Origin of the sequence: Streptomyces sp. Root1304 (assembly GCF_001426405.1) — a bacterium.
GTDB lineage: Bacteria > Actinomycetota > Actinomycetes > Streptomycetales > Streptomycetaceae > Streptomyces.
Map to the genome: position 1 here is coordinate 287380 of NZ_LMEP01000026.1, position 115343 is coordinate 402722.

The following is a 115343-nucleotide window of genomic DNA, read 5'->3' on the forward strand; positions in this document are numbered from 1 at the left end:
CGGAGCCCTCGGCGCCCAGCTGCTCGTCGACACCCTGACCGGGATCGCCGCCACCGGCGAGGCCCACGTCGTGCACGGGACGGACCTGGTCTCCGACCCGGTCACCGTCGAGGGAACCCACCAGGCGGCCGCGACCGGCCGGCCGGGCTCCCTCCCCGAGGGCCCCTCCGTCCTCGCCGCCGCGCCCGCCGACCCCCGCCCCGAGCCGGACGAGGCGCGCGAGAGCGCCGCCCCGCTCGCCGCGCGCTGGACCGGACCGCTCGCCCTCACCGAGGGCGCCGACCTCCCCCAGATGCCGCTCGCCCTGCGCGCCGCCGAACTCCGTACCGGCGGCCGCCCCACGACCACGGTCCTCGCCTGGGCCGCTCACCAGGAGACCGCCACCGCGGCGGTCACCCTGGCGGCCCTGCGGTCCCTCATCCCCGGGGCTCCCACCCCGGCGGCCGGTCCGCACGCCCGCATCCCCGGGGCTCCCACCCCGGCGGCAGGGCTCACCAGGGAACACTGGCTCCTCGACGGCGCACTGCGCCTGCTCGCCGAGGAGACCGCCCCCCTGCCGGCGAAGACCGCCACCCCGCACGTGCCGCCCGCGGCCCTCCCGGCGGGCGCTCCCGCCGCGGCCGCGGGCGGCGGGGCGTGCGGGGCCCTCGACCCGGAGGGCCTGCGGATCCTCGCCGGTCTCCGGGCCCTCCTTCCGCGGGAGCCCGAGGTACGCCTGCACGGCGTGCCCGGACTCCACTGGCTCCTCGCCGAGGTGACCGCCGACGGCGTCTCCCTCGGCCGCGCCTGGGGCGCCGACGCGGCCGAGGCCGCCCGGAACGCCCTGTGCACCGCACTCGCCCGCACCCAGACCGCCGACGGGGCCGGAGCCGTCGACCCGCTCTCCACCGACGCCCTGCTCCTCGCCGACCGCGCCGCCCTGGACGCCCTCCGCGCCGGGCTGGCCGACCGCGCCGTCACCTACCGGGGCGAGGCCGTCCGCCACGACCCGGTGCTCGGCGAGCTCCCCTTCTGGTACGGCCCCGTGGAGGCCCACGATGCCCACTGACACCCTCGCCCCCACGCTCGCGCGGGGCCCCGGGCTCGACGCCCGCCCCGCCGACGAGGCCTGGGACTCCGCGTTCGACGGGCTCGCCGGCCTCCTCCCCGAGGGCTCCGTCGCCGTCGACCGCGGCTGGCACCTCGACTGGGAGCGGGACCGGCTCGCCGAGGCCGTCGCCGCCGGCCGCCCCCACCTCTCCGTACGCCTGCGCGGCGACGAGGTCCTCGTCGGACCCCTCTGGCGGCCCGGCACGGACGCGGGCTGCGCCGGCTGCGCCGAGGTCCGCGAGCGCACCGTCCCCGACCACCCGCTGGCCGGCGACCTCCGCCACGCGACCGCCGCCCCTGGACCCGGCGCGCCGCTCCTCCCCGAACTGCTCCGGGCGACCCTGGAGCACCTGGTGAGGCGGCCGCTCGGGCCCGGCGAACTCTTCTCGGTCTCGCCGCGCGGCCTGCGCCGCCACCGGATCGCCCGCAGCTTCCACTGCCCGCTCTGCGGACCGGCGTACGAGCGGCTCGACGGCACCGGGACCCCGGCGCCGCTCGCGCTGACCGACCGGCCCGCCTTCCCCGACGACCCGACCCGCACGGCCGCGAGCCGGCTCGTCGAGCGCGGGGTCCTCCAGGACCGCCTGGTCGACGGCCGGTTCGGACCGGTCCGTGCGCTGCTGCGCGAGTCGCGCGCCCCGTTCGCGATGAGCATGGCCGTCGTGCCGGACGCCCCCGCGATGGGCCACGGCCGCGCCCGCACCTTCGCCGAGACCGGACCCGTGGCGATCCTGGAGGCGTACGAGCGCCTCGCCGGCTTCCCGTACGACATCCCGGTCCTCACCGGCCGGTCCTACGCGGAGGTGGCCGACCGGGCCGTCGACCCGGCCGGGCTCGGGCAGTACACCGCCGAGCAGCTCGCCCACCCCACCAGCCGGGCCACGCCGTTCGACGCGGACACCCCGATGGACTGGGTCTGGGGCCACGACCTGGCCGACGGCCGCCCCCTGCTGGTCCCCGCCGACCACGCCTTCTACCAGTACGAGTACAACCACCGGCGGGACCGCAGGGCCGCCCGCGCCGCCGGGACGCCCGGCCGCAAGCACTACTTCTACGAGTCGTCCAGCGGCTGCGCCGTCGGCGCCAACCTCGAAGAGGCCGCCCTGCACTCGCTGTTCGAGCTGGCGGAACGGGACGCGTTCCTGCTCTCCTGGCACCGGGCGGCCCCCCTGCCGGTCATCCCGAACTCCTCGCTCACCGACCCCACCAGCCGGGCCATGATCGAGCTGATGGAGTCGCGCGGATTCGACGTGCACCTCCTCGTCGCCACCCAGGACATCGGCCTGCCCGTCGTCTGGGTCCTCGCGGTGAACCGGCTCGACCCCTTCCCCGCCACCTTCTCCTCGGCCGGCTCCGGCGCCGACCCGCAGTCCGCGATCCGCGGCGCCCTGCGCGAGGTCGCCCAGCTCGTCACCAACCCCGTCGACTGGACCCGCGAGGACGTCGAGCCGATGGTGGCGGACCCCTGGCTGGTCCAGGAGCTGGAGGACCACGTCCGCTTCTCCTCGCTGCCCGAGACCGCCGCCCGCGCCACCGCCGCGCTCGGCGGGCCCCGGGTCACCCTCGACGAGGCCTTCCCCGACTGGCCCGGCCGGATGGACCGGGGCTCCGGCGGCGACGTGCGCGGCGCCCTGGACTTCGTCCGCGGACTCTTCGCGGGGGCCGGACTCGACCGGATCGTCCTGGTCGACCAGACCAGCCGCGAACACGCCGACGCGGGCATCCACGTGGCCCGCGCGGTCGTCCCCGGCATCCTCCCGATGTGCTTCGGCCACGCCCAGCAGCGGCTGGCCGGGCTGCCCCGGCTCACCGCCGCGCTGCGCGGCACCGGGCAGGACCGCCGGGCGCTGCCCCTCGACCCCCACCCGTTCCCGTGACGGCGCCGACGGCCCCGCGCGCGGCGGACGCCACCGGGGTTCCGCCCCGGCGCGGCCCCGTCGACCTGCCGGGGCCCGAGGGCGACAACAGCATCGCCCGCGAACCCCTCTGGTACGCGTACGGGGCCGGGGACGACGCCCCGGAGGCGCCCCCGTGGACCTGGGTGCCGCAGCCCCCGCCCGACACGCACGTCCCGCCCCCGCCACCGCGCGGGGGCGGCCCGCGCGAACCCCTGCCGCTCGGCACCCACGACCGGCTCGCGGCGCTTCCGTTCCCCGCCCTGCCACCCCGAGGGGAGTCGGCCGAACCGGCCGGGGAGCGGCTCGGCCGCGCCCTGGTGACCGCCTTCGGCCCACAGCGCCGTGAGCCGGAGAACCCCTACAACGACCACCGGCCGTACGCCTCGCCGCGCTGCCTCTTCCCCGTCCACGCCTTCGTGGACGGGGGCGCGGGCCTGCCGTGGCGGCTCCTCGAACCGGACCGGCACGCCCTCACCGGCACCCCGGACGCGCCCGCCCGCAACGTCGTGCTCACCGGCCGGTACACCAGCGTGCCGCCCGCCTACCAGTGGTTCCGCGGCTCGCTCATCGCGATCGAACTCGGCTTCACGCTGCGGGCGTTGAGCCTCGGCCTGGAACTCCTCGACGTGCCCGCCAGGCTGCGTCTCCCCGGCCCGGACGCCCACGCCCTGCTGCCCGCCCTGGGCCTCGACGACGCCTGGGCCTGGTCCCTGCCGTTCGTCGTGGAGCTGGACGGGGAGGGTACGAGCCCCCCGGGCGGAACACCCGTACGGGCGGCCCCGCCCGGCGCCCCCGCCCCGGAGCCACCCGCCCGCCTCACCCGGGACGACCCCGCCCTCGCCGAACTGATCCGCGTCAACCGCGAGCAGACGTACGGCGGTCCGCCCACCCCGCTCACCACCGCCGTCCCGACGGGCCTCGGCCCCTCGGCGACCGTGCCCGACTGGGCCGAGCTGCTGTGGCGCCGCCACTCCGGACGCATGCCGCGCGCCCTGCACGGCATGACCGGCCGCCGCCGCACCGTGCCCGCCGAAGCCCTCGACAGCGCCGCCCGCTGGCTCTCCGTACCCCCGCCCGGCGCCGAAATCGCCGCCGCCTTCGACGCGTTGAAGGTCACCGCGGTCGTCCAGGGCGTCGAAGGGCGGACCGACGGCGTCCACCGGCTCCGGGCCGGGGACGCGCACCTGCTGCGCGCCGACCCGACCGCCCCCGAACGCCTGGAGGAGCGGTACGGCTACGGCGTCTCGCCCGTCAACGGCTGCGGCATCCGCGACGCCTCGCTCACCGTGTTCCTCACGGTGCGGACCCGGGAACTCTTCGAGCGCCTCGGGACCGCCGGCTGGGGAGCCGTCCAGCACGCCGCCGGCTGGGCCGCGCACGGGCTCTGCCTGTCCGCCGCCGCGTCCGGCCTCTTCGCCCGCCCCGTGCGGGCCTTCCAGGAGATCCCCACCCAGCGCGTCCTCGGCCTGGACCTCGACGAGATGATCCTCCTGTCCGTGGTCGTGGGAGTACCGCAGGACACCGGCGGCGCGCTGCTCGACCTCAGACTCTGAAGGAGCGTCCCCGTGACCCCGACCCCGACACCCGCACCGCGGCGGACCGCATGGACCGCCTGGCACCTCCACCTCGGGACGACGGCCCGGTCGGCACACGACCGGGTCGTCACCGATGTCATCGGCCCCACGGTCCGCGAACTCGCCCCCGGCACCCCGTGGTTCTTCATCCGCTACTGGCAGTCGGGACCGCATCTGCGGCTCCGCGTGGGCGACCTCGACGCCGGGGCACGCGCGCGCGTCGAAGCCGCCCTCACCGCCCGCCTCGCCGTCGCCGGCGCGCCCGCCCCGGGCGAGGAACCCCTCGACCCCGCCGCCTACCGCAGCGGGGCCGAACGGCTGGCCGCCGCCGGGGAGACCGGCGAGAACACCTCCGTGAAGGCCCTGCTGCCGCCCGGCGTCCACCCGGCCGTCTACGAACCGGAGACCGACCGCTACGGCGGCCCGGCCCTGATGCCCGCCGCCGAGTCCCTCTTCACCCTCTCCAGCGCCCTCGTCCTCGCCGCCCTGCCCGAGGTCACCGGCGAACGGCGGCGCGCCCTGCTCGCCCTGCGCGGCACCGTCGCGGTCGCCGCCGCCCTCGGCGACCCGGCGGAGCGCGCGTACTACTACGCCCACGGCCTCGGCGCCTGGCGCGCCTGGGCCGCCGAGGCAGGCCACCCGGCCGCACTCCTCGACACGATCACCCGGGTCGAGGGCGCGGTGACCCTCGACCCGGGCGCCCACGGCCCCTTCACCGGCTGGCACGGCCGGCTCACCGCCCACGCCGCCGAGATCCGCGCGCACTCCGCGGCCCACCCCGGCATGGTCCTCTTCTCGCACGCGCACATGCTCCACAACCGGCTCGGCCTGAGCCTCCTGGAGGAGCTGCGCACGTACGCGGTGCTGGCCCACGCCTTCCCCGTACCGCCGGGGACGCCCGTCCCGCCCGGCGCCCCCGTCCCGCAGCACGCCTGACCGCAGCCCCCCCCCACGGGGATCGCGAAAGGCCCGGCCGGTTTCCCGGTCGGGCCTTTTCGTGGTGCGCGCCCGCTACTCGGGGCGCGGGTCCCAGCGGAAGCTGCGGACCGCGATCAGGGCGCCGACGACGCCCCAGGCGGCGAGGACCGCGAGGTCGCGCCACTGGAAGCCGCCCTGGGTGAACAGCGCCAGCATCGCGTCGTTGAACGGCTTCACCGGCAGCAGACCCGCGATCGTGTTCAGCAGCTCCGCGTGGATCGGGAAGTAGCTGCCCGAGATGAAGACCAGCGGGAACTGGATGAACTGCACGACGGCCGGAGCCGCCTCGGAGTTCTTGATCAGCGAGGCCACGCCGACGCCGAGCGCGCAGAAGCTGGCCGCGCCCAGCACCAGGGTCAGCAGCACCGCGCCCCAGTTCGTCGGCAGGTCGACGCCGTAGAGCGCGCCGATGCCGAAGACCAGGGCGACGTCGACGATGCTGACGACGACGCAGTGCACGAGCAGGCCCGCGAAGTACACCCAGGCCGGCAGCGGTGTGGCGTGCAGCCGCTTCAGGATGCCGGTCTGCCGGCGCATCGCGAGCACGATCGCCAACTGGCCGTAGCAGGCGCCGAGTACGGACACGGCGGCGATCACCGGCGTGTAGTACTGCATGCCGGTGAGACCGAAGAAGAAGTCCTCGCCCTGGCTGCCGCTGAACACGGCGCCGAAGATGCCGATGATCACGATCGGCAGGACGAAGGTGAAGACCATCGACTGCGGGTTGCGCCAGAACGACAGCTGCTCGTAGCGGATCTGGTGGCCGAGCAGGGCCAAGGCGCTCCGCTCGCCCGGGGCGTCCGCGCGCGCGGACGGCACCTCGGGGGCGGTGTCCGTGGTCGGGGGGATCAGGGTGGTCATGAGCGGCTCCGTCCGGGTCGGCGGCCTCGCCCCGCGGGCGCCTTGCGCTCCCGCGCGGACGACGGCGAGGAGGCTTCCTGCTGTACGTACTCGCTGGTCAGGCTCAGATAGATGTCCTCCAGGGTGGGCTGCTCGACGGTCAGCCGGTCGAGCGGCGTGCCCCGGTCGAGCGCCCAGCCGGTCAGCCGGTGCAGCGCGGCCGTCGGCTCGGTCGTCTCGGCCGTCACCAGGCCGTCCTCCACATCGCTCACCTGGAGGGGTACGTCGGCGAGCGCGGCGCCGGTCGGCAGCGCGAAGCGGATCCGGGTCCGGGCGCTGTCGCGGCCCCCGAGCGTCTCCGGGGTGCCCGAGGCGACGATCCGGCCCTCGGCGATGACCACGACCGAGTCGGCCAGGGCCTGCGCCTCGTCCATGTAGTGGGTGGTCAGGACGATGGTCGTGCCGGCGTCGCGCAGATTGCGCACCACGTCCCAGGCGCCGCGGCGCGCGTTCGGGTCGAAGCCGGTGGTGGGCTCGTCCAGGAACAGCAGCTTCGGCCGGCCGACGACGCCGAGCGCCAGGTCGAGCCGGCGCTTCTGGCCGCCGGACAGGTCCTTGACCTTGGCGCCCTTTTTCTCGTCCAGGCCGACGAGGTCGAGGAGTTCGTCGACGTTCCGCGGGTCCGGGTAGTAGCCGGCGTTGCGCGCCACGGTCTCCCGCACCGACAGGTACGGCTCGACGGCGATGTCCTGGAGCACCAGACCGATCCGGCTCCGCAGCCACTGGCCGTCGGCCTTGACGCCCGGGTCGCGGCCGAGGACGTCGACGCGACCGCCGTCGCGGTCGCGGAAGCCCTCCAGGATCTCCAGGGTGGTGGTCTTGCCCGCGCCGTTCGGCCCGAGCAGGGCGAAGATCTCGCCCTCGGCGACGGTGAAGTCGACGCCGCGCACGGCCTCGTGGTCGCCGTACCGCTTCTGCAGGCCTTCCACGGCCACCGCGGCGGTCACCGCGGTCCCTCGGCTCGTGTCACTGTGTGCCTCCCGGCTGGTGGTGGGACGTCGTGGGGTCGTCGCCCGCGGACTCCCGGGCGGCGCCTCGACGTTAGGCGCGGGGGAGCCGCCGGGAACGGCCGCGGACCTGCGGCGGTGACGGACGTCATGGAAGCCGCGACAGTTGTCAGCGCGGGCCGTGACCCGCGTTGCCGGGGGCCGGTGGGCCCGCCCATGCTCGGGGTGCGGCGGACGGCCGGGCTGCGGGAGACCGCGGCCGGTGACGCCGGAGTGCCGACACAGCAGCGACGCGGAAGGCGGTCTCAAGGTGCGGTTCGGGGATCTGGACGAGTGGGGAGCGGGGGAGCGGCCGCACGTCTCGGTGGTCGGCGCCGGCATCGGCGGCCTGACGCTGGCCGGCGCGCTGTCCTCCAGGGGCGTCCCGTACACGGTGTACGAACAGACGCGGCGGCTCGCGGAGGTGGGGGCGGGGGTCCAGCTCTCGCCCAACGCGGTCCGGCCGCTGCTGCGGCTCGGCCTCGGCCCGGTCCTGCGCGAGCGGGCGGTGGCGATCGAGGCCATGGAGGTACGGGGCTGGAGCGGGCGGCCGATTGCCCGGACGCCGCTGGGCGCGGAGTGCGAGCGGATGTTCGGCGCCCCGTACTACGCGGTGCACCGGGCGCACCTCCACGACGCGCTGCTCACGCTGGTCGAGCCCGGCGCCCTCAAGCTGGGCGAGCGGCTGAGCGAAGCCCGCGAGACGACGGAAGGCCCCGAGGGCGTCCGGCTGGCCTTCGAGGACGGCACGGTCCGCGGCGCGGAGCTCGTGGTCGGCGCCGACGGCATCCACTCCACGGTCCGCGAGGCCTTCCGGCGCGACGAGCCCGAGTTCGCCGGGCTCGGCATCTACCGGGGCCTGGTGCCGATGGACCGGCTGCCGGACGCGGCCCGCGCGCCTCTGGTGCGCCTCTGGCTCGGTCCGGGCGGGCACTTCGTGTGCTATCCGGTCGCGGCGGGGGAGTACCTGAGCTTCGCGGCGACGGTGCCGATGGACCGCTCCCCGGGCGAGTCCTGGTCGGCGCCGGGCGACCCGGAGGCGCTGCGGCGGGTCTTCGGCGGCTGGACCGGGCTGGTCGCGGACGTCGTCGGGGCCGTGGAGACGACCCTCCAGTGGGCGCTGCACGACCGTCCGCCGCTCGACGTCTGGTCCTCCCGCCGGACGACGCTGCTCGGCGACGCGGCGCACCCGATGCTGCCGTTCATGGCGCAGGGCGCGAACCAGGCGGTCGAGGACGCGATGGACCTGGCGGCCTGTCTGGCCGATCCGGCGGCGGCGACGACCGGGGCCCGGCTCGACCGCTACCAGGCGCTGCGGATTCCCCGTACGGCGGAGATCCAGCGCGGCTCGCGCGGAAACGCGGGCATCCTGCACCTCCCCGACGGCCCGGCCCAGCGCCGCCGGGACGCCCGCATGGCGGTCCACGCCTCGCTGCGCGACCGGGCGATGCTGTACGCCCATGAGACGGGCCGCAGCGTGGTGCCGACGCCGGTGTGACGAGAAGGGCCCGGTCCCCGCGGCAGCCGCCGCCCGGACCGGGCCCTTCACATGAACAAACGGTTCAGCACTCGATGATGTTCACCGCGAGCCCGCCGCGCGCGGTCTCCTTGTACTTGACGCTCATGTCGGCGCCCGTCTCCTTCATGGTCTTGATGACCTTGTCGAGGGAGACCAGGTGGCTGCCGTCGCCGCGCATCGACATCTTCGCCGCCGTGACGGCCTTGACCGCCGCCATGCCGTTGCGCTCGATGCAGGGGATCTGGACCAGGCCGCCGACCGGGTCGCAGGTCAGGCCCAGGTTGTGCTCCATGCCGATCTCGGCCGCGTTCTCCACCTGCTCCGGGGAGCCGCCGAGGACCTCGGCGAGCGCGCCCGCCGCCATCGAGCAGGCCGAGCCGACCTCGCCCTGGCAGCCGACCTCGGCGCCGGAGATCGAGGCGTTCTCCTTGAAGAGCATGCCGACCGCGCCGGCCGCGAGCATGAAGCGGACGATGCCGTCCTCGTCCGCGCCGGGCACGAAGTTCATGTAGTAGTGCAGGACGGCGGGGATGATGCCGGCCGCGCCGTTCGTCGGGGCGGTGACCACCCGGCCGCCCGCCGCGTTCTCCTCGTTCACGGCCATCGCGTAGAGCGTGATCCACTCCATGGAGTGCGCCGCCGGGTCGCCCTCGGAGCGGAGCTTGCGCGCGGAGTTCGCGGCGCGCCTGCGGACCTTCAGACCGCCCGGCAGGATGCCCTCGCGGGACATGCCGCGGGAGACGCAGGCCTGCATGACCCGCCAGATCTCCAGGAGGCCGGCCCGGATCTCGTCCTCGGTGCGCCAGGCCTTCTCGTTCTCCAGCATCAGCGAGGAGATCGAGAGACCGGTCTCCTTGGCGAGCCGGAGCAGCTCGTCGCCGGTGCGGAAGGGGTACTTCAGGACGGTGTCGTCGGGGACGATCGGGTTCTCGCCCGCGACGGCGTCCTCGTCGACGACGAAGCCGCCGCCCACCGAGTAGTACGTCTTCTCCAGGACGAGGCCGCCCTCGGCGTCGTACGCGAAGATCGTCATCCCGTTGGCGTGGTACGGGAGCGCCTTGCGCCGGTGCAGGATCAGGTCGGCGTCGAAGTCGAAGGGGATCTCGTGCGCACCGAGCAGGTTGATCACACCGCTCGACTTGATCCGCTCGACCTCGTCGTCGGCGGTCTCGACGTTCACCGTGCGGGGCGAGCTGCCCTCCAGGCCGAGCAGGACCGCCTTGGGGGTGCCGTGGCCGTGGCCGGTCGCGCCGAGGGAGCCGTACAGCTCCGCCCGGACCTTCGCGGTGTGCGCGAGCAGGCCCTCGTTCTTCAGGCGCCGGGCGAACATCCGGGCCGCGCGCATCGGTCCCACCGTGTGGGAGCTCGACGGGCCGATGCCGATCGAGAACAGGTCGAAGACCGAGATGGCCACGGAGGACTCCTTGTGGGGGCTAGACGCCGTTGTCTGCCGGGGTGGAGCAGAAAAGCGTGGAGAAGAGCGTGAAGACATGGGGTGGGGCACCGCGCTCACTGTCCAGTGTGCGCGGTGCCCCGATGTTCCGTGCGAACGAACCCCGGAACAAAAGCGTACGAAATGACTACAGGCCGGGGTACAGCGGGTGCTTGTCGGCCAGCGCGGTCACCCGGGCCTTGAGGGACTCGGCCTTCGCCGCGTCGAAGCCGGGCTTCAGGGTCTCCGCGATGATGTCGGCGACCTCGGTGAAGTCCTCGGTGCCGAAGCCGCGGGTCGCGAGCGCCGGCGTACCGATGCGCAGACCCGAGGTGACCATCGGCGGGCGCGGGTCGTTCGGAACGGCGTTCCGGTTGACCGTGATGCCGACCTCGTGGAGACGGTCCTCGGCCTGCTGGCCGTCCAGCTCGGAGTTCCGCAGGTCCACCAGGACCAGGTGCACGTCCGTGCCGCCGGACAGGACGGAGACACCGTGCTCGGTGACGTCGTCCCGGACCAGGCGCTCGGCCAGCAGACGGGCGCCGTCCAGGGTGCGCTGCTGGCGCTCCTTGAACTCCTCCGAGGCCGCGACCTTGAAGGAGACGGCCTTGGCCGCGATCACGTGCTCCAGCGGGCCGCCCTGGAAACCGGGGAAGACCGAGGAGTTCAGCTTCTTGGCGAACTCCTTCTTCGCCAGGATGATGCCGCCGCGGGGGCCGCCGAGCGTCTTGTGCGTGGTGGAGGTCACCACGTCCGCGTACTCGACCGGGTTCGGGTGCAGACCGGCGGCGACCAGGCCCGCGAAGTGGGCCATGTCGACCCACAGGTAGGCCTCGACCTCGTCGGCGATCCGGCGGAACTCGGCGAAGTCCAGCTGACGCGGGTAGGCGGACCAGCCCGCGATGATCACCTTCGGGCGGTGCTCCTTGGCGAGGCGCTCGACCTCGGCCATGTCGACCAGGCCGGCCTCGTCCACGTGGTACGCGACCACGTCGAACTGCTTGCCCGAGAAGTTCAGGCGCATGCCGTGGGTGAGGTGGCCGCCGTGCGCCAGGTCCAGACCCAGGATCGTGTCGCCGGGCTGGGCGATGGCGAACAGCGCCGCCTGGTTCGCGGAGGCGCCGGAGTGGGGCTGGACGTTGGCGTACTCGGCGCCGAACAGGTCCTTGATCCGGTCGATCGCGATCTGCTCGGCCACGTCGACGTGCTCGCAGCCGCCGTAGTAGCGGCGGCCCGGGTAGCCCTCGGCGTACTTGTTGGTGAGGACGGAGCCCTGCGCCTCCATGACGGCGACCGGAGCGAAGTTCTCCGAGGCGATCATCTCGAGGGTGGACTGCTGACGGCGGAGCTCGGCGTCGACCGCGGCGGCGACGTCGGGGTCCAGCTCGTGGAGGGGAGTGTTCAGAAGCGACATGAATCGATCCCTAGGGGGTCTCGGGCCTGGTCTCAGCCGGCGGAGAACGCGGTGTACTCGTCGGCGGAGAGCAGCTCGTCCGGCTCGCCCGCGACACGTACCTTGAAGAGCCAGCCACCCTCGAACGGAGCCGTGTTCACCAGCGACGGGTCGTCCACCACGTCCTGGTTGGCCTCGACGACCTCACCGGTGACGGGGGAGTACAGGTCGCTCACGGACTTCGTCGACTCCAGCTCGCCACAGGTCTCGCCCGCGGTGACGGTGGAGCCGACCTCGGGGAGCTGGGCGTAGACGACGTCACCGAGCGCGTTGGCCGCGAACTCCGTGATGCCGACGGTCGCGACGCCCTCCGCGGCGTCCGACAGCCACTCGTGCTCCTTGGTGTAGCGCAGCTGCTGGGGGTTGCTCATGGCCTGATTCTCCTGGATCGGGGGAGTACTGATGAACGTGGGTCTTACGGGGTGAGACGCGAAGTGAGACGGATACGTCACTTCTGGCGCTTGTAGAACGGCAGCGCCACGACCTCGTAGGGCTCGTGGGTGCCGCGGATGTCCACACCGACACCGGTCGTCCCGGGCGTGGCGTGGGCCGCGTCCACGTACGCGATGGCGATCGGCTTGCCGAGCGTCGGGGACGGGGCGCCGGAGGTGACCTCGCCGATCACCACGCCGTCCTTGACCACGGAGAAACCGGCGCGCGGGACGCGGCGGCCCTCGGCGATCAGGCCGACGAGCTTGCGCGGCGGGGCGGTCTCGGCACGCTCGGCGGCCTTCTCCAGCGCCTCGCGGCCGACGAAGCGGCCCTCGTTCGTCGTCTTCTCGAACTTCACGACCCGGCCGAGGCCCGCGTCGAAGGGGGTGAGGGCGGTCGTCAGCTCGTGGCCGTACAGCGGCATGCCCGCCTCCAGGCGGAGCGTGTCACGGCAGGACAGACCGCAGGGGATCAGGCCGACCGGGGCGCCCGCCTCGGTCAGCGCCTTCCAGACGCCCTCGGCGTGCTCGGGCTTCAGGAACAGCTCGAAGCCGTCCTCGCCGGTGTAGCCGGTACGGGCGATCAGCGCGGGCACGCCCGCGACGGTGCCCGGCAGGCCGGCGTAGTACTTCAGGCCGTCCAGGTCGGCGTCGGTGAGCGACTTCAGGATGCCGGGGGACTCGGGGCCCTGGACGGCGATCAGGGCGTAGGCGTCGCGGTCGTCGCGGACCTCGGCCTCGAAGCCCGTCGAGCGGGCGACCAGCGCGTCCAGGACGATCTGGGCGTTGGAGGCGTTGGCGACGACCATGTACTCGGTCTCGCCCAGGCGGTAGACGATCAGGTCGTCGAGGATGCCGCCGTCCTCCTGGCAGATCATCGTGTAGCGGGCGCGGCCGACGCCCACCGTCGAGATGTTGCCGACCAGGGCGTGGTCGAGGAGCTCGACGGCCTGCGGCCCGGTGACGGTGATCTCACCCATGTGCGAGAGGTCGAAGAGGCCGGCCTTGGTGCGGACGGCGACGTGCTCGTCGCGCTCACTGGCGTACCGCAGCGGCATGTCCCAGCCCGCGAAGTCGGTCATGGTCGCGCCCAGCGAACGATGCAGGGCATCGAGGGCGGTCAGACGGGGGGCAGTGCTCATGGGTGGCTCCCGGGTCCCAAGGGCGTGATCGGTGACGAACACATGACGGCGAGGACGTCCTCCCCATCTGTCATGGAACCTGAGAGGTTCACCGAGAGCATCTCGTCACCGAGAGATCGGCTTGCACCTTGGGTGGGGACACTGCAGGGGTGTCCCGCTTTTCAGATCTGCCTCATCCGCGCGGTACGGGGCCTGAGAGATTCAAGGGAGGGTCTTGCTCCTTCGGCGCCCGGACGCGCTGTGCGGTCCGGAACTCTCCCGCGCGGATTCGAGCGGCCGGTATGCGATTGTGCGGCGACTGTGCGCGCCTGGCGCGCACATCATTGCACGCGGGCCCGGCGGGGCAAATCGCTTGTGTCTCATTACTGTTTCTTTACACTTCTTGGGCAAGGGTCTCCTGAGGCCCGGCAGGGGGGAGAAGCGATGAGGTTCCAGCAGACCGGCGCATACGCTCCGAGTGCGGGCATACCGTCCCAGCGGGCCCGCGCCAGGACCCGCGGCCGGGGCCGCCTCCTGCGGGACCTGCGCGAGCGCGGCGGCCGCGGTCCCCGCGCCCTCACCTTCGCCGCCGGCGACGTCGTCGTCGTCTCCGGCCTGCCCGGCAGCGGCAAGTCCACCCTGATGAAGCGCGCCGCCGACGGCGCCGGCATCGACTCCCAGGACGCCCGCGAGCGCTGGGAGGCCCGAATGCCCCGCCTCCTGCCGTACGCCCTCTACCGCCCCCTCGTCCGGCTCGCCCACTACGCCGGACTGCGCCGCGCCCTGCGCTCCGGCGCCGGGGTGATCGTCCACGACTGCGGCACCCAGTCCTGGGTGCGGGGCTGGCTCGCCCGCGAGGCCCGCCGCCGCGGCCGGGCCCTCCACCTGCTGCTCCTCGACGTCACCCCGGACACCGCCCGGGACGGCCAGCGCGCCCGCGGCCGGGGCGTCTCCGCCTACGCCATGGCACGGCACCGGCGGGCCGTCACCCGGCTCGTCCGGGACGCCGAGTCCGGCCGCCTGCCGCACGGCTGCGCCTCCGCCACCCTGCTCGACCGGGACGCGGCGGACGCCCTGCGGAGGATCGGCTTCCGGGAGGCCGCCTGACGGGCACCCCCGGGCCCCGGGGGAGGCCGCCCGACGGGCACCCCCGCCCTCCGCGCCCCCGCGTTCCGTACCCTTTGGGCCACACCGTCACCGGGGCGGCGTTAGGGTGCTGCCGGGCGGCCGGTGCGGCAGGCCGTGCGAGAAGGGGAAACGGGACCGTGGACGTGACGTGGCCGGGCAACGAGCTCGAAGAGGTTCTTGCCGCCTCACTCGGCAACCCGGCGGCCGGCGGCCGACTGGTCGAGGTGCTCGGCCGCAGCCCCGTCTGGGTGCCCCTGCCCAACGGCGGCAGCACCGACAGCGCCGACCTCGACCTCCCCACCCTGGAGATCGACGGCGCGGCCTACGTCCCCGTCTTCAGCTCCGAGCAGCAGTTCCTCGCCTGCGTCGGCGGCCACATGTCCTTCACCGTCGCCCCCGCCCGCGACTTCGCCCGCGGCCTGCCCCCGCAGCTCGGCATCGCCGTGAACCCCGGCGGCACCGTCGGCGTCCCGCTCCCCCCGCCCGCCGTCGTCGAACTCTGCCGCGCCGGACGCACCCCGCTCGACGGCCCCGCGAGCGGCGGCCGGGTCCGCCTCTTCGAGCCCGACTGGCAGGACGACCCCGTCGACTTCCTCGCCGCGGCCGCCGCCGAGTTCGAGGCCACCGGCGTCGTCGTCACCGCCCGCCGCGCCCTCGCCAGTGTCGAGGGCACCGAACCCGCCCTCTTCGTCGGCGTCCAGCTCTCCGCCTGGGACGGCATCGACCGCAACGCCCCCCTGGACGCCCTCGGCCGCGCCCTCGGCCGGGTCGAGGTGGCCTGGCCGGTCAACCTCATCCTGCTCGACATGGCGCAGGACCCGGTCGGCGACTGGATGCTGGAGCGGGTACGCCCCTTCTACCAGCGCGCCGCCGGGTGACCGGCCCCCTGCTTAAGCTGAACTGAACCGGTAGCTGGACAGACGTGGTGGACGAAAGAGGGGCGGGACCCAGGGTGAGCGCGTCAGGCACCGCTGCGACCGATCAGGTCGAGCACACGCTGCGCCAGGTGGCACCCGGACGCTACGACGCGTACGAGCAGTTGCTGCACGCCCTCGCGGACGGCGAACTCCGGATGCTGCTCTGGCACGGCTCGTCCGGCACAGCGGACGCCCAGTACGGGAACATGGAGGTCGACGGCTTCGGCTACGCGCCCTGCGTCACCTCCGACCGGGAGCTCGCGGCCTCCGGCTGGAACCGCGCCCACGAGCTGGTCACCGGCCGTGAGATCGCCCGCGCCCTCTACCCCGACCGCTGGGGCGTCTGGCTGAACCCGCACGCCCCCGGCGGCGGCGTCGGCATCCCGTGGCCCGACCTGCGCCGGATCGCCACCGGCCTCGACCGGATGCCCGCGGGCCCGCTGCGGGTCACCGACCCCACCCTGGAGCTCCCGCAGTTCTACGCCCTGCTCACGCAGAACGCGCACCGCACCCCGGCCGTCCGGGCCCTGCGCCGCGGCTGGGTGCAGCCCGCGCTCGGCTCCCCGTACCTCGTCATCGGTCTCGACCTGTACGACACCTCCACCGCCGCCGTCGACACGGTCCGCGCGATGATGCGCCAGTCGATCGGCGCCGTGCCCGACGGGCTGCCCGTCTCCACGGTCGCCCTCTCCGACGCGTACGACCCGGTGGCCCTCTGGATGCGGGCCAACGGACGCCCCTTCTACGACCGCGAGGCGCACGCCGGACGCGGCTCCGCGCCCGTCCCCGGATATGGCTACCCGCCACCTGCCCCGTCCGGATACTGAGACGCCCCTCGTCCGTCCTCCCGTCCCACCGGCCTCCGGAGTCCGCTCCGGAGGCTTTCCTTCGCCCCAATTCGGACCCCCGAACGCCCAGTTGAGCGACATGTCCGATTGGGGAGAAGAGCGACCGAGATGGTCCGCTCACGTGATCACGACGTCCGGATAACGGAAGTCGCAGCACCGCATCACGTTTGAGCAAACATTCCTCGTCAGGGCTGGCGGGTGATCGCAAGCGCATTGAAGACTCCCCGGAACACCGGGCGTTCAGCTCCTTTTCGAGCACATGCCCAGCAGGTTGTTCCACCGAGCCGCTACCCGCGGCGGGCAAGGGCCGGCTACCGGCGGCCGAGAGGGGTCCTCACCACGATGACGGCACCACTGCACGACACGAGTGCGGGCGAGCCGACCTCCGTCGTCGCCGCGCCCGACGCACCCGGCACGCCGGACGGATCCGGCACCACCGCCAAGGCGATCGAGGGCCGCTCGCCCTGGAAGATCGCCTGGACCCGCCTCAAGCGCGACAAGCTCGCCCTCGCGGGCGCCTTCGTCGTCCTCTTCCTCGTCCTGGTCGCGCTCTGCGCCCCGCTCATCGTCGGACTCCTCGGCCACCCGCCGGACGAGTTCCACGAGGACCAGATCGACCCGCTCTTCGGCACCCCGATCGGCTCCTGGGGCGGCGTCAGCTCCGACTTCCTCTTCGGCGTCGAGCCCGTCAACGGCCGCGACGTCTTCAGCCGCATCGTCTACGGCGCCCGGATCTCGCTGCTCGTCGCCTTCCTCGCGGCGGTCTTCGCCGTCGTCCTCGGCACGGTCCTCGGCATCATCGCGGGCTACTTCGGCGGCTGGATCGACGCGGCCCTCAGCCGCGTCATGGACGTGATGCTCGCCTTCCCGCAGCTGCTCTTCACGATCGCCCTGGTCTCCGTCCTGCCGAACCAGCTCCTCGGCCTCGACGGCTCGGGCGTCCGCATCGCCGCCCTGGTCCTGGTCATCGGCTTCTTCGGCTGGCCCTACGTCGGCCGCATCGTCCGCGGCCAGACCCTCTCGCTGCGCAACCGCGAGTACGTGGAGGCCGCCCAGAGCCTCGGCGCCGGCCGCCTCTACATCCTCCGCCGTGAGCTGCTCCCGAACCTGATCGCCCCGATCACGGTCTACGCGACGCTCATGATCCCCACCAACATCCTCACCGAAGCGGCGCTCAGCTTCCTCGGCGCGGGTGTGAAGCCCCCGACGGCCTCCTGGGGACAGATGCTGTCGACCGCCATCACCACCTACGAGTCGGACCCCCTGTTCATGGTGATCCCCGGCCTCGCGATCTTCATCACCGTCCTGGCGTTCAACCTCTTCGGCGACGGCGTGCGTGACGCGCTCGACCCGAAGGGCTCCCGCTGACCGTTCGCCCGACGACCCGCTAGACCCGCCCCTGCCGCTGGCGACAGGAGGCCCTTCCCAATCGGCGCGCCGTACCCGGCCGCCACTACCCGGAGGTTGCGAGACCCATGACTCTGATGAGCTCTCAGAGGCGCAGAATCGCCGCGGGCGCGCTGCTCGCGGCGGCCACGATGGTCGTCACCACCGCCTGCGGCGGCGACAGCGGCGGCGGCGACAAGGGCAAGGGCGGTGCGCCCGGCTTCAACGCCGGTGTGAACAAGGTCGCCAACGCCTCCGACAAGAAGGGCGGCGAGCTGAAGTTCATCGGCTCGCAGGAGGCCGACTCGTGGGACCCGCAGCGCGGCTACTACGGCTTCGTCTGGGACTTCCAGCGCTACTACACGCGCCAGCTGGTCACCTTCAAGTCGGAGCCGGGCGCCGCCTCCACCGAGCTCGTCCCGGACCTCGCCACCGATGCCGGCAAGGTCTCGCCCGACGGCCTCACCTACACCTTCACGCTGAAGGACGGGGTGACCTGGGAGGACGGCAAGCCGATCACCTCCAAGGACATCAAGTACGGCATCGAGCGCATCTGGGCCCAGGACGTCATCTCCGGCGGCCCGATCTACCTGCAGCAGGTCCTCGACCCCAAGAACGAGTACAAGGGTCCCTACAAGGACACCTCCGCGGACAAGCTCGGCCTCAAGGCGATCGAGACCCCGGACGACAAGACCATCGTCTTCAAGCTGCCGGTCGCCAACGGTGACTTCCTGCAGATGCTGGCCATGCCGGCCGCCTCCCCGGTCCGCCAGGACAAGGACACCAAGGCCAAGTACGGCCAGAACGTGTTCTCCTCGGGCCCGTACAAGTGGGAGTCGTACACCCCCAACAAGTCCATGAAGCTCGTCCGCAACGACAAGTGGGACGCCAAGACGGACACCATCCGCAAGGCGCTCCCGGACAAGATCAGCGTCACGTTCACCACGAACGCCGACGACATGGACAACCGTCTGATCGAGGGCGAGTACGACCTCGACATCAACGCGACGGGCGTCGGCGCCTCCGCCCGCCAGAAGGTGCTCCAGCAGCACAAGGGCAACGTCGACAACCCGCAGACGGGCTTCATCCGTTACGCGGTCTTCCCGCAGACGGTCATCCCCAACATCGAGTGCCGCAAGGCCATCATCTACGCGGCCGACTCGAAGTCCCTGCAGACCGCCCGCGGCGGCCCGCAGGCCGGTGGCGACATCGCCTCCAACATGCTGCCGCCGGCGATCAAGGGTGCCGACCCGAAGGCCGACCCGTACGGCAAGCTCACGGGCGCCCCGGACCTCGCCAAGGCGCGGGAGGCGCTCGCGAAGTGCGGCAAGCCGAAGGGCTTCAAGACCACGATCGCGGTCCGCAACAACAAGAAGATCGAGATCGCGACCGCCGAGTCCCTCCAGCAGTCGCTGAAGGCCGTCGGCATCGACGCCCAGATCGACCAGTTCGACGGCGCCCAGACCTCCGGCATCATCGGTTCGCCGAAGGTCGTCAAGGAGAAGGGCTACGGCATCATCATCATGGGCTGGGGCGCCGACTTCCCGACCGGCCAGGGCTTCCTCCAGCCGCTGGTCGACGGCCGCTTCATCCTGCAGAGCGGTAACAACAACTTCTCGGAGCTGAACGACAAGGCCGTCAACGGCCTGTTCGACCAGGCGCTGAAGGAGACCGACCCGGCCAAGGCCGGCGATCTCTACAAGCAGATCAACACGAAGGTCTCGGAGGCCGCGGTCTACCTGCCCTTCACCCACGAGAAGAACATCATCTGGCGCAGCTCCCGGCTGACCAACGTCTACACGGCCGACGCCTACAACGGCCGCTACGACTACGCGTCGCTCGGCGTCGTCAAGTAATCCGACCCGCTTCACCGGCGCACCACCCGCCGCCAGGTCCGAAGGGCAGGTGATGGCCGTTGGCGGCGGCCGGGGGACCCGATCGGGTCCCCCGGCCGCCGGCCGGCCGACCGCATGCTTGCATACATAGTCCGACGGCTCTTCGCAGTCGTCGTGATGCTGCTCGTCGTCACCCTGGTGACGCTCAGCATCTTCTTCCTCATCCCCAAGATGACCGGCAGCGACCCTGCCGCGATGTTCGTCGGCAAGCAGGCGGATCCGGCTTCCATCGAGGCCGTCCGGCAGAAGCTGGGCCTGGACGAGCCGATCCTGGTGCAGTTCTGGAACTTCGTCTCCGGCATCTTCGTCGGGCGCGACTACACCGGCGGCGGCGACACGATCCACTGTGCGGCGCCCTGCTTCGGCTACTCGTTCCGCACCGAGCAGGACGTCTCGGTGATGCTGGTCGACGCCTTCCCGGTCACCCTCTCGATGGTCATCGGCGCCGCGGCGCTGTGGCTCGTCCTGGGCGTGTCCACGGGTGTCGTCTCCGCGCTCAAGCGGGGCACGATCATCGACCGCGCGGCGATGATCACCGCGCTCGCCGGTGTCTCGCTGCCCATCTTCTTCACCGCCATGCTGGCGATGCTGGTCTTCCGTACCCAGCTGGGCTGGCTCAACGCCTCGTACGTACCGATCACCGAGTCCTTCGGCGGCTGGTTCGGCGGGCTGCTGCTGCCCTGGGTGACCCTCGCCTTCCTGTACGCGGCGATGTACGCGCGGCTCACCCGCGCCACCATGCTGGAGGTCCTCGGCGAGGACTACATCCGCACCGCACGGGCCAAGGGCCTCCCGGAGCCGGTCGTGCTCGGCAAGCACGCCATGCGCTCGACCATGACCCCCATCCTGACCATCTTCGGCATGGACCTCGGCGCCCTCGTCGGCGGCGCGATCCTGACCGAGACGGCGTTCAGCCTCCACGGCCTCGGCGGCCTCGCCATCAGGGGCGTGAGCGAGCGTGACCTGCCGCTGATCCTGGCGGTCACCCTCATCACCGCGGCCTGCGTCGTCATCGCCAACCTCGTCGTGGACCTGCTGTACGCCGTGATCGACCCCCGAGTGAGGCTCGCATGACGGACAAGCTGACGAAGACCGGCGCGGCGGTCGGGGAGCCCGTCGCCACCGGGTCCGCGCCCTCCGAAGCCTTCCTCGACGTACGCGACCTGAAGATCCACTTCCCGACCGACGACGGTCTGGTCAAGTCGGTCGACGGTCTCAGCTTCCAGCTGGAGAAGGGCAAGACCCTCGGCATCGTGGGCGAGTCCGGCTCCGGCAAGTCGGTGACCTCGCTCGGCATCATGGGCCTCCACACCGTCGGCCAGTACGGCCGGCAGAAGGCCCGCATCTCCGGCGAGATCTGGCTGAACGGGCGCGAGCTGCTCACGGCCGACCCCGACGAGGTCCGCCGGATGCGCGGCCGCGACATGGCCATGATCTTCCAGGACCCGCTGTCCGCGATGCACCCGTACTACACGGTCGGCCACCAGATCGTGGAGGCGTACCGCGTCCACCACCCCGTGGACAAGAAGACCGCGCGCAGGCGGGCCGTCGAACTCCTCGACCGGGTCGGCATCCCCGAGCCCGCCAAGCGGTTCGACAACTACCCGCACGAGTTCTCCGGCGGCATGCGCCAGCGCGCGATGATCGCCATGGCGCTCGTCAACAACCCCGCGCTGCTCATCGCCGACGAGCCGACCACGGCGCTCGACGTGACCGTGCAGGCCCAGATCCTCGACCTGATGCGGGACCTCCAGAAGGAGTTCGGCTCCGCGGTCGTCATCATCACCCACGACCTCGGCGTCGTCGCCGAGCTCGCCGACGACATCCTCGTGATGTACGGCGGGCGCTGCGTCGAGCGCGGACCGGCCGAATCCGTCTTCTACGAGCCGCAGCACCCCTACACCTGGGGCCTGCTCGGCTCGATGCCGAGGATCGACCGCGACCAGACCGAGCGGCTCATCCCGGTCAAGGGCAACCCGCCGAGCCTCATCAACATCCCGAGCGGCTGCGCCTTCAACCCCCGCTGCCCGTACGCGGACGTCCCCAAGGGCGGCGTCACGCGCACCGTGCGGCCGGAGCTGGAGCCGGCCGGGGACCGCCACTTCTCGGCGTGCCACATGCCGCAGGAGGAGCGGACCCGCATCTGGACCGAAGAGATTGCGCCGAAACTGTGAGCGACAACATGGAACCTCTGCTCAAGGTCACCGGCCTGAAGAAGCACTTCCCCATCAAGAAGGGGCTTCTCCAGCGCCAGACCGGCGCGGTCAAGGCGGTCGACGGGCTCGACTTCGAAGTCTTCCCCGGTGAGACCCTCGGCGTCGTCGGCGAGTCCGGCTGCGGCAAGTCCACGATGGGCCGGCTCATCACCCGGCTGCTCGAACCGACCGGCGGCACGGTCGAGTTCCAGGGCAAGGACATCTCCCACCTCGGCATCTCGGGAATGCGCCCGTTCCGCCGGGACATCCAGATGATCTTCCAGGACCCGTACGGCTCGCTGAACCCGCGCCACACGGTCGGCACGATCGTCTCCGCGCCCTTCAAGCTCCAGGGCGTCGAGCCCGAGGGCGGGGTGAAGAAGGAGGTCCAGCGCCTCCTGGGCCTGGTCGGCCTGAACCCGGAGCACTACAACCGCTACCCGCACGAGTTCTCCGGCGGCCAGCGCCAGCGCATCGGCATCGCCCGCGCGCTGGCCCTGAAGCCGAAGCTGGTCGTGGCGGACGAGCCGGTCTCGGCCCTGGACGTGTCGATCCAGGCGCAGGTGGTCAACCTGCTGGACGACCTCCAGCAGGAACTGGGCCTGACGTACGTGATCATCGCGCACGACCTGTCGGTCATCCGGCACGTCTCGGACCGCATCGCGGTGATGTACCTCGGCAAGATCGTGGAGCTCGCGGACCGCAAGTCCCTCTACGAGAACCCGATGCACCCGTACACCCGGGCCCTGATGTCCGCGGTCCCGATCCCGGACCCGCGCCGCCGGGGAGCGAAGAGCGACCGCATCCTCCTCACCGGCGACGTCCCGTCCCCGATCGCCCCGCCGCCGGGCTGCCGCTTCCACACCCGCTGCTGGAAGGCGACCGAGGTCTGCCGCACCCAGGAACCCCCGCTGGTGGAACTCCGCCCGGGCCAGCGCGTGGCATGCCACCACCCGGAGAACGCGGAGTCCCTGACGATCCCGGGGGCGCGGGAGTCGGTGGAGATCACGAAGACCCCGGAGCCGGAGGAGCCGACCGCGCCGAAGGCGGAGACGGAGCCGGCCGAGCCGACGGAGTCCGAGGAGCCGGCCGAGGCGGAGGCTTCGGTGTCCGAGGCCGAGGCGGAGACGCCGGAGCCCGCGACCGAGGACGACGCGCCGAAGGCGTGACGCAGGGAGGGCCCCTGGTGCCGCGAGGCGCCAGGGGCCTTCGCGCGCCCGGGGGTTCGGGGGCGGAGCCCCGTACCCGGGGAGCCCCCGCAACCCCCGCCGGAACAACCGGCACAATTGGGCGGTGCTCCACGACCTGTTCACCCCCTCCGTCCAACACGCCCTCGATCTCGTCGGCATCTTCGTCTTCGCCATCTCCGGCGCCCTCCTGGCCGTCCGGAAGAACTTCGACGTCTTCGGCATCGCCGTCCTCGCCGAGGTCACCGCGCTCGGCGGAGGTCTCTTCCGCGACCTGGTCATCGGCGCCGTACCCCCCGCCGCCTTCACGGACCTGGGCTACTTCCTGATGCCCCTGATCGCGGCGGTGCTCGTCTTCTTCCTGCACCCGGAGGTCGAGCGCACCCAGACCGCCGTCAACGTCTTCGACGCGGCCGGCCTGGGCCTCTTCTGCGTCACGGGCACGACGAAGGCGTACGACTACGGGCTCGGCCTGACGTCCTCCGCCGCGCTCGGTCTCGCGACGGCCGTCGGGGGCGGTGTCCTGCGGGACGTGCTCGCCAACGAGGTGCCGTCGCTGCTGCGCTGGGACCGTGACCTGTACGCCGTCCCGGCCATCGTGGGAGCCGCGATGGTCGTCCTGTGCATCCGGTTCGACGCGCTGAACGCCTTCACCAGCGGCGCCGCGGTCGTCACCGCGTTCGTGCTGCGGCTGCTGGCGCTGCGCTACCACTGGCGGGCGCCCCGCGCGTGGAACCGGCGTTCCTCGGCCCGCGAGGAGCCGGAAAAAGCTACCGCTCAGTAGCTCCCTGGGGTACCGTCGGAAACATGAGCACGAGCACCGAGACGAGCATCAGCGGCACGGCCGCGGCGACGAGCGAGTTCGACCGCGACACCGCCGTCACCCGCCGCGCACCCGGCGTCTACGACGCGGACCTCTCCGCCGGCTGGACGATCATCGCCGCCGTGAACGGCGGCTACCTCCTCGCTCTGCTCGGCCGCGCGCTCGGCGACCACCTCCCGCACCCGGACCCGTTCACGATCTCGGCGCACTACCTGACGCCGTCCGTGCCGGGCCCGGCCGTGATCAGGACGGAGACCGTCCGCACCGGCCGGACCCTGTCCACGGGACAGGCCTCGCTCTTCCAGTACGCGGAGGACGGCACGGAGGTCGAGCGGATCCGGGTGCTCGCCTCGTACGGCGACCTGGACGCGCTCCCGGACGACGTCCGCACCACGGCGACCCCGCCGGCGATGGCGGCGATCGAGAACTGCTTCGGCGCCTCGGACGGCCCGACGCCGCAGATCCCCGGCTCCTCGGCGATCACCGAACGGCTCGACATCCGGCTGGACCCCTCCTGTGTCGGCTGGGCGGTCGGCGCGCCGTCGGGCAAGGGCGAGATGCGGGCGTGGTTCGGCCTCGCGGACGGCCGGGAGCCGGACGCGCTGTCGCTGCTCCTGACGGTCGACGCGCTGCCGCCGACCTCCTTCGAGCTGGGCCTGAAGGGCTGGACGCCCACGGTCGAGCTCACCACCCACGTCCGCTGCCGCCCCGCCCCGGGCCCGCTGCGCGTCTCGATCACGACCCGCAACCTGGCCGGTGGCTTCCTGGAGGAGGACGCGGAGGTCTGGGACAGCGCGGACCGCCTGGTGGCCCAGTCCCGCCAGCTGGCCAGGGCGCCGCGCGGCTGACGCAGGGAGCGCACGCCACGGGGCAGGGCCGCTGTGGGGCCGGACCGTGACACGGCCCGGCACTGGTCCGATCCGGCCACCCGCCGGGGCCCGCGGCGCGGGCTCGTAGAATCGACCCACCATGGCTTACCTCGACCACGCCGCGACCACGCCGATGCTGCCCGAGGCGATCGAGGCGATGACCGCCCACCTCGCCGTCACGGGCAACGCCTCCTCCCTGCACGCCGCCGGACGGCTGGCCCGGCGGACCGTCGAGGAGGGGCGCGAGACCCTCGCCGCCGCGCTCGGCGCGCGGCCGAGCGAGGTCGTCTTCACCTCCGGCGGCACCGAGGCCGACAACCTCGCCGTGAAGGGCCTCTACTGGGCCCGCCGCGACGCCGACCCCCGCCGCACCCGCGTGCTGGCCAGCCCGGTCGAGCACCACGCCGTGCTCGACGCCGTCGACTGGCTCGCCGGCCACGAGGGCGCCGAGGTCGAGTACCTGCCGGTGGACCGGCACGGCCGCGTCCACCCCGAGGCCCTGCGCGAGGCCATCGCCCGGGACCCGGAGTCCGTCGCCCTCGCCACCGTCATGTGGGCGAACAACGAGATCGGCACCGTCATGCCGGTCCGCCGCCTCGCCGACGTCGCCGCCGAGTTCGGCGTCCCGCTGCACGCCGACGCCGTCCAGGCCGTCGGCCAGCTGGACGTCGACTTCGCCGCCTCCGGCCTCGCCGCGATGACCGTGTCCGGCCACAAGATCGGCGGCCCCTACGGCATCGGCGCCCTCCTCCTGGGCCGCGAGCACACCCCCGTCCCCGTGCTGCACGGCGGCGGCCAGGAGCGGCACGTGCGCTCCGGCACCCTCGACGTCCCGGCCGTCGCCGCCTTCGCCGTCGCAGCCCGGCTCGCCACCGAGGGCCGCGAGGCGTTCGCCCGCGAGGTCGGCGCACTCCGCGACGAGCTGGTCACCGCCGTCCGTACGGTCGTCCCCGACGCGATCCTCGGCGGCGACCCGGCCGACCGGCTCCCGGCCAACGCCCACTTCACCTTCCCCGGCTGCGAGGGCGACTCCCTGCTCCTGCTGCTCGACGCGGCCGGCATCGCCTGCTCCACCGGCTCCGCCTGCACCGCGGGCATCGCCCAGCCCAGCCACGTCCTGCTGGCCACCGGCACCGATCCGGACCTGGCCCGGGGCACCCTGCGCTTCTCGCTCGGCCACACCTCCACGAAGGAGGACGTGGCGGCGGTCGCGGACGCGATCGGCCCGGCCGTGGAACGCGCGAGGACCGCGGGCCTGACCTGAGACGAGGGACGCGCCACCCGCGCGAGGGGCGCGGGGGCCTCACGTACGGCCCCGGACCCCGCCCCCGCCCCTCACGCCGGAGTCTTCGACGCCCCGCGCACCAGCCTCAGATAGCGGTCCCAGTCCCAGTGCGGCCCCGGGTCGGTGTGATCCGTCCCCTCGACCTCCACATGGCCGATGATGTGCTCCCGGTCGACGGGTATCCCGTACCGCGCGCATATGTCGGCCGTCAGCCGCGCCGAGCCCGCGTACATCGCCGCCGTGAAGTCCTGCGGACGGTCGACGAAGCCCTCGTGCTCGATGCCGATGCTCCGCTCGTTCATGTCGCGGTTCCCGGCGTGGAACGCGACGTCGAGCTCCCTGATCATCTGCGCCACGTGTCCGTCCTTCCGGACGACGTAGTGCGCCGCCGCCCCGTGCCCGGGGTCCTTGAAGACCCGCAGCGCGCTCGCGTAGCTGCCCTGGACGACATGGATCACGACCCGGTCGATCGTGTAGTCGTCCGGCCGGTCGGCCCGCCGCCAGTTCGCCCGCGCCGCCGAGGTCCACTCGGCGCCCTTGTGGTCGAGCTCGCCCTCGACCCGCTTCTTCTCCATCCCCGGCAGCCGCCACCACGCGCGCGCCAGCTCCTCACGGGCCAGCGCGGCCGTGCCCAGCACGGCGACCCCGCCGCCGAGCAGCACCGCGCGCCGCCCCACCCGCCTGTCCCCACCGTTCCCCTTGCTCCCCATGCCACCGAGAACGCTTACTACCGCGACCGTGGTTCCCGCGGCCCCGTACCCTGGTAGGGCTATGACTCAGACTCCGCCCCCGCGCCCCCTCGCCCGCCCCCTCCGGGTACTTGCCGCCATGTCCGGCGGAGTGGACTCGGCCGTCGCCGCAGCCCGTGCCGCCGAAGCCGGCCACGACGTCACCGGCGTGCACCTCGCCCTCTCCGCCAACCCGCAGTCCTTCCGCACGGGCGCGCGTGGCTGCTGCACGATCGAGGACTCGCGCGACGCGCGCCGGGCGGCCGACGTCATCGGCATCCCGTTCTACGTGTGGGACCTCGCCGAGCGGTTCCGCGAGGACGTCGTCGACGACTTCGTCGCGGAGTACGAGGCCGGCCGTACGCCCAACCCGTGCCTGCGCTGCAACGAGAAGATCAAGTTCGCGGCGCTCCTCGACAAGGCCCTCGCCCTCGGCTTCGACGCGGTCTGCACCGGCCACTACGCCACGGTCGTCCTGAACGAGGACGGCACCCGCGAGCTGCACCGGGCCTCCGACATGGCCAAGGACCAGTCGTACGTGCTCGGCGTGCTCGACGAGAAGCAGCTCGCGCACGCGATGTTCCCGCTGGGCGACACGCTCACCACCAAGGACGAGATCCGGGCGGAGGCCGAGCGGCGCGGGCTCGCGGTCGCGAAGAAGCCCGACAGCCACGACATCTGCTTCATCGCCGACGGCGACACCCAGGGCTTCCTCGCCTCGCGCCTGGGCAGGGCGGAGGGCGACATCGTCGACGAGGCGGGCGCGAAGGTCGGCACCCACGAGGGCGCGTACGGCTTCACGATCGGCCAGCGCAAGGGCCTGCGGATCGGCCACCCGGCCGCGGACGGCAAGCCGCGCTACGTCCTGGACATCTCCCCGGTGAACAACACGGTGACGGTCGGCCCCGTCGAGGCCCTGGACGTCACGGCCCTGACGGCGATCAAGCCCCGCTGGTGCGGCACCGCCCCGGCGGGCGAGGGCCGCTACACGGCCCAGCTCCGCGCCCACGGCGGCGAGACCGAGGTGACGGCCACCCTGGCGGACGGCGCGCTCGCGGTCACCTTCGACGAGCCGGTCCGCGGCGTGGCCCCCGGCCAGGCGATCGTGCTGTACGACGGCACGCGCGTGGTGGGCTCGGCCACGATCGCGACGACGACCCGCCGCACGACGGCGGCGGAGGCGGAGACGGCGGAAGCGTCGGCGTGACCCGCCCCACCGGGCGACGGCCGTAGGGGGAAGGACGACGGGCGGGGGCCCGTCACTGCCCGACCCCCACCCCCACCGTCTCCCGGTCCTCGGTCAGGAACTCCTCCAGGACCGGGGCCAGCACATGGGGGGCCACCTCGTGCGTCTGGCCCGTCAGGGTGCGGTGCCGGGCCCGGGGGAGTGCCTCCGTCAGCGCCCGGGCCGCGGCGCGGGTCCCCGCCGGGCTCGCGCCCCCGTCGACCACCAGCACGCGCGCGTGGACCCGGCCGAGGCCCCGCTCCGCCGCCGTGCCGGCGCCGAGGACCGCGAGGTCGTACGCGAGGGTGTGCCCCAGCTCCGCGACACCGGGCCGCGGCTCCGCCGGCACCACCGGGTCCGCGAGGAACAGCTCGACCGCGGCCGCCCGCCGCCCTTCGGCCGGCAGCGCGGCCACCTGCCGCCACCGCGCCGCGGCCTCCGCCGAGCAGGACGGCTCGTAGACCGAGACAGGTCCCGTCGAAAGGCCGGCGGCGACAGCGGCCAACACGAGCGCACCGCCCGTGCCGGCCCCGTGCAGAGCCGTACCGGAACCGGTCCTCCCGACCACGGCGGCCAGGTCCTCGATCTCCCGCTCCACCGCGTACGGCCCGGTGTCGCCGCTCCCGCCGCGCCCCCTCCGGTCGTACGCCACGACCGAGAACCGCCGGGCCAGCAGCCCGGCGAGCGCCCGCTCGCCCGCGGCCGTGCCCAGCGCGCCGCTCACCAGGACGACCGCCGGCCCGTCCCCGTACCTCTCGTACGCGATCCTCGTCCCGTCGCGCGACGTGACCCGTCCCCGTAACCCGCTCGGCGTGGTGCTCACCTCATCCATGGCAGGTGAGACCGGAGCCGTCACCGGAACTCATCGCCACGGACCGGGATTTCCCGAAAAAACTTCGGACGTGAGGAAAGCCGCTGGTCAGGCCCTACGGTGGGGGCATGAACATCTGTGTCTTCCTCTCCGCGGCCGACCTCGACGAGCGCTACACGGCCCCCGCCCGCGAGTTCGCCCGCCTCCTCGGCAAGGCCGGTCACACCCTGGTCTGGGGCGGCTCCGACACCGGCCTGATGAAGGTCGTCGCCGACGGCGTCGAGGAGGCCGGCGGCCGGCTCGTCGGCGTCTCCGTCGACTTCCTCGCCCACAAGGCCCGCCCGAACGCCGACCAGATGGTCGTCGCCAAGGACCTCGCCGAGCGCAAGGCCCTCCTCCTCGCCAAGTCCGACGCGATCGTGGTCATGGTCGGCGGCACCGGCACCCTCGACGAGGCCACCGAGATCCTGGAGCTGAAGAAGCACGGCAAGCACACCAAGCCGGTGGTCCTGCTCAACACGGCGGGCTTCTACGACGGCCTGAAGGCCCAGTTCCGCCGCATGGATGAGGAGGGCTTCCTCCCGCTCCCCCTCGCCGACCTCGCCACCTTCACCGACGACGCCCCGACGGCCCTCGCGTACCTGGAGGCGAGCATCGCCTCCCGCTGATGCGAGCATGGTGACCATGGCTACACATGTGATCACCGGAGCCGGTTCCGGCATCGGCGCGGCCGTCGCGCGCCGCCTCCACGCGCGCGGGGACGAGCTCGTGCTGCACGCGCGCGACGCGGGCCGCGCCAAGGAGCTCGCCGGGCTGTTCCCCGGGTCCCGGACGCTCGTCGGGGACCTCGCCGATCCCGACCGGCTCTCCTGGGCGTTCTCGCACCAGAGCATGCCCGAGCGGGTCGACAGCCTGCTGCACATCGCGGGCGTCGTCGACCTCGGCCCGGTCGGCGACCTCACCCCGAAGACCTGGCACCACCAGCTCAACGTCAACCTCGTCGCACCCGCCGAGCTGACCCGCCACCTGCTGCCCCAACTGCGCGTCTCCCAGGGGCACGTCGTCTTCGTGAACTCCGGCGCCGGGCTCGGCGCGCACGCCGAGTGGGGCGCGTACGCCGCCTCCAAGCACGGCCTCAAGGCCCTCGCGGACGCCCTGCGCCACGAGGAGCACGCGAACGGCGTGCGGGTGACCTCGGTCTACCCGGGCCGCACCGCGAGCCCCATGCAGGCGAAGGTCCACCAGCAGGAGGGCAAGGAGTACGACGCGTCGCGGTGGATCGACCCCGAGTCGGTCGCCACCGCGATCCTCACCGCGATCGACCTCCCGCGCGACGCGGAGATCAACGACCTCACCGTTCGCCCGGGACACCGGCCGTGAGCGACACGAAGGCCGAGGACGACCGCGTGGCGTTCGGCCCCGCCACCGGCGTCGGATCCCTGCCCGGCGGCGACGCCCGCGAGGCCGCGAAGACCGTCACCGGGTCCTTCGAGGACTTCCCCTTCCTCGCCGAACTGCCCGCCCGCGGCCCCGGCGCCGACATGATCGGCCGGACCATCGGCCTGCTCGTCGACCTCTACGCGCACGTGGAGCCGAGCGGCTGGCGGATCAGCGACCGGCCGGGACGCGACACCAAGCGGGCCCGCTCCTGGATGGGCGAGGACCTGGACGCCCTGGAGGAGTTCACCCAGGGCTACGAAGGTCCCCTCAAGGTCCAGGCGGTGGGCCCCTGGACGCTCGCCGCCGCCCTGGAACTGCGCGGCGGCGAGGCGGCCCTCGGGGACGCCGGCGCCTGCCGCGACCTCGTCGGCTCGCTCGCCGAGGGGCTCCGCACCCACCTCGCGGAGCTGCGCAAGCGCATCCCCGGCGCGAGGCCCGTGCTCCAGCTCGACGAGCCCTCGCTCACCGCCGTGCTGCGCGGCCACGTCCGTACCGCCAGCGGCTACCGCACCCACCGGGCCGTGGACCGGCAGGTCGTGGAGAGCGCCCTGCGCGAGGTGATCGCGGTCCACGACGGGCCCGTGGTCGTCCACTCCTGCGCCCCCGACGTGCCCTTCGCGCTGCTGCGGCGGGCCGGAGCCGCCGGGGTCTCGTTCGACTTCGGCCTCCTCACCGAACGTGACGAGGAGTCGATCGGCGAGGCCGTGGAGGCCGGCACCCGGCTGTTCGCCGGTGTGGTGCCGTCCACCGACACGGCATTGTCCGACCCGGGCGGTAGCGTCATGGGTGTCAGGACGCTGTGGCGCAGGCTGGGGCTGAATCCGGGGACTCTCGCGGAGTCCGTGGTCGTCACCCCCGCGTGCGGACTGGCGGGCGCTTCGCCCGCCTACGCCCGCGCGGCGCTCGCCCACTGCGTCCGGGCGGCGAGATCGCTCGCGGACAACCCAGAGTGACCGGGTTTCGAGGCACGGGAGGACGGACGAAGGTGGCAGTCGAACAGGGGGCCCTGCCCGCCGAGGCACGGGAGAAGCACGCCGAGCTGGCCGAGCAGGTCGAGGAGCACCGCTTCCGGTACTACGGGAAGAACCAGCCGGTCATCAGCGACGGCGAGTTCGACCTCCTCATGCGCGCCCTGGAGGCGCTGGAGGAGGAGTACCCGGAGCTGCGCTCGCCGGACTCGCCGACGCAGAAGGTCGCGGGCGACTACGAGACCAGCCTGACCAAGGTCGACCACCGCGAGCGCATGTACTCGCTGGACAACGCCTTCGACGACGCCGAGCTGTCGGCCTGGGCCGAGCGCGTGGCCAAGGACGTCGGCACGTCCGACTACCACTTCCTGTGCGAGCTGAAGGTCGACGGCCTCGCGATCAACCTGACCTACGAGAAGGGGCGGCTCACCCGGGCCGCCACCCGGGGCACCGGGGTCACCGGCGAGGACATCACCCCCAACGCCCGGACCATCCACGGCATCCCGGACCGGCTGTCCGGCGACCGGGTGCCGGACCTCGTGGAGATCCGCGGCGAGGTCTACTTCCCGATGGAGGCCTTCGCCGACCTCAACGCCCGCCGCGTGGCGGCCGGCGAGCAGCCCTACGCCAACCCGCGGAACTCCGCCTCCGGTTCGCTGCGGCAGAAGGACCCCAAGGTCACGGCCACGCTCCCGCTCCGGATGGTCGTCCACGGCATCGGCGCCCGTGAGGGCTTCGACATCGACTGCCTCTCCCACGCCTACGAGCTGCTCCGCGAGTGGGGCCTGCCCACCGCCCGGCACAACCGGGTGGTCGACTCGCTCGACGGCGTACGGGAGTTCATCGCGTACTTCGGGGAGAACCGCCACTCCGTCGAGCACGAGATCGACGGCGTCGTCGTGAAGCTCGACGAGATCCCCCTCCAGGGCCGGCTGGGCTCCACCGCGCGCGCCCCGCGCTGGGCCATCGCCTGGAAGTACGCGCCGGAGGAGGTCAACACCAAGCTGATCGACATCAAGGTCGGTGTCGGCCGCACCGGGCGCGTCACGCCGTACGCGCAGGTGGAGCCGGTCACGGTCGCCGGTTCCGAGGTCGAGTTCGCCACCCTCCACAACCAGGAGGTGGTCAAGGCCAAGGGCGTGCTGATCGGCGACACGGTCGTGCTGCGCAAGGCCGGTGACGTGATCCCCGAGATCCTCGGGCCGGTCGCCGACCTGCGGGACGGCACCGAGCGGGAGTTCGTGATGCCCGCCGAGTGCCCGGAGTGCGGGACGCCGCTGAAGGCGATGAAGGAGGGCGACATCGACCTCCGCTGCCCGAACGCCCGGACCTGCCCGGCCCAGCTGCGCGAGCGGCTCTTCTTCCTGGCGGGCCGCCAGTGCCTGGACATCGAGAACTTCGGCGCGGTCGCCGCCGCCGCGCTGACCCGCCCGCTGGAGCCCGCCGTCCCGCCGCTGGTGGACGAGGGCGGCCTCTTCGACCTGACCATCGAGCAGCTGCTGCCGATCAAGGCGTACGTCCTCGACCCGGACAGCGGGCTGCCCCGCCGGGACCCGAAGACCGGCGAGGAGAAGATCGTCACGGTCTTCGCCAACCAGAAGGGCGAGCCGAAGAAGAACGCCCTGGCCATGCTGGAGAACATCGCGGCGGCGAAGACCCGCCCGCTGGCCCGCTTCATCAACGGGCTCTCCATCCGGCACGTCGGACCGGTCGCGGCCGAGGCGCTGGCCCGTGAGTTCCGCTCCCTGGACCGGATCGAGCAGGCGAGCGAGGAGGAGCTGGCGGCCGTCGACGGCGTCGGCGGGATCATCGCGGCCGCGGTGAAGCAGTGGTTCTCCGAGGAGTGGCACCGCGAGATCGTGCGCAAGTGGCGTGCGGCCGGGGTCGCCCTGGAGGACGAGGGCGCCGGGGAGGACGTCGGACCCCGTCCGCTGGAAGGGCTCACGGTCGTGGTGACCGGCACCCTGGAGCGGTTCACCAGGGATGGCGCAAAAGAGTCCCTCCAGAGCCTCGGAGCGAAGGTGACCGGTTCCGTTTCGAAGAAGACCGCCTTCGTGGTCGTCGGTGAGAACCCCGGTTCGAAGTACGACAAGGCGATGCAGCTGAAGGTTCCGGTTCTGAACGAGGACGGCTTCACGATCCTGCTCGAACAAGGGCCCGAGGCCGCTCGGGAGGCCGCGGTGCCCGTCGCCGAGTAGGGCTCGGCACCCCCGCCCCGACCGTCGCCACGGTCACCCGTTCGGCGCATACCAGATCGTTACGGGTGGCCGGGTCGCATTCGGGCAAGAGAGGGAGAGCGCTGCCCGTCGGGGCCCTCGGCGGCCTAGTGTGGTGACCGTGCGTCCCGCACGACCGCGTGAGGGCTCTGCTCCGCCGACGGACGGCCGGACGACGGACGGCCGCCTCGTCGCGGCCCATCGCACGCCGACGGCACCGCCGCCTGTGAGAGGGACGGGAATGGAACCGACCGAGAGCGCCGCCCGGGCGAGACGGCCGCAGGGCCGCGTGGTGCCCCTGGGCTTCACCTCCCGGCTGTCCGCAGCCGTGGTGGGCATCGCCGCCGTCGTGCTCGTCGCCGGGCTCCAGCGAGCCCTGACCACCGGCCACGGACTCTTCCCCGGCGGGGTCACCGGCTGGTCCCTCGCCGTCCTCACCGGACTCATCGTCGGACACCTGGTCGCGCTCGGCCGCGACCGCTGGTGGGGCGGCACCGGCTCCGGCGCCGCCCTCACCCTCGCCGTCCTCCTGCTCTACGGCTGGGTGCCCGCCGGACTCGTCTCGCTGACCGTCGTCAGCCTCGTCGGCGCCGCCCGCCGGCACCGCTGGCGCCAGGGCCTGCTGCACGCCGCCGCCGACGTCCTCGGGGTCGCCGCCGCGGCCGTCCTCCTCGCCCTCTTCGGCGACGTGCCCAGCGTCGAACGGCCCTGGCACCCCCTCGACTGGACGATCGGGGACCTCCCGGAAATCGTCCTCGCCGCCGGCGCCTATCTCGTGGTGACCCGGCTCCTCCTGTGGTACACGCTGGCCCCCCAGGGCCGCGGACTGCCCACCGTCGCCCGCACCGCCCTCCTCCGGCAGGGCCTCGTCGCCGTCGCCCTGCTCGGCATCGCCCCGCTGATCTGCGTCGTCGCCGCCACCCGGCCGGTCCTGCTGCCGCTCTTCGCGGTCCCCCTCATCGCCCTGGACTCCACCCTCTGGATCGCCCGCGCCCGCGCCGAGGAACAGCTGCGCGACCCGCTGACCGGGCTGCCCAACCGCCAGTGGCTCCTGGAGCGGGCCTGGACCGCCCTGGAGGAGGCCGAGGGCGAAGGCGCCCGCGCCGCCCTCGTCCTGATCGACCTCGACCGCTTCCGGTCGGTCAACGACACCCTCGGCCACCTCGCCGGCGACCGCCTCCTCCTCCAGATCGCCGACCGGCTCCGCCTCGCACTGCCCCGCGGCGCCGAGGCCGCCCGGCTCGGCGGCGACGAGTTCGCCGTCCTGCTGCCCACCGCCGACTCCACCACCAGCGCCCAGCGGGTCGCCCGCCACCTCGTCGCCGAACTCTCCTCCCCGCTCGACCTCGACGGACTCACCCTCGTCCTGGAGGCCAGCGCCGGCGTCGCCGTCTTCCCCGACCACGCCCTCGACGCCGAGGGCCTGCTGCGCCGCGCCGACGTCGCCATGTACCAGGCCAAGCGCGACCGCACCGGCGTAGAGGTCTACGAGTCCAAGCGCGACTCCAACACCCCCGACCGGCTCGGCCTCCTCGGCGACCTCCGCCGCGCCCTCGACGCGGGCGAGGTCGAACTCCACTACCAGCCCAAGGTCCGCTTCGACGGCCAGGTCGCCGGCCTCGAAGCGCTGGTGCGCTGGGTCCACCCCGAGCGCGGCAAGGTCCCGCCGGACGAGTTCATCGCCATCGCCGAGTCCTCCGGCCTGATGCCCCACCTCACCGAGTACGTCCTGGAGACCGCCCTCGCCCAGGTCGCCCGCTGGCGCGCCCAGGGGCTCGACGTCCCGGTCGCCGTCAACGTCTCGCCGCGCGACGTCCACACCCCCGGCTTCGCCGGCGCGGTCGCCGCCCGGCTCGCCCGCCACGGCGTCCCGGCCGGCGCGCTCCAGCTGGAGATAACGGAACACGTCCTCCTGGAGGACCCCCAGCGGGCCGCCGACACGCTCAACGGCCTCACCGGCCACGGCGTGAAGATGTCCCTGGACGACTTCGGCACCGGCTACTCCTCGCTCGTCCATCTGCGCCGGCTGCCCGTCAGCGAACTGAAGATCGACCGCTCCTTCGTCGCCCGGCTCGCCGTGGACACCGAGGACGCCGAGATCGTCCGCTGCACCGTCGACCTCGCCCACTCCCTCGGCCTGCTCGTCGTCGCCGAGGGCGTCGAGGACGACGAGACCTGGGAGCGCCTGCGCGACCTGGGCTGCGACGCCGTCCAGGGCTGGCTGGTCGCCGCCGCGATGCCGCCCGGCGAGGCCACCGCCTGGCTCCTCGCCCGCGGCGAGCACGGCTGGCGCCGCCCCGCCGACATCGCCGCTCAGATGGAGCTGGACCACCCCTCCGGCCAGGTCGTGCAGTGACCCCCGCCCCTCCTGGGGCAAACCGTTTCACGGGCAGCGGCACCGGCCCCATAGGATGGGCCCACACCATCAAGCTCACCCCGTGAGGATCCGCATGCCTGGCATCACGCGCGAGGAGGTCGCCCACCTCGCACGGCTGGCGCGTCTGGAGCTGCGAGGCGAAGAACTCGACCACTTCGCCGGTCAGCTCGACGACATCATCGGCGCGGTCGCCCGCGTCGCCGAGGTCGCCGACCAAGACGTACCGCCGACCTCCCACCCGCTGCCGCTGACCAATGTCATGCGCGCGGACGAGGTCCGTCCGTCGCTCACCCCCGAGCAGGCGCTCTCCGGCGCCCCGGCCCAGGAGCAGCAGCGTTTCAAGGTGCCGCAGATCCTGGGGGAGGACTAACAGTCATGACGGACAACATCATCAAGCTCACCGCGGCCGAGATCGCCGGGAAGATCGCCGCCGGCGAACTGACCGCCGTCGAGGTCACCGAGGCGCACCTCGCCCGGATCGAGGCCGTCGACGAGAAGGTGCACGCCTTCCTCCACGTCGACCGTGAGGGCGCGCTCGCCCAGGCCCGTGCCGTCGACGAGAAGCGCGCCCGCGGCGAGAAGCTCGGCCCGCTCGCCGGTGTGCCGCTCGCGCTCAAGGACATCTTCACCACCGCCGGCATGCCGACGACCGTGGGCTCGAAGATCCTCGAGGGCTGGATCCCGCCGTACGACGCGACCCTGGTCAAGAACCTGAAGGCCGCCGACGTCGTCATCCTCGGCAAGACCAACATGGACGAGTTCGCGATGGGCTCCTCCACGGAGAACAGCGCGTACGGCCCGACGGGCAACCCCTGGGACCTGACCCGGATCCCCGGCGGCTCCGGCGGTGGCTCGTCCGCCGCCCTCGCCGCGTACGAGGCGCCCCTCGCCATCGGCACGGACACCGGCGGTTCGATCCGCCAGCCCGCCGCCGTCACCGGCACCGTCGGCGTCAAGCCGACCTACGGCGGCGTCTCCCGCTACGGCATGGTGGCCTTCTCGTCCTCCCTCGACCAGGGCGGCCCCTGCGCCCGTACGGTCCTGGACGCGGCCCTCCTGCACGAGGCCATCGCCGGGCACGACCCGCTCGACTCGACCTCCATCGACGCCCCGGTCCCGCCGGTCGTCGAGGCCGCCCGCAACGGCTCGGTCGCCGGCATGCGTGTCGGCGTCGTCAAGCAGTTCCGCGGCGAGGGCTACCAGGCCGGTGTCGTGCAGCGCTTCGACGAGTCCGTCGAGCTGCTGAAGTCGCTGGGCGCCGAGATCGTCGAGCTGGACTGCCCGACCTTCGACCTCGCCCTTTCGGCGTACTACCTGATCGCGCCGTCCGAGTGCTCCTCGAACCTGGCCCGCTTCGACGCCATGCGCTACGGCCTGCGGGTCGGCGACGACGGCACGCGGTCCGCCGAGGACGTCACCGCCCTCACCCGTGAGGCCGGCTTCGGCGACGAGGTCAAGCGCCGCATCATCCTCGGTACGTACGCGCTCAGCTCCGGCTACTACGACGCGTACTACGGCTCGGCGCAGAAGGTCCGGACCCTCATCACCCGCGAGTTCGAGAAGGCCTTCGAGGAGGTGGACGTGATCGTCTCCCCGACGACGCCCACCACCGCCTTCGCGATCGGCGAGCGCGCCGACGACCCGATGGCGATGTACCTCGCGGACCTGTGCACCATCCCGACCAACCTGGCCGGCAACGCCGCCATGTCGCTGCCCTGCGGCCTGGCGCCCGAGGACGGTCTGCCGGTCGGTCTGCAGATCATCGCTCCCGCCATGAAGGACGACCGGCTGTACAAGGTCGGCGCCGCCGTCGAGGCCGCCTTCGTGGAAAAGTGGGGGCACCCGCTGCTCGAGGAGGCTCCGTCGCTGTGAGTACCAGTGCACTGCAGAAGGCCAAGGGCTTCAAGAAGTCCAAGACCGGCACGTACCTGTCCATCGGCACCACCGCGTTCGGCCTGCTGGGCGTCGTCAAGCGTGCCCGTTCGGCCCGCAGCGAGCACGACACGCTCAAGCTGGTCGACGCCGTCGTCTCCGCCGCCGCCATCGCCACCGGCGTCGCTCTCCTCGTGCGCGAGCTGAAGCGCATCGGTGACGACGACGTCCTGTTCGGCTGAGGCCGAAGGCATCAGAGGGAATTCTCGTGACTGTCACTGAACTGCTGTCGTACGAAGCGGCGCTCGCCGAGTACGACCCCGTCATGGGCCTTGAGGTCCATGTCGAGCTCGGCACCAAGACGAAGATGTTCTGCGGCTGCTCGACCGAGCTGGGCGCGGAGCCGAACTCGCAGACGTGCCCGACCTGTCTCGGCCTGCCCGGCTCGCTGCCCGTCGTCAACGCGATCGGCGTCGAGTCCGCCATCAAGATCGGTCTCGCGCTGCACTGCGAGATCGCCGAGTGGTGCCGCTTCGCCCGGAAGAACTACTTCTATCCGGACATGCCGAAGAACTTCCAGACCTCCCAGTACGACGAGCCGATCGCCTTCAACGGCTATCTGGACGTCCAGCTGGAGGACGGCGAGATCTTCCGCGTGGAGATCGAGCGCGCCCACATGGAGGAGGACACCGGCAAGTCGCTGCACGTCGGCGGCGCCACCGGCCGTATCCACGGCGCGTCCCACTCGCTGCTGGACTACAACCGGGCCGGCATCCCGCTCATCGAGATCGTCACCAAGCCGATCGAGGGCGCGGGCGAGCGGGCCCCCGAGGTCGCCAAGGCGTACGTCGCCGAGCTGCGCGAGCTGATCCGCGCGCTCGGTGTCTCCGACGCGCGCATGGACAAGGGCCAGATGCGCTGCGACGTGAACCTGTCGCTGCGCCCGCACGGCACCGAGAAGTTCGGCACCCGCTCGGAGACGAAGAACGTCAACTCGCTCCGTTCGGTGGAGCGCGCCGCCCGCTTCGAGATCCAGCGGCACGCCGCGGTGCTGTCCTCGGGCGGCACGATCGTGCAGGAGACCCGTCACTTCCACGAGGACGACGGCTCCACCACCTCCGGCCGCATCAAGGACAACGCCGAGGACTACCGGTACTTCCCGGAGCCCGACCTGGTCCCCGTCGCCCCGGCCCGTGCCTGGGTCGAGGAGCTGCGCGGCACGCTGCCCGAGCTGCCGCGGGTGCGGCGCAACCGGCTGCGCGAGGAGTGGGGCGTGTCCGAGCTGGACATGCAGTCCATCCTCAACGCGGGCGCGGTCGACGCGATCGTCGCCACGATCGAGGCGGGCGCGGACGCGGCCTCGGCCCGCAAGTGGTGGATGGGCGAGCTGGCCCGCAACGCCAACGAGCAGGGCGTCTCCCTGGAGGAGCTGGCGATCACGCCGGCGGACGTGGCCCGGGTCTCCGCCCTGGTCGCCTCCGGCGACCTGAACGACAAGCTGGCCCGTCAGGTCATCGAGGGCGTCCTCGCCGGCGAGGGCACCCCGGACGAGGTCGTCGAGAAGCGCGGTCTGAAGGTCGTCTCCGACGACGGCGCGCTCGGCACGGCCGTGGACGAGGCCATCGCGGGCAACGCGGCCATCGCCGACAAGATCCGCGGCGGCAAGGTCGCGGCGGTCGGCGCGCTGGTCGGCGCGGTCATGAAGGCCACCCGCGGCCAGGCGGACGCGGCGAAGGTCAAGGACCTGATCCTGGAGAAGCTGGGCGTCAGCGAGGGCTGATCCCGTTCTCGTACGGCTCAAGGGGGCGGCCCCGCACCGGAGTTCCGGTGCGGGGCCGCTTTCCTGTGGCCGGGCGGGTCAGCGCCGCAGGACGGGGGCCGCGATGACCCCGTTGCCCTCGTCGGTGCAGGTCTCCTCGACCTTGAGGCGCAGCCGCAGCGCCCCCGCGATCTTCAGCGTCTTCTTGATCGGCTTGCCCAGGTCGACGGTCTCGTTGAACAGGGCGGGTTGGTCGTCCACGGAGACGATGATCCGCGCCGACTCGATGTTGGAGCCGTCGTCGATCCCGGCGGTGAAGTCGAACCACGACCACTCGCGGTTGAGGTCGTACTCGACGTAGGCGCCCTGGTAGCAGTCGCCGATGAGCGCGGCGCCGTACTCCTTGGTGTCGATCTTCGCGGTGCCGACGGAGAAGTAGTCGGGCTCGCTGACGGAGGCGAGGGTCGTCAGATCGGCCGTGGGCGCGTCCGGCACGGTCCCGGGGTCGTCGGTCGGGCTCGCGGACTCCTGGGGGTCGGTGGTCGCCGTGTCGGTCGGCTCGTCGGTCGTCGGCTCCGCGGTCGGCTCCCCGGTGGTGGGGTCGGGCGTGGGCTCCGTGGTGACGGTGACGGAGGGCGTGGCTCCCTTGCCCTCGTCGTCCTTGTCCTTCTTGTCGCCGAGCAGCTGGACGCCGATCACCGCGAGGACGGCGACCACCAGGACCCCGGCCACGGCCCCGATGAGCGGGCCCTTGCGGCGGCGGCGCGGCTCGGACGCCGGGGGAGACGTGGTCGCGGCCCCGGAGGAGGCCGCGGGAGGCGCCGGCGGCCCGAAGCCGGGGGTGGCGACGGTGGGCGGCTCGGGGGCGGGCTGGGGTACGGCGGGCCGCTCGGCCGCCACGGGCCGCGGGGCCACCGGCTCCGGCGCCACCACCGGCGCGGCTTCGGGCCGCGGTGCGACGACCGGCGCGGCTTCGGGCTGCGGTGCCGCGACCGGCGCGGCCGAGGGCGGCGGTGCGACCACCGGCGCGGCCGAGGGCGGCGGGGGTGTCACCGGCAGCGGCGGCGCCGACGGCTTCCGCGGCGCGGCGCCCGGGACCGCGTCCTCGACCGTCGCCGGGCGTGAGGTCGTCGTCGTGGACACCACCCCGTGCCGTACGTCCTTCACCCAGGCCGACAGGGAGAGCGGCCGCCGGTCCGCGTCGGCCGCGGCGATGCTGAGCACCCGCTCCCGCTGCTCCTCCGGCATCCCCGCGATCTGGGGCAGCGCGCCGAGCGCGCCCACCAGCTGTTCGGGGGCGGTGGGCGGGGACTGGCCGCTGAGCAGGAAGTAGGCGATGGCGCCGAAGGCGTAGCGGTCGGTGCCCGGGGTGCGCTTGCCCCGGAAGATCTCGGGGGCCGCGTAGCCGGGGGTGAACCACACCTCGGCGGTCTCGTGGTCCGCCGTCAGTTTGCTCAGGCCGAAGTCGACGAGCGTGGCCTGGCCGTGCTCGTCGACCATGACGTTGCCCGGGGACAGGTCGCCGTGGACGACCACGCGCCCGGACGGGGTGGCCTTGCCGGAGTGCAGCCAGTCGAGGACGTCCGCGAGCTGTTCCAGGGTCCGCATCACCTCGCGCCGCTCGCCGGGTGTGGCGAGGGTGCGTTCGGCCCGCCAGTCGCGCAGGTCGAGTCCGTCGACGTGGTTCATGACGAGCACCAGGGCCCGGCCGGTGATCGTCCCGGACTCGCCGGGCCGGTGGATCGGCGGCCCCTGGAAGTGCTCGCGCACGCCGACGACACCGGGCCGGTGGACGAAGCGCAGCAGCTCGGCCTGCTCGTTCCACTTCCGGCTGATCCGCTCGAAGACCTCGGGCGTGATCGTCGTCTTCGAGTCGAGCACCTTGACGACGACCGGCTCGGTCCCGCCGGCGAGCTCGATCTCCGCGAGATAGAGCACGGCCTCGCCACCGCGCCCGATGGACCGCAGCAGCCGGTACCGGTCAGGCGTGGAGTCCGGCCCGATGTGGTGCGCTGCACCGCTCAAAGTTCCCCCCAGGCAGGCAAATTGATGAGTGGTCAGCTTGCCGCTCCTGGGGAGACGGGGTCAACCGAGACGATCACCGCGGATATGAGAGGCTCGGGTCCGCTTCATCGACCCCGGTGGAGCGGGGGAGGGGAGCGGGACATGTCGGTGGAACCCACGGATTACGTCGCTCGGCTGCGTGAGCGGGCGAGCGATCCGGGCATCGAGGAGGCGCTGCGGCGCGACCGGACGGTGCGGCGGCGCAAGATCGCCCTCGCGGCCGGCGCCGGGGTGCTGCTGCTCGGCGGCTTCGGGTTCTGGCTGACGGACGCGACGGGGGAGCGGCCGCCGTACGAGCCGTACGGGGCGCAGACGCTCGCCGAGGAGGCCTGGCCCCTGGAATGGCCGTACTCGGTCGACATGCCGTTCCGGAACTCGCCCGCGGTCGGCTGGGGGGAGGGGGCCGACGGGATCTACGTCCCCGAGCCCATGGCGGCCGGCGGGCTCACCGCGAAGGAGATCGCCGCCACGCTCGACGACGTGAAGACCCTGCTCGTCGAGAGCAACCTGTCGGAGGACGCCCTGGCCGGCGCCGAGCCCGCGGCGGCGCTCGCCCTGCTCGCTCCGCGCGGGGCCGACGAGGCCGTACGGGCGGACCTGGTCACCCGCTTCGACCCCGACGAGGTGTATCCGGACGAGAGCGGGATCCGGACGCGGGGCACGATGACCTACCGGGTCTCGCCGGCGGGCGAGTTGGCGGTGCACGTCGACTACACCTTCGTCTATCCGCTGGTGCGGGCCGAGGAAGGCCATGAGGTCGTCCCGAACGCCCCCGAGGTGGCGCGGATAGCGGTGAGGCGCCAGTTCACGGTCACGCCCAAGGGCGGGAAGCTCGTGATCGGTGCCTACGCGAGCGAGGTCGCGAACCACGACTGCTCGGCGCCGAAGGACGGCCGTCTCCACCCGCTCTTCGCCGAGGGGCGGTGGAAGGCGGGCCGGGCGGCCGAGGGGGTCCACATCTCCATGGCCGACCTGTACGACGAGAAGCGGGTCCTCCGGGCCGGGCCGGGCCACTGCGTCGTCCCGAGCGGGACCTGACCCACCGGCTGCGGCGTCCTGCCCGGCGGGACCCGGCCCACCGGCTGCGGCGTCGTGTCCACCGGAGCCTCACCCCCGCCCGGGTGTCCGGATCTTGGACGTTCACCACCGCGCCCCCGTCGGGTCTTCTCCCTGTCACCCCGTCTCACTACCGTCCCCGGCGTACCACCCAATGGCTCGAAGGCGAACCATGGGCCGTCGACTGGAGGTCGGTCTTGTCATCCGAGATGTCCCGCAGAAGGCTCCTCGCGCTGGGCGGAGGCGCCCTCGGCGTCGCCGCCGCCGGCTCCCTGCTGCCGCCGTCGCTGCAGGCCGCGATGGCCGCGGAGCCCCCGGCCGGAGGGATGTCGGCGGTCCGGCACGTGGTGATCCTGATGCAGGAGAACCGTTCCTTCGACCACTACTTCGGCACCCTCCGCGGCGTCCGCGGCTTCGGCGACCGCAATGCCGTCGAGCTGCCCTCCGGCAGGCCGGTGTTCGAGCAGCCCGCCGCGCTCGGCCGGACCGTGCTGCCCTTCCCGATCCGCGGCGCCGCCGAGACCCAGAAGAAGGACCTCCAGTACATCGGGGCCCTCGACCACTCCTGGAGCGGCGGCGCCAAGGCCTGGCACGACGGCTGGATGGACGGCTGGGTCTCGGCCAAGACCGCCGCCACCATGGCGTACTACGACCGCCGGGACATCCCCCTGCACTACGAGCTCGCCGACACCTTCACCGTCTGCGACGCCTACCACTCGTCCGTCCACACCTCGACGAGCCCCAACCGCAACCACCTCTGGTCCGGCTGGACCGGCTTCGAGGCCGACGGCAGCCGCGCCGTCACCAACGCGGCCTACGACGAGGGCACCCACCCCGGCTACGGCTGGTCCACCTACGCCGAGCGGCTCGAAGCCGCCGGGCGCAGCTGGAAGACGTACACCGAGTGGGAGAACTTCACCGACAACAACATCGAGTTCTTCACCAGCTTCAAGAAGATCGCCCGCAAGGCCCTCGCCGGCACCGGCGGCCACACCTTCATGGAGTCCTTCTACGCCGCCGTCCGCGACACCGAGGACCTCACGGAGCGGGCCAGGCTGCTCGGCCTCCTGGAGGAGGGCGTCGCCGGACTCACCGCCGCCGAGCGCTCCCTCTTCGAGCGCGGTCTGCGCCGCGTCGAGAGCGGCACCCTCGCCGACGCCTTCCGCGCCGACGTCGCCGCGGGCACCCTCCCCGAGGTCTCCTACCTGGTGCCCTCCGCGATCGACTCCGAGCACCCCGGCTCCTCCTCGCCGATCGCCTCCGCGACCCTCGTCTACAAGGTGCTCGACGCGCTCGGCGCCCATCCGGACGTCTGGCGCCACACCGTCGTCCTGATCAACTACGACGAGAACGACGGCTTCTTCGACCACGTGCCGCCGCCGGTGCCGCCCGCCGACAACACGGACGAGCGCTGGAAGGGTCAGCCGACCGGCCTCGGCATCCGCGTCCCGCTGCTCGTCGTCTCGCCCTGGTCGGTCGGCGGCTACGTCTGCTCCGAGACCTTCGACCACACCTCCGTGATCCGCTTCCTGGAGAAGCTGACCGGCGTCGACGAGCCCCACATCACCCCCTGGCGGCGGGCCGTCACCGGAGACCTCACCTCCGCCTTCGACTTCCACCGGACCCGCAGGCAGCCGCCCGTCGAGCAGCCCGGCCCGGTCCCGCCCTTCACCGGCCGCTGGCGGCCGCAGCCGCCGGCCGTGCAGCGGATGCCCGAGCAGGAGCCCGGCGTCCGCCCCGCCCGCCCGCTGCCGTACCAGCCGGACGCCCACGCCACCACCGGCGCCGGTGCCGTGACCGTCGCGCTCGGGAACAAGGGGAAGGCGAGCGCGCACTTCGCCCTCTACCCGTACGCGGGCGAGTTCGCCGTCCCGCAGCACCAGGACGTCAGGGGGACGGGGGAGTGGACCGTCCCCGTTCCGGGTGATCGTTACCGCTTCACGATCACCGGTCCCAACGGCTTCCGCCGCGAGTTCGAGGGCCCCGCGACCGGTGGCGCCGAGCTGGCCTCCCGTATCGACCACCACGACCGTGACCTGCACCTCACCGTGCGGAACACCGGCCGGACGCCGGTCACCTTCACCGTCGCGCCGCTCGGGTACGTCGACGAGGACGACCTCGCCGACTGGACCCGCGCCGTCACCGTGAAGCCCGGCAGGACCCGTACCGTCGTGCACTCGGCCGCCGACGCGCACGGCTGGTACGACATCGAGGTGACCGCGCCCGGTGGCTTCCGCCGCCGCCTCATGGGTCACATCGAGAACGGGCGACCCAGCGTCTCCGGATGATCGCGAGGCGGGTGCGGGGGCGAGCGGGACCTCGGTTCCTTAACCTCCGCACACGCCTGTGAGCATCGACACGAAAGGGACAAACGATCACGTTTGGCTGCCACAGTGGCCCCACGTAGGTCATGCGTTCTTTTCGGGCGTTCTCCCGTGAAAGATCCACGAACCACCCAGGGAGCACGTCCTTTGGCCGCCATCGCACGGTGGTGCATCAGGCACCGCCTCGTCGCCGTACTGCTCTGGCTCGTCGCCCTCGGCGGTGTCGGCACCGCCGCCGTCGTCGCGGGCAGCGCGTACTCCAACGACTACGAGGTCCCCGGCACCGAGTCCGGCCGTGCCACCGCCCTCCTCGACCAGGGCTTCCACGGCCTCGGCGGGGACAGCGACACCATCGTCTGGCACAGCGACCGGGGCAGCGTCCGCGCCGACGCCGTCGAGCAGCGGATGACCGCGATGCTTGACGAGGTCGCCGGCCTGCCCGGCATCGCCGCCGTCACCTCCCCCTACGGGGACACCCGGGGCCAGGTCAGCGAGGACGGGCACACCGCCTACGCCACCGTCACCTTCGACGAGCAGTCCGACGACATCCCGCACGAGCAGGCCCGCGCGCTGGTGGACACCGCGAAGGCGGCGGCCGACGAGGCCGACGGACTCTCCGTCGAGCTGGGCGGCAGCGCCGTCGCCCTCACCGAGGCCCCCGGCGGGCACATCGCGGAGGTCGTCGGCGTCGCCGTCGCGGCCGCCGTCCTCTTCCTCGCCTTCGGCTCCCTCGCCGCCTCCGCGCTCCCCATCGCGACCGCGCTCGTCAGCGTCGGCATCGCCTACTCGGGGATCGTGCTCCTCGGGCACCTGATGACCGTCGCCGACTTCGCCCCGATGCTCGGCATGCTGGTGGGCCTGGGCGTCGGCATCGACTACGCCCTCTTCATCGTCACCCGGCACCGCAGAGGCCTGAAACGCGGGCTCTCCGTCGCGGGGGCCGCCGAGACCGCCGTCGCCACCACCGGCCGCGCGGTGGTCTTCGCGGGGGCCACCGTCTGCATCGCCCTCCTCGGCATGCTGATCCTGCGGCTCAGCTTCCTCAACGGCGTCGCCATCGCCGCCTCCCTCACCGTGGTGCTCACGGTCGCCGCCTCCGTCACCCTCCTGCCGTCCCTGCTCTCCCTCATCGGCATGCGGGCGCTGTCCCGGCGCGAACGCCGGGCGCTCGCCGAGCACGGGCCGCAGCCCGAGCTGCCCACCGGCTTCGCCGCCCGCTGGTCGGCCTTCGTCGAGCGGCACCCCAAGCTCCTCGGCGCCGTCGCCGCCGTCGTCATGGGCGTCCTCGCGCTGCCGACGCTCTCGCTCCACCTCGGCACCTCCGACCAGGGCAACAACCCGGCCACCGCGACCACGCGGAAGGCGTACGACCTGCTCGCCGAGGGCTTCGGCCCCGGCGTCAACGGCCCGCTCACCCTGGTCGCCGGGCTCGACGGCGCCGACGACCGGCTCGCCCTGGAACGGCTGCCGGCCGCGCTCTCGGCCACCCACGGGGTCGCGTCCGTCTCCCCGGTCACCTACAACAGCTCGGGCGACACCGCCGTCCTCACCGTCGTCCCCGAGTCCGCGCCGCAGTCCAAGGCCACCAGCGAGCTCGTCGACCGGCTCCGCCAGGACGTCCTGCCGCAGGCCGAGGACGGCACCTCCCTGGAGGTGCACGTCGGCGGTGTCACCGCCTCGTACGACGACTTCGCCGAGATCATCATCGGCAAGCTGCCGCTCTTCGTCGGCGTCGTGATCGCCCTGGGCTGTCTGCTGCTCCTGCTGGCCTTCCGCTCGATCGGCATCCCGCTCAAGGCCGCCGCCATGAACGTCGCGGCCGTCGCCGCCGCCTTCGGCATCGTCGTGGCGATCTTCCAGTGGGGCTGGGGGAGCGAACTGCTCGGGCTCGGCAGCGCGGGACCGATCGAACCCTTCCTCCCGGTGATCATGGTCTCCGTCCTCTTCGGGCTCTCCATGGACTACCAGGTCTTCCTGGTCAGCCGGATGTACGAGGAGTGGCTGGAGACCGGGGACAACCGGCGGGCGGTACGGGTCGGCCTGGCCGAGACCAGCCGGGTGATCAACTCCGCGGCCGTGATCATGATCTCGGTCTTCCTCGCCTTCGTGCTCTCCGGCGACCGGGTGATCGCCATGTTCGGCATCGCGCTCGCCGCGGCCGTCGCCCTCGACGCCTTCGTCCTGCGGACCCTCCTCGTGCCAGCCCTGATGCATCTGCTCGGCGGGGCGAACTGGTGGCTGCCCCGGTGGCTGGACCGTCTGCTGCCCCGGATCAGCATCGAGCCGCCCGAGTGCCGGGAGGCGGCCGAGGCGCGTGGGAAAATACCGGCACAGCGTGTGACGGTGCAGGCCGTGGAGGAGAGGAACGAGGATGTTCGCGATATCGCTGGGTGACGACGGTGCCGAGCTGAGGCCCCTGGAGCCCTTCCACGCCGAGGAGTTCCTCGCGCACATGGACCGGGGCCGGGAGTTCGTCGGGCAGCACATCGGCCTGCCGGACGTCGTCGCGGACCTGGACTCCGCGGGCGCCTACCTCCGCTCGTACGCCGAGAAGGCCGCGAGCGACACCGGCCGCCTCTACGGCATCTGGACCGACGGCACCCTCGTCGGCGGCGTCCTCTTCCGCACCTTCGACGCGGCATACGGGACGGCCGAGGCGGGCTGCTGGCTGGAGCCCTCCGCCGCCGGGAAGGGGCTGATCACCCGGGCCTGCCGGGTCATCATCGACTGGGCGGTCGAGGAGCGCGGCATCCACCGCGTCGAGTGGTACGCCTCCACGAAGAACGAGGCCAGCGTCGCCGTCGCCCGCCGCCTCGGGATGACCAGGGAGGGCGTCCTGCGGGAGAACTACCCGTACCGGGGCGTTCGCTCCGACACGGAGATCTGGGCGGTCCTCGCCCCCGAGTGGCGCGCGGCGAAGGCCGCCCGGGCGTCTTAAGACGCCTCTCATGTGGGCCGCCTAGCGTGCGCCGCATGGACACGAAGACGACGACCGAGAAGAAGACCGGCGAGAGCGCGGACGGCGCGGAGGGCGTGGAGCGGGCGGAGACCGCGAAGACCGCCGCGATCGGCCCCGTCGAGGACACCACCCCGGACCTCCTCGACAAGGGCGACAAGGGTGATGAGGACGGCGACGGCGCCGCGGCCGAGGGCGGCGACGGGTTCGACGGGGACGACGAGCTCGACGAGGAGCTGTCCTCCGGGACCGCCACCGCCTCCACCGGAATCGGTGGCGCCGCCGCGGCCGTGGTCTCCGCCGCCCTCGGTGTCGTCGCCCTCACCGGCACCTGGACCGGCAAGGTCGTCTCCGAGCGCGAGACGCTCGTCGGCCAGATCAAGACCTCCGGCACCGGCACCCCGGCCCAGCAGATCTCCGAGATCTACGGCGACGCCTGGCACAGCACCGCCCTGGTGAACGGCGTCTTCGCCTTCGTCGCCCTCTTCGTCGCCGTCCTCGTGCTCATCCTCCCCGGGCGCCCCGCCTGGGTCCGCTCGGTCGCCGTCGCGGGCGCCGTCCTCGGCGGCCTCGGCCTGCTCCTCTCGGCCGGTACCTACTTCGACCTCTTCATGAGCCTGCCCACCGCCGGATCCTGAGACGCCTAAGGCCCCCCTGAGGTCCGTCTAAGGCCCCCCGTACCCCGAACATGCGGCACACGCCCGATGTGGCGGCACCCCCTGGGAAACGAGAGTAGAGGCATCGCAAGGAGCGATACCGAAACCGAGAGACCCAGGGGAGAACCCGATGTTCGAGTACGAGATCCAGCGCATGAACCACGCCGAGCTCATCCGCCGCGCCGCCGCCGAGCGGCTCGGCCACGAGGCCGCCGCGGCCGTCGGCGCCGGCCGGGGGCTGCGCCGCTTCGGCCGCCGCCATGGGGGCCATGACACGGAGGGGCGGGTGAGCGAGAGCGGCCGCGGCCGTTTCGTCCGGGCCGCGTGACCCCCGTATGCGCGACGGAACGGATGCCTGTGCGATGCTCGGCGCCGTGGAGACCAGGTCAGTCAGCCCCGTCTTCGTCGGCCGCGCCGGCGAACTCACCGCCCTCACCGAGGCGCTCTCCCGCGCGACCGCGGGAGAGCCCCAGGCCCTGCTCATCGGCGGCGAGGCGGGGGTCGGCAAGACCCGGCTGATCGAGGAGTTCCTCGACACCGCCTGTGACCGGGGCGCCGTCATCGGCCTCGGCGGCTGCGTCGAACTCGGCGCCGACGGGCTGCCGTTCGCCCCGTTCTCCACCGCGCTGCGCTCACTGCACCGCAGGCTCCCCGGCGAACTCGTCGCCGCCGCCGACGGCCAGCAGGGCGAACTCGCCCGTCTGCTGCCCGAGCTGGGCGACCCCGGAAGTCACGAGACCTCCGACGAGGACTCCACCGCCCGGCTCTTCGAACTGACCGTACGGCTCCTGGAGCGGCTCGCCGCCGACCGTACGGTCGTGCTCGTCCTGGAGGACCTGCACTGGGCCGACGCCTCCACCCGGCACCTCCTCACCTACCTCCTGCGCACCCTGCGCCGCGGCCGGATCGTGGTCGTCGCCAGCTACCGCGCCGACGACATCCACCGCCGCCACCCACTGCGCCCCCTCCTCGCCGAACTCGACCGGCTCCGCACCATCCGCCGCATCGAACTCGCCCGCTTCACCCGCACCGAGGTGCACCGCCAGCTCACCGGCATCCTCGCCGCCGAACCCGACCCCGGACTCGTCGAAGAGGTCTTCGAACGCTCCGACGGCAACGCCTTCTTCGTCGAGGAACTCGTCGTCTCCCACGAGGCCGGCTGCGCCCCCGGCCAGCTCAGCGACTCCCTGCGCGACCTCCTGCTCGTCCGGGTCGAGACGCTCCCCGAGGACGCCCAGCGGGTCGCCAGGATCGTCGCCGAGGGCGGCTCCACCGTCGAGTACGGGCTGCTCGCCGCCGTCGCCCGGCTCGCCGAGGACGAACTCATCGAGGCGCTCCGGGCCGCCGTCGGCGCCAACCTCCTGCTCGCCGTCCCCGACGGCGACGGCTACCGCTTCCGTCACTCCCTGGTCCGCGAGGCCGTCAGCGACGACCTGCTGCCCGGCGAACGCTCCCGCCTCAACCGGCGCTACGCCGAAGCCCTGGAGGCCGACCCCACGCTGGTCCGCGCCGAGGAACGCGCCACTCGGCTGGCCACGTACTGGTACCACGCGCACGACTCCTCCAAGGCCCTCCCCGCCGTCCTCGGCGCCGCCGTCGCCACCCGCAAGCGCCACGCCTACGCCGAGCAGCTCCGGCTCCTCGAACGCGCCATGGAACTCTGGGACGAGGCCCCCGAGGAGATCCGCCGGGCGCTCCGGCCCATGGACTACGCCGAGGCCTACCCGCCCTGCGGCTGCGACCCCGAGACCACCCCGCTCAGCTACCTCGACCTGCTCGCCGAGGCCGCCGTCGCCGCCCGCCTCAGCGGCGACCGCGAACGCGCGCTGAAGATCGGCAGGACGGCCCTGCGCCTCCTGGAGGGCGCCGAGGAGAACGACCCCCTGCGCGCCGCCTGGTTCTGGACCGAGAAGGCCCGCCTCCAGTCCAACCTCGGCCGGGGCGACGGCTGGGAGGAGATCGCCCGCGCCCAGGAACTCGTCAAGGGCCTCCCGCCGTCCGCCGTCCACGCCGTCGTCCTCGTCGGCGCCGCCGGCTGGGGCATGCTCCGCAACCCCGGCCCCGAGGCCCTCACCGCCGCCGAACGCGCCGTCGAGTACGCCCGGCACGTCAAGGCCGAGTCCATCGAACTCAACGCCCGCCTCACCCTCGGCACCCTCATGGTCTCCGCGGGGGACGTCGAGGCCGGGCTCGCCGAGATGCACGCGGTACGGGAACGGACCACGGCCCTCGGCCAGTTCACCGAGACCGCCCGCGCCCACATCAACATCTCCTCCGCCCTGGAGTCCCTCGGCCGCTCCCAGGAGGCCGTCGAACTCGCCGACACCGGCATCCGCGTCGCCCGCTCCTACGGCCTCGTCGACAGCATCGGCTGGATCGAGGCCAACCGGGCCGAGTCCCTCTTCTCCCTCGGCCGCTGGGAGGAGACCGGGGAGGTCGCCGGCCGGGTGCTCCGCTCGGCGACCAGCACCAAGCCGCGCGGTTCGGCCTCCCTCCGGCTCGCCCAGCTCGCCGCAGCCCGGGGCGAACTCGACGCGGCCCGCGGCCATCTCGCCGAGGCCAGGGCCGTCTACGGCACCCGTGACCCCATCCCGCAGTACACCCTGCCCATGGCGCAGATCGAGGTGGCCGTCGCGGCCGCCGAGGGGCGCGTCACGGACGTCCGGGCCCTGCTCGCCGCCGCCGAACAGGCCGGCTTCCCGCCCGGCACCCACCGGTACGGCTGGCCGCTCGTCCTGTCCGCCGTCACCGCCGAGGCCGACAGCCGGGGGCTGCCCGCCGCCGACGAGGGCCGTACGGAGGCGCTCGACGCGATACGGCGCTGCGTCCGGGGCCTCGCCACCCCGGCGCCCGTCTGGGCCGCCCACGCCCGGCAGGTCTCCGAGGAGCTGGCCCGCGCCGAGGGCCGTGAGTCCGCCGCCCGCCGGGCCGAGACCGTCGCCGCCTACGAGCCCCTCGGCCGCCCCGCCGAGCTGGCCCGCGCCCGCCACCGCCTCGCCGACGCCCTGCTCGTCGAGGGCGGCCACCGCGAGGAGGCCGCCGCACTGCTCCGCGAGGCCCACACCGCCGCCTCCCGGCTCGGCGCCCGTCCGCTCCGCGAGGACGTGGAACTCCTCGCGGCCCGCGCCCGGCTCTCGCTCACCCCGGAGAAGCAGCCGGCCGCCACCGCCGCCCCCGGCGAGGACGGCTTCGGTCTGACCCCCCGCGAGCAGGGCGTCCTGCGCCTGGTCGCGGCCGGCCGCACCAACCGGCAGATCGCCGAGGAACTGTTCATCTCACCGAAGACGGCCAGCGTCCACGTCTCCAACATCCTCGCCAAACTGGGCGTGGCCGGCCGGGGCGAAGCAGCCGCCCTGGCCCACCGCCTCCACCTCCTGGACGCGACACTCTGACGGGCGGGCGGCGGGCCCGCCGGACTCAGCGCCCGCCGTCCTCCGCCGGTGCGGAGGGCGACCCGTCCCCGGGCTCCTCGACGGGTCCGTCCGCCGCGGCCTCGTCGTCGGGTCCGTCCGCCGCGGCCTCCTCCGCCGTCGTCCCGTCCGCCGTCGTCCCGTCCGCCGGGACCGGGCGGGCGGTCCGTATCGTCACCCGGCCCGAGCGCAGGTCTATCGGCCCGCGGGACGGGTCGGCGTCCCCCGGGTCCTCCCTGGTCAGGGCCTGCCTGCGCAGTTCCTCCTCGGTGTGCCTGCGTCCCGGCGCGAAGAACTCGTCCAGTCCACCGAACACGGTCACCGCCTCCTTCAGCTCACCTCCAGCTTCAGGATCCGGTCGTCGGCCGGCCCCGGGGTCCCCCGGGTGTCGGTCTCGCTCGTCACCAGCCGGAGTTGCCCGCCGTCCCCCGCGAGGACCGTGCGCAGGCGCCCGTACTCCTGGGTGAGGAACGCTTCGGGGGGCCCCGAGCGTTCCGCGCCGGAGAGCGGGACCCGCCACAGCCGCTCGCCCCTGAGCGCGGCCAGCCAGATCGCACCCCGCGCGTACGCGATGCCGCTGGGCGAGGCCTCCGAGGTCGGCCACTCGGCCACCGGGTCCACGAACCCCGCGCGCCCGGCCCGTCCCTCGACCTCGGGCCAGCCGTAGTTCCTCCCGGGCAGCACCAGATTCAGCTCGTCCCAGGTGTTCTGGCCGAACTCGGACGCCCAGAGCCGCCCGTCCGGGTCCCAGGCGAGCCCCTGCACGTTCCGATGGCCGTACGAGTAGACCGTCGACCCGGGGAAGGGATTGCCCGGCGCCGGCCGGCCCTCGGGCGTCATCCGAAGGATCTTCCCGCCGAGCGAGCCGCGGTCCTGGGCCAGACCGGTCCGGCCGGTCTCGCCGGTCCCCGCGTACAGCATGCCGTCGGGCCCGAAGGCGATCCGCCCGCCGTTGTGGACGGTCCCCTTGGGGATGCCGGTCAGCACCGGCTCGGGAGCCCCGAGACGGTCCCCCTCCCCGCCCCCGTACCGCATGCGGACGATGCGGTTGTCGGACTCGGCCGTGAGGTACGCGTACACCCGACCGTCCCGTACGGCGATCCCGAGCAGTCCGCCCTCACCGCCCGGTACGACCCCGGGCACCTCGCCGAGCGAGGTCTTCGCCCCGGTCCGCCCGTCGACCCGGGTGATCGTCCGCTCGTCCCGCGAGGACACCAGCAGATCGCCGTCCGGGAGCTCCGCGAGCCCCCAGGGCGACTTCAGGCCCTCGGTGAGGGTCCCCGTCACCGTCACCCGGGCGCCCGGGGCCGCGGAGCCGCCGGACGGGGGAGCGGAGGTCCGCGCGGACGCCGGGGCCGACGACGGCGGAGCCGTACCGGACCGGTCCCCGGTGTCCCCGGAGGAGCAGCCCGCGACCAGCACGAGCACGGCGGCGCCCCAGAGGGCCTTCACCACAGCAGGACGGCCCATGGCACGGTCCCCTTCGACGAGTCGAGCGGTATCCCTTCCCTCCTGAATACACCGCCCGTGCCGATCGGGTTCCCGTCCGTGCGCGAACCGGGCGAAGCCCGTCAGTCCCAGGACCCCCGGGGCCCCGGAAGCGCCGCGATCTCCGTCAGGTCCTCCGGGGTCAGCCGGAGCTCCGCGGCCCCGGCGTTCTCCACCGCCCAGCGCTCCCGCTTCGCCCCCGGCACCGGGACCACGTGGCGGCCCCGGGCCAGTACCCACGCGAGGGCCACCTGGGCCGGGGTGACCCGGTCGCCGTGGCGGGCGGCCACCCGGCGCAGGCCCGCCACGAGCGGCTGGTTCGCCGCCATCATCTCGGCGGTGAACCGGGGGTGCCTGGCCCGCGGATCGTCCGGTTCGAAGCCGCCGCCCGGCGTCAGCGTCCCGGTGAGGAAACCGTTCCCCAGGGGCATCGCGGCCAGGAAGCCCACACCGCGCGCCACGCACCAGGGCAGCAACCGCACCAGCGCCTCCTGCGACCACACCGAAAGCTCCGCCTCCACCGCCGCGACGGGGAAGACCTGCTGGATCCGCTCCAGTTGGCGGATCGTTCCCTCGTACCCGTCACGGCTGACGCCCGTGGCGCCCCGGCGGGCCGATCGGGTGCCGACGGCGCACAGCCCGAGCGCCCGCACCTTGCCCGCCGAGACCAGGTCGGCCATCGCGCCCCAGGTCTCCTCGACCGGCACCTCGGGGTCGGCGCGGTGCAGCTGGTAGAGGTCGATCACATCGGTCTGGAGCCGGCGGAGGGAGGCGTCACAGGCCCGACGCACGTACCCCGGCCTGCCGGTGGCGACCACGTGCCGCCGCTCGCCACCGTCGCCGACGAGCAGTCCGCCCTTCGTCGAGACGAAGGCCTCCGCCCGCCGCTCCTTCAACACCCGCCCCACCAACAGCTCGTTGGTGAACGGTCCGTACATGTCGGCGGTGTCGAGCAGGCTCACCCCGGCGTCGAGCGCCGCGTGCACGGTCCGCAGCGAGCGGTCCCCCCGCTGTTCCGAACGGCTGTACGCCCAACTCATCGGCATGCACCCCAGGCCGATCGCACCCACGTCGAGCGCCGTCGCCCCGATAGTCCTGCGCTCCACCTGCCGGTACCCCTCCCTGTGCCGTCCCCCAAAGTAACCAATGGCGGCCGGGATTCTTCGCATAGCCTCCCGGTCATGAGATTCGAAGACACGACCGCTGACGTGTGGCTTCCGATTCCGGCGGCGGAGATCGAGGGACTTCCCGACCCGGGGGAGTCGGGCCTGAACTACCGCTTCTGGGACGGCGGGCCGGAGTTCCCGGCCGATCCGGCGCGCTGCGCCTTCTATGTCGTCCCGTACATGAAGGGCTCCGAGATCGCCGTCCGGCCGCTGGCCGCGATGACCTCCGTCCGGGCCGTGCAGACCCTTTCCGCCGGCATCGACCACGTCACCCCCGGCATCCCCGCGCTGCCGCCGGGCGTCGCCCTCTGCAACGCCAAGGGCGTCCACGAGGCCAGCACCGCCGAACTCACCCTCGCGCTGATCCTGGCCTCGCTGCGCGGCATCCCCGGCTTCGTCCGCGGCCAGGACGCCGAGGAGTGGCGGGCCGGCTTCTACCCGGCCCTCGCCGACAAGTCGGTCCTGATCGTCGGGTACGGATCGATCGGCGCCGCCATCGAGGACCGGCTCGCACCCTTCGAGTGCGCGCGGGTGGCGCGCGTCGCACGCTCCGCGCGCACCACAGCGCGCGGCCCGGTCCACCCCCTGGGTGAACTGCCCGCGCTGCTCCCCGAGGCGGACGTGGTCGTCCTCTCCACCCCGCTCACGCCCTCGACCAGGCATCTCGTCGATGCCGGCTTCCTGGCGCGGATGAAGGACGGCGCGCTCCTCGTGAACGTCGCCCGGGGCCCGGTCGTGGACACCGCCGCGCTGCTCAAGGAGGTGGAGAGCGGCCGGATCACGGCGGCCCTCGATGTCACCGACCCGGAACCGCTGCCGTCCGGGCACCCGTTGTGGCACGCTCCGGGTGTCCTGATCAGTCCCCATGTGGGAGGTTCCACCTCGGCCTTCATGCCGAGGGCGAAGCGGCTGATCGCGGGACAGCTGCGGCGGTTCGCGGCGGGCGAGGACCTGGCCAACGTCCTCCTCACCACCGGCTGAACCGCGCCCGCCGACGGGAGCGGGGCGGCCGGGGGTGCGGCCCCGGCCCGGCCGCGCGGGGCCGGTCGGGTGGTTCGCGCCCCCGACACGCGCCGCGTACGAGCTCCTGACCGTCACGGAGAGTACTGCGACCCTGTCCCTGAGTGACGGTCCTGGTGTATCGTCCCGGAGCGGGGGACTGCGTCGAGTACGGGCTGACGCTGGGGAGCGAAGTGACGGGTCATCAGATTCCGAGGGGGGCGACAGGTGAAGCACGGCCGGAGGACCGACGATCCGACGCGGCGACGCCGCCGTCGGCGAGCCTTCCGCGCGTCACCGAAGCCCTCTCACGGTCCGTGCCGGACCAGGCCGCGCCCCACCGCGCGCCCCGCACCGCCGGGCCACCGGCCACCACGACCGGCGGCGCGCCACCGCGCACCGGGCCCGGCACGGGCGACGGAGGCCGCGGCGCCGAACCGCCCGGCCGTCCCGACGGCACCGCGCCGCCCGTCCGGCACCCCGCCGCATCCCACCGCGCCTGCGAGGCGTGCGGGCCCGCCGCTCCGGGGACGGAGGTCCCGGCCGTACGGAACCTCGCAGGCCCCGACGGCTGCGACGGCCCCCACGACTGCGACGGCCACGCCCCCGGGAGCCCCGGCGAGCCCCCGGCGCGCCCGCACGACCGGGCCGGGTGCGGCGGTGCGACACCGGAGGAACCGGTGAGCGCCCCCGGGGCGGTCCTCACGCGTCCCTCCCTCGGCACCGGCGGGGGCGCGACGGGGGGCGGCACCGGCCACCCGGACCCCGGGGGTCCCGGCCTCGGCGGAGCCCTCGCCCAGATCGTCCTGGGACTGATCTGCGCCGGCTACACCACGGGGGCCTCGCTCGGCTGGGGCTCACCGGAACTCGCCCTGGTCATGGGTGATTTCGGGCTCAGCGCCGCCGCGCTCACCGCCGCGGTCTCCTGCTTCCTCTACGCCCGGGCCCACCGCGGCAGCGACCGCCCGGCCTGGCTGCTCTTCGCCTTCTCCTCGTTCATGGCCGCCGCGGGCAACGGCGTCTGGGGCTGGTACGAGGTCGTGCTGCGCACGGAGGTGCCGGACTCCTCCGTCGCCGACCTCTTCTTCTTACTCTTCGCCCCGCCCGCCATCGTCGGCCTGCTCGTCCTGGCCAAGAAGCCCGTCACCCGGGCCGGCTGGGTCTGCCTGGCGCTCGACGCCTGGCTCATCGGCGGCTCGCTCCTGACGATCTCCTGGAGCCTGGCGCTCGCCCGCACGGCCCGCTTCGAGAACGAACCGGTCGCGCAGGCCGCGCTGTCACTCGCCTACCCGCTGCTCGACATCGTCCTCGTGAGCATGGTGCTCGTCCTGCACTTCCGGCGCTCGCAGGTGAACCGCTCGGCGACGAACACCGCCATCGCCGCACTCGCCCTGACCGTCCTGTGCGACGCCCTGTTCACCTCGCCGCTGCTCCGCGAGCACTACGCCTCCGGCCAGCTGCTCGACGCCGGCTGGTTCGCGGGCTCCCTGCTGCTCGCGTACGCGCCCTGGGGCGTACGGCGACTCCCGGACACCGCGCACACCGCGCGCGGGCCCTGGCTGCACAGCCGCCCGGTCGCCGGTTCGCTCGCCGCCCTCACCCCGTACCTCGCCGCCGCCGTCTGCACCCTCGGCATCCTCTACAACGTGGTCGAGGGCCGCAGGGTCGACCGCTTCGTCGTCCTCACCGGCTGCACCGTCGCCCTCGCCCTCGTCGTACGGCAGGGCATCATGCTCCTCGACAACATCGCCCTCACCCACGAACTGGCCCAGAAGGAGAACCACTTCAGGTCGCTCGTGCAGGGCTCCAGCGACGTCATCATGATCGCCGCGCCCACCGGGATACTCCGCTACGTCAGCCCGGCCGCCGCCGGTGTGTACGGGCGCGAGGCCGACGAGCTGATCGGCTCCGAGCTGGCCTCGCTCATCCACCCCGAGGACCTCGGCGCCGTCGTCCACGAGGTGCGCCGCTTCCTGGCCGTCTCGCCCGCCGCGGAGCCCACCACCCGCATCGAGTGCCGCTTCCGCTCGGGCCGCGGGGACTGGCTCAACGTCGAGTCCACGGTCAACCGGCACCAGGGCGGCCTGATCTTCAACAGCCGGGACGTCACCGAACGCGTCCGGCTCCAGGCCCAGTTGCAGCACAACGCCGAGCACGACCCGCTCACCGACCTGCCCAACCGCGCCCTGTTCACCCGGCGGGTCCGGCAGGCGCTCGGCGGCCGCCGGGCCTCCGACCAGGGCACCGCCGTGCTCTTCATCGACCTCGACGGCTTCAAGGGCGTCAACGACCGTCTCGGCCACCAGGCGGGCGACGACCTGCTCGTCCAGGCCGCCCGCCGCCTCCACGACTCCGTGCGCGCCGGGGACACCGCCGCGCGGCTCGGCGGCGACGAGTTCGCCGCTCTCATCCTCGGCGACGGCGGCCGCGAGCGGGCCGCCCGCGAGAGCCAGGTCCAGGAGATCGCCGACCGGCTCCGGCTCACGCTCTCCCGGCCCTACCGCGTCGACGGCGGCACCGAGGTGCGGGTCGCCGCCTCCATCGGCGTCGCCTTCGCCGAGCCCGGCATGGAGGCCGGCGACCTCCTGCGCAACGCCGACCTCGCCATGTACCGGGCCAAGGCCGCGGGCAAGGACCGCGTCGAGCTCTACGCGCCCCAGATGCAGGCCGAGGTCGTCCGCCGGACGGAACTGGCCGCCCGGCTGCGCACCGCGCTCCACGACGGCGAGTTCGCCCTGCTCCACCAGCCCGTCGTCGACCTCACCACCGGCCGGATCTCCGCCGTCAGCGCCCAGGCGCGCTGGCGCTCCACCCAGGGCATCCTCTTCACCCCCGCCGAGTTCCTCCGGGTCACCGACGACGGCGAGCGCACCGCCGAGCTCGGGCGCTGGCTCCTCGAAGAGGCCGTGGAGCAGGCCGCCGAGCGGGCGGGGATCGGCCACCGGGCGCCCGTGTGCATCCGGCTCTCGGCCCGGCGGCTCCTGGACCGCTCGCTGCCGCTCGGCTCGGTCGAGTCCCTGCTCACCCGGCACGGGCTGCCGTCCGGCTCGCTGATCGTCGAGCTGGCCGACAACGACCCCCGGATCTCCCTGGACGACCTGGAACAGCGGCTGGTGGCCCTGCGCCGCCTCGGGGTCCGGATCTCGCTCGACGGATTCGGCAGCGGACACATGGCGATCAACGCCCTGCGGCGGCTCCCCGTCGACATACTGAAGCTGGACCGGGGACTCGTCGAGGGCGTGGTCGAGTCGACCCGGCTCCGCAAGATCACCCGCGGGGTGCTCCGTATCGCCGGGGAACTCGGCCTGCAGACCGTCGCCGAGGGCGTCGACGTACCGGAGCAGGTCGTCGCTTTGCGGGCGATGGGATGCAGCCATGCCCAGGGCATGGCCTTCTCGGGCCCGCTCGACGAGTACCGGCTGCGCAGGGCCCTGGTGCGGGACGAGTACCCGCTGCCCGGAGCGGTCCCGGTGCGGGCCGGAATCCGTCCCCCGTTCGGCTCACATACTGAGACGCCCGTCCCACCCACTTGACAGTGGTGAGGGCTGGGAGGGAGGGTCAGTGCCATGCGCACCCGAATTCTCGTACTTGGAAAGCGCGTCGGCTGAAGCAGGGCCACCGTAGGCCCGGCTTAGAACGCACCCGACGCGCTCCCCTCGCTTGCCTCCCGGCACGAGGGGTTTTTTGTTGCACCGGCTCACCCCGAAGTCGCAGCAAAACCCCGCAAAACACCTCTCAAAAACCCTCTGCTTCGAGAAGAGATGCTGATGACCGACCAGGCCACCGGGCACCATCCGCAGCCGCGGCCCCGTAGCGGCGCTCAGGCCGCCCCCGCCGTCGAGCACGTCACGGGCGCGCAGTCCCTCATCCGCTCTCTCGAAGAGGTGGGCGCGGACACCATCTTCGGTCTCCCCGGTGGCTGCATCCTCCCGGCGTACGACCCGCTGATGGACTCGAAGAAGGTGCGCCACATCCTGGTCCGGCACGAGCAGGGCGCGGGCCACGCGGCCACCGGCTACGCCCAGGCCACCGGCAAGGTCGGCGTCTGCATGGTGACCAGCGGTCCCGGTGCGACCAACCTCGTCACCCCGATCGCCGACGCGCACATGGACTCGGTCCCGCTCGTCGCGATCACCGGCCAGGTCGCCTCCAAGGCGATCGGCACGGACGCCTTCCAGGAGGCGGACATCTGCGGCATCACGATGCCGATCACCAAGCACAACTTCCTGGTCACCAAGGCCGACGACATCCCGCGGACGATCGCCGAGGCCTTCCACATCGCCTCCACCGGCCGTCCCGGCCCGGTCCTGGTCGACATCGCCAAGGACGCCCTCCAGGCGAAGACCACCTTCAGCTGGCCGCCGCAGACCGACCTGCCCGGCTACCGCCCGGTGACCAAGCCGCACGCCAAGCAGATCCGCGAGGCCGCCAAGCTGATCAGCGCGGCCAAGCGCCCGGTCCTGTACGTCGGCGGCGGTGTCATCAAGGCCGGCGCGACCGCCGAGCTGAAGATCCTTGCCGAGCTGACCGGCGCCCCGGTCACCACCACCCTGATGGCCCTGGGCTCCTTCCCCGACAGCCACCCGCTGCACGTGGGCATGCCCGGCATGCACGGTGCGGTCACCGCCGTCACCGCGCTGCAGAAGGCCGACCTGATCGTCGCCCTGGGCGCCCGCTTCGACGACCGCGTCACCGGCAAGCTCGACAGCTTCGCCCCCTACGCCAAGATCGTCCACGCGGACATCGACCCGGCCGAGATCGGCAAGAACCGCGCCGCCGACGTCCCGATCGTCGGTGACGCCCGCGAGGTCATCGCCGACCTGGTCCAGGCCGTCCAGGCCGAGCACAGCGAGGGCAACAAGGGCGACTACACCGCCTGGTGGAGCGACCTGAACCGCTGGCGCGAGACCTACCCGCTCGGCTACGACCTGCCGGAGGACGGCAGCCTCTCGCCGCAGCAGGTCATCCAGCGCATCGGACAGCTCGCCCCCGAGGGCACGATCTACGCCGCGGGCGTCGGCCAGCACCAGATGTGGGCCGCCCACTTCATCGACTACGAGCAGCCGGCCACCTGGCTGAACTCCGGCGGCGCCGGGACGATGGGCTACGCGGTCCCCGCCGCGATGGGCGCCAAGGCCGGTCTGCCCGACCGCCCGGTCTGGGCGATCGACGGCGACGGCTGCTTCCAGATGACCAACCAGGAGCTCACCACCTGCGCCCTGAACAACATCCCGATCAAGGTCGCCATCATCAACAACGGCGCCCTCGGGATGGTCCGCCAGTGGCAGACCCTCTTCTACAACCAGCGCTACTCGAACACCGTCCTGCACTCCGGCCCGGACGACATCCAGGCGAACAAGGGCACCCGCGTCCCCGACTTCGTCAAGCTCTCCGAGGCCATGGGCTGTGTCGCCCTGCGCTGTGAGGACCCGGCCGACCTGGACAAGGTCATCGCCGAGGCCAACGCGATCAACGACCGTCCGGTCGTGGTCGACTTCATCGTCCACGAGGACGCCCAGGTCTGGCCGATGGTCGCCGCCGGCACCTCGAACGACGAGGTCATGGCCGCCCGGGGCGTCCGCCCCGACTTCGGCGACGGCGAAGACGACTGAAGCGCGGAACGAAGCAGAGCGAAAAGGAAGAGACCCAGACCATGTCCACCAAGCACACGCTCTCCGTTCTCGTCGAGAACACGCCCGGCATCCTCGCCCGGATCGCCGCGCTGTTCTCCCGCCGCGGCTTCAACATCGACTCCCTCGCCGTCGGTGTCACCGAGCACCCCGACATCTCCCGCATCACCATCGTCGTGAGTGTCGAGGACCTGCCCCTGGAGCAGGTGACCAAGCAGCTCAACAAGCTGGTCAACGTCCTGAAGATCGTCGAACTCGAGCCCAGCGCCGCGATCCAGCGCGAGCTCGTCCTGGTGAAGGTCCGCGCCGACAACGAGACCCGCTCCCAGATCGTCGAGATCGTGCAGCTGTTCCGCGCCAAGACCGTGGACGTCTCGCCCGAGGCGGTCACCATCGAGGCCACCGGTTCGAGTGACAAGCTCGACGCCATGCTCAAGATGCTGGAGCAGTTCGGCGTCAAGGAGCTCGTGCAGTCCGGCACCATCGCCATAGGGCGCGGCTCCCGGTCCATCACGGACCGGTCCCTGCGGGCCCTCGACCGCAGCGCCTGAGAATCATCGCCCGGGAGTCGTCGACGGTCGACCGGCGGTCCATCCGCCGGTCCGACTGACGAGACCCGAAAACTTTCCTCCCGCTCCCCGCCGTACGGTGGGACGCAACACCAGCACCTCAAGGAGATACCCAGTGGCCGAGCTGTTCTACGACGACGACGCCGACCTGTCCATCATCCAGGGCCGCAAGGTCGCGGTGATCGGATACGGCAGCCAGGGCCACGCCCACGCCCTGTCCCTCCGCGACTCCGGTGTCGACGTCCGCGTCGGCCTGCAGGAGGGCTCGAAGTCCAAGGCCAAGGCCGAGGAGCAGGGCCTGCGCGTCGTCTCCGTGGCCGAGGCCGCGGCCGAGGCCGACCTCATCATGATCCTGACCCCGGACCCGATCCAGGCCCAGGTCTACGAGGAGTCCATCAAGGACAACCTGAAGGAGGGCGACGCGCTCTTCTTCGGTCACGGCCTGAACGTCCGCTACGGCTTCATCAAGGTGCCCGAGGGCATCGACGTCGCCCTGGTCGCCCCGAAGGGCCCGGGCCACCTGGTCCGCCGTCAGTACGAGGAGGGCCGCGGCGTCCCGTGCATCGCGGCCGTCGAGCAGGACGCGACGGGCAAGGCCTTCGCGCTGGCGCTCTCGTACGCCAAGGGCATCGGCGGCACCCGCGCCGGCGTCATCAAGACGACCTTCACCGAGGAGACCGAGACCGACCTGTTCGGTGAGCAGGCCGTCCTCTGCGGTGGCACCGCGGCTCTGGTCAAGGCGGGCTTCGAGACCCTGACCGAGGCCGGCTACCAGCCGGAGATCGCGTACTTCGAGTGCCTGCACGAGCTGAAGCTCATCGTCGACCTCATGTACGAGGGCGGCCTGGAGAAGATGCGCTGGTCGGTCTCCGAGACCGCCGAGTGGGGCGACTACGTCACGGGCCCGCGGATCATCACCGACGCCACCAAGGCCGAGATGAAGAAGGTCCTCGCGGAGATCCAGGACGGCACCTTCGCCAAGGAGTGGATGGCCGAGTACCACGGCGGTCTGAAGAAGTACAACGAGTACAAGACCCAGGACGAGAACCACCTCCTGGAGACCACCGGCAAGGAGCTGCGGAAGCTCATGAGCTGGGTGAACGACGAGGAGGCGTAAGCCTTCCGGGCGGGGGCCGGACACAGTGTCCGGCCCCCGTCCACATCGTTGGACACCTCGTCCAACCACGGACGGGTGATCCTTCCAACGAGGCGCATGAACTGCGCCTGAGCAGCACTACACTTCTCAACAACATTCGCGTTCAGGCCCACAGCGTCGTGCGCTTTCACGCGGCAAGCCCCCTCCACCGCCTGCGGCCGTCGGGACGGCCGTCCGCACTGGATCTGTGAGGACTCACGTGAGCTCGAAACCTGTCGTACTCATCGCTGAAGAGCTGTCGCCCGCCACCGTCGACGCGCTGGGCCCGGACTTCGAGATCCGGCACTGCAACGGCGCCGACCGCGCCGAGCTGATCCCCGCGATCGGCGACGTGGACGCGATCCTGGTCCGCTCCGCGACCAAGGTCGACGCCGAGGCCCTCGCCGCCGCCCGGAAGCTGCGGGTCGTCGCCCGCGCCGGTGTCGGCCTGGACAACGTGGACGTCTCCGCCGCCACCAAGGCCGGCGTGATGGTCGTCAACGCCCCCACGTCGAACATCGTCACCGCCGCCGAGCTGGCGTGCGGTCTGCTGGTCGCCACCGCGCGCAACATCCCGCAGGCCAACACCGCCCTGAAGAACGGCGAGTGGAAGCGCAACAAGTACACGGGCGTCGAGCTCAGCGAGAAGACCCTCGGTGTCGTCGGCCTCGGCCGCATCGGCGTCCTGGTCGCCCAGCGCATGTCGGCCTTCGGCATGAAGATCGTCGCGTACGACCCCTACGTGCAGCCCGCCCGCGCCGCCCAGATGGGGGTGAAGCTGCTGGCCCTGGACGAGCTCCTGGAGGTCGCCGACTTCATCACCGTCCACCTGCCGAAGACCCCCGAGACCATCGGTCTCATCGGCGACGAGGCGCTGCACAAGGTCAAGCCCTCGGTCCGCATCGTCAACGCCGCGCGCGGCGGGATCGTGGACGAGGAGGCGCTGTACTCGGCGCTCAAGGAGGGCCGGGTCGCCGGCGCGGGCCTCGACGTGTACGCGAAGGAGCCCTGCACGGACTCCCCGCTCTTCGAGCTCGACCAGGTCGTCTGCACCCCGCACCTCGGCGCGTCCACGGACGAGGCCCAGGAGAAGGCCGGCATCGCCGTCGCCCGCTCGGTGCGCCTGGCGCTCGCAGGTGAGCTGGTCCCGGACGCGGTCAACGTCCAGGGCGGTGTCATCGCGGAGGACGTGAAGCCGGGCCTGCCGCTCGCCGAGAAGCTCGGCCGGATCTTCACCGCGCTCGCGGGCGAGGTCGCGGCCCGTCTCGACGTCGAGGTGTACGGCGAGATCACCCAGCACGACGTGAAGGTGCTCGAACTCTCCGCGCTGAAGGGCGTGTTCGAGGACGTGGTCGACGAGACCGTGTCGTACGTCAACGCGCCGCTGTTCGCGCAGGAGCGCGGTGTCGAGGTCCGCCTCACGACCAGCTCCGAGTCGCCCGACCACCGCAACGTGGTCACCGTGCGCGGCACGCTCGCGAACGGCGAGGAGGTGGCGGTCTCCGGCACGCTGGCCGGCCCCAAGCACCTCCAGAAGATCGTCGCGGTCGGCGACTACGACGTGGACCTGGCGCTCGCCGACCACATGGTGGTGCTGCGCTACGAGGACCGTCCGGGTGTCGTCGGCACCGTCGGCCGGATCCTCGGCGAGGCCGGTCTGAACATCGCCGGCATGCAGGTCTCCCGCGCGGAGGAGGGCGGCGAGGCGCTCGTCGTGCTCACCGTGGACGACACGCTGCCCGCGCCGGTGCTCGCGGAGATCGCGGCGGAGATCGGTGCCACCTCGGCCCGTTCGGTCAACCTGATCTGACGTACGGCCCCGCGGGGTCCCGTACGACTCCGTACCCGGTCGTTAGACACTCGTCTTACACAAGCGTCTAACGGCCGGGTACAGTGCTGTCATGGGACACAAGGAAGACCTGCTCGAAGGCGCCAAGCGCTGCCTCCTGGAGAAGGGGTACGGGCGGACCACGGCCCGCGACATCGTCGCCGCGTCGGGCACCAACCTCGCCTCCATCGGCTACCACTACGGCTCCAAGGACGCCCTGCTCCAGCAGGCCTTCCTGGCCCTCACCGAGGAGTGGGGGGACCGGGTCACCCCGCCGGAGGTCGACGGCGACGAAGGCGGCGCCCCGGAGTCCTCGGCCGATCCGTACGAGCGCTTCCACGCGGTCTGGGCCCGGCTCATCGCCGCCGCCGAGGCCAGCCGCCCGGTCTGGAAGCTCCAGACCGAGGTCGTCACCCGTCTCGACGACGACGAGAAGCTGCGCGACGCCATCAAGGAGCCGCAGCGGGAGGGCCGGCTGGGCATCGCCGAGGGCATGCTCGGCATCGACCCGGCCGCCGAACCGGAGAAGGCGCGGGTGGCCGGCCTGCTCTGCCAGGCGCTCGCGACGGGCGTCATGATCCAGTGGATGGTCGACCCGGAGACCGCGCCGAGCGCCGACGACCTCACCGAGGGACTCAGGGTCCTGATGGAAGGTCAGTAGGGGGGATTCGGCCGGAGTTGTCGCTTCCGGCGGCGCCGGGCTGCATGAACAAGGCGGAACTCGTCGGCGCCTGAAACCGGCCGGTCCGCCCGCCCGGTCCGCGACGGCCGTTCAGAGCCGGGCCGACTTCAGGGACATGTGGAGCAGCAGCCGGTCCTCGCCGTCGTCCAGGTCCAGGCCCGTGAGCTGCTCGACCCGGGACAGCCGGTAGTAGAGCGTCTGGCGGTGGATGCCCAGGGCCGCCGCCGTACGGCCCGCCTGGCCCGCGTTGTCGAGGAACACCTCGGCGGTGCGGGCCAGTTCGGCATGGGCTGGGGCGAGCAGCGGGGCCACGGCCGGGTCGATCTCCGGGTGGTAGAGCGCCGCCAGCAGCCGGTACGGGCCGATGCCGGCCCACTCGGCGACCGGGCCGAGCGTCGGCTGTGCCGTGGCGGCGCGGGCCGCCGTGTTGGCCTCGCGCCAGGCCGCCGGGAGCTCCGTGAGGCCCCGGCGGGGGTTGGCGATACCTGCCGGGGCGGCGGCCCGCAGCCGGTCCGCGGCCGTGTGGGCGGGGGAGAGGTCCTCGGCCGTGCGCAGCCGTACGAGGACGGCGAGGGACTCGCCCTCGGGGAGCGTGGCGACCGCCGCCGCGCCGGGGACCGCCCGGATCGAGGGGGGCTCGCCCTGCCAGGGGGTCACACAGACCAGGGTGTGCAGTCCGTCGGCGCTGGGGCCCAGGGCCACCCTGAGGGCGGCGACGGCCATGTCGCTCTGCCAGCCGCGCCCGGCGGTCAGCACCGCGGCGAACTCGCGCGAGAGGTCGGCGTCCGCGCGCTCCTCGTCGGCGAGGAGTCCGCCGATCCGGGTGGCCACCTCCATCGCGGCCGTGAGCTGGGCGGGTGTGGGGCCGGGCTCGGCGTCCAGGAGCCACACGTACCCGAGGACGACACCCCGATGGCGTACGGGCAGACAGAGGCGGTCCCGGAACACCCCGGCGTCCGGGGCGGCCGGGATGCGCACCGGGCCGGTCGCCCGGGTGATGCCGAAGCCCTCGAACCAGGCGCGGACCGCCGGGGTCGACTTCCGGGTCAGGATCGACCGGGTCCTGACCGGGTCCATCGCCGTGTCGTCGTCGCTGTCGTGGGCGCCGAAGGCGATCAGACCGAAATCGCGGTTCTCCAGCGTCGCCGGTGCGCCGAGCAGCGCGGAGATCTCGTCCACCAGTTCTTGGTAATCGCCCTTCACAGCGCCATTCTCGCACCCCCTCAGACATATGTATGAGATGCCGCGCACGGATGCGTGACAGCTGTAGATGGCGGACGATCGGAGCGATCCATAGGTTTCACGGTGGTTCTTCGTGCTGTTCCCGGTTTCTTGTGAAAGAGCGGGTACGGCCCTTTCGTCACCATGCCCTTTCTGGAGGTGCCCCGTGCTGGGTCCCGTGATCCTCGCCGCGTCGCGCAGCGACAAGATGCGCCGTTTCGTGTCGGCCGCCCCCGGGACCAAGCAGGTCGTCGCCCGCTTCATCGCCGGTCAGTCGGTCGACGACGTCGTCCCGATCGTCCAGGAGCTGAGCGACCGCGGCCTGGAGGTCACCCTCGACGTCGTCGGTGAGGACATCACCACCGTCGAGCAGTCGTACGCCGCCCGGGACGCCTACCTGGAGCTGATCGGCCGCCTCAAGGAGCTGGGTCTCGGCGAGCGCGCCGAGATGTCCGTGAAGCTGTCGATGTTCGGCCAGTCCCTCAAGGTCGAGGGGGGCGAGTCCGAAGGGCTCTCGGTTGAGGGTGGCGGCGGGCGGCGGGAGGGCGGTCACGAGCTGGCGCTCGCGAACGTCCGTCCGGTCGTCGCGGCCGCCGCCGAGATCGGCACCACGGTCACCCTCGACGCTGAGGACCACACCACCCTCGACTCGATGTTCGCCATCCACGAGGAGCTGCGGAAGGACCACCCGCAGACCGGCTGTGTCATCCAGGCCTACCTCTTCCGCACCGAGGACGACGCCCGTCGCCTCGCCGCGAACGGCTCCCGCGTCCGGATCGTGAAGGGCGCCTACAAGGAGCCCGCCTCCGTCGCGATCCAGGAGAAGCCCGAGATCGACAAGGCGTACGTCCGGATCATGAAGATCCTGATGGACGGCGAGGGCTACCCGATGATCGGCTCGCACGACCCGCGGCTGATCTCCATCGGCCAGGAGCTGGCGCGCCGCGCCGGCCGCAAGCTGGACGAGTACGAGTTCCAGATGCTGTACGGCATCCGCAGCGAGGAGCAGAACCGCCTCGCCGCCGAGGGACACCGCATGCGCGTCTACACCGCGTACGGCACCGACTGGTACGGCTACTTCATGCGCCGCCTCGCGGAGAAGCCGGCCAACCTCCTCTTCTTCGTCCGCTCCATCCTCACCAAGGGCTGAGCCCACCTCTCACAAGGAGTCACGAGCCTCATGGACGCTGTCACCCAGGTCCCCGCTCCGGTCAACGAGCCGGTGCACAGCTACGCCCCCGGTTCCGCCGAGCGTGCCCGTCTGGAGACCAAGCTCAAGGAGCTGGCCGAGAACCCGCGCGAGCTGCCGATGACCATCGGCGGCGTGAAGCGCCTCGGCGGCGGCGAGGAGTTCAAGGTCGTCCAGCCGCACAACCACAAGGCCGTCATCGGCACCTTCCGCGGCGCCACCGAGCAGGACGCCCAGGACGCCATCGACGCGGCCCTGGCCGCGGCCCCGGCCTGGCGCGCGATGGCCTTCGACGACCGTGCGGCGATCATCCTGCGCGCCGCCGAGCTGCTGGCCGGCCCGTGGCGCGAGACGCTGGCCGCGTCGACGATGCTCGGCCAGTCGAAGACCGCCCAGCAGGCCGAGATCGACACCCCGTGCGAGCTCGTCGACTTCTGGCGCTTCAACGTGGCGTACGCCCGCCAGATCCTCGCCGAGCAGCCGCCGGCGAACTCCCCGGGTGTGTGGAACCGTCTGGACCACCGCCCGCTGGAGGGCTTCGTCTACGCGATCACGCCGTTCAACTTCACGGCCATCGCGGGCAACCTGCCCACCGCCCCCGCCCTCATGGGCAACGTGGTGGTCTGGAAGCCGTCCCCGACGCAGACCCACTCCGCCGTGCTCCTCATGGAGCTCCTGGAGGAGGCCGGCCTGCCGAAGGGCGTCATCAACCTGGTGACCGGTGACGGCATCGCCGTCTCCGAGGTGGCCCTGAACCACCGCGACCTGGCCGGCATCCACTTCACCGGCTCGACCAAGACCTTCCAGCACCTGTGGAAGACGGTCGGCAACAACATCGAGAAGTACCGCTCGTACCCGCGGATCGTCGGCGAGACCGGCGGCAAGGACTTCGTCGTCGCCCACCCGAGCGCCGACCGCGCGATCCTGAAGACCGCGCTGAACCGCGGCTCCTTCGAGTTCCAGGGCCAGAAGTGCTCCGCGTCCTCCCGCGCGTACATCCCGGCGTCCATCTGGAACGACGGGTTCAAGGAGGAGTTCGCGGCCGAGATCGACGGCATCACCATGGGTGACGTCACCGATCTGTCGAACTTCATCGGCGCCGTCATCGACGAGCGTTCGTTCGCCAAGAACAAGGCGGCGATCGACCGCGCGGCCGCCGACCCGACCTGCGAGATCATCGCCGGTGGCACGTACGACGACTCGGTGGGCTACTTCGTCCGTCCGACCGTCATCGCCTGCACCGACCCGGAGAACGAGGTCTTCAAGGCCGAGTACTTCGGTCCGATCCTCGCGATCCACGTGTACGAGGACGAGAACTACGACGCGATGCTGACCCAGATGGAGTCGGTCTCGGACTACGCCCTCACCGGTTCGGTCATCTCCGGCGACCGTGCCGCGGCCGCGTACACGATGGAGAAGCTCCGCTTCGCGGCGGGCAACTTCTACATCAACGACAAGTCGACCGGCGCCGTCGTCGGCCAGCAGCCCTTCGGCGGCGGCCGTGCCTCGGGCACGAACGACAAGGCCGGCGCCCCGCAGAACCTGATGCGCTGGACGCTGACCCGCGCCATCAAGGAGACGCTGGTTCCGCCGACCGAGTACGGCTACCCGCACATGGGCTGACGCCCACCCGCCGCGCGAGCGGCCCGGCCCTCCTGAGGGCCCCCCGAACACCGCCCCCCTCCTCGGCCCCCACCGAGGACGGGGGCGGTACTCATGTCCGGGCTCAGGCGCCCACCCGGCGCTTCAGGAAGTCGCCGATGAGCGCCGCGACCGCCGGCGCGTGGGTCTCCAGGGCGAAGTGACCGGTGGGGAGCAGGTGGATCTCGGCGTCCGGGAGGTCGCGGCGGAAGGCCTCGGCGCCGGCCGGGACGAAGACCTGGTCGCCCTCGCCCCAGACGGCGAGGAGGGGGATCCGGGAGGTGCGGAAGTACTCATGGAAGGCCGGGTAGAGGGCGAAGTTGGAGCCGTAGTCGGCGATCAGGTCCAGCTGGACGGCGTCCTGGCCCTCGCGGGCCATCAGGGCGGCGTCGTGGTGCCAGGCGTCGGGGCTGAGCAGGTCCCGGTACGCGGCGGGGACGCCCGTCTCGTACTGCCACCGGATGCCGTCCGGGGAACGGATGGCGCGCACCGGTTCCTCGGTCTCCGGGGTGCGGTCGGCGATCATCGCGAGGACCGGGGCCCAGGCCTCGGCGCCGAGGCCCTCCTCGTAGGCGTTGCCGTTCTGGGTGACGATCGCGGTGATCCGCTCGGGGTGGTCGAGGGCGAGGCGCAGGCCGATGGGGGCGCCGTAGTCCTGGATGTAGAGCGCGAACCGGTCCAGGCCGAGGGCCTCGGTGAACTCGGCGGTGAGCGCGGCCAGCGCGGCGAAGGTGTAGTCGAACGCGGCGGCGGAGGGGGCGGCGCTGCGGCCGAAGCCGAGGTGGTCGGGGGCGATCAGCCGGTGTTCGCCCGCGAGCAGGGGGATCAGGTCGCGGAACATGTGCGAGCTGGTGGGGAAGCCGTGCAGCAGGAGCAGGACGGGGGCGTCGGCCGGCCCGGCCTCGCGGTAGGCGATCTCGTGGCCCCGGACGGTGACGGTGCGGTGGCGGGTCGGCAGCACGGACATCGGTCTAACCCCTTATGTGTCGCTCACTGGTTATGGCTCGATTCAACCGAGCGCTTGTCTAACCTGTCAAGGCTCTTTAAAGGGTTAGGTGGATATGTGAGGTCCGGTGACCCCGGGTGGTCCGCCGTCTCAGATAGTAGGAAGTCCGAGTAATTGTGGAGACAGATGAGGAGGGCTGCCCTAGCTTTGTAGAAGCCGAACGTCTCGCTTCATCAGCGAATGGCGGCCGAGAGCGCGACGCCCCTGTGCAGGCAACCCCTGCGGCGGCGCTCCCCGCCCCTTCCGGCGCCTTCGATCACCACTGATCTCCGCACATCCGGATCACCACTGATCTCAAGGAGTCGATCCCTCATGGCCACTCAGACCGCCCGCCGCGTCCGCCACTCCGCCAACCGTCCCAGTGACGAGGCCCGCCAGAACGCCGCCGCCGCCCTCCAGCGCGCCCTCGACCGCCGTGACAACGGCGGCTCCACCGGCCACTGACGCACACCCGTCCCGGCTCGGCCGTTCGTCCACATGATGGACGTTACGTGTCAGACGATGGGACGAAGAGTAGGGTGCCGACATGTCTCACAGCATCAATCTCGCAGTCATTCCCGGCGACGGCATCGGCCAGGAGGTCGTGGCCGAGGGCCTCAAGGTCCTCGCGGCCGCCCTTCCCCAGGACGTGAAGCTGGAGACCGAGGAGTACGACTTCGGCGCCAAGCGCTACCACGCCACCGGTGAGACCCTCACCGACGCCGATCTCGCCTCCCTCAAGAAGCACGACGCCATCCTGCTGGGCGCCATCGGCGACCCGTCGGTGCCCTCCGGCGTCCTGGAGCGCGGCTTCCTGCTGAAGCTCCGCTTCGCCTTCGACCACCACGTGAACCTGCGTCCCTCGAAGCTGCTCCCCGGCGTCGCGACCCCGCTCGCCGGGCAGCCCGAGATCGACTTCGTCGTGGTCCGCGAGGGCACCGAGGGCCCGTACACCGGGAACGGCGGCACCATCCGCAAGGGCACCCCGCACGAGGTCGCCACCGAGGTCTCGGTCAACACCGCCTTCGGTGTCGAGCGAGTCGTCCGGGACGCCTTCGCCCGCGCCCAGGCCCGCCCGCGCAAGAAGCTCACGCTGGTCCACAAGAACAACGTGCTGACCTTCGCCGGCCACCTGTGGACGGACATCTTCCACAAGGTCGCGGCCGAGTTCCCCGAGGTCAGCACCGACTACCTGCACGTCGACGCCGCGACGATCTTCCTCGTCACCGACCCGGCCCGCTTCGACGTGATCGTCACCGACAACCTCTTCGGCGACATCATCACCGACCTCGCCGCGGCCGTCTCCGGCGGCATCGGCGTCGCCGCCTCGGGCAACATCAACCCGAGCGGCGAGTTCCCGTCCATGTTCGAGCCGGTCCACGGCTCCGCTCCGGACATCGCGGGCCAGGGCAAGGCCGACCCCACGGCCACCGTCCTCTCCGTCGCCCTCCTGCTGCGCCACCTCGGCCACGAGGCCGAGGCCGCCCGCGTCGAGGAGGCGGTCGCCGCCGACCTCACCGAGCGCGGCACCGCCGTCCGTACGACGGCCGAGATCGGCGACGCGCTCGCCGCGCGAGTAGCGAGCTGACCCGCGTCAGCTGACATTCGACAGCAGCCGCCGGGTCGCACCAGCACCCGGCGGCTGTACCTGTGCGGTCGGGGGGTGCCACCATCGAACCCTGGACCGCGTTCACCCGTTTCGTGCACCGGCCCCCGCGAGCGATAATCGGACGTGGGGCCGCGGCATGCGGGCATGCTCGGACGTCCACGCGGTCATCGGCATGCGCCGGTGACCCACACGTGAGCGCGGTCCTACACACACAACCGGTGAAGGACACGCACTCATGACGACGCCCACGATCGAGCTCAAGCCCTCCTCCAGCCCGCTGTCCGACGCGGAGCGCGAGGCGATCCTGGCCGACCCCGGATTCGGCCGCCACTTCACCGACCACATGGTCACCATCCGGTGGACCGAGGGCCGCGGCTGGCACGACGGCCAGCTGGTGCCGTACGGCCCGCTGCACCTGGACCCGGCGACGAACGTCCTGCACTACGCGCAGGAGATCTTCGAGGGCCTGAAGGCCTACCGCCGCCCCGACGGCTCGGTCGCCAGCTTCCGCCCCGACGCCAACGCGCGCCGCTTCCAGCGCTCCGCGCACCGGCTCGGCATGCCCGAGCTGCCGGTGGAGACCTTCATCGAGGCCTGTGACGTCCTCGTCCGGCAGGACGAGGCCTGGGTCCCGGAGCACGGCGGCGAGTCCTCGCTCTACCTGCGTCCGTTCATGATCGCCACCGAGGTCGGCCTGGGCGTCCGCCCGGCCAACGAGTACCTCTTCGTCGTCATCGCCTCCCCGGCCGGCGCCTACTTCCCCGGCGGCGTCAAGCCGGTCTCCATCTGGGCCTCCGAGGACCGCGTCCGCGCCGTCCCCGGCGGCGTCGGCGACGCCAAGACCGGCGGCAACTACGCGGCCTCCCTGCTCGCGCAGGCCGAGGCGGCGGCCAAGGGCTGCGACCAGGTCTGCTACCTCGACGCGGTCGAGCACAAGTGGGTCGAGGAACTCGGCGGCATGAACCTGTACTTCGTCTACGGGGCTGCGTCCAATGAGAAGCCGAAGATCGTCACCCCGACCCTCACCGGTTCGCTGCTCGCCGGCATCACCCGCGACTCGCTCCTCCAGGTCGCCAAGGACCTCGGCTACGAGTCCGAGGAGGCCCGCGTCTCCATCGACCAGTGGCAGGCCGACACCGAGAACGGCACCCTCACCGAGGTCTTCGCCTGCGGCACCGCCGCCGTCATCACCCCGGTCGGCACCGTCAAGTCCGCCCGGGGCGCGTGGCAGCAGTCGGGCGGCGAGCCCGGCGAGGTCACGATGAAGCTGCGCGAGGCGCTGCTCGCCATCCAGACCGGCACGTCCGAGGACGTCCACGGCTGGATGCACGAGCTCGGCAAGTAGGACCTACTCCGCCGCCGCCAGGGCTTCCGGGGCCGTCACGGTCCCGGGAGCCCTGTTCGGCGTCAGGGCGGCGTACAGCGCGCCGCCCACGATCCCCGAGAACACGAAGCTGCAGTCGATCCCGCCCGTGAGGGCGAGCAGCGGCCCCTCGTAGAGCGGCGTCGACACCGCGGCGAGGCCGACCGCCGCGCCGATCGCCCAGCAGGCGGTGGCGCGCGGGTGCCAGCCCACCGAGAACCAGTAGATCCCGCCGCGCGAGCGGTTGTTGAAGACCTGGAGCGCCTCCGGGTCGTACACACCGCCGCAGCGGGCGTGCCCGATCAGGGTGATCACCGCCCACGGGGTGCCGATCGCCGTGAGCAGCAGGACGAACGAGGTCATCGCGGTCTGCGCGTCCGAGGCGAAGTGGCCGAGGAAGACGAAGGCGGTCGCGACCGCCGCGACGACGAGGGTGGCACGCGCGCGCGTGGCCCTCGGCAGGATCGCGTCGAGGTCGAGCCCCATGGAGTAGAGCATCAGGCCGGCGTTGCCGACGGAGCCGGCGGCGGCCGCGACCAGCAGCGGGACCAGGTACCAGGCGGGGGACGCGGCGACCAGCGGGCCCGCGTAGTCGAGGCCGCCGCGCGCCGCGAGGGCGGTGAACGTGCCGAAGAGCTGCGGGACGAGCAGGCCCACGGTCAGGCCCAGGCAGGTCGCCCGCCACACGGTCCTCGCGCTGTACCGCTCGGGGGAGACGTACCGGGTGTAGTCGCCGAGCAGGGTGATGAAGGCGACCGGTCCGCTGAGGCCCGCCGCGACGGCGGAGAGCAGCCAGGTCGGCCAGAAGGAGCCGAGCAGGTACGGGGTGTCCGGGACCGCGGCCGTCGTGAAGTCCCCGGCGTAGGCGGCCAGGCCGACGGCGAGGAGCACCGTCATGCCGAGGGCGAGCGCCTTGCTCAGCTTGAGCAGCAGCCGGTAGCCGTACACCGCGCCGACCACCGTGCAGGCGGCGAGGAGGGCGTAGACGGCGGCGTGGGCGGCGCCGCCGGTCGGCAGGCCGGTCAGCCGGGCGAGGGTGCCCACCATCACGTCGCCGCCGATCCAGAGGGTCAGCGCCGTGTAGCCGAGGGAGAGCAGCAGTCCGACGACGGAACCGACGAGCCGGCCGCGGACGCCGAAGAAGGCGCCCGAGGAGGTGGAGAGGTTGGTCGCGGTGCGGAGGGACACGAGCGCGAGCGGGGCGGTGACGGCGACGCCGACGAGAGTGCCGGTGACGACGGAGGTCACCGAGGCCCAGAAGCCGAGGCCGAAGGAGACCGGCAGCCAGCCGAAGACGATCACCCCCAGACAGAGATTGGATCCGAGCAGGATCGAGACGAGGTCGCGGGGGCCACTGGTGCGTTCGGCCTCGGGGACGGTGTCGACTCCGCGCTGTTCTATCGGCAAGGGGACTCCTGGGGAGGGGAGTGGCGCCCGAGGAGGGGCGGCGGCGGGACAGTTTTAGAGTGGCGCTCAATGTGGCCTGTGCCTGTACCTCGCGTCAATGCTTGGAAGCGGGCGTCCCAGCATTTAGAGTGTCGCTCAAACGTGTCGTCACTGCAGGAGGTGTTTGGGGCGTGCGACTGACCCCCACGGAACGCGACCGGCTGCTGCTCTTCGGCGCCGCCGAGCTCGCCCGTGCCCGCCGGGCCAGGGGCCTGCGGCTCAATGTCCCCGAGGCGACCGCGCTCATCGCGGACACCGTCTGCGAGGCGGCCCGCGACGGCAGACGGCTCGCCGAGGCGATCGACGCCGCCCGCTCGGTCCTCGGCCCCGACGACGTCCTCCCCGGCGTCGCCGATGTGGTCACCGAGGTCCATGTCGAGGCCGTCTTCGACGACGGCTCGCGGCTCGCGGTCGTCTCCGACCCGATCGGCGGGGGCGGCCTGGGCGACGGGGCGCCGGGCGCGCTGCTGCCCGGCCCCGGACACCCCGAGACCGAGCCCGCGCTCACCCTCCCGGTACGGAACACGGCGACCGTCCCCGTGAGTGTCACGTCCCACTTCCACTTCTTCGAGGTCAACCCCCGCCTCGACTTCGACCGCGCCGCCGCCTACGGCATGCGCCTGGCCATCCCGGCCGGCGCCTCCTTCCGCTTCGACCCGGGCGGCGCGGCCGAGGTCGCGCTCGTACCGATCGGCGGAGCCCGCGTCGCCATCGGCTTCGCGGGCCTGGTCGACGGGCCGCTGGACGCGCCCGGCGCGAAGGACGAGGCCCTTCGCAGGGCTGCGGCCTGCGGATATCTCGGCGCCGACGCCCCGGAGGAGGACCACTGATGGACCCGTACGAGTACGCATCCGTGCACGGCCCCCGGGCCGGCGACCGCGTCGTCCTGGGCGACTCCGGGCTCGTCGTCCGCGTCGAGTCGGACTCCCAGAAGCCCGGCGACGAGTTCCTCGCCGGATTCGGCAAGACAGCCCGCGACGGACTGCACCTGAAGGCCGCCGCCGTCCGGGAGACCTGCGACGTCGTCATCAGCAACGTCCTGGTCATCGACGCCGTGCAGGGCATCCGCAAGGTGTCGATCGGCATCCGCGAGGGCCGCGTCCACGCGATCGGCCGGGCCGGAAACCCCGACACCCTCGACGGCGTCGACGTCGTCGTCGGCACCGGCACCACGATCGTCTCCGGCGAGGGCCTCATCGCCACCGCCGGCGCCGTCGACACCCATGTCCACCTGCTCTCGCCCCGGATCATGGAGGCCTCGCTCGCCAGCGGCGTCACCACGGTCATCGGCCAGGAGTTCGGCCCCGTCTGGGGCGTCGGCGTCAACTCGCCCTGGGCCCTCAGGCACGCCTTCAACGCCTTCGACGCCTGGCCGGTCAACATCGGCTTCCTGGCCCGGGGTTCGTCCTCGGACCCGGCGCCGCTGGTGGAGGCCCTCGCCGAGGGCGGCGCCTCCGGCTTCAAGGTGCACGAGGACATGGGCGCCCACACCCGTGCCCTGGACACCGCGCTGCGGGTCGCCGAGGAGCACGACGTCCAGGTCGCCCTGCACAGCGACGGCCTCAACGAGTGCCTGTCGGTGGAGGACACCCTGAGCGTCCTGGAAGGCCGTACGATCCACGCCTTCCACATCGAGGGCTGCGGCGGCGGGCACGTGCCCAACGTCCTCAAGATGGCCGGCGTGCCGAACGTCATCGGCTCCTCCACCAACCCCACCCTGCCCTTCGGCCGCGACGCGGTCGCCGAGCACTACGGGATGATCGTCTCCGTCCACGACCTGAAGACCGACCTCCCGGGCGACGCCGCCATGGCGCGCGACCGGATCCGGGCCGGGACGATGGGCGCGGAGGACGTCCTGCACGACCTCGGCGCGATCGGGATCACCTCCTCCGACGCGCAGGGGATGGGAAGGGCCGGCGAGACCGTACGCCGGACCTTCGCCATGGCCGGGAAGATGAAGGCCGAGCTGGGGCCCATGGAGGGCGACGGCGCGCACGACGACAACGCGCGCGTGCTGCGCTACCTGGCCAAGCTCACCATCAACCCGGCCATCGCCCACGGCCTCGCCCACGAGATCGGCTCGATCGAGGTCGGCAAGCTGGCCGACATCGTGCTGTGGAAGCCGCAGTTCTTCGGCGCCAAGCCACAGCTGGTGCTGAAGTCCGGCTTCCCCGCGTGGGGGGTCGTGGGCGATCCGAACGCCGCCACCGACACCTGTGAGCCGCTCGTCCTCGGCCCGCTCTTCGGCGCGCACGGCGCCACGGCCGCCGACCTCTCGGTCGCGTTCGTCGCCCGGGCCGCCGTCGACCTCGGCTCCGACGCGATGCCGACCCGCCGCCGCCGGGTCGCCGTGCGCGGCACCCGCGGCATCGGCCCCGCCGACCTGAGGTTCAACTCCCGGGTCGGCGACGTCCAGGTCGACGGCCGCACCGGCCTGGTCTCCCTGGACGGCGCGCCGATCCGCTCCGAGGCGGCCGAGTCCGTCTCCCTCAACCGCCTCTACTTCCTCTAGGACCCGACTCATGACCTTCCGCATGCCCGCCGAGTGGATGCCGCACGAGCGCACCTGGATGGCCTGGCCCAGCACCAACCCCACCTTCACCGACGAGCGGGAACTCGCCGAGGCCCGTACGGCCTGGGCTTCGGTGGCCCGCGCCGTGCGTCGCTTCGAGCCGGTGACGCTGGTCGTCGGCCCGGGCGACGCGGAGTCCGCGCGCGCCCTCGTCGGTGCGGACGTCGACCTGGTCGAGCGGGACCTCGACGACGCCTGGATGCGGGACATCGGCCCGACCTTCGTCACCGACGGCACCGAACTGGCCGCCGTGGACTGGGTGTTCAACGGCTGGGGCGGCCAGGACTGGGCCCGCTGGGAGCACGACTCCAAGATCGCCCGCCATGTCGCGGACCTCGCCGGCGTCCCCGTCCACTCCTCCCCGCTCGTCAACGAGGGCGGCGCGATCCACGTCGACGGCGAGGGCACGGTCCTGCTGACCGACACCGTCCAGCTCGGCTCCGGCCGCAACCCCGGCTGGACCCGCGAGCAGGTCGAGGCCGAGGTCCACGCGCGGCTCGGCACGACGAAGGCGATCTGGCTGCCGCACGGCCTCAGCGGCGACTACGGCCTGTACGGCACCCAGGGCCATGTCGACATCGTCGCCGCCTTCGCCCGCCCCGGCACCGTCCTCGTCCACAGCCAGCAGGACCCGGCGCACCCGGACCACGAGCGCTCGCGGACGTACGTGAACCTCCTGCGCGGCGAGACCGACGCCCAGGGCCGCCCCCTGGAGGTCATCGAGGTCCCGGCCCCCACCGTCCTCAAGGACGAGGAGGGCGACTGGGCCGACTACTCGTACATCAACCACTACCTGTGCAACGGCGGCGTGGTCCTCTGCGCCTTCGACGACCCCCACGACGAGCTCGCCGCCGGGATCTTCCGCCGCCTCTTCCCGGAACGCGAGGTCGTCCTGGTCGACGCGCGGACGATCTTCGCAGGTGGGGGCGGTATCCACTGCATCACCCAGCAGCAGCCGAAGGTCCGGGGCGGGCAGGGCATGAGGTAGAACGTACGGGTGACCCGTATGGACCCCTCCCACCCCGCCCCGGCGCACCGCCGGCGCAACCAGGCCGCCCCGCCCCGTGAGGACGTGCTCGCGGCCGCGATGGACACCATCGCGGAGCGCGGGCTCGACGGACTCACCATGGCCGGGCTCGGGCGGCAGGTCGGGATGAGCAGCGGGCATCTCCTCTACTACTTCCGGACCAAGGACGAGCTGCTGCTGCAGACCCTGGAGTGGAGCGAGGGGCGGCTCGGCGCCGAGCGGAGCGCGCTGCTGTCCCGGCCGGGGACGGCGCGCGACCGGCTCGACGGGTACGTCGAGGTGTACGTGCCCGACGGGCCGCGCGACCCGCACTGGACCCTCTGGCTGGAGGTCTGGAACCGCTCGCAGAACGCCGACGACGACGCCCGCGCCCGGCAGGCCGCCATCGAGGGGGCCTGGCACCGGGACCTGGTCGCGATCCTGGCCGAGGGCGTCTCGCGCGGCGAGTTCCGGGCCGTCGACCCGGACCGGTTCGCCACCCGGACGCGGGCCCTGCTCGACGGCTTCAGCGTGCACGTGGCCGTCGGCATCCCGGGCACCGGCCGTGAGCAAGTCCTCGCACATGTACGGGAGTTCATCTCCGAAACACTGATCTCGCGACCGTAAGGCACGTAAGTACTCCCGATCGTTGCGCGCTGCACCCTTGTTGGGTCCGCGCTCCCTCCGGCACGGTTCCTGCCCATGGGACGAGAGCACTGGAAGAAGATCTGGGTCGGGTCCGCGGGCAACATGGTCGAGTGGTTCGACTGGTTCGTCTACGCGAGCTTCGCCACCTACTTCGCGGGGGCGTTCTTCCCCGAGGGCAACGACACCGCCAAGCTCATGAACACCGCGGGCATCTTCGCCGTCGGCTTCTTCATGCGGCCCGTCGGCGGCTGGCTCCTCGGCCGGGTCGGCGACCGCAAGGGCCGCAAGGCCGCCCTCACCCTCACCGTCACCCTGATGTCCGCCTCCGCGCTGCTCATCGCGGTCGCCCCCACCTACTCCGTCGCCGGATACGGCGGCGCCGCCGTCCTGCTGCTCGCCCGCCTGCTCCAGGGACTCTCCGTCGGCGGCGAGTACGCCGCCAGCGCCACCTACCTCACCGAGGCCTCCGCCCCGGAGCACCGCGGCTTCGCCTCCAGCTTCCAGTACGTCTCGATGACCGCCGGCCAGATCCTCGGACTCGGCCTGCTCCTGGTCCTCCAGCACACCCTGTCCACCGAGGCCCTGCACAGCTGGGGCTGGCGCGTCCCCTTCGTCGTCGGCGCCCTCGGCGCGGCCGTCGTCTTCTACCTCCGCCGCACCATGCTGGAGACGGAGGTGTACGCGGAGACCGCCGACGACGCGGTCGCGGGCGACCAGAAGGGCACCCTCAAGGCCCTCTGGGCGCACAGGCGCGAGGCCTTCCTCGTCATCGCGCTCACCATGGGCGGCACCGTGGCGTACTACACGTACACCACCTACCTCACCAAGTACCTCTCCAACTCCGCCGGGCTGCCCAAGCAGACCGCCACCCTGGTCTCCTTCTGCGCCCTCATCGTCTTCGCCTGCCTCCAGCCGCTGGCCGGCCGCCTCTCCGACCGGATCGGCCGCCGCCCGCTGCTCATCACCTTCGCGGTCGGCTCCACGCTCCTCACCGTGCCGATCATGACGATGCTCCGGCACGCGGGCTCCTTCTGGCCGGCCCTCGGGCTCTCCCTCCTCGCGCTCGTCGTCGTCACCGGCTACACCTCCATCAACGCCTGCGTGAAGGCCGAGCTGTTCCCCACCGGCATCCGCGCGCTCGGCGTCGCCCTGCCGTACGCCATCGCCAACGCCCTCTTCGGAGGCACCGCCGAATACGTCGCCCTGTGGTTCAAGGACGCCGGGATCGAGTCGGGCTTCTTCTGGTACGTGGCCGGCTGCGCGGCCGTCTCGCTGGTCGTCTACCTCGCGATGCGGGAGACCCGGGACATCGACCTGGGCCGGGTGGGCACGGACGGCACCGCGCTGCCGGGCCGGAAACGAGATCAACTGCCCGTATCGTGAGACCCGCGGCCCGTCGATCCTCCACCTGTGTCAGACTTCCGGCGTGCTCGCTACCACCATGATTATCGGCAGCAGCGCGCCGGTCCGCAGTGACCGCTGACGCGTGGAACGATCCCCACGCAGGGCGGACACCGTGCCCCAGACCCGCGCGCAGACCTCTCGCACCCGCGAGGGGTTTTTTCGTTTTCCGGCCCCACCCACGCCGGAAACGGACGGCGCGTGAGAATGGGGGCAAGTGGATCCATACCTTCCGGAGCCACATCCGACAGGAGCCATCACAGCCATGACCACGGAGAACGCCGAGAGCTCGCGCCTCGACGACAGCTTCCATGTCTTCGACACGACGCTGCGCGACGGGGCGCAGCGTGAAGGCATCAACCTCACCGTCGCGGACAAGCTGACCATCGCGCGACACCTCGACGAGTTCGGCGTGGGCTTCATCGAGGGCGGCTGGCCCGGCGCCAACCCGCGCGACACGGAGTTCTTCGCCCGCGCCACCCAGGAGATCGCGTTCAGGAACGCGCAGCTCGTCGCCTTCGGGGCCACCCGCAGGGCCGGCGGCAAGGCCGCCGAGGACCCGCAGGTCAAGGCACTCCTCGACTCCGGCGCCCCGGTCGTCACCCTGGTCGCCAAGTCGCACGACCGGCACGTCGAGCTGGCCCTGCGCACCACCCTCGACGAGAACCTGGAGATGGTCCGCGACACCGTCGCCTTCCTGACCTCGCAGGGCCGCCGGGTCTTCGTCGACTGCGAGCACTTCTTCGACGGCTACAAGGCCAACCCCGACTACGCCAAGGCCGTCGTCCGCGCCGCGCACGAGGCCGGCGCCGACGTCGTCATCCTCTGCGACACCAACGGCGGCATGCTCCCCGCCCAGATCCAGGCCGTCGTCGCCACCGTCCTCGCCGACACCGGCGCCCGCCTCGGCATCCACGCCCAGGACGACACCGGCTGCGCCGTCGCCAACACCCTCGCCGCCGTCGACGCCGGCGCCACCCACGTCCAGTGCACCGCGAACGGCTACGGCGAGCGGGTCGGCAACGCCAACCTCTTCCCCGTCGTCGCGGCCCTGGAACTCAAGTACGGCAAGAAGGTGCTGCCCGACGGCGCCCTCGCCGAGATGACCCGGATCTCGCACGCCATCGCCGAGGTCGTCAACCTGACGCCCTCCACCCACCAACCGTACGTCGGCGTCTCCGCCTTCGCGCACAAGGCCGGCCTCCACGCCTCCGCGATCAAGGTCGACCCGGACCTCTACCAGCACATCGACCCCGAGCTGGTCGGCAACACCATGCGGATGCTGGTCTCCGACATGGCCGGCCGCGCCTCCATCGAGCTCAAGGGCAAGGAGCTGGGCGTCGACCTCGGCGACGACCGCGCCCTCGTCGGCCGGGTCGTCGAGCGGGTCAAGGAGCGCGAGCTCCAGGGCTACACGTACGAGGCCGCCGACGCCTCCTTCGAGCTGCTGCTCCGCGAGGAGGCGGAGGGCCGGGCCCGCCGCTACTTCCGTACGGAGTCCTGGCGCGCGATCGTCGAGGACCGCCCCGACGGCACCCACGCCAACGAGGCCACCGTGAAGCTCTGGGCGAAGGGCGAGCGGATCGTCGCCACCGCCGAGGGCAACGGCCCCGTCAACGCCCTGGACCGGGCGATCAGGGTCGGCCTGGAGCGGATCTACCCGCAGCTGGCCAAGTTCGAGCTGACCGACTACAAGGTCCGCATCCTGGAGGGCCGCCACGGCACCGAGTCCACGACCCGGGTCCTGGTGACCACCAGCGACGGCAACGGCGAGTGGTCCACGGTCGGCGTGGGCGAGAACGTCATCGCGGCCTCCTGGCAGGCCCTGGAGGACGCCTTCACGTACGGACTGCTGCGGGCGGGCATCGACCCGGCCGAATAGTCCCGCATGGTCCGACCGTGTTCTGTTTCGTCCGGTTCGGGTAGCGTCGAACCATGAGGAACAGGGCGATGTCCGTGTGGTCGGCCCTCGCCGGGCTGACGCTTCTCCTGCTGATGGCTCTGGCGCCCACCGCGGGCGCCAGGGCCACGGGCGTGTCCGACGCGGCCGCCGCCCTGAAACAGGGCCCGGTCTACGTCGACCCCGGCGCCGCCGACCAGCTCTCCAAGGCCGACGCGGACGCCCTCGCCCAGAAGATCAAGAACGCGGACAAGCCGCTGTTCGTGGCGGTCCTGCCCGCGACCGCGGAGTTCCCGCCGAAGGACCTGGTACTGAAGCTGCGGACGCAGACCGGGATCACCGGCCTGTACGCGGTCCGGCTCGGCAACGGGTTCAACGCGCAGGCCGACGCCTCGGTGATGTCCCCGGACGCGGTGCGCAACATCATCACCTCCGTGCGCGAGCCCGGCGTCGACGCGGTCACCGAGCTGAACAACTTCGTCGACCTCGCCCTGCCCACCATGCACGGCTCCGCCCCCGCCGGCTGGGGCTCCGTCGGCACCGACTCAGGGGTCCCGGTCGCCGGACTCGTCACCCTCGGCGCCGTGGTCGTCGCCGGCGGCGCGGGCGCCTACGCGGTCGTGCGCCGCAACCGGCTCCGCAAGGAGGCCGAGGAGCGCGCCGCCCTCGACAAGCTCCGGGTCGTCGTCGACGAGGACATCACCGCCTTCGGTGAGGAACTCGAACGGCTCGACTTCCACCCCGCCGAGGCCGGCGCCACCGACGCCATGCGCGGCGACTACGAACGCGCCCTCGACTCGTACGACACCGCCAAGTCCCTGATGGCCGCCGCGGGCCGCCCCCATGACGTCCGCGCGGTCACCCAGGCCCTGGAGGACGGCCGCTACTCCCTCGCGGTGCTCGCCGCCCGCCGTGAGTCCCGCCCGCTGCCCGAGCGCCGCGCCCCCTGCTTCTTCGACCCGCGCCACGGCCCCTCCACCGAGGACCGCACCTGGTCCCCGGCCGGCGGCGCCGCCCGCGAGGTCCCGGTCTGCGCCGCCGACGCGGCCCGCCTGGACGACGGGCTCGACCCGGTGGCCCGCACGGTCGACGCGGACGGCGTCCGCCGCCCCTACTGGGAGGCGGGCCCCGCCTACGGCCCCTGGGCCGGCGGCTACTTCGGCGGCGGCATGCTCCCGGGCCTCCTCATGGGCACCATGCTCGGCTCGATGCTCTCCACCCCGGCCTACGCCGCCGAGTACGGCGGCGGTGACTTCCAGGGCGGTGACTTCTCGGGAGCCGACTTCGACTCCGGCGACTTCGGGTCGAGCGACTTCGGCGGCGGTGACGGCGGCGGCTTCGGGGGCGGCGACTTCGGTGGTGGCGGCGGATTCGACGGCGGAGGCGGCTTCTAGCGTCCTGCCGGACCCCGACCCCGACCCCGACCCCGACCCGGGCCGCGACCCCGACCCGTACCCCGGCCCCGGTCTTGACCTCGACCCCGGTCGCCGACGTGCCTCAGACCAGCGGCTTCACCGACATCAGGAGGTGGCGGTGGGTGCCCGTCGGGCCGTCGGTGAGGAGTGCCCGCTGGCCCGGGCCCAGGAGGTGGAAGTGGATCTCCGGGGCGTCCAGCGTGGTGAGGGCGTCCAGCAGGTAGTTCGGGTTGAAGGCGACCGTCAGCGTGTCCGGGCCGGTGAGGGTGGCCGGCAGGTGCTGGGAGGCCACGTCGTCCTCGTAACCCGCCTGGAGGTGGATCGACGTGGGGGTGAAGGTCAGCTGGACCGGGCTGTCGCCCTCGGCGACGACCGCGACCCGCTTCACGGCCTCGGTCAGCGGCGCCCGCCCGGTGGTCGCGAGGGCGTGCTCGCCCAGGGCGAAGAGCTTGTCGTGGCGGGGGAGCCGCCCGTCGAGCAGCCGGGTGGTGGTGCGCAGCCCGGCGCTCTCGAAGCCGATCGAGCCGCCGTCCAGGGCGAGCCGGGCCGGGCCGGTGCCCGCGAGGGAGCGGGCGATCTCGGTGAGGCGGCGGGCCGGGACGACCACGTCGGCGGCCGAGGGGGTGCCGCTCCCGGGCGTGTCGGTCCCCGGCTGCCACTCCAGGGTGCGGACGGCGTAGCGATAGCGGTCGGTGGCGGCCAGGGTCATGACCGTGCCGTCGAGGGCGAGGCGTATCCCGGTGAGGACCGGCAGCGAGTCGTCCCGGCCCGCCGCCACCGCCACCTGGCCGACCGCCGCGGCGAAGGCGTCGCCGTCCACCAGGCCGCGGATCTCGGGCAGCTCGGGCGGCGCGGGGTGGTCGTCGAGCGGCAGCAGGGAGAGCCCGAAACGGGCGTCGCCGGAGGTCACCGTGAGCCGGGAGCCCTCCACCGCGAGCCGTGCCCGGCCGCGCGGGAGCACCTTGCAGATGTCGAGCAGCCGCCGGCCCAGGACCAGCGCCCGGCCCTCGATGTCGGTGTCCGCCTCGACCTCGATCCGGGCCGAGGCCTCGTGGTCGAGGCCGGAGACGCGCAGCCGTCCGTCCGCCGCGTCCAGGACCAGCCCCCCGAGGACGGGCAGGGGGGAGCGGGCCGGCAGGACGCGTGCGGCCCAGGACACGGCGTCGGTCAGCACGGAGCTGTCGATACGGAATTCCATGCCACCGACGCTAGCGACCCCCACTGACAACGGCGTTGACCAGCGGGTTCGGCCGTCCCGGCCGTCCGCGGGGGAGGGGGCCGGGGACGGATCCGGCCGTACGGGAAGGGAATCGCCCCCCTGATCGTTCCTCGCTGTGAGCGTGACAGCGATCAGCAGGGGGAGAGAACATGACTGACGTCCACGGCACGGTGGAGCCCGGATTCGAGTCCGTACGGGAGGAGTTCGCCACCGTCGTGGCGAACGAGGCGCGGGACGGCGGAGCCCAGCTCGCCGTCCACCACCGCGGCCGGCTCGTCGTCGACCTCTGGGGCGGCGACGGGGTCGACGGGGACTCGCTCCTCGGCCTCTACTCCTCCTCCAAGGGCGCCATGGCCCTCGTCACCGCCCTCCTCGTCCAGGACGGGATGCTCGACCTGGACCGCGAAGTGGCCTCCTGGTGGCCCGAGTTCGCCGCCGAGGGCAAGGGGAGGCTGACCCTGCGCCAGCTGCTCGCCCACCGGTCCGGCGTGATCGGCGCCGACGGCGGCTTCACCCTCGACGAGCTGGCCGACGACCGGGTGGTCGCCGCCCGCCTCGCCGGCCAGCGCCCCTTCTGGGAGCCCGGCACCGCCCACGGCTACCACGCCCTCGTCATCGGCGCCCTCGTCGGCGAGGTCGTCCTGCGGGCCACCGGCCGGACGATCCCGGAACTGTTCGAGGAGAGGGTCCGGGCCCCGTACGCCCTCGACTACTACCTGGGCCTGCCCGAGGAGCTCGAACCCCGCTTCCGTACGGCCCTGCCGATGCTGCCCACACCCGCCGAGCAGGCCCTCCTCGCGGCGAACCCGATCGCGCCGGACAGCCTCATGGGCATCGCGTTCAACTTCCACGCGGACCCGCCGTTCGACATCGTCGGCTACGCCAACTCCCGTACGGTGCGGGAGAAGGCCCCGCTCTCCGGCGGCGGCATCGGCTCCGCGCGCGGCCTCTCCCGGATGTACGCGACGATCGCCGGCGAGCTCGGCGGGCGGCCCCCGCTCCTGAAGCCGGACACCCTGGCCGAGGCCGCCCGGATCCACTCCGCGGGCACGGACAGGGTGACGGGCGAGGAGAACACCTTCGGCCTCGGATTCGTCGCGATGGCCGCCCGCTACCCGGCCCTCGGCCCGGGCGCCCTCGGACACAGCGGCGCCCCCGGCTCGCAGGCCTTCGCCGACCCGGCGACCGGCCTCGCGTACAGCTACACCCGCCGCCGCTTCGCCTTCGGCGGGGGCCCCGGCGCCGCCGAGAACGACCGGCTGATCCCTGCCGTGGTCGCGGCGGCCGCGAAGCGGAGCTAGTGCCGCACCCTTCCGACGGGAAACGCCCTGGTGGAAGGGCCGGAGAGGGCGCACCGTAATTCATTGGCGCGCCCTCTCCGGGTTTCGTAGGGTGGCGTCGCGACCGCGCCTCCGATGCGCTCGGCTGCGGCTACTTCTTCCGAAACCAAGTGACGCCGCCGCCACTTCCGATCTCGGCGGCGCGGGCGTCTTCGCCCCGCCACCCGCCACCGGGCAGTCCTCGCCCGGTCGGGCCGTCGCCCGCCGGGCCGTGTGGCCGGGCCTTCCCGTTCTCCGAATCCGGGGGGATTCCCTGCCTCGTCACACCCGACGCGTCTCCAAGATGTGGACCGAGATGCTCGTGGCCCCGCACGTCGCCGCCGCTGCGGCCGCCGCCGCAGCCGCCTACGTACCGCCCCCGCGGCTTCACCGCGGGCCCGCCGGCCAGTACTTCCACACCCACGAGGGCGCTCCTGCCTTCGTCCGGGAGCCCCGCGACGAGCTCTACCTCCTCGCCGTCGGCGCCTTCGCCTCCCAGCGGACCTTCTACGAGAGCGGCGAGGACCGCGACACGCGGTACGCCCGGCTCGTCGGTGAACTCGCGGTGGAGGACCCCGAGTGGACGGCCGGCCTGCTGCGCTGGCTCCGGAGCGAGGGCAACATGCGCACGGCGTCCCTGGTGGGCGCCGCCGCGTACGTCCGGGCCCGGCTGGCGGCCGGGGCGACCGGAGGCCCGTCCAACCGGTCCGTGATCGACTCGGTGCTCCGGCGCGCCGACGAGCCCGGCGAGCTGCTCGCCCACTGGATCGCCACGTACGGCCGCAAGGTGCCGCAGCCCGTGAAGCGGGGCGTCGCCGACGGCGTGCGCCGGCTCTACACCTCGCGCTCCCTGCTCAAGTACGACACCGCGTCGAAGGCCTTCCGCTTCGGCGACGTGCTCAACCTGGTGCACGCCTCGCCCGACCCCGACAAGCCCTGGCAGGGTGACCTCTTCCGGTACGCCCTGGACCGCCGCCACCACCCGGAGCAGGCGGTTCCGCCGGCCTCCGACCGGCTGCTGACCGCCCACCGGGCGCTGATGGAGACGGCCCCGGAGGAGCGGCGGGCGCTGGTGACCGGCCCGGGCGGCTCCGAGCGGCTGGCCGAGGCGGGCCTGACGTGGGAGGCCCTGGCCGGCTGGCTCCACGGGCCGATGGACGCCGCCGTCTGGGAGGCCGTGATCCCCGCGATGGGGTCGATGGCCCTCCTGCGGAACCTGCGGAACTTCGACGGGGCGGGGATCTCCGACGAAGCCGCGGCCGGGGTCGCCGCCCGGCTCGCGGACCCCGCCGAGGTCGCCAGGGCCCGGCAGTTCCCCTTCCGCTACCTGGCCGCCCACCGGCACGCGCCGTCGCCGCGCTGGGCGGCCGCGCTGGAGGAGGCGCTGGGGCACTCCCTGTCCCACGTCCCCGCCCTGCCCGGCCGGACCCTGATCCTGGTCGACCGCTCCGACTCCATGTTCTGGGACACCGTCTCCGAGCGGTCCCGGCTGACCCGCGCGGACGCGGCGGCCGTGTTCGGCACGGCGCTGGCCCAGCGCGCCGAGCGGGCGGACCTGGTGGAGTTCGGCTGGGGCAGCGCGGAGGTGCCGTTCGCCCCGGGCGAGCCGGTGCTCGCGGTGCTCGACCGGTTCCGCAGCCTCGGCGGCACCTACACCGCGAAGGCGATACGGAAGCACTACCGGGAGCACGACCGGGTCCTGATCGTCACCGACGAGCAGACCGCCGCGTACGGGCCCGGCGACCCGACCGAACCGGTCCCGGCCGACGTCCCGGTCTATACCTGGAACCTGGCGGGGTACCTGCCCGCCCACGCACCCACGGGCCCCCACCGGCACACCTTCGGAGGGCTCACGGACGCCGCCTTCCGGATGGTCGGCCTGGTGGAGGCGGGGCGCGCGGCGGCATGGCCATGGACGGCGACCGGTCGCTGAGCCGCGGCCCACGCGCGGGGGAACGCTCCCGCCGGGGAACGCCGGGGAACGCCGAGCGCCCGCCTTCCGCTGCTGCGGAGGGCGGGCGCGCTCGTGTGCCGGTCCGGAGGGGGCTCCGGGGTCAGGCGTTCCGGAGGAGGCTCCGGGGTCAGGCGGCGTTCTTGATCGCGGAGATGTCGAAGTTCAGCTTGACCTTGTCGGAGACCATCACGCCACCGGTCTCCAGGGCCGCGTTCCAGGTCAGGCCCCATGCGGAGCGCAGGATCTCGGCGGAGCCCTCGAAGCCGACGCGCTCGTTGCCGTAGACGTCGGTCGCGGTGCCGTTGAACTCCAGGTCGATGGAGAGCGGCTTGGTGACGTCCCTGATGGTCAGGTCGCCGGTGACCCGGTACTTGTCGCCGCCCAGCTGCTCGGCGGTGGTGGAGCGGAAGCTCATCAGGGGGAACTGCTCGGCGTCGAAGAAGTCACCGCTGCGGAGGTGGCCGTCGCGGTCGCCGATGCCGGTGTCGATGGAGGCGATCTTGACGTCGATCGAGGCGGAGGAAGCGCCCGGGTTCGCACCGTCGAGCTTCAGCGCGCCCTCGTGCTCGGCGAAGGTGCCGCGGACGTTGGTGACCATCGCGTGGCGGACGGTGAAGCCGATGCTGCTGTGAGCCGGGTCGATGGTGTAGTCGCCGGTGAGGGCGGCCAGGGCCGGGTCGACCGGCAGGGTGGCGGTGGCGACGGCGGACTCGGTGTTCTTGCGGCCGAAGAGACCCATGACATGCTCCTTGTCGGTGTTTGTTGAACCTTCAACGAGAACGACTGTAACTCCATTCCGTTTAACTTTCAACATCTAGGGAAGTTGTTCATCCGGACGGCGTCACGGCGACACCGACGCCCTCTGGCGGACGCGCGTAGAACTACGGCACCATCTCCCTGGCGCCACCGGATGCACCGGCACCACGCGCCACCGGCACCACCGGCACCACGCGCCACCGCTCGCACCCGCACCACGCGCCACCGCTCGCACCCGCACCACGCGCCACCGGCACCACCTGCACCGCCGTCCCCACCCGTCACGGTCATCAGCAGGAGGCACTCCCGATGAAGCTCCGCTCCGTCCTCACGGCCCTCGGCCTCGTCCTCGGCGCACTCTTCGCGCCCGGCGTCGGCGTCCTCACCGCCGCCGGCGAGGCCCACGCCGTCACCAAGATCAGCCACGCCACCGCGACCTCGATGTTCCGGAACTCCGGCATCACCTGGTCCTCCTCCGGCGGCTGCTCGGACCGGTACAACTCCACCTGTACGTCCTTCGAGCAGCTCAACCTCCCCACCGCCCAGGGCGCCCAGACCCTCAAGAGCGCCAGCGGCTGCGCCCTCAACATCACCGGCGGCACCGAGACCGGCCACGCGAGCGGCACGTACTCGCACTGGAACGGCTACAAGCTCGACTTCGCCAAGGGCACCTGCGTCACCAACTACGTCAAGAACACGTTCACGTACATCGGCCTCCGCGGTGACGGGGCCCCGCAGTGGAAGTCCGGCGCCGGCAACGTCTACGCCGACGAGGGCAACCACTGGGACGTGACGTTCTACAACTGCGGCGGCTGCTGACCCCCGTACCGTCCGAAAGGGCCCTCTTCGGTGGTCACTTGGACTAACCGAAGGGGGTTCTTGGACTGGCGGCCTCCGCATGGCGTGATCTCGTTGACGGTGCCGCCGGGGCCGGGCCAACTAGTGCGCATGCCCCTCCCGAACTCGCGAAGAATCCGTGCGGCCTGCGCACTCGCCACCGCCTCGTCCGCCGTGTTCGCCCTGGCCGGGCCCGCCCTCGCGGAGGGCCCGGCGACCCCGGCCCCGCTCGCCGGGACCGTCACGGCCGCCACCCCCGTCATCGGCTCGCCCCTGCTCTCCGTCGCCGTCGCCGAGGACTTCCCGCGCGTCCTCTCGTACACCGACCGCGCGACCGGCGCCCGCCTCCTCGGCAGTACGGCCCCGGTCACCCAGGTCGTGCTCAACGGCACCGCCCGTACGGTCGCGGTCCGGGCCGCCCCCGTCCTGACGGCCTCCTCCGCCGCGTACACCCTCGCCTTCCCCGAGCTGCCCGGCGTGGAGATCGACGCCCGGCTGAGCGTCGAGGGGCGGACCACCACCTTCCGGGTGACCGCCGTCCGCGACACCGAGGCCTTCCGGGTCGGCACCCTCGACATACCAGGCCACGACCTGGTCTCCGTCGGCTCCGCGGACCCCGGCGCCGCCACCGCCTTCACCCGGCTCGACCCGGACTCCACCCGTACCGCCGACGTCTTCGCCCGGGTCACCGACGCGACCGCCGCCGACGCGAACCCGGTCGGCGCGAGCTACGCCCTCGTCAACACCGGGCAGCTGGCCGCCGCCGTCGAGTCCAACTCCAGCTACGACAAGCCCGCCGGCGCCTCCGCCCGCGACGGCGCCCGCTTCTGGCACCAGGCCCGCAAGCAGACCACCGCCACCGGCACCGAGACCCGCGTCGGCGTCTGGTCCGGCCAGTGGACCTACCGCGGCGAGGGCGCCCCGCAGCCCGCGAGCGGCGCGGCACTGCCCTGGGCGAAGGTCGTCGTCACCCCCGACGCCAACGCCGACGGCACCACCGACTGGCAGGACGGCGCCGTCGCCTTCCGCACCATCGGGATCAAGGCCCCCGGCAGCGAGGAGACCCCCGACCGGGTCGTCGCCCACATCCCGTTCAACTTCGCCTCCCAGGCCACCCACCCCTTCCTGCGCACCCTCGACGACGTCAAGCGGATCTCGCTCTCCACCGACGGACTCGGCCAGTTCGCCCTGCTCAAGGGCTACGGCTCCGAGGGCCACGACTCCGCCCACCCCGACTACGGCGGCAACTACAACAAGCGGGCCGGCGGCCTCGCCGACCTCAACGTCCTCCTCAAGGAGGGCCGGAAGTGGGGCGCGGACTTCGGCGTCCACGTCAACGCCACCGAGTCGTACCCCGAGGCGAAGAACTTCAGCGAGACCCTCGTCGACAGGGCCAAGCCCGGCTGGAACTGGCTCAACCAGAGCTACTACATCGACCAGCGCCGCGACATCAACAGCGGCGACCTCGCCCGGCGCTTCCAGCAGCTGCGCGACGAGACCGACCCCAACCTCTCCACCCTCTACATCGACGTCTACTACACCCACGGGTGGATCGCCGACGAGACGATGCGGGCCGTCCAGGCCCAGGGGTGGAACGTCGCCACCGAGTGGTCCGAGAAGTTCGAACGGGCCTCCCTCTGGTCCCACTGGGCCAACGACCTCGACTACGGCGGCGCCACCAACAAGGGCCTCAACTCCCGGATCGTCCGCTTCATCCGCAACGGCGAGAAGGACGTCTGGAACAACCACCCGGTCCTCGGCCAGACCGCCCTCGTCGACTTCGAGGGCTGGACCGGCGAGACCGACTGGACCGCCTTCACCGCCAACATCTGGCAGCGGAACCTGCCCGCCAAGTACCTCCAGCAGCAGAAGATCACCCGCTGGAACGGCAACGACCTCACCTTCACCGGCGAGGTCCGCGGCACCGTCGAGGACGGCCGCCGCACCTTCTACGACCACGGCCGCAAGGTCCTCGACGGCGAGGCCTATCTGCTCCCCTGGGACGACGGGAAGAAGCTCTACCACTACAACAGGTCCGGTGGCACGACGAGTTGGGCCGTCCCGCCCGGCGCCGGCTCGTACTCGGTGTACAAGCTCACCGACAACGGACGCGTGAAGACCGAGACCGTACGGCCCGTCGACGGGAAGGTCACCCTCGACGCCGTCGCCGGACAGCCCTACGTCCTCTACCCCGACCGCGCCCCCGACCAGGCCGCCCCCCGGTGGGGGCAGGGCACCCCGGTGAAGGACCCCGGCTTCAACGACGCCCGGCTCGACGCCTGGACCACGGCCGGCACCGTCGTCCGCGACACCGACGACCGGGGCCGCAACAGCGCGAAGCTCAGCGGCGCCGCCACCGCCTCGGTCCGCCAGCAGATCACCCGCCTCACCCCCGGCAGGCGGTACACCGCCTCCGTGCTCATCGAGGTCGAGCCCGGCGCCACCCGGCCCACCACACTCTCCGCCGGCGGCCGGTCCGTCACCGTCGAACGCTCCGCCCTCCAGGACCGGGTCGCCGCCTCCGACTGGAACGGCACCCGCTTCCAGCGTGCCAAGGTCACCTTCACCGCACCGGCCGGCGGCACCACCCCGCTCAAGATCGAGGCCGCGGCCGGCAGCACCGCCACCGTCCGCGTCGACGACGTCCGCATCGTCGCCAACGCCCCCGCCACCAGGGCCGGAACCCTCGTGTACGAGGACTTCGAGGCCGTCGACCAGGGCTGGGGCCCCTTCCTCAAGGGCGACTCCGGCGGTACGACCGACCCGCGCACCCACATCGCCCAGCTGCACGCGCCCTTCACCCAGGCCGGCTGGAACGGCAAGCTCATCGACGACGTCATCGGCGGCGCCGAGAGCCTCAAGTCCCACGACGAGAACAGCGGACTCGTCTACCGGACCGCGCCCTGGACGGTCCCGATGAAGGACGGCCGCAGCTACCGGATCGAGTACGACTACCGCTCCAGCCACGCGGGCGCGTACGAGTGGGTCACCGGCTACGACCGCACCGACGGCACCTCCGTGGAGACCCGCCGCACCCCGATCGGACAGCGGAAGGCCGACGGCCACTTCTCGGAGACCGTCACCGCCGGCTGCGGCGACACCTGGACCGGTCTGCGCAAGCGGGGCGACGCCCCGGACGGCGCCGACTTCGTCCTCGACGCCTTCACCGTCACCGACCTCGGACCGGCCGCCGAACGCGCCGCCTGCGGCACGCTCTCCCTCGCCGCCCCCGAGACCCTGGAGCCCGGCCGCCCGAACCGGGTCACCGCGACCTTCGGCAACGACGAGGCGGGCGAGGTCACCGGCGCCCGGGCCGTCCTGACGCTCCCCGAGGGCTGGACCGCCGAACCTGCCGCCCCCGTCGTCCTCGGCACCGTCGCCCCCGGCGGAAAGGCGACCGCCACCTGGCAGGTCACCCCGCCGGTGGACGCGGCCTACCGGCCGTACCCGCTGACCGCCTCCCTGGCGTACGGCCTCGGGGGCGAGGAGCGGAAGCTCACCGCCGCCACCACCGTCCGCACCCTGCCCCCGCCGCCCACCGCCGACAGCTGGGCCAGCGACCTGGACTGGACCTCGGCCACCAACGGCTGGGGCCCCGTCGAGCGCGACCTCTCCAACGGCGAGACCGGCACCGGCGACGGCTCCCCGCTGCGGATCGGGGGAGTGACCTACGCCAAGGGCCTGGGCAGCCACGCCCCCGCCACCGTCCGCTACTACCTGGGCGGCCGCTGCACCTCCCTCACCGCCGAGGTCGGCGTGGACGACGTGCAGACCGTCCGGGGCACCGTCCGGTTCAGCGTGCGCGCGGACGGCACCGAGAAGGTGACGTCCCCGGTCCTCAGGGCCACGGACCCCGCCTGGTCCCTCACCGCCGACGTCACCGGCGCCTCCTACGTCGACCTGGTGGCCGACGACGGCGGCGACGGCAACGGCAACGACCACGCGGACTGGGGCAACGCCCGCTTCCACTGCGGAAGCTGACACGAGCGGGGCGGCAGGACGGGGCATCAGGGCAGCAAGCGCTTGCCCCGCCTGCTGCCGTGCTCATTGATTGCGTCGGAAACAGGGTGTTACACCGGGCGCCGACCGGTCTCCACCACTTCCCCCGGGAGGCTCCCGTGTCCCTGCCCCTCTGGTCCCGCCGCACCTTCCTGAGCACCACGACAGCGGCGGCCCTCACACTCGCCCTCGCCCCGCAGGCCCACGCGGCGGACGAGTTCGAGACGCTCCGGCTCCGCTGGCTCGACCTCCAGCTCGGCTCCGGCTTCGACGCCGGGGCCGAGCCCTACGCCTCCCGCCTCGCGGAGACGGGCACCCTCGCCCGTACCTTCCGCGCCGCGATGGCCCCCGCCACGGCCTCCCTCTGGCCCGACGCCCCCTTCGACCCGCCGGCCGGCATCTCCCAGAGCTACAGCCGCCTCTGGACGATGACGCAGGCGTACGCCCAGCCCGGCACCGGCCTCACCGGCGACACGGGCCTGCTCGCCGACGTGCTGCGCGGCCTCGACCACCTCTCCGCCACCGTCTACCGGGCGGGCGCGCCCCGCTACGGCAACTGGTGGGAGTGGCAGATCGGCGCCCCCCGCCTCCTCATGGACATCGTGGCCGCCCTCCACCCCCACCTCGGCGCCGAGCGGATCGCCGCCGCCTGCGCCGCCGTCGACCACTTCGTCCCCGACACGGTGCTCAGGGACTACACCGGCACCTCGACCGGCGCCAACCGCGTCGACCTCTGCCGCTCCGTCGCCCTGCGCGGGGTCGTCGGCGCGAACCCCGCCAAGCTCGCCCTGGCACGCGACGCCCTCTCGCCCGTCTTCCCGTACGTCACCCAGGGCGACGGCCTCTACGCCGACGGCTCCTTCGTCCAGCACACCTGGGTCGCCTACTCCGGCACCTACGGGCAGGTCATGCTGGACGGCCTCGGCCGGCTCTTCACCCTGCTCGCCGGCTCCACCTGGGCCGTCACCGACCCGAACCGGCAGATCGTCCTCGACAGCGTCGAGCAGGCCTACGCGCCCCTCATCTACGACGGACTGATGATGGACAGCGTCAACGGACGCGCCATCAGCCGCGGCTACCTCAAGAACGACGACCGCCGGGTCATGCGCTCCGACCACTTCCACGGCCAGGGCGTCATCGCGGCCATGGCCCTCCTCGCGGGCGGGGCCTCCGCCGCCGAGCGGGACCGCTGGCACGCGCGCCTGAAGGGGTGGATCGAGCGCGACACCGTCTCCCCGGTCCTCGCCGCCCGTCAGTTCGGCGTCGCCGACCTCGCCCGGCTGCACGCCGTCGCCGCCTCGCCCGTCCCGGCCGCCCCCGAACCCACCGGCCACCGGCTCTTCGCCGCCATGGACCGGGCCGTCCACCGCCGCCCCGGCTGGGCCGCCAACATCGCGATGGCCTCGAACCGCATCACGTACTACGAGTGCGGCAACGGCGAGAACCCGCGCGGCTGGCACACCGGCGCCGGAATGCTCTCCTGGTGGACCCCGTCCCTCGGCGACCAGTACACCGACTGGTTCTGGCCCACCGTCGACCCGTACCGCCTGCCCGGCACCACCGTCTCCACCAAGCGGCTGGCCGACCGGGCGGGCGGCGAGTGGGGCGCGCCCCGGCCCGCCGTCCGCTGGGTCGGCGGCGCCACCGACGGCGAGTACGCGGCCGTCGGCCAGCACCTCAAGGGCCTCGGCTCCACCCTGGAGGCCCGCAAGTCCTGGTTCTGCGCGGCGGACGCCGTGATCTGCCTGGGCGCCGGGATCACCGCCACCGACGGCGTGCCCGTGGAGACGGTCGTCGACAACCGGCTGCTGGGAGAGGGCGGCACCCGGGCCCTCACCACCGGCGACGGCTGGGCCCATCTGGAAGGCCACGGCGGCTGGGTCCTCCCCGCGGGCTCCGGGGACCTCCGCACCCTCCGCGAGGACCGCACCGGGGCCTGGAGCGACATCAACACCACCAGTTCCACCGAGCGCGTGACCCGCCGCTACCAGACCCTCTGGCTCGACCACGGCACGGACCCGGTCGCGGCCTCGTACGTCTATCTGCTGATGCCGGGCGCCTCCCCGCGCACCCTCGCCGCCCGCGCCGCCGACCCCGACTGGCTGAGCGTTCTCGACAACAGCGCCGAACGGCAGGCGATAGCCGTCCCGTCCCTCGGACTCACCGCCGCGAACTTCTGGGCGGCCGGTACGGTGGGCCCCCTCACGGTCACCGCGCCCGCGAGCGCCCTCGTCCGCCGCCGCCGCTCGGTCCTCGACCTCAGGGTCTCCGAACCGCTCCGCACGGGGCAGCCCCTCGAACTCCTCTGGGCGGGCCCGGTCCGCCGGGTGCTCTCGCACGACCCCTCGGTGGAGGTGCTCGCCACCGGCCGCTCACTGCGGCTGCGGATCACCCCGGGCACCCGGGGCGCCACCCACCGTTGCGAGGTGCTCCTCTAGTCCCGCCGGGGTCCATGTCGGAACCCTACAAACACGAGGGGTGCCTGACTGTTGACTCGGGCTGGGCGGGTCCAGGTTCTGTCCAGCCCCACCAGGAATCGACACGGGAGACTGTACGGAGTCGACGGCGGGGTTTTCTTGTCCGGCTTCGTAGGGTCGACACATGACCGTTGTGGACCAGATCCCGAGCGAGCCCGCTGACGCCCGTGGCCGAGTGGCCGAGCTGCACGTCCTGCGCGAGCAGGCACTCCGCGGCCCGAGCGAGCGGGCGACCGAGGCCCAGCACGCGAAGGGCAAGCTGACGGCGCGCGAGCGCATCGAGCTGCTGCTCGACCCTGGTTCCTTCAACGAGGTCGAGCAGCTGCGCCGGCACCGCGCCCAGGGCTTCGGCCTGGAGGCGAAGAAGCCCTACACCGACGGTGTCATCACCGGCTGGGGCACGGTCGAGGGCCGCACGGTCTTCGTCTACGCCCACGACTTCCGGATCTTCGGCGGCGCCCTCGGCGAGGCCCACGCCACCAAGATCCACAAGATCATGGACATGGCCATCGCGGCCGGTGCCCCGCTGGTCTCCCTGAACGACGGCGCCGGCGCCCGCATCCAGGAGGGCGTCTCGGCGCTCGCCGGCTACGGCGGCATCTTCCAGCGCAACACCCGCGCCTCGGGCGTCATCCCGCAGATCTCGGTCATGCTCGGCCCCTGCGCGGGCGGCGCCGCCTACAGCCCGGCGCTCACCGACTTCGTCTTCATGGTCCGCGAGACCTCGCAGATGTTCATCACGGGACCGGACGTCGTCAAGGCGGTCACCGGCGAGGAGATCACCCAGAACGGACTCGGCGGCGCCGACGTCCACGCGGGCGTCTCCGGCGTCTCCCACTTCGCCTACGACGACGAGGAGACCTGCATCGCGGAGGTCCGCTACCTCCTGTCGATGCTCCCGCAGAACAACCGCGAGAACCCGCCGACGGTCGCCTCCGAGGACCCGGCGGACCGCCGCTCCGAGGTCCTGCTCGACCTGGTGCCCGCCGACGGCAACCGCCCGTACGACATGCACAAGGTCATCGAGGAGCTCGTCGACGACGGCGACTACCTGGAGATCCACGAGCGCTGGGCCCGCAACATCATCTGCGCCCTCGCCCGCCTCGACGGCCAGGTCGTCGGCATCGTCGCCAACCAGCCCCAGACGCTGGCCGGGGTCCTCGACATCGAGGCCTCCGAGAAGGCCGCCCGCTTCGTCCAGATGTGCGACGCCTTCAACATCCCGATCATCACCCTTCTGGACGTCCCCGGCTTCCTGCCGGGCGTCGACCAGGAGCACGGTGGAATCATCAGGCACGGCGCCAAGCTGCTCTACGCGTACTGCAACGCGACCGTGCCCCGGATCAGCCTGATCCTGCGCAAGGCCTACGGCGGCGCCTACATCGTCATGGACTCCCAGTCCATCGGCGCCGACCTGACGTACGCCTGGCCCACCAACGAAATCGCGGTCATGGGCGCCGAGGGCGCCGCCAACGTGATCTTCCGCAAGCAGATCGCCGAGGCCGAGGACCCCGAGGCCATGCGGGCCCGCATGGTCAAGGAGTACAAGGCCGAGCTGATGCACCCGTACTACGCGGCGGAGCGCGGCCTGGTCGACGACGTCATCGACCCCGCCGACACCCGCCAGGTGCTCATCCGGTCCCTCGCGATGCTCCGCACCAAGCACGCCGACCTGCCGTCCCGCAAGCACGGCAACCCGCCTCAGTAAGAGGAGTCATCCACGTGAGCACCCCTGCCCATCTTCTCCGCGTCGAGAAGGGCCACGCCGACCCCGAGGAACTCGCCGCCATCACCGCGGTGCTGCTCGCTCGCGCGGCCGCCAAGGCCGACACCGACACCGCGGACGACCACCGCGGCCGCACCACGGCCGGCTGGCGCCGCCTGGAGCGCGAGCACGGCTTCCGCGCCCCGCACAGCTGGCGCTGACCGTACGAGGGAGGGCCGGAACCCGGTGGACACCGGGCTCCGGCCCTCCCTCGCGTCCGCACGCCCGCGGACGGCCGGGGCGGGTGGCGAGTACTCGCCACCCGCCCTACGGCCAGATCGTCTGCACCAGCGCGTAGACACCCCAGATCAGGGCCGCCACGATGCCGCCCAGGATCAGCAGCGCCGCGCAGCCCAGCGCGATCTCCCCCTTGGTGAGTGGCTTCGTCTCGGGGACGGCGGCCGGCTCGACGCCCTGGGGCACGGGGCCGGGCGGGTTCGACCCCGTCTGGGGAGTGGCGGTCCGGGGCGGCGGAACCGACGCCTTGGAGCCACCGCCGGGGGGAGCCGTCCCCCCAGGGGGAGCCGAGGTGGACGGACCGGCCGAGGGCCCGGAGGTACGGGAGGTGCCGGAGGTGCGCGGCGTGCCGGACGCCCCGGGCCGGGCGGAGGCCCCGGAGGGCGTACCCGGACCGGCGGGCGCACCCGACCCGGAAGGCGCGGCCGGGCGCGGCACCGAGCCGAGCGGGACGAACACCGAGTCCTTCGTCCCCGCCGAAGCCCCCGCCGGCGCCCCCGCGCCCGTGCTCCGCCCCGGACCCGCCACGAACGGGTCCGGCTGCCCCGCCGACCGCCGCCCGCACCACGGGCACGCCGTCAGATGACCGGCGTAGTGGTGGTCCGCCGCGTCCGCGCACTGCACGACCGACTCCCGCGCGTCGTCCAGCGCGTCCAGCCAGACCGCCGAGGACGGCCGCCGCCGGGGATCGCGGATCCCCGGCCCGAACGTCCGCCGGGCCAGTTCCACCAGCCGGGGCGGCAGCACCTCGGGCGGGAGCAGCTGCGCCGGCACCCGCACCCGGTCCGGCTCGACCAGGAACGACGTCCCGCTCATGATGTTGTCCTTGCGGGTCGCCTCCGCGGCGCCGTACAGCGGAGCCCCGTCGAAGGGGTGGTTCCCGCCGGTGATCAGCTGGTAGACGAGGACGGCGAGCGCGAAGTCGTCCGCGTGCCGGGTCGGCGGCTCCCCCCGCTGCCGCTCGGGGCTCGCGTAGTCGTCGGTGAACACCTCGCAGCCGAAGGACTCACCGGTCAGCGCGTCCGTGAAGGCGAACGAGTCGCAGTCCAGGAACGTGACGAACCCGTTCCGGTCGACGACCGCGTTGGCGCTCGACAGATCGCCCACCACGAAGCCCTGCTGATGCAGCTCGGCCGTCATGTACGCCAGGTTCGACGCCACCGCCAGCAGGAACTTCCAGTGCGCCCGGCCCTCGAACCGGCGCAGCCGCACCGGCTTCTGGAGCAGCCCGCTCAGCTGGGTGTGCGCCGCCGGATCGAGGTACGGCATGCCGTAGCCGATCGGGCTCCCGCCCGCCTCGATCGTGTCCACCGGCCACACCAGCATCGGCGGCTGACCGGGCGCGAGCCGCTCCCCGGCGAGCGGATCGGCCCGCAGCATCGCGGTGAGCCGGCGCAGCTGGGCGCCGTCGGGGGTGCGGTTGTAGATCTTGGCGGCGAGGTCGGCGCGCTCGTTCAGCCGCCACACACTGCCCTGCCCGCCCGTCCCCAGCGGTTTCGCCACCCGGGTCACCCGGGTGCCGTCCCCGAGGGCCAGGCTGAGGCCGTCGAGGGAGAGGTGGTCGTCGCGGTGTCCGCGGTTCTCGTCAGCGGTAGTCATGTCCGTATCGCCCACAGGAGAGTCTTGTCGTCCCCGGTCACCCGGGTGATCTGGTCCGATCCGAGAAACTCGGAGAGCCGCCGCTCCTCCTCGTCGTGGTCGTAGTCGGGCCGGGCGAGCCGGTCGAAGAGATGCCCGAGGAACGCGTCGTGCGGCATCGGGGGCCGCCCGGCCGGCGCCCGCCGCAGCAGGGCCTGGGTCAGTCCGTCCGTGGAGAGCAGCACCCCGTCGATCCCGTCGTCCCGGACGCAGTCCACCCGGAGCTGCCGGAGCGCGGTGGGCGAGCCCACGAACACCGTCTCGTTCGCGTACTCGCTGCCCGTGTGCGCCCGCGGCAGCAGGTCGTACGCGGGCCGCTCGGGATCGCCCACGTCGGACCGGACGACCACGAGACCGTCACCGACCGACAGCTGCCCCAGCCAGCCCGGGGCGAGGACCACCACCGTCAGCGTGGTCGCGTACGGGGCGGGGGAGTCGCCGCACCACCGCAGGAAGGCGGCCCGCACGTCACGGAAGGCCTCGGTCAGCGCCTCCTTGCGCGCGTGCGCGTCCGGCAGCCGCTCCCAGGGCGTCACCAGCGGCTCGAACGCCCGGGTCGCCAGCCGTACGGCCTGCCGGGCGCCCTCCTCGGAGCGCGGTGCGCTGCCCGCGCCGTCCGCCACCGCGAGGACCAGCCCCGACGGGGTCCTGCGGACCCGCCACGCGTCCTGACAGGGCATCCGCTCCCGCAGGTGCCGGTAGCCGATCGCGCTGGTGCCGTGCACCCGCCAGTCCGGGGGCGCCCCGTCGGCCGGCCTCACGCCGGGACCTGCCCGCCGCCGCGCCGCCGCTTCAGCCGGGCGAAGATCTCCTGGAACTCGGCCTCCGCGGCGCCGCCCTGGGTGGCCTTGGCGCTGTGCGACATCGCCGTGAGCAGCTCCGCGAACGGGAAGCCGTCCAGCCACGCGTGGTAGTGCGGCGCCAGCTCCTGGAGCACCTCCTCGGCGCCCGCGTGGCGCTCGCCGACGCCCACCGCGAACAGCCGGAAGCGGCGCTCCTCCTCCGCCCTGCGCAGCTCGGGCAGGAGTTCGCGGTACGCGTGCGAGAACCGGCCCTCCTCGTCGCTCGGGTAGCCGTCCGTGACGACACAGATCTGCGGGCGGTAGTACGTGAGCCCCTCCGCCCGCAGCCCCGCCTTGTAGTCGGCGACCACCTCCATCGCCAGGCGCAGCGCCCGGTCGAGGAGCGTCACGCCGTGAGCGCGCAGCACCGGCGGCCGGAACTCGTGGGCCGGTACGAAGGGACTGTGCGGCCACACCGGGGCGGTGGCGCCGAGCGGGGTGGCCCCCTGCCAGACGGTGATGCCGTCGCCGCCGCCGAAGGTGATCACGGCGACGTCGACGGCGGCGCTCAGCGCCATGTCCTCGGCGAGGCTCTCCGCCCAGGAACCGAGGGCGGTGTTCAGCGAGGAGATGGCGTCGTTCCGGGTCAGGGACGTCGAGGTGTCCAGGCAGAGCAGCAGCGGCAGCCGCTGGGCGCTGTCGAACTCGAAGCCCATGTACGGCACGGGGAGCGGGGCTTCGTCGGGCTGGGGCGTGGGAGTCACGGCTACTCCGTGGAGCGATGGGTGGTCAGGGAAGGACGAGCGGGTACGGGGTGGGGCGGTCGTGCGGCGGAGGTGCGGAAGTTCAGCGGAGCGGCCCGGCCTGGAACACCGGGGGTTCCGACTCCGGGACGAGGGTCACGCGGACCCGTTCACCGGGGTACGGGTACGCCGAAGGGGAGCCCAGCCAGTGGGCCCGGCACAGCGCGCCGTCCCACTCCACGTAGCCGTGCGGGCGCAGCCAGGTCGCGACGGTCGCGACGTCCCGGCGTCCGCCGGCCAGCGCCAGCGTGTCGCGGTCGCGGCCGTCACCGCCGGGGCCCGCGGGCCGGGGGACGTCGGCTGCCGGATACGCCTCGGATGGGCGCGTCGCGTCGGCGGGGGCGTCGGGGAGCGGGGCGGGCCGGGGAGGCTCGGTACGGGGGAAGGCGGGCGGACCGGCCTGGGGACGCGTGGGCGGCAGGGCCCGCTGGGAGCCGGGCGCGGGGGCCTGGGGGTAGGGGGACGGAGCGGACCGCGCGGGTGCGGCGCTCTGCGGGTGCACGGGCGGGGCACCCTGCGGGTGGCCGGACGGCGCGCTCCGGGCCGGCGGGTCGCTCTGCGGCGACGCGGCGGGCTGCTGCGGCTGTGCCTGCGGGTGCGGGTGCGTCTGAGGGTGCGGTTCGCCGGGCGTGGCCGAGGCCGGGGGCACGCGGTCGTCGGTGCCGGGCCGTTCCTGGACGAAACCCGCACCGTCCAGAAGGGCGCGCCCGGCCTCCAGCAGCCGGTCGACATGGCCCCAGATCCCGAGGGGGGACGGCGCCGAGGGGCGCTCGGGCGCGGGCATCCCGCCCGGCCGCCCCGGGCCCTCGGGCCGGCCGTCGGCCTCGGGCCGCGCACCGGGCGCGGGCGTCCCTTCGGGCTCGGTCCGGCCGTCGGGGCCCCGGACCTCCTCCGGCGGCCGAGCGCCCTCCGGCGTCCGCCGCGGCTCCGGCGTCCGCCCGGACTCGGGGGGCCGTGGCGTGCCGGCGTTCCGCGGGTCCTCCGGGTGCCGGGCGGGCTCGGGCCCGCGGGGGACCTCCCGCCGTCGGCCGTCCTCCCCGCGGGGGACGTCCCGCCGCCGGCCGTCGTCCCCGCGTGATCCCGAGCGCCACGAACCCGTACTGGCCCACATGATGGCGAGTGCCGCCCCCAGCGGTACCACCGTGATCGTCAGCAGGACGGCGGCCCATTCCATCCGGTCACTCCCGGGTCGCGAGGTCATCGGTGCTCCGCAGGACGAATCCGAGGTCGTGGCACTCGCGCAGCAGCCGCACCGCCGCTTCGAGCAGGGTGTCGAGCGTCGACGCGAAGCCCGTGGCGGTCAGGTGCGAGGCGAGCGGCAGGGCGAGGACGGCGGAGAGCAGCGGCGCCTCGCTGCGGACGTCGCCGAGGATCGCGCTCGGGGTCACCTCGCGGGAGTTCCACGCGGTCGCCGCCGCCGCCGTGGGCGCGAGCCGGTCGGGGGAGATCAGGGTCCCGTCGGTGACGGCCACCACGAGGGAGCCGGCGGCGCGGCTGACGTCCACGGTGAGCCGGGGCCCGGCCGGGCCGCCGACCCTGGCCTCCAGGTAGAGGGCGCCCTCCTCGCTCGCCACGGGTTCGCCGATGCGGCGGGCCCATTCCCGTACCAGGGACTCCCAGCCGTCGCGCAGTTCGACGGCGTGTTCAGCGGGCATGATGCAGAACCGCCTTCTGGACGAGGGACCGGGAGAACCCCGCGGCGAGCAGCCGGGAGGCGATCGGGCGCAGCGCGCACGGGTCGCCCGCGCCGTCCCGCGCGGGTACGTGGCAGCGGTGCGGGGGGTCGGGCACGGGCTCGGTGGGCTCCCGGCCGCCCGCGGCGCCGCCGGGTTCGCTGTCGGAACCGGTCCCGAGGAGGCCGGAGAGCGCGGTCATCAGCAGGTCGGGCAGCGGGCGGTCGGCCGCGGCGGTGGCCAGACAGGCGGTGATCAGCCCGGCGAGCGGCGCGGACACCCCGGTCAGGTAGGGGGCCGTGCCTTCGAGGATCCGGATGCTCGCCGGCAGTCCGGTGCCGAAGGCCGGGCGGCCGGTGGCCGCGTAGGCGAGGACGGCGCCGAGGGCGAAGATGTCGACGGCGGGGGTGGGTTCGCGCCCCAGGACCTGCTCGGGCGCCATGTAGCCGTGGGTGCCGAGAACGGTCCCCGGCAGGGTCAGTCCCGTCGTCGTCGCCGTCGTGCGGGCGATGCCGAAGTCGATGAGGCGGGGTTCGCCGCTCTCCAGGATGATGTTGCTCGGCTTGACGTCGCGGTGGATCACCCCGCGCGCGTGCACCTCGGAGAGCGCCTCCGCGAGCATGCAGCCCAGCGCCGCCACCTGCTGCTCGGGCAGCGGCCCGTCGCCGGTGACCCTGGCCTCCAGGGTGGGCCCCGCGACGTAGCGGGTGGCGAGCCAGAGCGGCGGCCGGACGGTCTCGGCGGCGTAGACGGGCACGGTGTACGGGCTGTGCACGTCGAGCAGGGCGTCCACCTCGCGGGCGAAGCGCTGTCTGATCTCGTACAGGTCGGCCAGCTCCCGGCGGATCACCTTGACCGCGAGCCGCTGCCCGGCCGGGGTCCGGCAGAGGTACACCTTGCCCATGCCGCCGTTGCCGAGCGTGCGGACGACCGTGAAGTTCCCGATCCGGTCCGTACCGTCGTACGTGCTCATCCCGCCTCCCCCGAGGTCCCCCCGACAACGTAGTGGACGCGGCGGGGCACGGTGGCGGTTTCACGCCGAAGGCCGCGTTCCCGGGAGGGGAACGCGGCCTTCGGCGGACAACGCGGGGGACGGCTACCGGAGTCGGGCCATGAGGGCGTGCTCGACGAGCGTGATGAGGGCGCTCTTGGCGTCCGCGCGGTGGCGGGCGTCGGTGGTGATGATGGGGGTGTCGGGGCCGATCTGCAGGGCCTCGCGNCGGGCCATGAGGGCGTGCTCGACGAGCGTGATGAGGGCGCTCTTGGCGTCCGCGCGGTGGCGGGCGTCGGTGGTGATGATGGGGGTGTCGGGGCCGATCTGCAGGGCCTCGCGSACTTCCTCGGGCTGGTASGGCTGGKYGCCGTCGAAGCCGTTGAGGGCGATGACGAACGGCAGACCGCTGTTCTCGAAGTAGTCGACGGCGGGGAAGCAGTCGGCGAGCCGGCGGGTGTCGACGAGGACGACGGCGCCGATGGCGCCGCGGACCAGGTCGTCCCACATGAACCAGAAGCGGTCCTGTCCGGGGGTGCCGAACAGGTACAGGATCAGGTCCTGGTCCAGGGTGATGCGGCCGAAGTCCATCGGCGCCGCGGACCAGGTCGTCCCACATGAACCAGAAGCGGTCCTGTCCGGGGGTGCCGAACAGGTACAGGATCAGGTCCTGGTCCAGGGTGATGCGGCCGAAGTCCATGGCGACGGTCGTCGTCGTCTTGTCGCCGGTGTGCGTGAGGTCGTCGATCCCCGCGGACGCGGAGGTCATGACGGCTTCGGTACGCAGCGGGTTGATCTCCGAGACGGCGCCYACGAACGTGGTCTTGCCCACGCCGAAGCCACCCGCCACCACGATCTTCGCGCTGGTGGTTGAACGGGCCGCGCCGCCGCTAGAGCTTGCGAAGTCCACTGAGCACCCTTTCGAGCAGTGTCACGTCTGGCTGACCGCCGGCGGCCTCGTCGCCGCCCGGCTGGTGGATGGCGACGAGCCCGGCCTCCGCCAGGTCGGCGACGAGGATTCGGGCGACGCCGAGGGGGATGGAGAGAAGGGCCGAGATCTCGGCGACCGACTTGATCTCGAAGCACAGCCGGCAGATCCGCTGGTGCTCGGGCAACTGCCCCTGCAGCCTGGACGGATCGGCGGTCGTGCTGACCAGCGCCTCGATGGCGAGCTGGTAACGCGGCCGGGTCCGGCCGCCGGTCATCGCGTACGGACGCACCAGCGGGTTGTGCCCGCCCGAACCGCCCGAACTGCTGGAACCGGCGGCGGACGGAGCGCGCGAGGCGCGGTGGCCGCCCGTGGACGGGGCCTGAGGCTGCTGGTAGGGCTGCGGTACGCCCTGTCTGCTCGGGGTGGAGGGAAAGTTGAACCGGTTGTTCTGCGCGGCGCCGCCCTGCGGCGCCTGCGCGTCATAACCGTTGTAAGGGTTTGAGCCCGGTGGTGTTACCACGTCTCCTCCTCCGACTGCCTCGCGGTCCATGTCCCTTGGAGCCGCGCCACCGCACCCTACGGGGCGGTGGCGCGAAACGCACTGTCTGTCTGTTAGTTGAGAAGACTTCCCTGAAGCTCCGCCCGGAGGTCGGGGGTCAGGACCGTGCCCGCGCGGTCCACGAGCAGCGCCATCTCGTAGCCCACGAGGCCGATGTCGGCCTCCGGGTGCGCGAGCGCGGCCAGCGAGGAGCCGTCCGAGATCGACATCAGGAAGAGGAAGCCGCGCTCCATCTCCACCACGGTCTGGTTGACCGCACCACCCTCGAAGATCCGGGACGCGCCCGCGGTCAGCGAGGTCAGTCCGGACGCGACCGCGGCCAGCTGGTCGGCGAGTCCGTCGGCGGAGACCACCACCGTGTGCGACACCCCGGGGGTGTTGTCCACGAAGTTGGTGATCAACCAGTTCAGATTCTGCGCCGCCTGGCTCATGCTCACACTAACGCTCCTGGTTGTAGGTATTACCCGGGCCGAGGCCCGATCCGTTCGTGTCCGTTCCCGCGCTGCGTCCCTGCTGGACACCCCGGCGCAGGTTGCTCAACCTGCCCCGGACGTCCTCGGGAGCGCGGGAGACCTGGGGGCCGCCCTGCGGGGTCTGCTCGGCCGTGCCCTCGACCAGGTTGGCCTTCGGGACCCGGCGGGGGAGGCCGGACGAGGTGACCCCGCCCGCCTTCGGCTCCTTGAGCTTTCCGGCCCGCTGCCAGCGCTCGTCGTTGGTCGAGCGCCATTCGTCGGTACCGTCGGCTTCGTCCTGCTGCTGCTCCTGAGCCGGCTGCGCGGGCTCGGCCGGCTGCGGTGCCTGCTGCTGCGGCGCCTGCTGGGTCGGCGAGGCGACGCTGCCGCGGCGCGGCAGTCCGGCGTCGGTCAGCGCGTGACCGGCGTCCGGGACGGCACTCGGGGCCGGACCCGGACGGTCGAAGCCTACGCGCTCGGGGGCCTGTTCGGGAGCGCCCGGAGCAGATTCCGATTCCGTCCCGTACTCCTGCGGCCAGCTGCCCTGATACGCGCTCTGATCCTGCCACTCTGCCTGGTGGGACTGGGGATCGAACGTGTTGCCGTACTGCTGGTGTTCGGATTCCGGAGCCTCGTACGAAGCTTCCGCATAGCCCTGCTGGGGGTACGCCTCGTAGCCCTGCTGCGGGGCCGCGTAGCCCGCGCCGTAGCCGTCCTGCTGCGGGTAGCCCGCCGCGTACTCCTGGCCGTAACCCTGAGCCTGCTGCGCCTGCCCGTAGTCCTGCGCCGGGGCGTACTGCTCCGCCGGGTACTCCTGGGCCTGCTGCTGCGGGACGCCGTACTCCTGCGCCGGGGCCTGCTGCGCGTACTCCCCGCCCTGCTCCGCCTCGTCGCGGAAGAGCGGACGTTCGCCGCCCTGCGCGGTCTGGGCCTCCAGGGCGGCACGCCGCCCCTCGCGCTTCAGTGAGCGGTCGACCGGGTCGACCGGGCGCTCCTCCTCGGCCGGCTGCTCGTAACGCGAGTCGTCGAAGCCGAGGTCGGCGGCGGTCAGCATCGGCTGCGGCTGCTGCGGGGCGCTCTCGAAGGCGCTCTGCTGCTGCTGCGGCATGATCTGGGAGACCGTGAAGTCGTCCTGGAGCGGCTGCTCGCCGCCACCGCCGTGGGTGATCGCGTCCGGCAGCATGACCAGGGAGGTCGTGCCGGCCTGCTCGCCCGAGGGGCGGAGCTGGACCCGGATGCCGTGGCGGTCGGCGAGCCGGCCGACCACGAAGAGGCCCATGCGCTGCGACACGGCGGCGTCGACGGTCGGCGGGTTGGCCAGCTTGTGGTTGATGTCCGCGAAGTCCTCGGCGGTGAGGCCGATGCCCTTGTCGTGGATCTCGACCATCACACGGCCGTCGGGGAGACGGGTCGCGGTGACGCGGACCTTGGTCTGCGGGGAGGAGAACGTGGTGGCGTTCTCCAGGAGCTCGGCGAGCAGGTGCACGAGGTCGGTCACGGCCTGGCCGTGGATCTCGGCCTCCGGCACACCGGCCAGCTCGATGCGCTCGTACTGCTCCACCTCGGAGGAGGCGGCGCGCATGACGTCGACCAGCGGGACCGGCTGGTCCCAGCGGCGGCCGGGCTCCTCGCCGGCGAGGACCAGGAGGTTCTCGCCGTTGCGGCGCATACGGGTCGCCAGGTGGTCCAGCTTGAAGAGGTTCTCCAGCTGGTCCGGGTCGGCCTCGTTGTTCTCCAGGTCGGTGATGAGGGTCAGCTGGCCCTCGATCAGCGACTGGTTGCGGCGCGAGAGGTTGGTGAAGATCGCGTTGACGTTGCCCCGGAGCATGGCCTGCTCGGCGGCGAGCCGGACGGCCTCGCGGTGGACCTGGTCGAAGGCGCGGGCGACCTCGCCGATCTCGTCCTGCGAGTCGATCGGGATGGGCTGCACGCGGGTGTCGACGCGGCCGGGCTCGGTACGGGAGAGCTGGTCGACCAGCATCGGCAGGCGCTGCTCGGCGATGCCGAAGGCCGCGGTGCGCAGCTCGCGCATCGAGCGGCTCATCTGGCGGGCCATCATCCCGGCGAGGACGAAGGCGGCGAGCAGGGCGATGACGACGATGCCGCCGTTGAGCCAGGCGTCCGTCTTGGCCTCGTCGGAGACGCGCGCGGCCTCGGCCACGGCCTTGTCGACGAGGGCCTTCTCGACCTCCGAGTAGCCCTCGAACTTCGCGGTGGCGACGGCCGACCAGGTCTCGGCGGTGATCCCCTTGGACTTCAGCGCCGCGAGGGCGTCGGGGTCCTTGGCGGAGCCGATCGCGGCGGCGACGCCGGAGTAGACGGAGCCGTCCTTGCCCTTGGGCAGCTCGACGTCGGCGGCCTGCATCTGCTTGGCGCCCTCGGCGGCCTTGCCGGCCATGACCTTCTTGAGCAGCTCGACGTCCTCGGGCAGACCACCGGAGGAGAACTCGCCGAGGGCGATCTGCTCCAGGTAGTTGTACGAGTTGAACGCCACGGACTGCTGGGCGAAGACGGCCTCGTCACGGCTGGGCCGGACCAGGAGCTGGGTGCCGATGGAGCGCTGGAGGGACTCCGCGCCCTTCGAGAGCTGGATCGCGTAGACGCTGCGGCCGTAGGTGGTGACGTTGCCCGTGCCCAGGCCGAGCTCGTTGGAGAACTCGGCGAGGTAGTGCTGGACGCCGGTGTACCCGAGCTGGGTGTTCACCGGGTCGAGCGAGCGGGTGTACGCGGCCTTGCGGAGCGCTTCGAGCTTCGGCTCCTCGTCCTTGAAGAGGCGCAGACGCCGCTCCAGGCCCTGGCCCGAGGGCAGGTCCTTCGCGGCCTCGTCGAACTTGAGCCGGGCGGCGTCGGTCGCGGCGTACGCCTGCTGGACCTCGTCGCTCTTGCGGTCCTCGGCGGTCTTCGCGGTCAGCAGCGGGCCGGCGGTGAGGTCCCGCTCGTTGAGGAGGGCGGTGCTGTACTCCGAGGCGGCCCGCACGATGAGCGCGGTCTTCTCGGCGTCCTGCGCCTCCTGCCAGGTGTTGATGGCGGTCTTGACCTGGAAGCCGCCCATGACGAGGCCGACGAGCACGGGTATGCAGAGGATCGCGTTCAGACGGGTTGGCACCCGCCAGTTGCGGGGCGACAGCTTGCTGGAGCTTCCCTTGCCCGCCGGGGCGGGCGGCGGCGTCACGGGCACGTCCGCGGGCGACACGGCCGTTCGCGACGGCGGCGTGAAGTTGCCCCGCGTCTCCTGCTCCGCGGAGCTTTCCTTGCTTCGCCTCACTCGACCAACAACCTCTCGGCGTCGGCACCTACGTTGTGCCGGTGTTTCGTTCAGGGCCGTACTACTCGGGAGTTCATGAATTGCAGCACGTGAAGGGGTTCCGTTCCAAACAGTGGGAAGCGGCGGCTTTCAGTGGTCCAGGCCTGACATAAAACGGGCATAAAGAGCGAGCCCCGCCAAATGGCGGGGCTCAGGTGAGCGCAGCGACACCGACCGGATGCGTCGGGTGTCCGAGGCGCCCCAATTCTCTGTCGAAACGTTATGAACAGGTCGGGCGGTCGTGTCGAAGGACACAGACCGCCCCTGGCGGAGGCATATGACAACCGCCCCTGACCGCCCGGCTACTTCAGCCGGGCCATGAGGGCGTGCTCGACGAGCGTGATGAGGGCGCTCTTGGCGTCCGCGCGGTGGCGGGCGTCGGTGGTGATGATGGGGGTGTCGGGGCCGATCTGCAGGGCCTCGCGCGGCGCCGCGGACCAGGTCGTCCCACATGAACCAGAAGCGGTCCTGTCCGGGGGTGCCGAACAGGTACAGGATCAGGTCCTGGTCCAGGGTGATGCGGCCGAAGTCCATCGCCACCGTGGTGGTCGTCTTGCCACCCGTGTGCGTGAGGTCGTCGATCCCCGCGGACGCGGAGGTCATCACGGCTTCGGTACGCAGCGGGTTGATCTCCGAGACGGCGCCCACGAACGTGGTCTTGCCCACGCCGAAGCCACCCGCCACCACGATCTTCGCGCTGGTGGTAGACCGGGCCGCGCCGCCGCTAGAGCTTGCGAAGTCCACTGAGCACCCTTTCGAGCAGAGTCACGTCCGGCGTGCCGCCGGTCTCTCCGTTGCCCGGCTGGTGGATGGCCACCATGCCGGCCTCCGCCAGGTCGGCGACGAGGATTCGTGCGACGCCGAGCGGCATCGACAGGAGCGCCGACACCTCGGCCACCGACTTGACCTCACGGCACAGGTGGCAGATCCGCTGGTGCTCCGGAAGCAGCGTGGCGAGGTGCGCCGGGTCGGCCGTGGTGCTGACCAGCGCCTCGATGGCGAGCTGGTAACGCGGCCGGGTCCGGCCGCCGGTCATCGCGTACGGACGCACCAGCGGCTGGTCGCCCTCATGTCCGTACTCGTCGACTGAATTGCCGTACGGATCGTGAGAGGCGGGGGGCGGGGTCATGAATCCTCCGGGCGTGACAGCAAGCTCTCTGCCGTCTGATGGGGCCGGTGGGGGGCCGGATTGGGGCGGCCGGACGGTGAACGGTGCCCAGGGCGGTACGGAGGGGCGTACCGCCCTGTCGGTCGGTGGTGCGGTGGGGCTGTCCGGAATGCGGGACCGGCTAGTGGAGCAGGCTGCCCTGGAGCTCCGCGCGCAGATCCGGGGTGAGCACGCTGCCGGCCCGGTCGACCAGCAGCGCCATCTCGTAGCCCACGAGGCCGATGTCGCACTCGGGGTGCGCGAGCACGGCCAGCGAGGAACCGTCGGAGACCGACATGAGGAAGAGGAAGCCGCGCTCCATCTCCACCACGGTCTGCGCGACGGGGCCCCCCTCGAAGATCCGGGACGCACCCGCGGTCAGCGAGGTCAGTCCGGACGCGACCGCCGCCAGCTGGTCGGCACGGTCGCGGGGGAATCCTTCGGACATGGCCAGCAGGAGTCCGTCGGCGGAGACCACCACCGTGTGCGACACCCCGGGGGTGTTGTCCACGAAGTTGGTGATCAACCAGTTCAGATTCTGCGCCGCGACCGAGGTGGTGGTTACCCGTGGTCGAGTTTCCGGCCTGTCGGCCCTGCTGGATGCCGCGGCGCAGATTGGTCAGCCGGCCGCGGACGTCGTCGGGTGCACGCGAGACCTGGGGGCCGGCGCTGTGCGCCTGCTCCTGAGCGGTCCCGGGTACGAGGTTGGCCTTCGGCACGCGCCGGGGGAGGCCGGAGGTGGTGACGCCGCCGGCCGCGGGCTTGCGGACCCGCTCGGCCTGGCGCACCAGCTCGTCGTTGGGCGAGGTCCGCCAGGCGGCCCCGCCGTTCTGCCGACCGCCGTCGGCGGGCACCGGAGCGGACGGCTGGGCGACGACCGGGGTCTGCGTCGTCTGCGCCGGGTCCTGCTGCGGGGCCTGCGGGCCCTGCTGCCGGCCCTGGGCCTGAGCCTGCTGAGCCTGCTGGGCCTGCTCCTGGTGGAACCAGTTGGTCTCGAGCGTGTCGTACAGCGGGGTACGGCCGTCGCCCGCACCGCTCGCCGGCGGCAGGGCCTCCGGACGGCGCGGCTGCTGGAGCTGCGGCTGCTGCGGCTGCTGCCGGACCGGCTCGGCCGGACGCGGGGCACCGAAGTCCTCGCCACCGGTCCGCTGACGCGGCGCCGGGGGCTGGGCCTGCGGGGCCTGCTGGGCCTGCGGCACGAAGGGCTGCCGGCCGAACTGCTGCTGGCCGCCCTGGTACGCCTGCTGCTGCGGGGCCTGCGGCTGCGGGGCCTGCGGCTGCTGCTGCGGGGCGCCGAAGTCCGGCCGGGCGAACTGACCGGTGGAGCCCGGGCCCTGCGGGGCGCCGAAGTCCGGCCGCGGGAACTGACCGGTGGAGCCGGGACCCTGCGGGGCGCCGAAGTCCGGGCGCGGGAACTGCGCCGTCGACGCCGGGTCCTGCACACCGCCCTGGTACACCTGCGGGGCCGGCTGCTGCGGAGCCTGCTGCGGGCGGCCCTGCTGGGGCTGCTGCTGCGGGGCGCCGAAGTCGGGGCGCGGGAACTGACCGGTGGAACCGGGGCCCTGCGGCGCCGGGGCGCCGAACAGGCCGGTCGTCTCCGGCTCCTCGTGGCCGCGCGGGGCGTCCAGCGGGGACATCTCCTGCTGCGGGCGCCGGACCGGCTGCTGGGCCGGGTCGTTGCCCCAGCTCGCGGCCTGCGGGCGCTGCGGCTGGGGGTTGCCCCCCGGCAGCTCGGCGCGCGGGAAGTCGTACCCACCGGGCTGGTTGCCCTGCGGGGCCTGGCCCTGCGGCTGCTGCTGCGGCGCGCCGGGTCCGGCCTGCGGGACGCCCTGGCCGGGCTGGCTGCCCCACACGTCGGTACGCGAGGGGATGGCGCTCGCGGCGCCGCCGATGAGACCGCCGCCGGGGCCCGGGCGCATCGCGTCCTGGCCGGGCGCCTGCGGCGCCTGGGGGATCTGCGGCAGCTGACCGGTCTGGTCGAACTGGGCGTTCTGCGGCTGGGGCTGCTGCGGGGTACGGGGCTGGGGGCCGCCGGTGAGCGGGGCACCCTCCCGGGCGGGCAGCGCGGCCCGCGGACCGCTCGTACCGACCTGACCGCGTGCCGCACCGGCACCGGCGCCGAGGAGTCCGGCCGCCGGCGTACCGCCCTGGCCGGGACGCCCGCCGCCGGGACCGCCGGCCGCACCGGGACCCGCGGGGAGCCGTCCGCCCGGGGCGGAGGCGCCGGGCGGCATCGCGCCCTGGCCACCGGCACCCGGCTTGGGCATCGGCTTCTTGTTGCCCTGGGCCACGTCGACGGGAAGCATGACGAGCGCGGTGGTGCCGCCCGAGTCGGACGGACGCAGCTGGATGCGGATGCCGTGTCGCAGGGACAGGCGGCCGACCACGAACAGACCCATGCGGCGGGAGACCGAGACGTCCACGGTGGGCGGCGAGGCGAGCCGCTCGTTGATCGCGGCGAGGTCCTCCGGGGAGAGACCGATGCCGGTGTCGTGGATCTCGACGAGCACCCGTCCGTCCGGCAGCGCGTGACCGGTGACCCGGACCTTGGTCTGCGGGGAGGAGAACGAGGTCGCGTTCTCGAGCAGCTCGGCGAGGAGGTGCACGAGGTCGTTGACGACCCGGCCGGCGACCTCGGTCGCGGGGACCGAGGCCAGTTCGATGCGCTCGTACTGCTCCACCTCGGAGGCGGCGGCGCGGAGCACGTCGACCAGCGGGACCGGGCGGGTCCAGCGGCGGCCCGGCTCCTCACCGGCGAGGACGAGGAGGTTCTCACCGTTACGGCGCATGCGCGTCGCGAGGTGGTCGAGCTTGAAGAGCGAGGAGAGCTGGTCCGGGTCGGCCTCGCGGGACTCCAGCTCGGAGATGAGCGAGAGCTGACGCTGGATGAGGCCCTGGGAACGGCGCGAGAGGTTGGTGAACATCGCGTTGACGTTGCCCCGGAGGAGGGCCTGCTCGGCGGCGAGGCGGACGGCCTCGCGGTGCACGTCGTCGAAGGCCGCGGCCACCTGGCCGATCTCGTCCCGGGAGTGCACACCGACGGACTCGACGGAGGTGTCGACGTCCTGCGGGTCGGACTCGGAGAGCTGCTTGACGAGCTCGGGCAGACGGTCCTGGGCGACCTTGGTGGCGGTGTCCTGGAGCCGGCGCAGCGAGCGGATCATGGACCGGGCCACGACGAAGGCGCCGATGAGCGAGACGCCGAGGACGAGGAGGATCAGCGCACCGTTGACGATGGCCTCGCGCTGCGAGTCCTGCCGCAGCTCACGGGCCATGCTCTCCATGTCGCCGAGCAGACCGCGCTCGATGCGGTTCATGGCGGCGATCTTGGTGCCGTACTCGTCGGTGAAGTTCAGGTGACCGCGCTTGGCGCCGCCGGGCATCGCGTCGTCGGACTTCAGCACGCGCTCGGCGTACTTCTCGGCCGCGAGGATCGAGGGGTTGCCGCTGTTCAGCGAGGCGGTCAGCTCGTTGGCGTCGCCACCGGTCGACTCGTAGATCGCCTGGAAGGTCTTGAGCTCGACGCTCTCGGAGTTCAGCGCGGCCTCGCCGTAGAGGCGGTCACCCTGCTGGATCCGTCCGGCGGTCTTGTCGCCCTGGGGAAGGGCGCCCGCGATGATCGCCTGCTGGATGGAGGCGTACTCCTTGGCGGACGAGAACGCGGCGAGCGCGCGGGTCCGCTTGATCATCTCGGGGTTGCTGGTCGCCTGCGCCATGTCCTGGGACAGGCTCAGCAGCGAGCGGACGAGGCGGCTGTAGGCCTCGACCGTCACCGAGTGGGAGACGCCCTTCTCGTAGGCGTTGCCGCGGATCGTGTTCAGCTGGATGACCTGCGAGGCGATCTGGCTGACGTTCTGGCGGATGCTGCGCAGCGCCTCGTCGCCCTCGGTGGACGGGATGTCCTCCGTGGCTTCGAGGAAGGCCTTGTACTCGCGGTCCGTCTTCCGGCGGTTGTTCGCGACCTGGTAGTCGCTGACCGGGCGGCCGTTGGCCAGCGGGCCCGCGGAGAGGTCGCGCTCGGCCTGCAGGGCCTGCGCGAGGTCGGTCGCCTCACGGGTCAGCTTGGTCAGCAGCTGCATGTGGTCGAGCTGCTCCATGTCCTGGAGCGACTCGCTGATGCGGATGCCGCCCAGGGTGGTCGCGGCGACCACGGGGAGGGTCAGCAGCGCGACCAGGCGCGTGGAGATGCGCCAGTTGCGCAGGGCTATTCGCGGGCCGACCTCGTTCTCGGCGCGGGGCTTGACGGAGGCCTCGGCCGGCTCGGCGGGAGCGGCCGCCGCGTTCGCACGCCTGCCGCCGTCACCGCCGTCGGACGGGCCCTGACCCTGGTTCGGGGTGCGCGAGGCCGAGGGACCGCGGTCGGTCCCGGCACGCGGTTCCTGCTCCGCCGGAGCATCCGCTCGGCCCTGGCGGGCCTGGGGAGACCCCGAGCCATCCCTCTTGAAACGTCCCTGCACTAGCGTCGCAACCTCTGGACCAGGCGTCCTTCCGGGTGAACGGAGAGGACGGTGTCGGCGTCAATCGGGGCGTGGAGCGCCCCAGGTGGTCGTCGGTGACCGGCGCAGTTCCCCCTTCCCCGCCACATGGCCGGCGCTGCGTTGCGCCCCCTGCGCGCCGGCTTGAAACCCGCGGCGGTGCGTGGAATTCCAGCACAGTGCCGGATCTCCAACAAGGGCCGCGTGTCGCGCGGGGAGGGGAATGACAACCCGTGCCCGGGGGGTCACCCCATGTAGAAGATGATCACGGAGGATTCGGACTTTTCCCCTCCAATGGCTGCGCGTACCCGTGTGTCCCAGTCGCCATGATCAGGAGCGGAATAGATCGTTCAGTG

87 protein-coding genes, 3 pseudogenes and 1 riboswitch (1 of these 91 running past the window's edge) are annotated in these 115343 nt (G+C 72.6%); of the genes and pseudogenes, 59 read left to right on the forward strand and 31 right to left on the reverse strand.

The window, feature by feature from the left end:
- The 4 genes in view from ASD33_RS30500 to ASD33_RS30515 are tightly spaced (at most 12 nt apart) and all read left to right on the forward strand, a layout consistent with a single transcriptional unit that may run on beyond the window.
- On the forward strand, positions 1-1048 hold the 3' portion of the coding sequence (locus ASD33_RS30500; RefSeq protein ID WP_056567794.1) for a hypothetical protein. Its footprint begins 725 nt before the window's first position; 1048 of the gene's 1773 nt are visible here — the last part of the coding sequence; the start codon falls outside the window, past its left edge; the stop codon is at positions 1046-1048.
- Positions 1038-2966, forward strand: coding sequence for a TOMM precursor leader peptide-binding protein (locus tag ASD33_RS36865; protein ID WP_056567797.1), 1929 nt, complete (start codon positions 1038-1040; stop codon positions 2964-2966). The genes ASD33_RS30500 and ASD33_RS36865 overlap by 11 nt, the downstream gene beginning before the upstream one ends.
- The gene (locus ASD33_RS30510; RefSeq protein WP_056567800.1) at positions 2963-4540 is read left to right on the forward strand and encodes a hypothetical protein; all 1578 of its coding nucleotides are present in this window, start codon (positions 2963-2965) and stop codon (positions 4538-4540) included. The genes ASD33_RS36865 and ASD33_RS30510 overlap by 4 nt, the downstream gene beginning before the upstream one ends.
- Positions 4541-4552: 12 nt before the next feature.
- Entirely contained in the window at positions 4553-5497 is a 945-nt protein-coding gene (locus ASD33_RS30515) for a thiopeptide-type bacteriocin biosynthesis protein (RefSeq protein ID WP_056567803.1), read from the forward strand.
- Positions 5498-5572: 75 nt separating this feature from the next.
- Here the strand turns inward: ASD33_RS30515 and ASD33_RS30520 are convergent, their stop codons facing one another.
- The gene (locus ASD33_RS30520; protein ID WP_056567805.1) at positions 5573-6400 is read right to left on the reverse strand and encodes an ABC transporter permease; all 828 of its coding nucleotides are present in this window, start codon (positions 6398-6400) and stop codon (positions 5573-5575) included.
- Positions 6397-7386: an ABC transporter ATP-binding protein gene (locus ASD33_RS30525; protein ID WP_056567808.1), complete on the reverse strand. Its 990-nt coding sequence runs from the start codon at positions 7384-7386 to the stop codon at positions 6397-6399. The genes ASD33_RS30520 and ASD33_RS30525 overlap by 4 nt, the downstream gene beginning before the upstream one ends.
- A 310-nt stretch (positions 7387-7696) precedes the next feature.
- Here ASD33_RS30525 and ASD33_RS30530 point away from each other — a divergent pair, with 310 nt between their 5' ends.
- Positions 7697-8923, forward strand: coding sequence for an FAD-dependent monooxygenase (locus ASD33_RS30530; protein ID WP_056568185.1), 1227 nt, complete (start codon positions 7697-7699; stop codon positions 8921-8923).
- Between the two features lie 64 nt (positions 8924-8987).
- Here ASD33_RS30530 and ASD33_RS30535 read toward each other — a convergent pair whose 3' ends face one another.
- The 4 genes from ASD33_RS30535 to gcvT form a co-directional block, all read right to left on the reverse strand.
- Entirely contained in the window at positions 8988-10358 is a 1371-nt protein-coding gene (locus tag ASD33_RS30535) for an L-serine ammonia-lyase (RefSeq protein ID WP_056567811.1), read from the reverse strand.
- 166 nt (positions 10359-10524) lie between these two features.
- A complete protein-coding gene (gene glyA, locus ASD33_RS30540; RefSeq protein WP_056567814.1) occupies positions 10525-11790 on the reverse strand; it encodes a serine hydroxymethyltransferase in 1266 nt (421 codons plus the stop codon).
- A 32-nt stretch (positions 11791-11822) separates the two neighbouring features.
- The gene (gene gcvH, locus ASD33_RS30545) at positions 11823-12200 is read right to left on the reverse strand and encodes a glycine cleavage system protein GcvH (protein WP_056567817.1); all 378 of its coding nucleotides are present in this window, start codon (positions 12198-12200) and stop codon (positions 11823-11825) included.
- A 77-nt stretch (positions 12201-12277) separates the two neighbouring features.
- Positions 12278-13402: a glycine cleavage system aminomethyltransferase GcvT gene (gene gcvT, locus ASD33_RS30550; protein ID WP_056567821.1), complete on the reverse strand. Its 1125-nt coding sequence runs from the start codon at positions 13400-13402 to the stop codon at positions 12278-12280.
- 171 nt (positions 13403-13573) lie between these two features.
- A riboswitch (glycine riboswitch) is annotated at positions 13574-13673 on the reverse strand.
- Between the two features lie 152 nt (positions 13674-13825).
- Between gcvT and ASD33_RS30555 the strand changes: the two genes are divergently transcribed.
- The 11 genes from ASD33_RS30555 to ASD33_RS30605 all read left to right on the forward strand — a co-directional run bounded on the left by ASD33_RS30555 (position 13826) and on the right by ASD33_RS30605 (position 25893).
- The gene (locus ASD33_RS30555; protein ID WP_056567822.1) at positions 13826-14488 is read left to right on the forward strand and encodes an AAA family ATPase; all 663 of its coding nucleotides are present in this window, start codon (positions 13826-13828) and stop codon (positions 14486-14488) included.
- 158 nt (positions 14489-14646) lie between these two features.
- Positions 14647-15387 (forward strand): enhanced serine sensitivity protein SseB, encoded by a 741-nt coding sequence (locus ASD33_RS30560; RefSeq protein WP_056567825.1) that lies wholly within the window; start codon positions 14647-14649, stop codon positions 15385-15387.
- A gap of 74 nt (positions 15388-15461) precedes the next feature.
- The gene (locus ASD33_RS30565; protein WP_056567828.1) at positions 15462-16253 is read left to right on the forward strand and encodes an enhanced serine sensitivity protein SseB C-terminal domain-containing protein; all 792 of its coding nucleotides are present in this window, start codon (positions 15462-15464) and stop codon (positions 16251-16253) included.
- A gap of 363 nt (positions 16254-16616) precedes the next feature.
- Positions 16617-17642, forward strand: a complete 1026-nt coding sequence (locus ASD33_RS30570) for an ABC transporter permease (protein ID WP_056567831.1) — start codon at positions 16617-16619, stop codon at positions 17640-17642.
- Positions 17643-17749: 107 nt separating this feature from the next.
- Positions 17750-19516, forward strand: coding sequence for an ABC transporter substrate-binding protein (locus ASD33_RS30575; RefSeq protein ID WP_056567834.1), 1767 nt, complete (start codon positions 17750-17752; stop codon positions 19514-19516).
- Between the two features lie 114 nt (positions 19517-19630).
- Positions 19631-20629: an ABC transporter permease gene (locus tag ASD33_RS30580; RefSeq protein WP_056567837.1), complete on the forward strand. Its 999-nt coding sequence runs from the start codon at positions 19631-19633 to the stop codon at positions 20627-20629.
- Positions 20626-21729: an ABC transporter ATP-binding protein gene (locus ASD33_RS30585; protein WP_056567840.1), complete on the forward strand. Its 1104-nt coding sequence runs from the start codon at positions 20626-20628 to the stop codon at positions 21727-21729. The genes ASD33_RS30580 and ASD33_RS30585 overlap by 4 nt, the downstream gene beginning before the upstream one ends.
- Positions 21730-21737: 8 nt before the next feature.
- Positions 21738-22919 (forward strand): dipeptide ABC transporter ATP-binding protein, encoded by a 1182-nt coding sequence (locus ASD33_RS30590; RefSeq protein ID WP_056568188.1) that lies wholly within the window; start codon positions 21738-21740, stop codon positions 22917-22919.
- A gap of 124 nt (positions 22920-23043) precedes the next feature.
- Positions 23044-23721: a trimeric intracellular cation channel family protein gene (locus ASD33_RS30595; RefSeq protein WP_056567843.1), complete on the forward strand. Its 678-nt coding sequence runs from the start codon at positions 23044-23046 to the stop codon at positions 23719-23721.
- A 23-nt stretch (positions 23722-23744) separates the two neighbouring features.
- On the forward strand, positions 23745-24608 hold the full coding sequence (locus ASD33_RS30600) for a thioesterase family protein (protein ID WP_056567846.1): 864 nt from the start codon (positions 23745-23747) through the stop codon (positions 24606-24608).
- Between the two features lie 121 nt (positions 24609-24729).
- Complete coding sequence (locus tag ASD33_RS30605; RefSeq protein ID WP_056567849.1) at positions 24730-25893, forward strand: cysteine desulfurase family protein; 1164 nt, start codon at positions 24730-24732, stop codon at positions 25891-25893.
- 71 nt (positions 25894-25964) lie between these two features.
- Here ASD33_RS30605 and ASD33_RS30610 read toward each other — a convergent pair whose 3' ends face one another.
- The gene (locus tag ASD33_RS30610; RefSeq protein WP_056567851.1) at positions 25965-26624 is read right to left on the reverse strand and encodes an N-acetylmuramoyl-L-alanine amidase; all 660 of its coding nucleotides are present in this window, start codon (positions 26622-26624) and stop codon (positions 25965-25967) included.
- Between the two features lie 61 nt (positions 26625-26685).
- Between ASD33_RS30610 and mnmA the strand changes: the two genes are divergently transcribed.
- The gene (gene mnmA / locus ASD33_RS30615) at positions 26686-27849 is read left to right on the forward strand and encodes a tRNA 2-thiouridine(34) synthase MnmA (RefSeq protein ID WP_056567854.1); all 1164 of its coding nucleotides are present in this window, start codon (positions 26686-26688) and stop codon (positions 27847-27849) included.
- A gap of 52 nt (positions 27850-27901) precedes the next feature.
- On the opposite strand, the gene ASD33_RS30620 is transcribed toward mnmA, so the two are convergent.
- Positions 27902-28699: an alpha/beta hydrolase gene (locus ASD33_RS30620; protein WP_056567858.1), complete on the reverse strand. Its 798-nt coding sequence runs from the start codon at positions 28697-28699 to the stop codon at positions 27902-27904.
- 107 nt (positions 28700-28806) lie between these two features.
- Here ASD33_RS30620 and ASD33_RS30625 point away from each other — a divergent pair, with 107 nt between their 5' ends.
- From ASD33_RS30625 to gatB, 9 genes are all read left to right on the forward strand, one after another.
- Positions 28807-29346, forward strand: a complete 540-nt coding sequence (locus tag ASD33_RS30625) for a TIGR00730 family Rossman fold protein (protein ID WP_056567862.1) — start codon at positions 28807-28809, stop codon at positions 29344-29346.
- 16 nt (positions 29347-29362) lie between these two features.
- On the forward strand, positions 29363-30058 hold the full coding sequence (locus tag ASD33_RS30630) for an SDR family oxidoreductase (RefSeq protein ID WP_242426943.1): 696 nt from the start codon (positions 29363-29365) through the stop codon (positions 30056-30058).
- Positions 30055-31071 (forward strand): methionine synthase, encoded by a 1017-nt coding sequence (locus ASD33_RS30635; RefSeq protein ID WP_056567867.1) that lies wholly within the window; start codon positions 30055-30057, stop codon positions 31069-31071. Before ASD33_RS30630 ends, ASD33_RS30635 begins: the two co-directional genes overlap by 4 nt.
- A gap of 32 nt (positions 31072-31103) precedes the next feature.
- Positions 31104-33284 (forward strand): NAD-dependent DNA ligase LigA, encoded by a 2181-nt coding sequence (gene ligA / locus ASD33_RS30640; protein WP_056567869.1) that lies wholly within the window; start codon positions 31104-31106, stop codon positions 33282-33284.
- Positions 33285-33543: 259 nt separating this feature from the next.
- A complete protein-coding gene (locus ASD33_RS30645; protein ID WP_056567872.1) occupies positions 33544-35658 on the forward strand; it encodes a bifunctional diguanylate cyclase/phosphodiesterase in 2115 nt (704 codons plus the stop codon).
- 94 nt (positions 35659-35752) lie between these two features.
- A complete protein-coding gene (gene gatC, locus ASD33_RS30650; RefSeq protein ID WP_056567875.1) occupies positions 35753-36049 on the forward strand; it encodes an Asp-tRNA(Asn)/Glu-tRNA(Gln) amidotransferase subunit GatC in 297 nt (98 codons plus the stop codon).
- Between the two features lie 5 nt (positions 36050-36054).
- On the forward strand, positions 36055-37551 hold the full coding sequence (gene gatA, locus ASD33_RS30655; protein WP_056567878.1) for an Asp-tRNA(Asn)/Glu-tRNA(Gln) amidotransferase subunit GatA: 1497 nt from the start codon (positions 36055-36057) through the stop codon (positions 37549-37551).
- Entirely contained in the window at positions 37548-37793 is a 246-nt protein-coding gene (locus ASD33_RS30660) for a hypothetical protein (protein WP_056567880.1), read from the forward strand. The genes gatA and ASD33_RS30660 overlap by 4 nt, the downstream gene beginning before the upstream one ends.
- Positions 37794-37819: 26 nt before the next feature.
- Positions 37820-39331, forward strand: a complete 1512-nt coding sequence (gatB, locus tag ASD33_RS30665; RefSeq protein WP_056567883.1) for an Asp-tRNA(Asn)/Glu-tRNA(Gln) amidotransferase subunit GatB — start codon at positions 37820-37822, stop codon at positions 39329-39331.
- Between the two features lie 78 nt (positions 39332-39409).
- Here the strand turns inward: gatB and ASD33_RS30670 are convergent, their stop codons facing one another.
- Positions 39410-41335, reverse strand: coding sequence for a protein kinase (locus ASD33_RS30670; protein WP_056567885.1), 1926 nt, complete (start codon positions 41333-41335; stop codon positions 39410-39412).
- A 141-nt stretch (positions 41336-41476) separates the two neighbouring features.
- On the opposite strand from ASD33_RS30670, the gene ASD33_RS30675 reads away from it, so the two are divergent.
- The 7 genes from ASD33_RS30675 to ASD33_RS30705 all read left to right on the forward strand — a co-directional run bounded on the left by ASD33_RS30675 (position 41477) and on the right by ASD33_RS30705 (position 51758).
- The gene (locus ASD33_RS30675) at positions 41477-42412 is read left to right on the forward strand and encodes a hypothetical protein (RefSeq protein WP_056567888.1); all 936 of its coding nucleotides are present in this window, start codon (positions 41477-41479) and stop codon (positions 42410-42412) included.
- Between the two features lie 215 nt (positions 42413-42627).
- Entirely contained in the window at positions 42628-44718 is a 2091-nt protein-coding gene (locus ASD33_RS30680; protein ID WP_056567891.1) for a phospholipase C, phosphocholine-specific, read from the forward strand.
- 183 nt (positions 44719-44901) lie between these two features.
- On the forward strand, positions 44902-47148 hold the full coding sequence (locus ASD33_RS30685) for an MMPL family transporter (RefSeq protein ID WP_056567894.1): 2247 nt from the start codon (positions 44902-44904) through the stop codon (positions 47146-47148).
- Positions 47126-47692, forward strand: a complete 567-nt coding sequence (locus ASD33_RS30690) for a GNAT family protein (RefSeq protein ID WP_056567897.1) — start codon at positions 47126-47128, stop codon at positions 47690-47692. Before ASD33_RS30685 ends, ASD33_RS30690 begins: the two co-directional genes overlap by 23 nt.
- A 35-nt stretch (positions 47693-47727) precedes the next feature.
- Entirely contained in the window at positions 47728-48348 is a 621-nt protein-coding gene (locus tag ASD33_RS30695; RefSeq protein WP_056567899.1) for a hypothetical protein, read from the forward strand.
- Between the two features lie 148 nt (positions 48349-48496).
- Positions 48497-48694 (forward strand): hypothetical protein, encoded by a 198-nt coding sequence (locus ASD33_RS30700; protein WP_056567902.1) that lies wholly within the window; start codon positions 48497-48499, stop codon positions 48692-48694.
- A gap of 34 nt (positions 48695-48728) precedes the next feature.
- Entirely contained in the window at positions 48729-51758 is a 3030-nt protein-coding gene (locus ASD33_RS30705; RefSeq protein ID WP_056567907.1) for a helix-turn-helix transcriptional regulator, read from the forward strand.
- Between the two features lie 25 nt (positions 51759-51783).
- Here the strand turns inward: ASD33_RS30705 and ASD33_RS30710 are convergent, their stop codons facing one another.
- From ASD33_RS30710 to ASD33_RS30720, 3 genes are all read right to left on the reverse strand, one after another.
- A complete protein-coding gene (locus ASD33_RS30710) occupies positions 51784-52092 on the reverse strand; it encodes a DUF6191 domain-containing protein (RefSeq protein ID WP_063991944.1) in 309 nt (102 codons plus the stop codon).
- 14 nt (positions 52093-52106) lie between these two features.
- A complete protein-coding gene (locus ASD33_RS30715) occupies positions 52107-53246 on the reverse strand; it encodes a PQQ-dependent sugar dehydrogenase (protein WP_107103686.1) in 1140 nt (379 codons plus the stop codon).
- A 101-nt stretch (positions 53247-53347) separates the two neighbouring features.
- Positions 53348-54370: an aldo/keto reductase gene (locus ASD33_RS30720; RefSeq protein WP_056567911.1), complete on the reverse strand. Its 1023-nt coding sequence runs from the start codon at positions 54368-54370 to the stop codon at positions 53348-53350.
- A gap of 75 nt (positions 54371-54445) precedes the next feature.
- Between ASD33_RS30720 and ASD33_RS30725 the strand changes: the two genes are divergently transcribed.
- From ASD33_RS30725 to ASD33_RS30755, 7 genes are all read left to right on the forward strand, one after another.
- Positions 54446-55411: a 2-hydroxyacid dehydrogenase gene (locus ASD33_RS30725; RefSeq protein WP_056567914.1), complete on the forward strand. Its 966-nt coding sequence runs from the start codon at positions 54446-54448 to the stop codon at positions 55409-55411.
- Between the two features lie 818 nt (positions 55412-56229).
- On the forward strand, positions 56230-58962 hold the full coding sequence (locus ASD33_RS30730; RefSeq protein ID WP_242426949.1) for an EAL domain-containing protein: 2733 nt from the start codon (positions 56230-56232) through the stop codon (positions 58960-58962).
- A gap of 228 nt (positions 58963-59190) precedes the next feature.
- Positions 59191-61041, forward strand: coding sequence for an acetolactate synthase large subunit (locus ASD33_RS30735; protein WP_056567917.1), 1851 nt, complete (start codon positions 59191-59193; stop codon positions 61039-61041).
- 41 nt (positions 61042-61082) lie between these two features.
- Positions 61083-61610 (forward strand): acetolactate synthase small subunit, encoded by a 528-nt coding sequence (gene ilvN, locus ASD33_RS30740; protein WP_055602073.1) that lies wholly within the window; start codon positions 61083-61085, stop codon positions 61608-61610.
- A 133-nt stretch (positions 61611-61743) separates the two neighbouring features.
- A complete protein-coding gene (gene ilvC, locus ASD33_RS30745; RefSeq protein WP_056567920.1) occupies positions 61744-62745 on the forward strand; it encodes a ketol-acid reductoisomerase in 1002 nt (333 codons plus the stop codon).
- 238 nt (positions 62746-62983) lie between these two features.
- On the forward strand, positions 62984-64573 hold the full coding sequence (serA, locus tag ASD33_RS30750; protein WP_056567923.1) for a phosphoglycerate dehydrogenase: 1590 nt from the start codon (positions 62984-62986) through the stop codon (positions 64571-64573).
- Between the two features lie 91 nt (positions 64574-64664).
- On the forward strand, positions 64665-65252 hold the full coding sequence (locus ASD33_RS30755) for a TetR/AcrR family transcriptional regulator (RefSeq protein WP_056567926.1): 588 nt from the start codon (positions 64665-64667) through the stop codon (positions 65250-65252).
- A 111-nt stretch (positions 65253-65363) separates the two neighbouring features.
- Here the strand turns inward: ASD33_RS30755 and ASD33_RS30760 are convergent, their stop codons facing one another.
- Positions 65364-66476: a helix-turn-helix domain-containing protein gene (locus tag ASD33_RS30760; protein WP_056567929.1), complete on the reverse strand. Its 1113-nt coding sequence runs from the start codon at positions 66474-66476 to the stop codon at positions 65364-65366.
- Between the two features lie 184 nt (positions 66477-66660).
- On the opposite strand from ASD33_RS30760, the gene ASD33_RS30765 reads away from it, so the two are divergent.
- A complete protein-coding gene (locus ASD33_RS30765; protein WP_056567932.1) occupies positions 66661-67644 on the forward strand; it encodes a proline dehydrogenase family protein in 984 nt (327 codons plus the stop codon).
- A gap of 30 nt (positions 67645-67674) precedes the next feature.
- The gene (gene pruA / locus ASD33_RS30770) at positions 67675-69306 is read left to right on the forward strand and encodes an L-glutamate gamma-semialdehyde dehydrogenase (protein WP_056567934.1); all 1632 of its coding nucleotides are present in this window, start codon (positions 67675-67677) and stop codon (positions 69304-69306) included.
- Between the two features lie 103 nt (positions 69307-69409).
- Here the strand turns inward: pruA and ASD33_RS30775 are convergent, their stop codons facing one another.
- Positions 69410-70291: an alpha/beta fold hydrolase gene (locus ASD33_RS30775; RefSeq protein ID WP_056567937.1), complete on the reverse strand. Its 882-nt coding sequence runs from the start codon at positions 70289-70291 to the stop codon at positions 69410-69412.
- Between the two features lie 351 nt (positions 70292-70642).
- Here ASD33_RS30775 and ASD33_RS36870 point away from each other — a divergent pair, with 351 nt between their 5' ends.
- The 3 genes from ASD33_RS36870 (at position 70643) to ASD33_RS30785 (ending at position 73263) form a co-directional block, all read left to right on the forward strand.
- Positions 70643-70774 carry a hypothetical protein gene (locus ASD33_RS36870; RefSeq protein WP_260461862.1) on the forward strand — a complete coding sequence of 44 codons (132 nt, stop codon included), beginning with the start codon at positions 70643-70645 and terminating at the stop codon, positions 70772-70774.
- Between the two features lie 82 nt (positions 70775-70856).
- On the forward strand, positions 70857-71897 hold the full coding sequence (locus ASD33_RS30780; RefSeq protein ID WP_056567940.1) for a 3-isopropylmalate dehydrogenase: 1041 nt from the start codon (positions 70857-70859) through the stop codon (positions 71895-71897).
- Positions 71898-72153: 256 nt separating this feature from the next.
- Positions 72154-73263: a branched-chain amino acid aminotransferase gene (locus ASD33_RS30785; protein WP_056567943.1), complete on the forward strand. Its 1110-nt coding sequence runs from the start codon at positions 72154-72156 to the stop codon at positions 73261-73263.
- Positions 73264-73266: 3 nt separating this feature from the next.
- On the opposite strand, the gene ASD33_RS30790 is transcribed toward ASD33_RS30785, so the two are convergent.
- Positions 73267-74688 (reverse strand): cytosine permease, encoded by a 1422-nt coding sequence (locus tag ASD33_RS30790; protein ID WP_056567946.1) that lies wholly within the window; start codon positions 74686-74688, stop codon positions 73267-73269.
- A 170-nt stretch (positions 74689-74858) separates the two neighbouring features.
- Here ASD33_RS30790 and ureA point away from each other — a divergent pair, with 170 nt between their 5' ends.
- From ureA to ASD33_RS35900, 7 genes are all read left to right on the forward strand, one after another.
- Positions 74859-75557 (forward strand): urease subunit gamma, encoded by a 699-nt coding sequence (gene ureA, locus ASD33_RS30795; RefSeq protein WP_056567949.1) that lies wholly within the window; start codon positions 74859-74861, stop codon positions 75555-75557.
- The gene (locus ASD33_RS30800) at positions 75557-77239 is read left to right on the forward strand and encodes an urease subunit alpha (protein ID WP_056567952.1); all 1683 of its coding nucleotides are present in this window, start codon (positions 75557-75559) and stop codon (positions 77237-77239) included. The genes ureA and ASD33_RS30800 overlap by 1 nt, the downstream gene beginning before the upstream one ends.
- 10 nt (positions 77240-77249) lie before the next feature.
- Positions 77250-78287, forward strand: coding sequence for an agmatine deiminase family protein (locus ASD33_RS30805; protein ID WP_056567956.1), 1038 nt, complete (start codon positions 77250-77252; stop codon positions 78285-78287).
- Positions 78288-78386: 99 nt separating this feature from the next.
- A complete protein-coding gene (locus ASD33_RS30810; protein ID WP_242426950.1) occupies positions 78387-78932 on the forward strand; it encodes a TetR/AcrR family transcriptional regulator in 546 nt (181 codons plus the stop codon).
- Between the two features lie 75 nt (positions 78933-79007).
- Positions 79008-80336 (forward strand): MFS transporter, encoded by a 1329-nt coding sequence (locus ASD33_RS30815; RefSeq protein WP_056567959.1) that lies wholly within the window; start codon positions 79008-79010, stop codon positions 80334-80336.
- A 283-nt stretch (positions 80337-80619) separates the two neighbouring features.
- Positions 80620-82236 (forward strand): citramalate synthase, encoded by a 1617-nt coding sequence (cimA, locus tag ASD33_RS30820; protein ID WP_056567962.1) that lies wholly within the window; start codon positions 80620-80622, stop codon positions 82234-82236.
- Between the two features lie 53 nt (positions 82237-82289).
- Positions 82290-83648, forward strand: coding sequence for a hypothetical protein (locus ASD33_RS35900; protein ID WP_056567965.1), 1359 nt, complete (start codon positions 82290-82292; stop codon positions 83646-83648).
- A 103-nt stretch (positions 83649-83751) separates the two neighbouring features.
- Here the strand turns inward: ASD33_RS35900 and dnaN are convergent, their stop codons facing one another.
- Positions 83752-84867 (reverse strand): DNA polymerase III subunit beta, encoded by a 1116-nt coding sequence (dnaN, locus tag ASD33_RS30830; protein WP_056567968.1) that lies wholly within the window; start codon positions 84865-84867, stop codon positions 83752-83754.
- Between the two features lie 170 nt (positions 84868-85037).
- Here dnaN and ASD33_RS30835 point away from each other — a divergent pair, with 170 nt between their 5' ends.
- Positions 85038-86189 (forward strand): serine hydrolase domain-containing protein, encoded by a 1152-nt coding sequence (locus ASD33_RS30835; RefSeq protein WP_056567971.1) that lies wholly within the window; start codon positions 85038-85040, stop codon positions 86187-86189.
- A gap of 334 nt (positions 86190-86523) precedes the next feature.
- Positions 86524-88140: a TROVE domain-containing protein gene (locus ASD33_RS30840; RefSeq protein ID WP_056568200.1), complete on the forward strand. Its 1617-nt coding sequence runs from the start codon at positions 86524-86526 to the stop codon at positions 88138-88140.
- Between the two features lie 148 nt (positions 88141-88288).
- Here the strand turns inward: ASD33_RS30840 and ASD33_RS30845 are convergent, their stop codons facing one another.
- Positions 88289-88900 carry a YceI family protein gene (locus ASD33_RS30845; RefSeq protein WP_056567973.1) on the reverse strand — a complete coding sequence of 204 codons (612 nt, stop codon included), beginning with the start codon at positions 88898-88900 and terminating at the stop codon, positions 88289-88291.
- A gap of 326 nt (positions 88901-89226) precedes the next feature.
- On the opposite strand from ASD33_RS30845, the gene ASD33_RS30850 reads away from it, so the two are divergent.
- The 5 genes from ASD33_RS30850 to ASD33_RS30870 all read left to right on the forward strand — a co-directional run bounded on the left by ASD33_RS30850 (position 89227) and on the right by ASD33_RS30870 (position 98156).
- Positions 89227-89736 carry a hypothetical protein gene (locus ASD33_RS30850; protein ID WP_056567976.1) on the forward strand — a complete coding sequence of 170 codons (510 nt, stop codon included), beginning with the start codon at positions 89227-89229 and terminating at the stop codon, positions 89734-89736.
- Positions 89737-89865: 129 nt separating this feature from the next.
- A complete protein-coding gene (locus ASD33_RS30855; protein WP_056567978.1) occupies positions 89866-93735 on the forward strand; it encodes an endo-alpha-N-acetylgalactosaminidase family protein in 3870 nt (1289 codons plus the stop codon).
- A 170-nt stretch (positions 93736-93905) separates the two neighbouring features.
- Positions 93906-96191, forward strand: coding sequence for a polysaccharide lyase 8 family protein (locus ASD33_RS30860; RefSeq protein WP_242426951.1), 2286 nt, complete (start codon positions 93906-93908; stop codon positions 96189-96191).
- A gap of 163 nt (positions 96192-96354) precedes the next feature.
- Positions 96355-97938, forward strand: coding sequence for an acyl-CoA carboxylase subunit beta (locus ASD33_RS30865; protein WP_079045104.1), 1584 nt, complete (start codon positions 96355-96357; stop codon positions 97936-97938).
- A 14-nt stretch (positions 97939-97952) separates the two neighbouring features.
- Positions 97953-98156: an acyl-CoA carboxylase subunit epsilon gene (locus ASD33_RS30870; protein WP_056567984.1), complete on the forward strand. Its 204-nt coding sequence runs from the start codon at positions 97953-97955 to the stop codon at positions 98154-98156.
- Positions 98157-98262: 106 nt separating this feature from the next.
- Here ASD33_RS30870 and ASD33_RS30875 read toward each other — a convergent pair whose 3' ends face one another.
- From ASD33_RS30875 to ASD33_RS30930, 14 genes and pseudogenes are all read right to left on the reverse strand, one after another.
- On the reverse strand, positions 98263-99831 hold the full coding sequence (locus tag ASD33_RS30875) for a hypothetical protein (RefSeq protein WP_056567988.1): 1569 nt from the start codon (positions 99829-99831) through the stop codon (positions 98263-98265).
- Positions 99828-100631, reverse strand: a complete 804-nt coding sequence (locus ASD33_RS30880; RefSeq protein WP_056567991.1) for a PP2C family serine/threonine-protein phosphatase — start codon at positions 100629-100631, stop codon at positions 99828-99830. Before ASD33_RS30880 ends, ASD33_RS30875 begins: the two co-directional genes overlap by 4 nt.
- Positions 100628-101416, reverse strand: a complete 789-nt coding sequence (locus ASD33_RS30885; RefSeq protein ID WP_056567994.1) for a hypothetical protein — start codon at positions 101414-101416, stop codon at positions 100628-100630. The genes ASD33_RS30880 and ASD33_RS30885 overlap by 4 nt, the downstream gene beginning before the upstream one ends.
- Before the next feature lie 82 nt (positions 101417-101498).
- Complete coding sequence (locus tag ASD33_RS30890) at positions 101499-102656, reverse strand: hypothetical protein (RefSeq protein ID WP_157870098.1); 1158 nt, start codon at positions 102654-102656, stop codon at positions 101499-101501.
- The gene (locus ASD33_RS30895; protein WP_056568000.1) at positions 102634-103110 is read right to left on the reverse strand and encodes a hypothetical protein; all 477 of its coding nucleotides are present in this window, start codon (positions 103108-103110) and stop codon (positions 102634-102636) included. The genes ASD33_RS30890 and ASD33_RS30895 overlap by 23 nt, the downstream gene beginning before the upstream one ends.
- The gene (locus ASD33_RS30900) at positions 103100-104101 is read right to left on the reverse strand and encodes a serine/threonine-protein kinase (RefSeq protein WP_056568003.1); all 1002 of its coding nucleotides are present in this window, start codon (positions 104099-104101) and stop codon (positions 103100-103102) included. Before ASD33_RS30900 ends, ASD33_RS30895 begins: the two co-directional genes overlap by 11 nt.
- A 247-nt stretch (positions 104102-104348) precedes the next feature.
- Positions 104349-104710: pseudogene (locus ASD33_RS30905) on the reverse strand (ATP/GTP-binding protein); the annotation flags it as partial.
- Positions 104711-105009: 299 nt separating this feature from the next.
- Positions 105010-105570 (reverse strand): DUF742 domain-containing protein, encoded by a 561-nt coding sequence (locus ASD33_RS34670; protein ID WP_079045105.1) that lies wholly within the window; start codon positions 105568-105570, stop codon positions 105010-105012.
- Positions 105571-105662: 92 nt separating this feature from the next.
- On the reverse strand, positions 105663-106040 hold the full coding sequence (locus ASD33_RS30915) for a roadblock/LC7 domain-containing protein (RefSeq protein ID WP_056568206.1): 378 nt from the start codon (positions 106038-106040) through the stop codon (positions 105663-105665).
- A gap of 7 nt (positions 106041-106047) precedes the next feature.
- Positions 106048-109326: a nitrate- and nitrite sensing domain-containing protein gene (locus ASD33_RS30920; RefSeq protein WP_056568006.1), complete on the reverse strand. Its 3279-nt coding sequence runs from the start codon at positions 109324-109326 to the stop codon at positions 106048-106050.
- A 341-nt stretch (positions 109327-109667) separates the two neighbouring features.
- A pseudogene (locus ASD33_RS34675) lies at positions 109668-110109 on the reverse strand (ATP/GTP-binding protein).
- The gene (locus ASD33_RS30925) at positions 110090-110494 is read right to left on the reverse strand and encodes a DUF742 domain-containing protein (protein ID WP_030206207.1); all 405 of its coding nucleotides are present in this window, start codon (positions 110492-110494) and stop codon (positions 110090-110092) included. Before ASD33_RS30925 ends, ASD33_RS34675 begins: the two are co-directional and overlap by 20 nt.
- A gap of 160 nt (positions 110495-110654) precedes the next feature.
- Positions 110655-111047, reverse strand: coding sequence for a roadblock/LC7 domain-containing protein (locus ASD33_RS34680; protein WP_033204890.1), 393 nt, complete (start codon positions 111045-111047; stop codon positions 110655-110657).
- A 13-nt stretch (positions 111048-111060) separates the two neighbouring features.
- Positions 111061-114969 (reverse strand): annotated as a pseudogene (locus ASD33_RS30930) (nitrate- and nitrite sensing domain-containing protein); the annotation flags it as partial.
- Positions 114970-115343 lie beyond the last annotated feature (374 nt).

Bases quoted from the DNA above. Each gene is read 5' to 3' on its own strand.
- ASD33_RS36865 (WP_056567797.1), top strand. From the start codon at position 1,038: ATGCCCACTGACACCCTCGCCCCCACGCTCGCGCGGGGCCCCGGGCTC.
- ASD33_RS30520 (WP_056567805.1), bottom strand. From the start codon at position 6,400: ATGACCACCCTGATCCCCCCGACCACGGACACCGCCCCCGAGGTGCCG.
- glyA (WP_056567814.1), bottom strand. From the start codon at position 11,790: ATGTCGCTTCTGAACACTCCCCTCCACGAGCTGGACCCCGACGTCGCC.
- gcvH (WP_056567817.1), bottom strand. From the start codon at position 12,200: ATGAGCAACCCCCAGCAGCTGCGCTACACCAAGGAGCACGAGTGGCTG.
- gcvT (WP_056567821.1), bottom strand. From the start codon at position 13,402: ATGAGCACTGCCCCCCGTCTGACCGCCCTCGATGCCCTGCATCGTTCG.
- ASD33_RS30555 (WP_056567822.1), top strand. From the start codon at position 13,826: ATGAGGTTCCAGCAGACCGGCGCATACGCTCCGAGTGCGGGCATACCG.
- ASD33_RS30570 (WP_056567831.1), top strand. From the start codon at position 16,617: ATGACGGCACCACTGCACGACACGAGTGCGGGCGAGCCGACCTCCGTC.
- ASD33_RS30575 (WP_056567834.1), top strand. From the start codon at position 17,750: ATGACTCTGATGAGCTCTCAGAGGCGCAGAATCGCCGCGGGCGCGCTG.
- ASD33_RS30580 (WP_056567837.1), top strand. From the start codon at position 19,631: ATGCTTGCATACATAGTCCGACGGCTCTTCGCAGTCGTCGTGATGCTG.
- ASD33_RS30585 (WP_056567840.1), top strand. From the start codon at position 20,626: ATGACGGACAAGCTGACGAAGACCGGCGCGGCGGTCGGGGAGCCCGTC.
- ASD33_RS30590 (WP_056568188.1), top strand. From the start codon at position 21,738: ATGGAACCTCTGCTCAAGGTCACCGGCCTGAAGAAGCACTTCCCCATC.
- ASD33_RS30600 (WP_056567846.1), top strand. From the start codon at position 23,745: ATGAGCACGAGCACCGAGACGAGCATCAGCGGCACGGCCGCGGCGACG.
- ASD33_RS30605 (WP_056567849.1), top strand. From the start codon at position 24,730: ATGGCTTACCTCGACCACGCCGCGACCACGCCGATGCTGCCCGAGGCG.
- ASD33_RS30610 (WP_056567851.1), bottom strand. From the start codon at position 26,624: ATGGGGAGCAAGGGGAACGGTGGGGACAGGCGGGTGGGGCGGCGCGCG.
- mnmA (WP_056567854.1), top strand. From the start codon at position 26,686: ATGACTCAGACTCCGCCCCCGCGCCCCCTCGCCCGCCCCCTCCGGGTA.
- ASD33_RS30620 (WP_056567858.1), bottom strand. From the start codon at position 28,699: ATGGATGAGGTGAGCACCACGCCGAGCGGGTTACGGGGACGGGTCACG.
- ASD33_RS30625 (WP_056567862.1), top strand. From the start codon at position 28,807: ATGAACATCTGTGTCTTCCTCTCCGCGGCCGACCTCGACGAGCGCTAC.
- ASD33_RS30630 (WP_242426943.1), top strand. From the start codon at position 29,363: ATGGCTACACATGTGATCACCGGAGCCGGTTCCGGCATCGGCGCGGCC.
- ASD33_RS30645 (WP_056567872.1), top strand. From the start codon at position 33,544: ATGGAACCGACCGAGAGCGCCGCCCGGGCGAGACGGCCGCAGGGCCGC.
- gatC (WP_056567875.1), top strand. From the start codon at position 35,753: ATGCCTGGCATCACGCGCGAGGAGGTCGCCCACCTCGCACGGCTGGCG.
- gatA (WP_056567878.1), top strand. From the start codon at position 36,055: ATGACGGACAACATCATCAAGCTCACCGCGGCCGAGATCGCCGGGAAG.
- ASD33_RS30675 (WP_056567888.1), top strand. From the start codon at position 41,477: ATGTCGGTGGAACCCACGGATTACGTCGCTCGGCTGCGTGAGCGGGCG.
- ASD33_RS30690 (WP_056567897.1), top strand. From the start codon at position 47,126: ATGTTCGCGATATCGCTGGGTGACGACGGTGCCGAGCTGAGGCCCCTG.
- ASD33_RS30695 (WP_056567899.1), top strand. From the start codon at position 47,728: ATGGACACGAAGACGACGACCGAGAAGAAGACCGGCGAGAGCGCGGAC.
- ASD33_RS30700 (WP_056567902.1), top strand. From the start codon at position 48,497: ATGTTCGAGTACGAGATCCAGCGCATGAACCACGCCGAGCTCATCCGC.
- ASD33_RS30705 (WP_056567907.1), top strand. From the start codon at position 48,729: ATGCTCGGCGCCGTGGAGACCAGGTCAGTCAGCCCCGTCTTCGTCGGC.
- ASD33_RS30715 (WP_107103686.1), bottom strand. From the start codon at position 53,246: ATGGGCCGTCCTGCTGTGGTGAAGGCCCTCTGGGGCGCCGCCGTGCTC.
- ASD33_RS30725 (WP_056567914.1), top strand. From the start codon at position 54,446: ATGAGATTCGAAGACACGACCGCTGACGTGTGGCTTCCGATTCCGGCG.
- ASD33_RS30735 (WP_056567917.1), top strand. From the start codon at position 59,191: ATGCTGATGACCGACCAGGCCACCGGGCACCATCCGCAGCCGCGGCCC.
- ilvN (WP_055602073.1), top strand. From the start codon at position 61,083: ATGTCCACCAAGCACACGCTCTCCGTTCTCGTCGAGAACACGCCCGGC.
- ASD33_RS30755 (WP_056567926.1), top strand. From the start codon at position 64,665: ATGGGACACAAGGAAGACCTGCTCGAAGGCGCCAAGCGCTGCCTCCTG.
- pruA (WP_056567934.1), top strand. From the start codon at position 67,675: ATGGACGCTGTCACCCAGGTCCCCGCTCCGGTCAACGAGCCGGTGCAC.
- ASD33_RS30775 (WP_056567937.1), bottom strand. From the start codon at position 70,291: ATGTCCGTGCTGCCGACCCGCCACCGCACCGTCACCGTCCGGGGCCAC.
- ASD33_RS36870 (WP_260461862.1), top strand. From the start codon at position 70,643: ATGGCCACTCAGACCGCCCGCCGCGTCCGCCACTCCGCCAACCGTCCC.
- ASD33_RS30780 (WP_056567940.1), top strand. From the start codon at position 70,857: ATGTCTCACAGCATCAATCTCGCAGTCATTCCCGGCGACGGCATCGGC.
- ASD33_RS30785 (WP_056567943.1), top strand. From the start codon at position 72,154: ATGACGACGCCCACGATCGAGCTCAAGCCCTCCTCCAGCCCGCTGTCC.
- ASD33_RS30800 (WP_056567952.1), top strand. From the start codon at position 75,557: ATGGACCCGTACGAGTACGCATCCGTGCACGGCCCCCGGGCCGGCGAC.
- ASD33_RS30805 (WP_056567956.1), top strand. From the start codon at position 77,250: ATGACCTTCCGCATGCCCGCCGAGTGGATGCCGCACGAGCGCACCTGG.
- ASD33_RS30810 (WP_242426950.1), top strand. From the start codon at position 78,387: ATGGACACCATCGCGGAGCGCGGGCTCGACGGACTCACCATGGCCGGG.
- ASD33_RS30815 (WP_056567959.1), top strand. From the start codon at position 79,008: ATGGGACGAGAGCACTGGAAGAAGATCTGGGTCGGGTCCGCGGGCAAC.
- cimA (WP_056567962.1), top strand. From the start codon at position 80,620: ATGACCACGGAGAACGCCGAGAGCTCGCGCCTCGACGACAGCTTCCAT.
- ASD33_RS35900 (WP_056567965.1), top strand. From the start codon at position 82,290: ATGAGGAACAGGGCGATGTCCGTGTGGTCGGCCCTCGCCGGGCTGACG.
- dnaN (WP_056567968.1), bottom strand. From the start codon at position 84,867: ATGGAATTCCGTATCGACAGCTCCGTGCTGACCGACGCCGTGTCCTGG.
- ASD33_RS30835 (WP_056567971.1), top strand. From the start codon at position 85,038: ATGACTGACGTCCACGGCACGGTGGAGCCCGGATTCGAGTCCGTACGG.
- ASD33_RS30840 (WP_056568200.1), top strand. From the start codon at position 86,524: ATGCTCGTGGCCCCGCACGTCGCCGCCGCTGCGGCCGCCGCCGCAGCC.
- ASD33_RS30845 (WP_056567973.1), bottom strand. From the start codon at position 88,900: ATGGGTCTCTTCGGCCGCAAGAACACCGAGTCCGCCGTCGCCACCGCC.
- ASD33_RS30850 (WP_056567976.1), top strand. From the start codon at position 89,227: ATGAAGCTCCGCTCCGTCCTCACGGCCCTCGGCCTCGTCCTCGGCGCA.
- ASD33_RS30855 (WP_056567978.1), top strand. From the start codon at position 89,866: ATGCCCCTCCCGAACTCGCGAAGAATCCGTGCGGCCTGCGCACTCGCC.
- ASD33_RS30865 (WP_079045104.1), top strand. From the start codon at position 96,355: ATGACCGTTGTGGACCAGATCCCGAGCGAGCCCGCTGACGCCCGTGGC.
- ASD33_RS30875 (WP_056567988.1), bottom strand. From the start codon at position 99,831: ATGACTACCGCTGACGAGAACCGCGGACACCGCGACGACCACCTCTCC.
- ASD33_RS30890 (WP_157870098.1), bottom strand. From the start codon at position 102,656: ATGACCTCGCGACCCGGGAGTGACCGGATGGAATGGGCCGCCGTCCTG.
- ASD33_RS30895 (WP_056568000.1), bottom strand. From the start codon at position 103,110: ATGCCCGCTGAACACGCCGTCGAACTGCGCGACGGCTGGGAGTCCCTG.
- ASD33_RS30900 (WP_056568003.1), bottom strand. From the start codon at position 104,101: ATGAGCACGTACGACGGTACGGACCGGATCGGGAACTTCACGGTCGTC.
- ASD33_RS30915 (WP_056568206.1), bottom strand. From the start codon at position 106,040: ATGAGCCAGGCGGCGCAGAATCTGAACTGGTTGATCACCAACTTCGTG.
- ASD33_RS30925 (WP_030206207.1), bottom strand. From the start codon at position 110,494: ATGACCCCGCCCCCCGCCTCTCACGATCCGTACGGCAATTCAGTCGAC.